Source organism: Kitasatospora sp. NBC_00458, from assembly GCF_036013975.1.
GTDB lineage: Bacteria > Actinomycetota > Actinomycetes > Streptomycetales > Streptomycetaceae > Kitasatospora.
The window spans coordinates 5729782-5845124 of the sequence record NZ_CP107904.1; the positions used below are offsets into that span (position 1 = coordinate 5729782).

The 115343-nt window shown below is 72.7% G+C and carries 93 protein-coding genes, 1 pseudogene and 1 riboswitch (1 of these 95 running past the window's edge); of the genes and pseudogenes, 53 read left to right on the plus strand and 41 right to left on the minus strand.

Annotated features, from left to right (window positions below):
- A protein-coding gene (locus OG550_RS23930; protein ID WP_327680762.1) for a hypothetical protein crosses the window boundary here: on the minus strand, nt 1–584 show its beginning. 4174 nt of this gene lie to the left of the window's left edge; only the first 584 of its 4758 coding nucleotides appear in the window; the start codon lies at nt 582–584; its stop codon lies beyond the left edge, outside the window.
- A gap of 625 nt (nt 585–1209) precedes the next feature.
- Nucleotides 1210–1653 (minus strand): methylmalonyl-CoA epimerase, encoded by a 444-nt coding sequence (mce, locus tag OG550_RS23935; RefSeq protein ID WP_327680764.1) that lies wholly within the window; start codon nt 1651–1653, stop codon nt 1210–1212.
- Nucleotides 1654–1910: 257 nt separating this feature from the next.
- On the opposite strand from mce, the gene OG550_RS23940 reads away from it, so the two are divergent.
- On the plus strand, nt 1911–3104 hold the full coding sequence (locus tag OG550_RS23940) for an acetyl-CoA C-acetyltransferase (RefSeq protein ID WP_327680767.1): 1194 nt from the start codon (nt 1911–1913) through the stop codon (nt 3102–3104).
- Nucleotides 3105–3183: 79 nt separating this feature from the next.
- A complete protein-coding gene (gene meaB / locus OG550_RS23945; protein WP_327680769.1) occupies nt 3184–4140 on the plus strand; it encodes a methylmalonyl Co-A mutase-associated GTPase MeaB in 957 nt (318 codons plus the stop codon).
- Nucleotides 4141–4252: 112 nt separating this feature from the next.
- On the opposite strand, the gene OG550_RS23950 is transcribed toward meaB, so the two are convergent.
- From OG550_RS23950 to OG550_RS23965, 4 genes are all read right to left on the minus strand, one after another.
- Nucleotides 4253–4777 (minus strand): MarR family winged helix-turn-helix transcriptional regulator, encoded by a 525-nt coding sequence (locus OG550_RS23950; RefSeq protein WP_327680770.1) that lies wholly within the window; start codon nt 4775–4777, stop codon nt 4253–4255.
- A gap of 93 nt (nt 4778–4870) precedes the next feature.
- Nucleotides 4871–5683, minus strand: coding sequence for an AIM24 family protein (locus OG550_RS23955; protein WP_327684096.1), 813 nt, complete (start codon nt 5681–5683; stop codon nt 4871–4873).
- Between the two features lie 263 nt (nt 5684–5946).
- A complete protein-coding gene (locus OG550_RS23960) occupies nt 5947–6597 on the minus strand; it encodes an AIM24 family protein (protein ID WP_327680771.1) in 651 nt (216 codons plus the stop codon).
- On the minus strand, nt 6597–7235 hold the full coding sequence (locus OG550_RS23965; protein WP_327680773.1) for an AIM24 family protein: 639 nt from the start codon (nt 7233–7235) through the stop codon (nt 6597–6599). The genes OG550_RS23960 and OG550_RS23965 overlap by 1 nt, the downstream gene beginning before the upstream one ends.
- 143 nt (nt 7236–7378) lie before the next feature.
- Here OG550_RS23965 and OG550_RS23970 point away from each other — a divergent pair, with 143 nt between their 5' ends.
- The gene (locus OG550_RS23970; protein WP_327680775.1) at nt 7379–7765 is read left to right on the plus strand and encodes a DUF3817 domain-containing protein; all 387 of its coding nucleotides are present in this window, start codon (nt 7379–7381) and stop codon (nt 7763–7765) included.
- Nucleotides 7766–7913: 148 nt separating this feature from the next.
- Here OG550_RS23970 and OG550_RS23975 read toward each other — a convergent pair whose 3' ends face one another.
- Nucleotides 7914–9527, minus strand: coding sequence for a M4 family metallopeptidase (locus tag OG550_RS23975; protein WP_327680777.1), 1614 nt, complete (start codon nt 9525–9527; stop codon nt 7914–7916).
- 482 nt (nt 9528–10009) lie between these two features.
- Nucleotides 10010–11647 carry a M4 family metallopeptidase gene (locus OG550_RS23980; protein WP_327680779.1) on the minus strand — a complete coding sequence of 546 codons (1638 nt, stop codon included), beginning with the start codon at nt 11645–11647 and terminating at the stop codon, nt 10010–10012.
- 490 nt (nt 11648–12137) lie between these two features.
- On the opposite strand from OG550_RS23980, the gene OG550_RS23985 reads away from it, so the two are divergent.
- From OG550_RS23985 to OG550_RS23995, 3 genes are all read left to right on the plus strand, one after another.
- Nucleotides 12138–12677, plus strand: coding sequence for a MarR family winged helix-turn-helix transcriptional regulator (locus OG550_RS23985; RefSeq protein WP_327680781.1), 540 nt, complete (start codon nt 12138–12140; stop codon nt 12675–12677).
- Between the two features lie 73 nt (nt 12678–12750).
- Complete coding sequence (locus OG550_RS23990) at nt 12751–13095, plus strand: DUF3817 domain-containing protein (RefSeq protein WP_327680783.1); 345 nt, start codon at nt 12751–12753, stop codon at nt 13093–13095.
- Between the two features lie 221 nt (nt 13096–13316).
- Entirely contained in the window at nt 13317–15002 is a 1686-nt protein-coding gene (locus tag OG550_RS23995; protein ID WP_327680785.1) for an acyl-CoA mutase large subunit family protein, read from the plus strand.
- Between the two features lie 104 nt (nt 15003–15106).
- Here OG550_RS23995 and OG550_RS24000 read toward each other — a convergent pair whose 3' ends face one another.
- Nucleotides 15107–15817 carry a TetR/AcrR family transcriptional regulator gene (locus tag OG550_RS24000; protein WP_327680786.1) on the minus strand — a complete coding sequence of 237 codons (711 nt, stop codon included), beginning with the start codon at nt 15815–15817 and terminating at the stop codon, nt 15107–15109.
- Between the two features lie 368 nt (nt 15818–16185).
- On the opposite strand from OG550_RS24000, the gene OG550_RS24005 reads away from it, so the two are divergent.
- From OG550_RS24005 to OG550_RS24020, 4 genes are all read left to right on the plus strand, one after another.
- A complete protein-coding gene (locus OG550_RS24005; protein WP_327680788.1) occupies nt 16186–17184 on the plus strand; it encodes a tetratricopeptide repeat protein in 999 nt (332 codons plus the stop codon).
- Nucleotides 17185–17817: 633 nt separating this feature from the next.
- Entirely contained in the window at nt 17818–18483 is a 666-nt protein-coding gene (locus tag OG550_RS24010; protein ID WP_327680790.1) for a DUF6230 family protein, read from the plus strand.
- Between the two features lie 131 nt (nt 18484–18614).
- Complete coding sequence (locus tag OG550_RS24015) at nt 18615–19241, plus strand: DUF6114 domain-containing protein (protein WP_327680793.1); 627 nt, start codon at nt 18615–18617, stop codon at nt 19239–19241.
- The gene (locus OG550_RS24020) at nt 19238–20749 is read left to right on the plus strand and encodes a hypothetical protein (RefSeq protein WP_327680795.1); all 1512 of its coding nucleotides are present in this window, start codon (nt 19238–19240) and stop codon (nt 20747–20749) included. Before OG550_RS24015 ends, OG550_RS24020 begins: the two co-directional genes overlap by 4 nt.
- A gap of 73 nt (nt 20750–20822) precedes the next feature.
- Here OG550_RS24020 and pyk read toward each other — a convergent pair whose 3' ends face one another.
- The 8 genes from pyk to OG550_RS24060 all read right to left on the minus strand — a co-directional run bounded on the left by pyk (nt 20823) and on the right by OG550_RS24060 (nt 34667).
- Nucleotides 20823–22253, minus strand: a complete 1431-nt coding sequence (gene pyk, locus OG550_RS24025) for a pyruvate kinase (protein WP_327680797.1) — start codon at nt 22251–22253, stop codon at nt 20823–20825.
- 94 nt (nt 22254–22347) lie between these two features.
- On the minus strand, nt 22348–23562 hold the full coding sequence (locus OG550_RS24030; RefSeq protein ID WP_327680798.1) for an acetate kinase: 1215 nt from the start codon (nt 23560–23562) through the stop codon (nt 22348–22350).
- Nucleotides 23559–25691: a phosphate acetyltransferase gene (pta, locus tag OG550_RS24035; protein ID WP_327680800.1), complete on the minus strand. Its 2133-nt coding sequence runs from the start codon at nt 25689–25691 to the stop codon at nt 23559–23561. Before pta ends, OG550_RS24030 begins: the two co-directional genes overlap by 4 nt.
- 109 nt (nt 25692–25800) lie before the next feature.
- Nucleotides 25801–26481, minus strand: a complete 681-nt coding sequence (locus OG550_RS24040) for a hypothetical protein (RefSeq protein ID WP_327680802.1) — start codon at nt 26479–26481, stop codon at nt 25801–25803.
- 146 nt (nt 26482–26627) lie between these two features.
- Entirely contained in the window at nt 26628–29114 is a 2487-nt protein-coding gene (gene glgB / locus OG550_RS24045; protein ID WP_327680804.1) for a 1,4-alpha-glucan branching enzyme, read from the minus strand.
- A 146-nt stretch (nt 29115–29260) separates the two neighbouring features.
- Nucleotides 29261–30751, minus strand: coding sequence for a maltokinase N-terminal cap-like domain-containing protein (locus OG550_RS24050; RefSeq protein ID WP_327680806.1), 1491 nt, complete (start codon nt 30749–30751; stop codon nt 29261–29263).
- Between the two features lie 239 nt (nt 30752–30990).
- Nucleotides 30991–32715, minus strand: a complete 1725-nt coding sequence (gene treS, locus OG550_RS24055; RefSeq protein WP_327680809.1) for a maltose alpha-D-glucosyltransferase — start codon at nt 32713–32715, stop codon at nt 30991–30993.
- The gene (locus tag OG550_RS24060) at nt 32712–34667 is read right to left on the minus strand and encodes an alpha-1,4-glucan--maltose-1-phosphate maltosyltransferase (protein WP_327684098.1); all 1956 of its coding nucleotides are present in this window, start codon (nt 34665–34667) and stop codon (nt 32712–32714) included. The genes treS and OG550_RS24060 overlap by 4 nt, the downstream gene beginning before the upstream one ends.
- Nucleotides 34668–35789: 1122 nt before the next feature.
- Here OG550_RS24060 and glgP point away from each other — a divergent pair.
- Nucleotides 35790–38501 (plus strand): alpha-glucan family phosphorylase, encoded by a 2712-nt coding sequence (gene glgP / locus OG550_RS24065; protein ID WP_327680811.1) that lies wholly within the window; start codon nt 35790–35792, stop codon nt 38499–38501.
- Between the two features lie 342 nt (nt 38502–38843).
- Here glgP and OG550_RS24070 read toward each other — a convergent pair whose 3' ends face one another.
- The 4 genes from OG550_RS24070 to glgX all read right to left on the minus strand — a co-directional run bounded on the left by OG550_RS24070 (nt 38844) and on the right by glgX (nt 46368).
- Entirely contained in the window at nt 38844–39596 is a 753-nt protein-coding gene (locus tag OG550_RS24070) for a class I SAM-dependent methyltransferase (protein ID WP_327680813.1), read from the minus strand.
- A 324-nt stretch (nt 39597–39920) separates the two neighbouring features.
- On the minus strand, nt 39921–41918 hold the full coding sequence (locus OG550_RS24075) for an ABC transporter ATP-binding protein (RefSeq protein ID WP_327680815.1): 1998 nt from the start codon (nt 41916–41918) through the stop codon (nt 39921–39923).
- A complete protein-coding gene (locus OG550_RS24080) occupies nt 41915–43768 on the minus strand; it encodes an ABC transporter ATP-binding protein (protein ID WP_327680817.1) in 1854 nt (617 codons plus the stop codon). Before OG550_RS24080 ends, OG550_RS24075 begins: the two co-directional genes overlap by 4 nt.
- Before the next feature lie 311 nt (nt 43769–44079).
- On the minus strand, nt 44080–46368 hold the full coding sequence (glgX, locus tag OG550_RS24085) for a glycogen debranching protein GlgX (RefSeq protein WP_327680819.1): 2289 nt from the start codon (nt 46366–46368) through the stop codon (nt 44080–44082).
- A gap of 1173 nt (nt 46369–47541) precedes the next feature.
- Between glgX and OG550_RS24090 the strand changes: the two genes are divergently transcribed.
- The 4 genes from OG550_RS24090 to OG550_RS24105 all read left to right on the plus strand — a co-directional run bounded on the left by OG550_RS24090 (nt 47542) and on the right by OG550_RS24105 (nt 52727).
- The gene (locus tag OG550_RS24090; RefSeq protein ID WP_327680821.1) at nt 47542–49077 is read left to right on the plus strand and encodes a L,D-transpeptidase; all 1536 of its coding nucleotides are present in this window, start codon (nt 47542–47544) and stop codon (nt 49075–49077) included.
- A 192-nt stretch (nt 49078–49269) separates the two neighbouring features.
- On the plus strand, nt 49270–50559 hold the full coding sequence (locus tag OG550_RS24095) for a L,D-transpeptidase (protein ID WP_327680823.1): 1290 nt from the start codon (nt 49270–49272) through the stop codon (nt 50557–50559).
- A gap of 209 nt (nt 50560–50768) precedes the next feature.
- Complete coding sequence (locus tag OG550_RS24100; protein ID WP_327680825.1) at nt 50769–52052, plus strand: L,D-transpeptidase; 1284 nt, start codon at nt 50769–50771, stop codon at nt 52050–52052.
- 177 nt (nt 52053–52229) lie between these two features.
- A complete protein-coding gene (locus OG550_RS24105; protein ID WP_327680827.1) occupies nt 52230–52727 on the plus strand; it encodes an ATP-binding protein in 498 nt (165 codons plus the stop codon).
- A 446-nt stretch (nt 52728–53173) separates the two neighbouring features.
- Here the strand turns inward: OG550_RS24105 and OG550_RS24110 are convergent, their stop codons facing one another.
- From OG550_RS24110 to OG550_RS24135, 6 genes are all read right to left on the minus strand, one after another.
- On the minus strand, nt 53174–53656 hold the full coding sequence (locus OG550_RS24110; protein ID WP_327680828.1) for a hypothetical protein: 483 nt from the start codon (nt 53654–53656) through the stop codon (nt 53174–53176).
- The gene (locus OG550_RS24115) at nt 53656–54072 is read right to left on the minus strand and encodes a helix-turn-helix domain-containing protein (protein ID WP_327680830.1); all 417 of its coding nucleotides are present in this window, start codon (nt 54070–54072) and stop codon (nt 53656–53658) included. Before OG550_RS24115 ends, OG550_RS24110 begins: the two co-directional genes overlap by 1 nt.
- Nucleotides 54073–54134: 62 nt before the next feature.
- Nucleotides 54135–54497 carry a type II toxin-antitoxin system RelE/ParE family toxin gene (locus OG550_RS24120; RefSeq protein WP_327680831.1) on the minus strand — a complete coding sequence of 121 codons (363 nt, stop codon included), beginning with the start codon at nt 54495–54497 and terminating at the stop codon, nt 54135–54137.
- 32 nt (nt 54498–54529) lie between these two features.
- The gene (locus OG550_RS24125) at nt 54530–55408 is read right to left on the minus strand and encodes a MarR family transcriptional regulator (protein ID WP_327680833.1); all 879 of its coding nucleotides are present in this window, start codon (nt 55406–55408) and stop codon (nt 54530–54532) included.
- 346 nt (nt 55409–55754) lie between these two features.
- Nucleotides 55755–55958 (minus strand): DUF397 domain-containing protein, encoded by a 204-nt coding sequence (locus OG550_RS24130; protein WP_327680835.1) that lies wholly within the window; start codon nt 55956–55958, stop codon nt 55755–55757.
- Entirely contained in the window at nt 55955–56767 is an 813-nt protein-coding gene (locus tag OG550_RS24135; protein WP_327680837.1) for a helix-turn-helix domain-containing protein, read from the minus strand. Before OG550_RS24135 ends, OG550_RS24130 begins: the two co-directional genes overlap by 4 nt.
- A gap of 162 nt (nt 56768–56929) precedes the next feature.
- Between OG550_RS24135 and OG550_RS24140 the strand changes: the two genes are divergently transcribed.
- From OG550_RS24140 to OG550_RS24150, 3 genes are all read left to right on the plus strand, one after another.
- Nucleotides 56930–57322 (plus strand): ATP-binding protein, encoded by a 393-nt coding sequence (locus OG550_RS24140; RefSeq protein WP_327680839.1) that lies wholly within the window; start codon nt 56930–56932, stop codon nt 57320–57322.
- 247 nt (nt 57323–57569) lie between these two features.
- Nucleotides 57570–57986: a VOC family protein gene (locus tag OG550_RS24145; RefSeq protein WP_442906172.1), complete on the plus strand. Its 417-nt coding sequence runs from the start codon at nt 57570–57572 to the stop codon at nt 57984–57986.
- Nucleotides 57987–58101: 115 nt separating this feature from the next.
- A complete protein-coding gene (locus OG550_RS24150) occupies nt 58102–58701 on the plus strand; it encodes a GNAT family N-acetyltransferase (RefSeq protein WP_327680842.1) in 600 nt (199 codons plus the stop codon).
- 135 nt (nt 58702–58836) lie between these two features.
- Here the strand turns inward: OG550_RS24150 and OG550_RS24155 are convergent, their stop codons facing one another.
- A complete protein-coding gene (locus OG550_RS24155) occupies nt 58837–60225 on the minus strand; it encodes a pyridoxal-phosphate dependent enzyme (RefSeq protein ID WP_327680844.1) in 1389 nt (462 codons plus the stop codon).
- 165 nt (nt 60226–60390) lie between these two features.
- Complete coding sequence (locus OG550_RS24160; RefSeq protein WP_327680846.1) at nt 60391–61359, minus strand: helix-turn-helix transcriptional regulator; 969 nt, start codon at nt 61357–61359, stop codon at nt 60391–60393.
- Between the two features lie 63 nt (nt 61360–61422).
- Here OG550_RS24160 and OG550_RS24165 point away from each other — a divergent pair, with 63 nt between their 5' ends.
- Entirely contained in the window at nt 61423–62568 is a 1146-nt protein-coding gene (locus OG550_RS24165; protein WP_327680848.1) for an epoxide hydrolase family protein, read from the plus strand.
- 170 nt (nt 62569–62738) lie between these two features.
- Here OG550_RS24165 and OG550_RS24170 read toward each other — a convergent pair whose 3' ends face one another.
- Nucleotides 62739–64160: a helix-turn-helix domain-containing protein gene (locus OG550_RS24170; RefSeq protein ID WP_327680850.1), complete on the minus strand. Its 1422-nt coding sequence runs from the start codon at nt 64158–64160 to the stop codon at nt 62739–62741.
- 701 nt (nt 64161–64861) lie between these two features.
- Between OG550_RS24170 and OG550_RS24175 the strand changes: the two genes are divergently transcribed.
- Nucleotides 64862–65200, plus strand: coding sequence for a hypothetical protein (locus OG550_RS24175; RefSeq protein ID WP_327680852.1), 339 nt, complete (start codon nt 64862–64864; stop codon nt 65198–65200).
- A gap of 150 nt (nt 65201–65350) precedes the next feature.
- Entirely contained in the window at nt 65351–66181 is an 831-nt protein-coding gene (locus OG550_RS24180) for a S1 family peptidase (protein ID WP_327680854.1), read from the plus strand.
- 37 nt (nt 66182–66218) lie between these two features.
- On the opposite strand, the gene OG550_RS24185 is transcribed toward OG550_RS24180, so the two are convergent.
- Nucleotides 66219–66497 (minus strand): ArsR/SmtB family transcription factor, encoded by a 279-nt coding sequence (locus OG550_RS24185; protein WP_327684100.1) that lies wholly within the window; start codon nt 66495–66497, stop codon nt 66219–66221.
- 99 nt (nt 66498–66596) lie between these two features.
- On the opposite strand from OG550_RS24185, the gene OG550_RS24190 reads away from it, so the two are divergent.
- Nucleotides 66597–66968, plus strand: coding sequence for a VOC family protein (locus OG550_RS24190; RefSeq protein ID WP_327680856.1), 372 nt, complete (start codon nt 66597–66599; stop codon nt 66966–66968).
- Nucleotides 66969–67002: 34 nt separating this feature from the next.
- On the opposite strand, the gene OG550_RS24195 is transcribed toward OG550_RS24190, so the two are convergent.
- Entirely contained in the window at nt 67003–67734 is a 732-nt protein-coding gene (locus OG550_RS24195) for a TetR/AcrR family transcriptional regulator (RefSeq protein WP_327680858.1), read from the minus strand.
- A gap of 138 nt (nt 67735–67872) precedes the next feature.
- Between OG550_RS24195 and OG550_RS24200 the strand changes: the two genes are divergently transcribed.
- Nucleotides 67873–68520: an NADPH-dependent FMN reductase gene (locus OG550_RS24200; RefSeq protein WP_327680860.1), complete on the plus strand. Its 648-nt coding sequence runs from the start codon at nt 67873–67875 to the stop codon at nt 68518–68520.
- Between the two features lie 29 nt (nt 68521–68549).
- On the plus strand, nt 68550–70094 hold the full coding sequence (locus tag OG550_RS24205; RefSeq protein ID WP_327680862.1) for an MDR family MFS transporter: 1545 nt from the start codon (nt 68550–68552) through the stop codon (nt 70092–70094).
- A 103-nt stretch (nt 70095–70197) separates the two neighbouring features.
- On the opposite strand, the gene OG550_RS24210 is transcribed toward OG550_RS24205, so the two are convergent.
- From OG550_RS24210 to gcvT, 4 genes are all read right to left on the minus strand, one after another.
- Nucleotides 70198–71565 carry an L-serine ammonia-lyase gene (locus OG550_RS24210; RefSeq protein WP_327680864.1) on the minus strand — a complete coding sequence of 456 codons (1368 nt, stop codon included), beginning with the start codon at nt 71563–71565 and terminating at the stop codon, nt 70198–70200.
- A 141-nt stretch (nt 71566–71706) separates the two neighbouring features.
- Nucleotides 71707–72975, minus strand: a complete 1269-nt coding sequence (glyA, locus tag OG550_RS24215; protein WP_327680865.1) for a serine hydroxymethyltransferase — start codon at nt 72973–72975, stop codon at nt 71707–71709.
- 131 nt (nt 72976–73106) lie between these two features.
- Nucleotides 73107–73487: a glycine cleavage system protein GcvH gene (gene gcvH / locus OG550_RS24220; RefSeq protein ID WP_327680867.1), complete on the minus strand. Its 381-nt coding sequence runs from the start codon at nt 73485–73487 to the stop codon at nt 73107–73109.
- 75 nt (nt 73488–73562) lie between these two features.
- A complete protein-coding gene (gene gcvT / locus OG550_RS24225; protein WP_327680868.1) occupies nt 73563–74684 on the minus strand; it encodes a glycine cleavage system aminomethyltransferase GcvT in 1122 nt (373 codons plus the stop codon).
- 214 nt (nt 74685–74898) lie between these two features.
- Nucleotides 74899–75005: riboswitch (glycine riboswitch) on the minus strand.
- 187 nt (nt 75006–75192) lie between these two features.
- On the opposite strand from gcvT, the gene OG550_RS24230 reads away from it, so the two are divergent.
- From OG550_RS24230 to OG550_RS24265, 8 genes are all read left to right on the plus strand, one after another.
- Nucleotides 75193–75990: an enhanced serine sensitivity protein SseB gene (locus OG550_RS24230; protein ID WP_327680870.1), complete on the plus strand. Its 798-nt coding sequence runs from the start codon at nt 75193–75195 to the stop codon at nt 75988–75990.
- A gap of 151 nt (nt 75991–76141) precedes the next feature.
- On the plus strand, nt 76142–77074 hold the full coding sequence (locus OG550_RS24235; protein WP_327680872.1) for an enhanced serine sensitivity protein SseB C-terminal domain-containing protein: 933 nt from the start codon (nt 76142–76144) through the stop codon (nt 77072–77074).
- 493 nt (nt 77075–77567) lie between these two features.
- A complete protein-coding gene (locus tag OG550_RS24240) occupies nt 77568–78557 on the plus strand; it encodes an ABC transporter permease (protein WP_327680874.1) in 990 nt (329 codons plus the stop codon).
- A gap of 56 nt (nt 78558–78613) precedes the next feature.
- The gene (locus OG550_RS24245; RefSeq protein ID WP_327680876.1) at nt 78614–80383 is read left to right on the plus strand and encodes an ABC transporter substrate-binding protein; all 1770 of its coding nucleotides are present in this window, start codon (nt 78614–78616) and stop codon (nt 80381–80383) included.
- 98 nt (nt 80384–80481) lie between these two features.
- Nucleotides 80482–81492, plus strand: a complete 1011-nt coding sequence (locus OG550_RS24250; protein WP_327680878.1) for an ABC transporter permease — start codon at nt 80482–80484, stop codon at nt 81490–81492.
- Nucleotides 81489–82571, plus strand: a complete 1083-nt coding sequence (locus OG550_RS24255; RefSeq protein ID WP_327680880.1) for an ABC transporter ATP-binding protein — start codon at nt 81489–81491, stop codon at nt 82569–82571. Before OG550_RS24250 ends, OG550_RS24255 begins: the two co-directional genes overlap by 4 nt.
- A 70-nt stretch (nt 82572–82641) precedes the next feature.
- Nucleotides 82642–83718, plus strand: a complete 1077-nt coding sequence (locus OG550_RS24260; RefSeq protein WP_327680882.1) for an ABC transporter ATP-binding protein — start codon at nt 82642–82644, stop codon at nt 83716–83718.
- 259 nt (nt 83719–83977) lie between these two features.
- Nucleotides 83978–84637, plus strand: a complete 660-nt coding sequence (locus OG550_RS24265) for a trimeric intracellular cation channel family protein (protein WP_327680884.1) — start codon at nt 83978–83980, stop codon at nt 84635–84637.
- Here OG550_RS24265 and OG550_RS24270 read toward each other — a convergent pair.
- Nucleotides 84573–85346, minus strand: coding sequence for an IclR family transcriptional regulator (locus OG550_RS24270; RefSeq protein ID WP_327680886.1), 774 nt, complete (start codon nt 85344–85346; stop codon nt 84573–84575). The genes OG550_RS24265 and OG550_RS24270 overlap by 65 nt on opposite strands.
- Before the next feature lie 283 nt (nt 85347–85629).
- Here OG550_RS24270 and OG550_RS24275 point away from each other — a divergent pair, with 283 nt between their 5' ends.
- A complete protein-coding gene (locus tag OG550_RS24275; RefSeq protein WP_327680888.1) occupies nt 85630–86811 on the plus strand; it encodes a cysteine desulfurase family protein in 1182 nt (393 codons plus the stop codon).
- Between the two features lie 49 nt (nt 86812–86860).
- Nucleotides 86861–87997: a tRNA 2-thiouridine(34) synthase MnmA gene (gene mnmA / locus OG550_RS24280; RefSeq protein ID WP_327680890.1), complete on the plus strand. Its 1137-nt coding sequence runs from the start codon at nt 86861–86863 to the stop codon at nt 87995–87997.
- Here the strand turns inward: mnmA and OG550_RS24285 are convergent.
- The 4 genes from OG550_RS24285 to OG550_RS24300 all read right to left on the minus strand — a co-directional run bounded on the left by OG550_RS24285 (nt 87987) and on the right by OG550_RS24300 (nt 90182).
- A complete protein-coding gene (locus tag OG550_RS24285; RefSeq protein ID WP_327680891.1) occupies nt 87987–88442 on the minus strand; it encodes a hypothetical protein in 456 nt (151 codons plus the stop codon). The two genes, mnmA and OG550_RS24285, sit on opposite strands and share 11 nt — an antisense overlap.
- A gap of 18 nt (nt 88443–88460) precedes the next feature.
- On the minus strand, nt 88461–89132 hold the full coding sequence (locus OG550_RS24290; RefSeq protein ID WP_327680893.1) for a methyltransferase domain-containing protein: 672 nt from the start codon (nt 89130–89132) through the stop codon (nt 88461–88463).
- On the minus strand, nt 89129–89263 hold the full coding sequence (locus OG550_RS24295) for a hypothetical protein (RefSeq protein ID WP_327680895.1): 135 nt from the start codon (nt 89261–89263) through the stop codon (nt 89129–89131). The genes OG550_RS24290 and OG550_RS24295 overlap by 4 nt, the downstream gene beginning before the upstream one ends.
- Nucleotides 89264–89684: 421 nt before the next feature.
- A complete protein-coding gene (locus OG550_RS24300; protein WP_327680897.1) occupies nt 89685–90182 on the minus strand; it encodes an ATP-binding protein in 498 nt (165 codons plus the stop codon).
- Nucleotides 90183–90474: 292 nt separating this feature from the next.
- On the opposite strand from OG550_RS24300, the gene OG550_RS24305 reads away from it, so the two are divergent.
- From OG550_RS24305 to ilvC, 19 genes and pseudogenes are all read left to right on the plus strand, one after another.
- Nucleotides 90475–91596: a helix-turn-helix domain-containing protein gene (locus tag OG550_RS24305; protein ID WP_327680899.1), complete on the plus strand. Its 1122-nt coding sequence runs from the start codon at nt 90475–90477 to the stop codon at nt 91594–91596.
- A 13-nt stretch (nt 91597–91609) separates the two neighbouring features.
- Nucleotides 91610–92212, plus strand: coding sequence for an HD domain-containing protein (locus tag OG550_RS24310; RefSeq protein ID WP_327680901.1), 603 nt, complete (start codon nt 91610–91612; stop codon nt 92210–92212).
- Nucleotides 92213–92263: 51 nt separating this feature from the next.
- Complete coding sequence (locus tag OG550_RS24315; RefSeq protein WP_327680903.1) at nt 92264–92755, plus strand: NUDIX domain-containing protein; 492 nt, start codon at nt 92264–92266, stop codon at nt 92753–92755.
- Entirely contained in the window at nt 92752–93309 is a 558-nt protein-coding gene (locus OG550_RS24320) for a Uma2 family endonuclease (protein ID WP_327680905.1), read from the plus strand. The genes OG550_RS24315 and OG550_RS24320 overlap by 4 nt, the downstream gene beginning before the upstream one ends.
- Before the next feature lie 57 nt (nt 93310–93366).
- Nucleotides 93367–93891, plus strand: a complete 525-nt coding sequence (locus OG550_RS24325; RefSeq protein WP_327680906.1) for a TIGR00730 family Rossman fold protein — start codon at nt 93367–93369, stop codon at nt 93889–93891.
- Between the two features lie 13 nt (nt 93892–93904).
- Nucleotides 93905–94594, plus strand: coding sequence for an SDR family oxidoreductase (locus OG550_RS24330; RefSeq protein WP_327680908.1), 690 nt, complete (start codon nt 93905–93907; stop codon nt 94592–94594).
- Nucleotides 94595–94714: 120 nt separating this feature from the next.
- Nucleotides 94715–95725 (plus strand): methionine synthase, encoded by a 1011-nt coding sequence (locus tag OG550_RS24335; protein ID WP_327680910.1) that lies wholly within the window; start codon nt 94715–94717, stop codon nt 95723–95725.
- 24 nt (nt 95726–95749) lie between these two features.
- Nucleotides 95750–98182, plus strand: coding sequence for an NAD-dependent DNA ligase LigA (ligA, locus tag OG550_RS24340; RefSeq protein WP_442906173.1), 2433 nt, complete (start codon nt 95750–95752; stop codon nt 98180–98182).
- A 380-nt stretch (nt 98183–98562) separates the two neighbouring features.
- Nucleotides 98563–100254: pseudogene (locus tag OG550_RS24345) on the plus strand (putative bifunctional diguanylate cyclase/phosphodiesterase); the annotation flags it as partial.
- Between the two features lie 394 nt (nt 100255–100648).
- Nucleotides 100649–100945, plus strand: a complete 297-nt coding sequence (gene gatC / locus OG550_RS24350) for an Asp-tRNA(Asn)/Glu-tRNA(Gln) amidotransferase subunit GatC (protein ID WP_035845952.1) — start codon at nt 100649–100651, stop codon at nt 100943–100945.
- A gap of 5 nt (nt 100946–100950) precedes the next feature.
- Nucleotides 100951–102444 (plus strand): Asp-tRNA(Asn)/Glu-tRNA(Gln) amidotransferase subunit GatA, encoded by a 1494-nt coding sequence (gene gatA, locus OG550_RS24355; RefSeq protein WP_327680915.1) that lies wholly within the window; start codon nt 100951–100953, stop codon nt 102442–102444.
- Entirely contained in the window at nt 102441–102680 is a 240-nt protein-coding gene (locus OG550_RS24360) for a hypothetical protein (RefSeq protein ID WP_327680917.1), read from the plus strand. Before gatA ends, OG550_RS24360 begins: the two co-directional genes overlap by 4 nt.
- A 78-nt stretch (nt 102681–102758) precedes the next feature.
- Complete coding sequence (gene gatB / locus OG550_RS24365) at nt 102759–104267, plus strand: Asp-tRNA(Asn)/Glu-tRNA(Gln) amidotransferase subunit GatB (protein WP_327680919.1); 1509 nt, start codon at nt 102759–102761, stop codon at nt 104265–104267.
- A 224-nt stretch (nt 104268–104491) separates the two neighbouring features.
- Nucleotides 104492–104650, plus strand: coding sequence for a hypothetical protein (locus OG550_RS24370; protein ID WP_327680921.1), 159 nt, complete (start codon nt 104492–104494; stop codon nt 104648–104650).
- A gap of 134 nt (nt 104651–104784) precedes the next feature.
- Entirely contained in the window at nt 104785–107820 is a 3036-nt protein-coding gene (locus tag OG550_RS24375; RefSeq protein WP_327680923.1) for a helix-turn-helix transcriptional regulator, read from the plus strand.
- A 642-nt stretch (nt 107821–108462) separates the two neighbouring features.
- On the plus strand, nt 108463–111390 hold the full coding sequence (locus tag OG550_RS24380) for a putative bifunctional diguanylate cyclase/phosphodiesterase (RefSeq protein WP_327684102.1): 2928 nt from the start codon (nt 108463–108465) through the stop codon (nt 111388–111390).
- Nucleotides 111391–111699: 309 nt separating this feature from the next.
- A complete protein-coding gene (locus OG550_RS24385; RefSeq protein ID WP_327680925.1) occupies nt 111700–113553 on the plus strand; it encodes an acetolactate synthase large subunit in 1854 nt (617 codons plus the stop codon).
- Nucleotides 113554–113591: 38 nt separating this feature from the next.
- Nucleotides 113592–114116, plus strand: coding sequence for an acetolactate synthase small subunit (ilvN, locus tag OG550_RS24390; RefSeq protein ID WP_327680927.1), 525 nt, complete (start codon nt 113592–113594; stop codon nt 114114–114116).
- A 160-nt stretch (nt 114117–114276) separates the two neighbouring features.
- Nucleotides 114277–115275, plus strand: coding sequence for a ketol-acid reductoisomerase (gene ilvC / locus OG550_RS24395; RefSeq protein WP_327680929.1), 999 nt, complete (start codon nt 114277–114279; stop codon nt 115273–115275).
- The last annotated feature ends 68 nt before the right edge of the window (nt 115276–115343 follow it).

Consider the following 115343-nt stretch of genomic DNA (forward strand, 5'->3'; position numbering starts at 1 on the left):
GCGTCGCTGTGGGCGCGCTGGAGGGCCGCCTCGGCGGCGGCCTGGGCCTCGCCGCGGGCGGCGTCGACGTCGGCGGCGGTCTGCGCCCGGGCCTGGTCGGACAGGGCGGCGGCCTCGGCGCGGGCGCCGGCCATCAGCCGGTCGGCCTCGGCGCGGGCCTCCTGGAGGAGGCGCTGGGCCTCCTGCTCGGTGCCGGCCCGGGTCTGCTCGGCCCAGTTGACGTTCTCGTTGACGTGCTGCTCGGCACTGCGCCGCAGCTCGGCGAGCTCGTCCTCCAGCTGGCGGCGGCGGGCGGCCAGCTCGGCCTCCAGCCGGGCGGTGCGCTCGGCGGCCTCGGCCATGATCCGCTGGGTGGCGGCCTGGGAGTCGCGGAGCTGCCGCTCGGCGTCGGCGCGCAGCTGCTGCGCCTGCATCTCGGCGGTGCGGAGCATCTGCTCGGCCTGGCCGGACACGGCGTCGAAGGCGCGCGGCTGGGCGAGCATGCGGCGGGACTCGTGCAGCTTGGCCCGGAGCACCTCCACCTGGTAGGCGAGGTCCTCGGCATGCTCGACTGCCTTGTCCCGTTCCTTCCGAGTCCGATCCATGTCGGCCTCGAACTGGGAGAGGTGATCGTCAACCTCGTAGCGGTCGTAGCCCCGCACTCCGCGGTCCCATCCATCTCCTGGTCGCGTCCTCGACCCGGCCGGTCCGGTGCTCCCGTTGTCCGGGCGCTGGTCCGACTGGTCCTTGCATCCGCAGTCGTGCGGACGTCCCCGGTCGTGCCGGGGGTGCCCGCTGCGGTGGTGGGAGTCCTGGTCGCGGGAGCGCGGTCGGTCCGCGTTCCCCCGTCCGGGTGGACTCCTGGGCGAACTCTTGCCTTGTGGAGAATGGTGACAGATCCGTCTTGCGACTGTTCAGCCGTGCCCGCGTAGTGGACTCCCCTGCGACGGGCCTCCCGCCGGGGCGGACGGGCCTGTCTTCGGCCGTGCCCGTCGTCCCCGTCCCCCGGAGTCTTCGCGCACCTGGGCATTGTAGTGGGAGCGCCTTGCGGGGGAATGGCCGCGTGGGGGTTTTCCGGGTCGCCGGGTGAGGTTACTGACGGGTCATGAGCCCGGAGGGGCCGCCGGGAGGCGTCGGACGGGCGTCGGACGAGCACGGGAAAGGGCCCCGGCCGGGCGCCGGAACCGGCCCGGGGGCCGGGTGCCGCCCGGTGGCGGCACCCGGAACGGCTCAGTGCTCCCCGTGCCCGCCCGGCTTCGCGGCGGTGACCAGCTCGGTCAGCACGCCGCCGCAGTCCTTCGGGTGCAGGAAGGTGATCCGGGAGCCCATCGAGCCGGTCCGCGGCTCCTCGTAGAGGACCCGGACGCCCTTGGCGCGGATGTCCTCGGAGTCGGCGTCGACGTCGGCGGTGCCGAACGCGATGTGGTGGACGCCCTCGCCGTTCTTCGCCAGCCACTTGCCGACCGGGGAGTCCTCCCGGATCGGCTCCAGCAGCTGGAGGTACGAGGCGCCGCCGTCGCCGGTCTCGTTGATCCTGAGCATGGCCTCGCGGACGCCCTGCTCCTCGTTGACCTCGCTGTGGAACACCTCGAAGCCGTAGGTGGCGCGGTAGAACTCGACCGTCTTGTCGAGGTCGTGGCAGGCGATGCCGATGTGGTCGATGCGGGTCAGCACGGTGGCCTCCGGAGGCGGGGCGGGTGACAGGACGGCAACAGTGCAGCGTATGCAGGTCGGCAGCGCCAGTGGTCCCGGTGCGAGCCTGCTCACACGCAAGGCCCGGCGGCGGGGTTCACCCGGACCGGGTTGACACGGTGTTGACTGGAGGGTGCCAGTGCGCTCGATCACACGGTCGGTCCGGTGACGGGCGGGTAACAGGTCAGTACATTGAGCGGCATCCTCACCTGGCCACGACGTGCGAAGGGGCCCGTCCCATGACCAACACCACCTCTGTGATCGTTGCCGGTGCACGGACCCCGATGGGTCGCCTGCTCGGTTCGCTCAAGGGCTTCTCCGGCGCCGAGCTCGGCGGCTTCGCGATCAAGGCGGCGCTGGAGCGGGCCGGTGTCACGGGCGACCAGGTCCAGTACGTGATCATGGGCCAGGTGCTGCAGGCCGGGGCCGGCCAGATCCCGGCCCGCCAGGCCGCCGTCGCCGCCGGGATCCCGCTGAGCGTCCCCGCGCTCACCATCAACAAGGTGTGCCTCTCCGGCCTGGACGCCATCGCGCTGGCCGACCAGCTGATCCGGGCCGGCGAGTTCGACATCGTGGTGGCCGGCGGCCAGGAGTCCATGACCAACGCCCCGCACCTGCTGCCGAAGTCCCGCGAGGGCTACAAGTACGGCGCGATCGAGCTGCTCGACTCGATGGCCCACGACGGCCTGACCGACGCCTACGAGAACATCCCGATGGGCGAGTCCACCGAGAAGCACAACGCCCGGCTGGGCATCCCGCGCGAGGTCCAGGACGAGATCGCGGCGGCCTCGCACCAGCGGGCCGCCAAGGCGCAGGCGGACGGCGTCTTCGACGCCGAGATCGTCCCGGTGCCCGTCCCGCAGCGCAAGGGCGAGCCGGTCCTGTTCAGCCAGGACGAGGGCATCCGCGCCGACACCACCGTCGAGGGCCTGGCCCGGCTGCGCCCGGCCTTCACCAAGGACGGCACCATCACCGCCGGCACCTCCTCGCAGATCTCCGACGGCGCCGCCGCCGTGGTCGTGATGAGCAGGGCCAAGGCGGAGGAGCTGGGCCTGGCCTGGATCGCCGAGATCGGCGCGCACGGCAACGTCGCGGGCCCGGACAACTCGCTGCAGTCGCAGCCGTCCAACGCGATCCGGCACGCCGTCGCCAAGGAGGGCATCGCCGTCGAGGACCTCGACCTGATCGAGATCAACGAGGCCTTCGCCGCCGTCGCCCACCAGTCGACCAAGGACCTGGGCGTCTCCCCGGAGATCGTCAACGTCAACGGCGGCGCGATCGCGCTCGGCCACCCGATCGGCATGTCCGGCGCCCGGGTGGTGCTGCACCTCGCGCTGGAGCTCCAGCGGCGCGGCGGCGGCCTCGGTGCGGCCGCGCTCTGCGGTGGCGGCGGCCAGGGCGACGCGCTGATCGTCCGGGTGCCCAAGGCCTGATCCGTCGCAGGAAACCCTCTCCGGGGCTGCGGACCGCCACAAGCGGGCCGCAGCCCTTCGGCGCAAGGAGCAGCTACCCATGATCGATGTGCCGACCCTGGTCGAGCAGGCCCGGCAGGGCCGTCCGCGGGCGGTGGCCCGACTGATCTCGCTGGTCGAGAACGCCGCACCCGAGCTGCGCGAGGTGATGGCCGCACTGGCGCCGCACACCGGGCGCGCCTACACCGTGGGCCTGACCGGCTCGCCCGGCGTGGGCAAGTCCACCTCCACCTCCGCGCTGGTCTCCGCCTACCGGCGGCTGGGCAAGCGGGTGGGGGTGCTGGCGGTCGACCCGTCCTCGCCGTTCTCCGGCGGTGCGCTGCTCGGGGACCGGGTCCGGATGCAGGACCACGCGACCGACCCCGAGGTGTTCATCCGCTCCATGGCCACCCGCGGCCACCTGGGCGGCCTGTCCTGGTCCGCCCCGCAGGCGCTGCGGGTGCTGGACGGGGCCGGCTGCGACGTCATCCTGGTCGAGACGGTCGGCGTCGGGCAGTCCGAGGTGGAGATCGCCGCCCAGGCCGACACCACCGTGGTGCTGCTCGCCCCCGGGATGGGCGACGGCATCCAGGCCGCCAAGGCCGGGATCCTGGAGATCGGTGACCTCTTCGTCGTCAACAAGGCCGACCGGGACGGCGCGGACGCCACCGCCCGGGAGCTGAACCACATGCTCGGCCTCGGCGAGGCGCGCGAGCCCGGGGCCTGGCGGCCGCCGATCGTGAAGACCGTCGCGGCCCGGGGCGAGGGCGTGGACGAGGTGGTCGAGGCGCTGGAGAAGCACCGCGCCTGGCTGGACGAGCACGGCGAGCTGGCCGTCCGGCGCCGCCGCCGGGCAGCCGAGGAGATCCAGGCGATCGCCCTGGCCGCCCTCCGTGCCCGGATCGGCGACCTGCACGGGGACCGGCACCTGGCGAGCCTGGCCGAGCGGGTGGTGGCCGGCGAACTGGACCCGTACGGCGCGGCCGACCGCCTGGTCGCGGGCCTCACCGCGGCCTGACCGGCGAGGAGCGGGCGGGCGAGGAACGGGCCGTCGAGGAGCGGGCCGGCGGGCGGGCGGGTCCCGGCGCCGCCCGCCCCGGCCGCTCACCGGACCGGGCGGGCGGACGGGGTCAGGACCGGCCGCGCAGGCCGCGCAGGTGCTCGGCGACCGGGGCCAGTGCCTCGTACATCGCGTCCAGCTGCTCGGGCGTGAAGCGGTCGATGAAGTGCGCCCGGACGCTGCGGACGTGGTCCGGGGCGACCTGCTGCATGGTCTCCCAGCCCTGTTCGGTGAGGTGGGCGTAGAGGCCGCGGCGGTCGCCCGGACACTCCTGGCGCAGCACCAGGCCGGCGTTCTCCATGCGGGTGATCTGGTGCGAGAGCCGGCTCTTGGACTGGAGGGTCGCGGTGGCGAGGTCGGTCATCCGCATCCGCCGGTCGGGGGCCTCGGAGAGCACGACGAGGATCTCGTAGTCGTTGATCGCCATGTTGTGCGGCTGGAGCTCGCGTCCGAGCTGGTAGTCGAGCAGCTTGGCGACCTCCAGATGGGCGCGCCACAACCGCTGCTCCCGGGCGGTCAGCCAGGGGGTCTCCTCCTCGGGGCCCGCGGGCTGCGAGGAGGAGACGTCGGCCGGGGCGATCGTGTGCGTGTCCATGGGGCCAGCATACCGCAATTAGTTCAATGTTGTACGAATTTACCGGCGTTCACGGAGCCGGCCGCACGGATCCGGCCACGGGGGCCGCGGGGCTCAGAGCCCGAAGCGCCGCCCTAGATCGCCCAGGTTACCGAGGCCCGGCACGTTCACGTTCGGCAGCTGGCCGCCGTGGCCGGAGGCGTGCTGCGACGGCACCCCGCCCATCGGCACGCCCGCCTCGGCGTGCACCTGGCCGACCGCGCGCTCGGCCATCAGCACCTCGGTCGACTGCAGCAGCACCTGGCCGGCGCCGATGAACTCGAACTGGTGCTCCTCGCCGGACGCCCCGCCCATCCCGGTGAGCCGGCGGATGCCGCCGATCACGCCGTGCATGTAGTCATGGTCGTAGTGGTGGCACGGCGCCGGGCAGTCCGCCCAGCCGACCAGCGCCTGCGGGTCCACCCGGATCGGCGGCTCGACGAAGTGCACCGGCCCGTTGGAGGCGGCGACGAACTTGCCGCTGCCGATCAGGGTGAGGAACCCGGGGATGATCGACTGCTTGAGCCGCAGGGTGGGCTCGTACGCCAGGAGGTTGCCCGAGCGGACCGTCAGGTTCCCCTCCTCCAGGTCGTAGGAGTTGAGGTCGAAGGCGCGGTCGGCCAGCAGCAGCTTGCCCCGGCCCTCGGCGACCACCCAGTCCGCCGCGTGCATCGGCGAGTTGAAGTGCTGCCCGAGCATCCGGTCGATCGCCCCGGCGCCGACGCCCTTGAAGGAGATGTCGCCGTAGTAGGCGATCATCTTGCCCTTCTGCAGGAAGTACGAGCCGTTGAGGTCGACCGAGAAGGCGTACGGGTTGACGTTGTCGTTGACCGGCAGGCTGTGCGCGTCGTGCACCACCGGGCCGGAGCCGTCCTGGGCCTTCGGCAGCGGGGCCTGCGCGCCGCCGTACTGCTCCTGGGCGTACTGCTGCGGCGGCTGGGCCGGGTAGCCCTGCGGCGGGGGCGGCGGGTAGCCCTGCTGGGGGTAGCCCTGCTGCGGATACCCCTGCTGCGGGTAGCCCTGCGGGGGCTGCTGCGGGTACGGCTGGCCGGGCTGCGGGTAGCCGGGCGGGGGCTGCTGCTGGGGGTAGCCGGGCTGGGTGGGCTGGCCGTACGGGTCCTGCCCGTACGGGGGCTGCGGCGGGTAGGACATCAGAGCTTCTCCTCGCTCGCCTGCACGTACACCGTTCCGTGCCCGGACAGCTCCAGCTGGAACGCCTCGCCGGAGCCGCGCCCGATCATGTCGCGCCACCCGAGCGCGGTGGACAGCTTGTTCTGGACCTGGCCGCGGTGCGCGACGTAGGCCTGCGGGTCGACGTGCACCGGCTGGTTCGGCGTGATCGGCAGCTCGAAGACGCCGCCGTGCGCCATCACCGCCACCGCGCCGTGGCCGTCCAGCTTGGTGGTGAACAGGCCCTGCCCGGTCACCTGGCCGCGGACCATGCCCATCACGCCGCCCTGCGAGCCCATGAACATGGTGGACTGCTGGAGCGAGCCCTCGAAGGCCAGCAGCCGGTCCGCCTCGACGTACAGGGTGTCGCCGGTGAGGTCGATCACGTGGACGTGGTGGCCGCCGTGGCCGAACATCACGCTGCCCTGGCCCTCGACGGTCATCAGCGGGGTGTCCTCGTTGGCCACCCGGCGGCCGATCATCGACATGACCCCGCCCTGCCCGCCGGTGATGTTCGGCGTGAACCGGACCTCGCCGGTGTACGCGAGCATCGCGCCGCGCTGGCTGAACAGCCGCTGACCGGGGACGACCATCGCCTCGATCATCTTGTTGTTGATCTTCGTGAAGGCCATCAGACGTCGCCCCCGACGGTCAGCTTCTCGGACGGCTGCACGTAGACCAGGCCCTCTCCGGAGAACTCCACCTGGACGGCCTCGCCGCCGCCCTCGCCGATGAAGGTGCTCCAGCCGGCGCCCGACTTGATGGAGCGGCTGAGGTTGCCGGTGTGCGCCACGTACGCGCCGGGGTCGACCCGCAGCGGCATCCCCTGGGAGACCCGGAGGATGATCGCCGGTCCCTTGGAGGTGACCGCGGCCCAGCCGTGGCCCTCGACCTTGGTGGTGAACAGGCCGTTGCCGGAGGAGACGCCGTTCAGACCGGTGAAGCTGGTGCCGGTCTTCAGCGTCCCCTCGGTGCAGAGGAGGTTGTCGGATTCGACGTACAGCGTCTCGCCGTTGAGCCGCACGAGATTGATCTCGGTGGCCCGGTCGGCGAAGTAGCAGGTGCCCTGTCCCTTCACCTCCATGACCACCATCTGCTCGCCGGTCAGCCGGCGGGTCACCATGCCCCGCAGGCCGTCGCCGCCGCCGCTGAGCTTCTTGAAGCCCATCTGGCCGGTGTACGCGACCATAGAGCCGTTTCTGGCCTTCACGGCGTCGCCCGTCATGTCGACGGCGAGCACCTTGGACCCCTGGAGTCGAAACTGTGCCACGGCCGCAATGTAGCGGTCGGCGGCCCGGCCCGGGGAGGGGGCGCGGCTGTTCTGGTACGCGTCTGGGACAAACCGGGGGCTCCGGCTCCGGTCCGGGCACCCCGGGCGCGGGTCCGGACGTGTGCTCGGTGATAATGGGGCGGATGCTTGTGAGCCGGTTCACAAGCGATCTCCGACCCCGCATCGAGGTACCCATCGTGAACAGCAGCGCCGTCCACCGCCTGCGCCTGGTCTCCGGCCCCGAAGGGGTCTCCTTCCTCCTGCTGCTGCTGTGCTCGGTGCTGAAGCGCACCACCAGCTTCAACGGGGTGCCGGTGATGGGCATGATCCACGGGATCCTCTTCATCCTGTACGTGGTCTTCTGGATCATGGCCTGGCAGTCGCAGAAGTGGGACGTCAAGCGCGGCGCCGTGCTGTTCGTCCTCTCGGTGCTGCCCGGCGGCGGCTTCGTCGCCGAGCGGATGCTCGCCAAGGAGGAGCGCGACGGCGCGCCGGCCGCGAAGGCGGTCGCCGCGGACGCCGCCGCCTGACGGCGACCGCCGTCCGACGACCTCCGACGACCTCCGACGGCGCCCGGCTCCGCGGCCAGCGCCGTGGGCACGCCGACAGGCTGCCGGGGCCCCCTCTCCCAGTGGGCCCCGGCAGCCTGTCGCTTTTCCGGGAGTGGTCCGGCGGTGACTAGTTGACGTTCACCGCGCTCCAGGCGGCGGCCACGGTGTTGTACTCCACGCTGCCGGCGCCGTAGAGGTCCTTGGCGGCGTTCAGGGTGCCGGTGCGGGCGCCCTTGTAGTTGGTGCTGGAGGTGAAGTAGGTGGTCAGGGCCTTGTACCAGATCGCCCCGGCCTTGGCCCGGCCGATGCCGGTGATGGTGGAGCCGTTGGAGGTCGGGCTGTTGTAGCTGACGCCGTTGATCACCTTGGCGCCGCTGCCCTCCGAGAGCAGGTAGAAGAAGTGGTTGGCGACGCCCGAGGAGTAGTGGACGTCGATGCTGCCGATGCCGGAGTACCAGGAGTCCTTGGACGAGCCGTCCTTGGAGGGCTTGTCCAGGTAGCGCAGCGGCTGGCCGTTGCCGAAGATGTTGATCTTCTCGCCGATGAGGTAGTCCGGCACGTCGACCGGCAGGTTGGCGTACCACTCGACCAGGGTGCCGAAGATGTCCGAGGTGGCCTCGTTGAGGCCGCCGGACTCGCCGGAGTAGGTCAGGTTGGCCGTGGCGGAGGTGACGCCGTGGCTCATCTCGTGGCCCGCCACGTCGATGGCGGTCAGCGGGTTGCTGTTGCCGGTGCCGTCGCCGTAGGTCATGCAGAAGCAGGCGTCCTGCCAGAAGGCGTTGACGTAGGCGTTGCCGTAGTGGACCCGGTTGCTGGCGCCGACGCCGTTGTTCTTGATGCCGCTGCGGCCGAAGGTGTTCTTGTAGTAGTCCCAGGTCGCGCCGGTGCCGAACTGCGCGTCGACCGCGGCCGACTGCGGGTCGGACGCCAGGCCGTTGCCCCAGATGTTGTCCGCGTCGGTGAAGATGGCGTTGCCGTTCTTGGCGTTGCCGGTCCACTGGTTGCCGCGGGTGGGGTCCTTGAGCTGGTAGGTGGAGCCGCTCTGGGTGGTGTTCAGGCTGACCGAACCGACGTGGACGCCCTTGCCGGAGCCGAGGACGGTCTGCACCTCCTCGTGCGTGGAGAGCACCTTGCCGGTGGCGGCGTCGGTGACCAGCCGCTGGCTGCTCGGCGTGCCGTCGGCCCGCTCGCCGTGGACCACGGTCTGGTAGGCGAGGCGCGGGCTGCCGTCGCCCGCCCAGACGACCAGGGTGGGCGTGCCGGCGCCGTCGACCCGGCTGACCGGGACCTCGTCCGCGTCGGCGGCGATGCCGACGGTGGCCCGGACCGAGTCGACCGCCTGGGTGGAGGCCGTGCCGGAGGAGAGCGCGGGGGTGAGGCTCGGCACCGAGAGCCGGCCCTCGAAGGCCCGGTCGACGGAGGTGATCGTGCCGTTGGCCTTCTGGTGGACGACCAGGTCGCCGCCGAGGACCGGCAGGCCGGCGAAGGTCCGGTCGTAGCGCAGGTGGCGGGTGCCGTTGGCGTCGACGATGACGTCCTTGGCGACCAGCGCCTCCTGGCCGCCGAGCGCGAGCGCCTTGGCGACCGGCGCGGCCTGCTGGCCGGCCAGGGCGATCAGGGCCTCGCGCTGCTGGACCGGCGCGGACGGCGCGGCCTGGGCGGGGGCGGCGGCGACCTGGATGGCGCCGGCCAGCAGGACGGCGGCGGAGAGTGCGGCGCCGGCTGTCAGCTTTCGCTTCACGTACGGGGTTCCTTCCACGAAACCGCGGGTGCGCGGTCACGCCGCGTACCGGGGCGCCGGGGTTGGCGCCGTGGGGCGGTAGGGCGCTGACGTGCTGTCCCGTGCGGTCTGGCGGTCCGTCGATGGGTGGGGGCGACGGCCGCCCGACGGGGCGTGGTCAGAAGCATGACAATGCAGGTGGTGAAAGGACAGGGTGCCGAGGGCTATTGGCCAGGTCTCGCCAAGGTCGGTAGGGCTGATGACGGAGTGTCGGATGTCCTGGTTCGCGGCATTCGCGCCCTTGGCGTGTTCCCGCCATCGGCGGGCCCTTGCCGACCCCGCACGCCGTTGCTACGCGCGCCCGGGGGAACGGGCGCGCGTCCGCCGCCGGGCCGCCGGGGCGCCGGACGGCCGCACCGGCGGCCCGGCGCACCGGCGCGGGAACGCCGGACGCCCGGGGCCTCCCCTCCCAGTGAGGACCCCGGGCGTCCGGCGTGCGGGCGTCAGTTGACGTTGACGCCGCTCCACGCCGCCGCCACCGCGTTGTACTCGGCGCTGCCGGCGCCGTAGAGGTCCTTGGCGGCGCTCAGGGTGCCGGTGCGGGCGCCCTTGTAGTCGGTGGTGGAGGTGAAGTAGACCGTCAGCGCGCGGTACCAGACCGCCGCGGCCTTGGTGCGGCCGATGCCGGTCAGCGTCGAGCCGTTGGAGGTCGGGCTGCTGTAGCCGACGCCGTTGATCACCTTGGCGCCGCTGCCCTCGGCCAGCAGGTAGAAGAAGTGGTTGGCGACGCCGGACGAGTAGTGCACGTCCAGGTTGCCGACGCCCGAGTACCAGGAGTCGGCCGAGCCGCCGTCCTTGGAGGGCTTGTCCATGTAGCGCAGCGGCGTGCCGTCGCCGTTGATGTCGATCTCCTCGCCGATCAGGTAGTCCGGCTTGTCGGAGGGGAGGTTGGCGGACCACTCGACCATGGTGCCGAAGATGTCCGAGGTGGCCTCGTTGAGGCCGCCGGACTCGCCCGAGTAGTTGAGGCCGGCGGTGGCCGAGGTGACGCCGTGGGTCATCTCGTGGCCGGCGACGTCGAGCTCGGTCAGCGGGTGGGTGTTGCCGTCGCCGTCGCCGTAGGTCATGCAGAAGCAGGAGTCGTTCCAGAAGGCGTTGACGTAGTTCCTGCCGTAGTGGACCCGGCTGGTGGCGCCGACGCCGTTGTTCTTGATGCCGTTGCGGCCGAAGCTGTTCTTGTAGTAGTCCCAGGTGGCCGCCGCGCCGAACTGCGCGTCCACCGCGGCCGACTGGCGGTTGGCGGCGGTGCCGTCGCCCCACTTGTTGTCGGCGTCGGTGAACAGCGTGCCCGAGCCGGAGGTCTTGCCCTTGAGGTCGCTGGTGGACTGGCCGCCGCGGGAGGCGTCCTTCAGCGAGTAGCCGCCGGTCGCGGTCGAGGTGGTCAGCGGGACGCCGCCGACGAAGACGCCGGTGCCGGTGCCGGTGGCGGTCTGCACCTGCTCGTGGCTGGAGAGCACCTCGCCGGAGGCGGCGTCGGTGACCAGCAGCAGGCTGCTCGGGGTGCCGTCGGCGCGGACGCCCTCGACGGTGGTCCGGTAGGCCAGGCGCGGGTTGCCGTCGGCGGCCCAGACGACCAGCTGGGCGGCGCCGGCCTGGTGGACCTCGGCCAGCGGGGACTCGTCCTTGTCGGCGGCGATGCCGACGGTGGACTGCACCGCGCCGGAGGCCTGCGAGGCCGCCTTGTCGGCGGGGATCGCCGGGGTCAGGCTGGGCACCGAGATCCGCGCGGCGACGGCCTTGTCGACCGCCTTCACCGCGCCGTCGGACGCCTGGTGCACCACCAGGTCGCCGCCGAGCACGGGCAGGCCGGCGAAGGTGCGCTCGAAGCGGAGGTGGCGGGTGCCGTCGGCGTCCACCACGGCGTCCTTGGCGACCAGCGTCTCCTGGCCGCCCAGTGCGAGCGCCTTGGCCAGCGGGCCGGACTGACCGCCCGCCAGCGCGATCAGGCCGGCGCGCTGCTGCGCGGCCTGCGCCTGGGCCGACGGGGTCGGGGTGGCCTGGGCGGCGGTGCCCACCTGGATGACGCCGGTGAGGAGGGCGGTGGCGGAGAGTACGGCGCCGGCTGCGAGCTTTCGCTTCACGTACAGGTCCTTCCGGAGAAACCGCGTGTGCGCGGGCGCGCCTCGTCCCGGGGCGCCGGGGCGGTGCCTTAGGGGCGGAACGGGCGCTGACGTGCTGCTCCGTGCGGTCCACGGCGGTCACCGGTGAGTGGGGCGGTGATCACCGAACGGGGCTGGCCGAAAGCATGACAATCCAACTAGTGAAATGACAGGTCTGCTTCATTGATTGGCCAGGTCTCGCCAGGGCGGCGGATCATGAACGGGGTGACAAAAGGGGTGAATCGCCCGGCCTTGCAGCGGGTTACCGTCCGAACCGAGGCCTGGTACCGGGCCGGGCGCCGGTTCGCGCGCCAACCTTCGCCCCCCGTGGCCCTGTTGGCGGTGGTTCACATCCGCGCAATGTCCTGGTCCGTACCTGGTTGCCCGGTTGGCGTGATCCCGCCACGTGTCGCACTTGTCCACCATCAGGACGCCTGGTAGCACCAGCCCCACCCGCCGGTACGGTAAGGACGTGGCAAAGCCCCTCGCACTCGACTTCGACCCGATCGCCCGCGCCGACGAGCTGTGGGCCCGCCGCTGGGGCGCCGTGCCCTCGATGGCGGCGATCACCTCGATCATGCGCGCCCACCAGATCCTGCTGTCCCGGGTGGACGCGGTCCTCAAGCCGTACGGTCTGACCTTCGCCCGCTACGAGGCGCTGGTGCTGCTCACCTTCAGCCGGACCGGCGAGCTCTCGCTCTCCAAGATCGGCGAGCGGCTGATGGTCCACCCGACCAGCGTCACCAACACCGTCGACCGCCTGGAGCGGGCCGGCCTGGTCGCCCGCCGCCCCAATCCGCTGGACGGCCGCGGCGTGCTCGCCGCGATCACCGGCCGGGGCCGCGAGGTCGTCGAGGGGGCCACCCGGGGGCTGATGTCGGTGGAGTTCGGCCTGGAGGAGTACGACGCCGACCAGTGCCGCGAGGTGTTCGACCTGCTCCGGCCGCTGCGGGTGGCGGCCGGCGATTTCACCGAGCCGGAGGCCGAGGGGCCTGCGCGGGACGGGGCGTGAGGACGGTTACCCTCGTGGGAGCGGTGCGCGGAACCGGGCGTACCCCCCGATCCTGCCGAGCGAGGCGAATGTAGTGACGAAGGCGACCCCCCTGCTGGGCTGGTACCGGGCCCTGGCGATTGCGACCGGCGCGGCCCTGCTGGTGTTCTGCGGCTTCATGGTGGCGAAGTACGGCTTCCACGCGGCCGAGGACGTCACCACGTACGTGGCCATGCTGCACGGCTACCTCTACATCGGGTACTTCGTGGTGACCTTCCTGCTCGGCCAGAAGCTCAAGTGGCCGCTGGGCCGGATGGTCCTCACGCTGGCCGCCGGCTGCATCCCGTTCGCCTCCTTCGTCGCCGAGCGCCGGGTGGTCGCCGAGGCCGCGGAGAAGCTGCCGTCCGGTGACGCGGCCCGCCAGCCCGCCGGCGTCTGATCCCGGATGTTCCGCAGGGCATCCTCCCCCGCAGGGGAGGGTGCCCTTTCGCCTGCCGGGCCGCTTCCGGCCCGGGCCCCGCCCGCGGACCGGCCGGATCCTCCGAATGTCGCCCCGGGCGTCCGTCGACAAGTACTAGGACGTCCGAGTAAATTGGTAGGACGTCCTAACAGCTGTGCCGCCCGCTGGTGTGGCGGCCGTACGGAGCGGAGTTCGGGGTCATGGACGCCGAGGAGATCGAGCGCGGACGTCAGCGCTGGCAGCAGCGGTACGACCGCGCCCGCAAGCGGGACGCGGACTTCACCACCCTCTCCGGGGACGAGGTCGAGCCCGTCTACGGGCCGGCCCCCGGGCAGGCCTACGAGGGGTTCGAGCGGATCGGCTGGCCGGGCGAGTACCCGTACACCCGCGGCCTGCACCCGACCGGCTACCGCGGCCGGACCTGGACCATCCGCCAGTTCGCCGGCTTCGGCAACGCCCAGCAGACCAACGAGCGGTACCGGATGATCCTGGACTCCGGCGGCGGCGGCCTCTCGGTCGCCTTCGACATGCCGACCCTGATGGGCTACGACTCCGACGACGCCAAGTCGCTCGGCGAGGTCGGCCACTGCGGCGTGGCCATCGACTCGGCCGCCGACATGGAGGTGCTGTTCGGCGGCATCCCGCTGGGCGAGGTCACCACCTCGATGACCATCAGCGGCCCGGCCGTCCCGGTCTTCTGCATGTACCTCGTCGCCGCCGAGCGCCAGGGCGTCGACCCGGCCGTGCTCAACGGCACCCTGCAGACCGACATCTTCAAGGAGTACATCGCCCAGAAGGAGTGGCTCTTCGCCCCCGAGCCGCACCTGCGCCTGATCGGCGACCTGATGGAGTACTGCGCCAAGGGCATCCCGGCGTACAAGCCGCTCTCGGTCTCCGGCTACCACATCCGCGAGGCCGGGGCGACGGCCGCGCAGGAGCTGGCGTACACGCTGGCCGACGGCTTCGGCTACGTCGAGCTGGGCCTCTCCCGCGGCCTGGACGTGGACGTCTTCGCGCCCGGCCTCTCCTTCTTCTTCGACGCGCACCTGGACTTCTTCGAGGAGATCGCCAAGTTCCGGGCCGCCCGGCGGATCTGGGCCCGCTGGATGCGCGACCGGTTCGGCGCGAAGACCGACAAGGCGCAGTGGCTGCGGTTCCACACCCAGACCGCCGGCGTCTCGCTCACCGCCCAGCAGCCGTACAACAACGTCGTCCGCACCGCGGTCGAGGCGCTCTCGGCGGTGCTCGGCGGCACCAACTCGCTGCACACCAACGCGCTGGACGAGACCCTCGCACTGCCCTCCGAGCAGGCCGCCGAGATCGCCCTGCGCACCCAGCAGGTGCTGATGGAGGAGACCGGCGTCACCAACGTGGCCGACCCGCTGGGCGGTTCCTGGTACGTCGAGGCGCTCACCGACCGGATCGAGCAGCAGGCCGAGGAGATCTTCCGGAAGATCCTCGACAAGGGCCGGGACGACCACGAGATCGGCCCGATCACCTCCGGCATCCTGCGCGGCATCGAGGACGGCTGGTTCACCGGCGAGATCGCCGAGGCGGCCTTCCAGTACCAGCAGGGGGTGGAGAAGGGGGAGAAGCGCGTCGTCGGCGTCAACTGCCACCCGCGCAGCGTCACCCCCGAGCTGGAGATCCTGCGGGTCAGCCACGAGGTGGAGCGCGAGCAGGTGCGGGTGCTGCGCGAGCGCAAGGCGGCCCGGGACGAGGCCGCGGTCCGGGCCGGGCTGGACGCGATGCTGGCCGCCGCGCGGTCCGGCGAGTCGATGATCCCGCCGATGCTGGACGCGGTGCGGGCCGAGGCGACCCTGGGCGAGATCTGCAACGCCCTGCGCGACGAGTGGGGGATCTACCGGGAGACCGCCCGGTTCTGACCCCGGTCCGCCGTGCCGAGCCGCCCCGCACCTCCGTGTGCGGGGCGGCTCTCCGGCGTCCGGGCGTCCGGGCGTCCGCCAGGCCGGTCGGCCGGGGCGGCCGGTCAGGGCGCCAGCAGGCTCGGGAACGGTCCGAGCAGCAGGTTGGTGAACCGCCTGGTCCACTCGACGGTGATCGGCTCGCCGCTGACCAGCACCCGGTGCTCGACGGTTCCGGCGATGGTGTCGAAGATGATGTCGATCTCCTCGCCGGCGGTCGTCTCGTCGCAGTCCGGGGCCAGCTCGCCGCGGGCCTGGGCGGCGGCCCGGCCCTGCCGGACCAGCCGCTTCTGGGGGTCGACGATCGCCTCCCGGATCCGCCGGCGCAGCTGCCGGTCCCGGGTGCCCTCGGCGAACAGGGCGAGCAGTGCCGCCTGCGTCTCCGGCCGGGCCAAGAGGTCGGCGAACTGGGCGACCACGGCCTCGATGTCGGCCCGCAGGCTGCCCAGGTCGGGCATCACGAGTTCGTCGAAGAGGCTGGCGACGGCGTCCACCACCAGCTCGTTCTTGGACGGCCAGCGCCGGTACAGGGTGGTCTTGGCGACGCCGGCGCGGGTGGCGACGTGGCCCATGGTGAGCCCGCCCCAGCCGAGGTCGGCGAGGGTCTCGCGGGTGGCGTCCAGGATGGCGCGGTCGGCGGCCGCGCTGCGCGGTCGGCCCTTGGCGCGGGCGACGGCGCCGTCGGGGCTCTCCGGGGCTTGCGGGGCCGGGGCTCGCGGGGGCTCGGCCGGGCGGACCAGGTGCGCCGGGGTCACGGGGGGCTGGGGGGCCGGCACCGGGCCTCCTTGCGATTTACCGGTTGGTAACTTGGGTGGGGCTGGTAACGGTAGCGACTTCATCGTGTCCAGGTCAGCCTGGCCGTGCCGGAAAGTGGGGCAGCTCACGTTGCGGGAGTGCCGGTGGGGGTTGCGGCGGGTGCCCTCGGTCCAGTTACGCTACGACTCGTAGCGAAAGCTGGTGACAACCAGGCGCCGCGAACCCCGTGGGACGGGGGCGGCGCGGGTGCGGATGGGGATCCGCGCCAACGGTTCAGGCTATCGGGGATGGGTTCTCCGCTCGGGGAATCGAGGCTGCGCAGCCCGCGCGGGTCGGTTTTCCGGGAGGTTGGTGCCCGCGGGCGGTGCGGACGGGGGAGGATGGTGCCATGCAGCCACGGAATTCGCGTCCCAACAGCTCCGCCCTGCGCGGTGCGGTCGACCTCGCCGCAGTGAAGGCAGCCGGCGAGGCTGCCCAGAAGGCCGAGCAGGCCAGGGCCGAGCGGGCCCGCCAGGCGGCCGCCGCCGAGGAGTCGGGCATCGCGCCGGCCTCGCCCGGCTACCAGCTCGTCATCGACGTCACCGAGGACACCTTCGAGACCGAGGTCGTCCAGCGCTCCACCGAGGTGCCGGTCGTCATCGACTTCTGGGCCGAGTGGTGCGGTCCCTGCAAGCAGCTCAGCCCGATCCTGGAGCGACTGGCCGAGGAGTACGCCGGCCGGATCGTGCTCGCCAAGATCGACGTCGACGGCAACCAGCTGATCGCCCAGCAGTTCGGCATCCAGGGCATCCCGGCCGTGATGGCCGTGGTGGCCGGCCAGCTCGTGCCGCTCTTCCAGGGCGCCGAGAACGAGGCCAACGTCCGCAAGGTGCTGGACCAGCTGATCCTCGTCGCCGAGCAGCGCTTCGGCATCGTCGGCGGCAGCGGTCTGCCGGGCACCGGCGGCGAGCCGGACGAGGCGCCGCGCCGCCCCGAGGACCCGGCGCTGGCCGCGGCCCACGACGCGCTGGACCGGGGCGACCTGGCCGGTGCCATCCAGGCGTACGAGAACGTGCTGGCCGACCAGCCGGGCAACGCCGAGGCCAAGCTCGGCCTGGCCCAGGCGGAGCTGCTCCGCCGGGTCGAGGGCCTGGACCTCCAGGAGGTCCGGGCGGCCGCGGCCGCGGACCCGAAGGACGTCGAGGCGCAGCTGCGGGCGGCCGACCTGGACCTGGTCGGCGGGCACGTCGAGGACGCCTTCGGGCGGCTGGTGGGCACCGTGGGCAGGACCTTCGGCGAGGAGCGGAACGTCGTGCGGGTCCGGCTGCTGGAGCTGTTCGAGGTCATCGGCACCGAGGACCCGCGGGTCACGGCGGCCCGCCAGGCGCTGGCCCGGGTGCTCTTCTGAGGCCCTGTCCTCCGGGCCTCGCCGGACGGGCCTCCGGGCCCCGGTCCGGCACGGCGGACGGCCTGCGGTGCCGCTGGTGATTTGGCGACAATCCGGTCATCGCGTCTGAGGTTTACCAAATCTTGACAACACCCGTGGACGGTCACGACATGTGACCGTCCACGGGTGTTTCACTGATGTTTCCGGGGGATTTCGCCGTCACGATTCCTTCAATTCGTCACGCTGCGTGTTCGTGTGACGGATTTCATGATCCACGCCGTTGGATGTTGGATTACCCGTCAGTAATGAACCTCTTGTGCTTCGCCCGGTATTCGAGCAGCATCGGCACGCCCGGTCCCCACGCTCCAACTCCCGGCAGCCGGTCGGCGAGAGCGGAACAGGGGATCCCCACCGGGCAGCCGACGGCCCCGGCCGCCGGCATGAAGGCAGGGGGGTATCCGCGGTCCCACGGCGGTTCCTGTCCTTCGTCAGGCCGCGCTGCCCGCGCGGTCACTGGTTGTCGCTCGGGGGGATCGACCGTGTCGCCACGGCGCTCTCCGCTACCGAGGACGTAGCTCTCTCCCATCCCAGGCCCCCACCGTGCGTGACGCACCGCAGGGGAGCCGGAGATGTACGTCCAGAAGGAGGACACGCATGTCCCAGACCCACGGCAAGACCCGCTGGAAGCGCTTCGCCCTGGTGATGGTGCCGAGCATCGCCGCCACCGCGATGGTCGGCGTCTCGATTGCCAACAGCGCGCTCGCGGCGTCGTTCAGCGTCTCCGGCCAGCAGTTCAAGGTGAAGACGACGTACCTGAAGGGCAGCAACTTCGCCCAGTTCGGTGCGGTCGACATCGAGGCGAACGGCACGCCGCACCCGGTCGCGGTGTCGGCCTTCGACGATGCCGAGATCCACAACCTCTGCCAGTCGGTGGTGACCGACCTGTCGAAGCTCGGCCTCGGCAAGATCACCCTCCAGCTGAACGCCGGCAACAACGAGAAGAAGCCGGTCACCGCGCACAACCTGCTGATCGACCTGGAGCAGCTGGACGCCGACGCGACCTTCACCGACATCAACATCGGCCAGGACGCCTCCACCCTCACCGGTTCGGCGACCCAGGGCTGGAAGGGCCACCCGGCGCTGAAGGAGGCCGGCGCGAAGCTCCCGACCGGCGCCCTCGGCTTCTCCCAGGCGGCGAAGGAGGCCGTGCTGACGGACGTCAAGCAGACCGCGCGCGCCACCTCGGCCGGCACCTTCGTGCTCAACGGCCTGAGCCTCAAGCTCAAGGGCGGCGACGGCCCGAACAACGAGTGCTTCTGAGCCTCGCCTGACGGCGTGCCGGTCGGCACGCCGGAGTGACGGGTCTTCCCGGGGCCGGGAACGGCGGGCAGCCGCCGTTCCCGGCCCGACACCACTTGTTCTCCCTCGTAGAGACATCGAGGAGCTGCACCATGTCCAGCGCAACGGCCGAACCCCGGCCCGAACACCGGAACCCGGCCGGGTGGCTCTGGCGGAGCTTCCGGGAATTCCGCCGCACCAGGCCCTTCTGGGGCGGCCTGCTGGCCATGGTCGCCGGCGGCCCGATCCTGTACTTCCCCTACGCGCACCTGTCGTTGGGCGGCGTGACCATCGCGATGTCCACCACGGCGGGCGCCGGTTCGCTGATCATCGGCGTGCTGCTGATCCTGCTCGGGTTCACCGCCTGGTTCCAGCCCGCCGTGCGGATCTTCGCCGGCGTCGCCACCACGCTGCTCACCCTCGTCTCGATCCCGGTCTCGAACCTGGCCGGCTTCGGCATGGCCCTGCTGCCCGGGCTCATCGGCGGCGGGCTGATGATGGCCTGGGCGCCGGTGCCGCAGGCGGTCGAGACGGCCGAGACGGTGGAGACGGCCGAGGAGTACCGGGCGGCGGAGACGGCCGGAGCCGCCGAAGCCGTGGACCCGGCCGCCGCCGAGGCCGCCACCGCGCGGATCCCGGCCGTGCCCGCCCAGGGCGAGCCCCCGGCCGAGGACACCGCCCCGTCCGCCGCCGGGGGAACCGTCCCGCAGCAGGCCGGTGAGCCCAAGGAGGTGCGGTGACCGCGCCCGACGAGCAGCGGACCGACCCGTCCGCCGCCCCGGCACCGCGCTCCGGGCGGCACGCCGCGCCCCGGACGCCGGTCCGGATCCGCCTGCGCGGCCGCGCGCTGGCGATGGCCGCGGTGCCGACCGCCCTGTTGATGGCCGCCGCCTACACGCCGGGCTCGGCGATCGCCGAGACCTCGGCGAGCAAGCCGTGCGCCACCGCCCCGGACGCCGTGCCGCTGCCGCCGAAGGTGGCCGAGACGCCCGTCCCGAAGAGCGAGCTGCCGCCGCCGATCCCCGGCCCGTCCGTGCCGCTCCCCGAGGAGCCGGCCCCGACGGCCGACCCGACCGGCACCGCGCCCCCGACGGCCGCGCCGACGACCGCACCGACCGGCGCCGGACCCTCGGCCGTGCCGACGGCCGTGCCGACGAGCGGGGCGCCGGCCGCCAAGCCGTCGACGACGCCGCCGGCCGCACCGACGACCGCGCCGGCCGCGCAGGCCGGAGCGGCCGGCACCGCCGCCGGGGTCTCCCGGGCCGGGCTGATCGACGACGTCGTCGACGGCATCACCGGCCTGTTCCGCCCGGGCGGCTCGCCGAGCCCGACCGCGGCCCCGTCCGCCGGCGTCCACGCGGTGGCCCCGGCCGCCCCGGCGCCCTCGTCGGCGGCGCCCGCCCCGGGCACCCAGGACCCCGCCACCGCGGCCCCGGCCACCCAGGCCCCGGCACCGACGACCGCACCGACGACCGCATCGGCCGCCCAGGCCCCGGCGACCGGCACGCCGTCCGCCGGGCCCGCGGCCGAGCCGCCCGGCACGCCGTCCGCCAAGCCCTCGTCCAAGCCGTCCGCCAAGCCCTCCGCGAGTCCCAAGGCGGGCTCCTCGCCGTCGGCCGCCACGAAGGACCCGGCGGCTGGGTCCCCGACCCCCTCCGGCTCGGCCCCGGCCACGCCGACCAAGGACCCCAACTGCCTGGTCGACACCAAGGCCCTCAACCCGGCCGGGAAGCCGGCGGACAACGCGATCCTCGTCCCGGACCAGAACTGGACCCTCCAGACCACCCGGCTGGCGCTGAACCACGCGGTGCTGCTGGGCGTGGTCAACGTCCAGACCCCGACCGGCACCAAGCGGGTGCTGAAGTTCGAGGTCGGCAGCGTCGACATCGAGAACCTCCACATGTCGACGCTGGAGGGCAACGACCGCACCTTCCACGTCAAGGGCGCGCCGGGCTCGGTCTCGACCATGCGCAGCGGCCCGGTCACCATGTACGTGGAGCGGCTCTCCGGCCACCTGTCCAAGGTGCTCGGCCTGCCGATCCCGATCGACCTGGGCGAGCTGACCCTCACGCCGGACGGGCCGCTGCCGCAGTGGCTGTACGACCTGATCGGTCAGCTCCAGCTGCCGCTGTGGCTGGAACTGACCGGCGTCACCGCGGTGCAGGCCGGCCAGTTCGGCGGCACCCTGACGATCCCCGGCATGAAGCTCTACAACGACCAGGAGCCCTACCCCGGCAACGCGAAGTAGGCCCGGCCGAGAACGCCCGTGGGGCGGCCCCTCCGATGCGGAGGGACCGCCCCACGGGCGTCGTGCGTGCGGGCTACTTGTCGCCGCGGGTACCGAGGTGGTGCACCTGGACCATGTTGGTGTTGCCGGGGATCCCGGGCGGGGAGCCGGCCGTGACGATGACGGTGTCGCCCTCGGTCAGCTCGCCGATGCGGAGCAGCTCGCCGTCGACCTGGGCCACCATGGCGTCGGTCGAGCCGACCTGCTCGGTGACGTGGGCCTCGACGCCCCAGCTCAGCGAGAGCTGGTTGCGGGTGGCGTTGTCCGGGGTGAACGCGATCACCGGGATCGGCGAGCGGTACCGGGAGAGCCGGCGCGCGGTGTCACCGGACTTGGTGAACGCGACCAGCGCCTTGCCGTTCAGGAAGTCGCCCAGCTCGCACGCGGCGCGGGCGATCGAGCCGCCCTGGGTGCGCGGCTTGCGGCCCGGGTTGAGCGGCTGGAGGCCCTGGGAGAGCAGCTCCTCCTCGGCCTTCTCGCAGATCCGGCTCATGGTGCGGACGGTCTCGATCGGGTACTTGCCGACGCTGGACTCGGCGGAGAGCATGACCGCGTCGGTGCCGTCCAGGATGGCGTTGGCGACGTCGGACACCTCGGCGCGGGTCGGGCGCGAGGCGTGGATCATCGACTCCATCATCTGGGTGGCGACGATGACGGGCTTGGCGTTCCGGCGGGCCAGCGTGATGAGCTGCTTCTGGACCAGCGGCACCCGCTCCAGCGGGTACTCGACGGCCAGGTCGCCGCGGGCGACCATGATGGCGTCGAAGGCGAGGACGATCTCCTCCATGGCCTCGACGGCCTGCGGCTTCTCGATCTTGGCGATGACCGGCACCCGGATGCCGACCGCGTCCATGACCTCGTGGACGTCCTTGACGTCGGCCGCGTTGCGGACGAAGGAGAGGGCGACCATGTCGACGCCCAGTTCGAGGGCGAAGCGCAGGTCCTCCTTGTCCTTCTCGGACAGGGCGGGCACGTTGACGGCCGCGCCGGGGAGGTTGATGCCCTTGTTGTTCGAGAGCACGCCGCCCTCGACGACCACGGTCCTCACCCGCGGGCCGTCGACGCTGACGACCTCCAGGGCGATGACGCCGTCGTTGATCAGGATCGGGTCGCCCGGCTTGACGTCGCCGGGCAGGCCCTTGTAGGTGGTCCCGCAGATGTGCTGGTCGCCCGGGACGTCCTCGGTGGTGATGGTGAACTCGTCGCCGTTGTCGACGGTCACCGGGCCGTTGGCGAAGGTCGCCAGACGGATCTTGGGACCCTGGAGGTCGGCCAGGACGCCGATGGCCTTGCCGGTGTCCTCCGAGACCTGGCGGACCTTGCGGTACCGCTCCTCGTGGTCCGCGTGGGTGCCGTGGCTCATGTTCAGTCGGGCGACGTTCATGCCCGCCTCGACGATGGCCTTCAGCTGTTCGTAGGAGTCCGTGGCCGGACCCAGGGTGCAGACAATTTTCGCTCGGCGCATATCGATCAGTCTATCCGTTCGTGTTATGGGTGCATTCGGCCCGAATCGAGAGGAATCGCCGACGAAGGATTCCGGGGAGCGAGACGACGGGGGGTCAGTTTTCGGACGACCGGTGCACCAGGGCGAAGGACTGCCGGGCGATCTCCAGCTCCTCGTCGGTGGGCACGACCGCGACCGCGACCCGCGCGTACTCGGGGGAGATCAGCCTGGGCTCGCGCGAGCGTACCGAGTTGAGCTCCGGGTCGACCGCGATGCCCAGTCCGTCCAGGCCGGCGGTGGCGGCGGCCCGCACCGGCGCCGCGTTCTCCCCGACACCCGCCGTGAAGGCGATCGCGTCGACCCGGCCGAGCACCGCGTAGTAGCCGCCGATGTACTTGCGCAGCCGGTGGACGTACGCGTCGAACGCCAGCCGGGCGTCCTCGTCGCCCTCCCCGGCGCGGCGCATGATCTCGCGCATGTCGTTGTCGCCGCACAGGCCCAGCAGGCCGCTGCGGCGGTTGAGCAGGTCGTCGATCTCGTCGATCGAGAGCCCGCCGACCCGGTGCAGGTGGAAGACCACGCCCGCGTCGATATCACCCGAACGAGTGCCCATCACCAGGCCCTCCAGCGGGGTCAGGCCCATCGAGGTGTCCACGCACCGCCCGCCCGCGACCGCCGACGCCGAGGCGCCGTTGCCCAGGTGCAGCACGATCACGTTCACCTCGGCGGGGTCCTTGCCGAGCAGCCGGGCGGTGGCCCGCGAGACGTACTGGTGCGAGGTGCCGTGGAAGCCGTAGCGGCGCACCCGGTGCCGGTCGGCGACCTCCTTGTCCACCGCGTACCGGGCGGCGTGCTCCGGCATCGAGGCGTGGAAGGCGGTGTCGAAGACGGCCACCTGCGGCAGGTCGGGCCGCAGCGCCCGGGCCACCTCGATGCCGGTGATGTTGGCCGGATTGTGCAGCGGGGCCACCGGGATCAGCCGGCGGATCTCCGTCAGCACCTCGTCGGTGATCACGGTCGGCTCGGTGAAGCGCAGGCCGCCGTGCACCACCCGGTGGCCGATCGCGGCCAGCTCGGGGGAGTCCAGCCCGATCCCGTCGGCGGCGAGCTCCTCGGCGACCGCCTTCAGCCCGGCGCCGTGGTCGGGGAAGGCCTGGACGCTCTCCCGCTCCGCCCCGCCGCGCGGGGCGTGCACCAGCCGCCCGCCGGCCTCGCCGATCCGCTCGACCAGCCCGGAGGCCAGCCGGGTGCCGTCCAGCATGTCGATCAGCTGGTACTTGACCGACGACGAGCCGGCGTTCAGCACCAGTACCCGCGTGCCCTCACTCATGCGCCGGCTCCTTCGCTGCGCTCCTGCGACTGGATGGCGGTGATCGCCACCGTGTTGACGATGTCCTGCACCAGCGCGCCCCGCGACAGGTCGTTGACCGGCTTGCGGAGCCCCTGGAGCACCGGGCCGACCGCGATCGCGCCGGCCGAGCGCTGGACGGCCTTGTAGGTGTTGTTGCCGGTGTTGAGGTCCGGGAAGATCAGCACGGTGGCCCGGCCGGCCACCGGCGAGCCGGGCAGCTTGGTCGCCGCGACGTGCGGGTCGACCGCCGCGTCGTACTGGATCGGGCCCTCGACGAGGATGTCCGGGCGCAGCTCGCGGACCAGCTCGGTGGCCCTGCGGACCTTGTCGACGTCCGCGCCGGAGCCGGAGGTGCCGGTCGAGTAGGACAGCATCGCGACCCGCGGCTCGACGCCGAACTGGGCGGCGGTGGCGGCCGACTGGATGGCGATGTCGGCCAGCTGCTGGGCGTCCGGGTCCGGGTTGACCGCGCAGTCGCCGTACACCAGCACCTTGTCGGCCAGGCACATGAAGAAGACGCTCGACACGATGGCCGCGCCCGGCGAGGTCTTGATCACCTCGAAGGCGGGCCGGATGGTGGCGGCGGTGGAGTGCACCGCGCCGGAGACCATGCCGTCGGCGATGCCCTCCTGCACCATCAGGGTGCCGAAGTAGGAGACGTCGGTGACCACGTCCAGGGCCAGTTCGACGGTCATCCCCTTGTGCGCCCGCAGCTTCGCGTACAGCTCGGCGAACTGGCGGCGCAGCGGGCTGGTGCTCGGGTCGACGATCCGGACCTGGGCGCGGTCGGCGGACGGGTCCTCGGCGGGGAGGTCGATGCTCAGGCTCGCGGCCTTGCGGCGGACGGCGTCGACCTCGCCGAGCAGCGTGAGGTCGCAGATGTTGCGGCGGAGCAGGATCTCGGCGGCGCGCAGCACCCGCTCCTCGGTGCCCTCCGGCAGCACGACGCGCCGACGGGCGCCCCGGGCGCGCTCCAGCAGCGCGTGCTCGAACATCATCGGGGTCACCCGCTCGGACCGGCCGACCTCGATCAGGTTGGTCAACTCGGCGGTGTCCACGTGCAGTTCGAACAGGCCGAGGGCGATCTCGGCCTTCCGCGGGCTGGCCGCGGAGAGCTTGCCCTCCAGGTGGGTGAGGGCGGCGGCGGTGAGCCAGCTGCCCTCCGGGACGACCGCGACCGGGGTGCCGGGGGCGAGCCGGGCGGCCAGCGCCATCACGTTCGGGCCGGGGTGCTGGCCGAGGGTGAGCAGCACGCCGGCGATCGGCGGGGCGCCGGCGGCGTGCGCGGCCAGCGAGCCGATCACCAGGTCGGCGCGGTCCCCGGGGGTGACCACCAGCGCGCCCTCGGTCAGCGCGTCCAGGAAGGTCGGCAGCATGGCGCCGCCGAAGACGAAGCCGCGGACGTCCCGGGCCAGGCCGGCCGCGTCCCCGATCAGCACCTCGGCGCCGGTCGCCTCGACCAGCTGGGCGACGGTCGGCGCGGCCAGCGCCGGCTCCTCGGGGATGACGTACGCGGGGATCGGCAGCTTCTCGGTGAGCTTGCGCTGGACCGGCTGCTTGACGCCCGGCGCGACCCGGTTGGCGACCATCGCCAGGGTCTCGCAGCCCAGGTCGGTGTAGGCGCGGTGGGCGTTGCGGACCTCGGCGACCACCGTCGCGGCGTCCTCGCCGTGGCCGCCGACCACCGGCATTACGGCGGCGCCGAACTCGTTGGCGAGCCGGGCGTTGAAGGCCAGCTCGTCGGGGATGTTGGTGTCCGCGAAGTCGGTGCCCAGCACCAGCACCGCCTGGCAGCGCCGCTCCAGCGCCCGGAACCGGTCCACCAGGACCGAGACCAGTTCGTCCTGGCCCTGCGCCGCCTGCAGTGCGGCGGCCTCCTCGTACGTCAGCCCGTACAGCTCGTCGGCCGGAAGGTCCAGCCGGTACCGGGTGCGGAGCAGCTCGACCACGTGGTCCGACCCGGCCGTGCCCGGCGCGGGCGCGTGCACCAGCGGACGGAACACCCCGACCCGGTCCACCTGGCGGGTGAGCAGCTCCATGACCCCGAGCTCCACCGCCTGCCGTCCGTCCCCCCGGTCGATCCCGGTCACGTACACGCTGCGCGCCACGTGGCTCTCTCCGTCCCGTCGTCTCAGAAGGTGGTCATATCGACCATACCTTCGCACCTCGAACGCACGTCCGCGAGCAGAGTCCGGGCGCCCGGGCAAGGGTCCGAGGTCACGGCTGGGAGTAGCGGTCCGGGCCGATGAGCTCGACCACGGCCCCCCGCTCCCGCTCGTCGAGGCGGACCACGGTCACCCGCTTGTCCAGCAGCCAGCCGTGCCGGCGGCGGAGGGTGCCGTCCGGGCCCGGCCGCCAGCCGTCGGCGGCGAGCCGTTCGCGCACCCGGCGGCCCACCTCGGCGCCGGACAGGCCCTCGGGGCTGCCGATCGTGAGCTCGCGGACGCAGTAGCGCAGCGCGCAGTTGGGGTCGGCGCCGGAGTCCCGCTCGACGGCGAGTCCGGCGGGCAGCGAGAACTCGGCCCGGTCGGGGGAGTAGGGCTCGTGGACGGCCAGCTGGTAGAGGAGGGCGATGACGAGGCCGAAGAGCGCGTGGACGGCGGTCACGACGGCCGCCGCGGTCACCGGGAGGCCGCGCCCGCCGGGGGTGCGGGGGCCGCGCGCCCGGCGTTCGGCCAGCGTGCCGACCAGCACCACCAGTCCGGTGGCCAGCGGGTAGCCCGCCTCGGACTCGGCCGCCGCCCCGCTGTGGAACCACCCCCGCTCCAGCCCGACCGGGACGACCGCCAGGCCGGCGAGGACGACGGCGACCGCCGTCCCGACCCCCCGGGTCCGGACCAGTACCGCCCAGCAGGCCGGCGGCAGCAGCACGTAGGTCCACCCCAGGAAAACTGCCACGCGCGAGGCCCCCCAGCCGCCGGTGATCGGTACCGCCCGGGGGAGCCTAGGGGGCCCGGGCGGCGGGCACAACGGCCCCTCGCCGCCGGGCCCGGCGGCCCCCCGCGGCGGGTGCCGGGCCCGCGCCCGGCACCCGCCGACCGGACTCAGGCGGGGCGGAGCCAGAGGGTGGCGAGCGGCGGGAGGACCAGTTCGGCGCTGCGGGGCTGGCCGTTCCACTCGACGGGCTCGGACTTCACGGGGTGGGAGTTGGCGATGCCGCTGCCGCCGTAGGTCTCGGCGTCGGTGTTGAGGACCTCCTCCCAGAGCTGGTCCCGGCCGTCGAGCCTGGGCAGGCCGACGCGGTGGCCGTGGCGGACGACGGGGGAGAAGTTGCAGACGGCGACCAGCGGGCTCCCGTCGGCGGCGTGCCGGACGAAGGAGAGCAGGTTGTCCTCGGCGGCGCCGCCGTCGAGCCAGCGGAAGCCGGCCGGGGTGGCGTCCTGCTCCCAGAGGGCGGGGGCGTCGAGGTAGCGGCGGTTGAGGTCGCGGACCAGGCGGCGCACGCCGAGGTGGTCCTGGTGGGCGGGCCACTGCTCGTCGAGCACCCACCACTGCGGGCCCTGCTCGTGGTCCCACTCGGCGCCCTGGGCGAACTCCTGCCCCATGAAGAGCAGCTGCTTGCCGGGGTGGGCCCACATGAAGCCGAGGTAGGCGCGGTGGTTGGCGCGCTGCTGCCACCAGTCGCCGGGCATCTTGGAGACCAGGGCCTGCTTGCCGTGCACCACCTCGTCGTGGGAGATCGGCAGGACGTAGTTCTCGGAGTAGGCGTACACCATCGAGAAGGTGATCTCGTTGTGGTGGAACCTGCGGTGCACCGGCTCCTTGGACATGTAGACCAGCGAGTCGTGCATCCAGCCCATGTTCCACTTCAGCCCGAAGCCCAGGCCCCCGCTGTCGGTGGGCCGGGTGACGCCGTCCCAGGCGGTGGACTCCTCGGCGATGGTGATGACGCCGGGGCAGCGGCGGTACACGGTGGCGTTCATCTCCTGGAGGAACGAGGCCGCGTCGAGGTTCTCCCGCCCGCCGTACTGGTTGGGGGTCCAGGCGCCGCCCTCGCGGGAGTAGTCGAGGTAGAGCATGGAGGCGACGGCGTCGACCCGCAGGCCGTCGATGTGGAACTCCTCGCACCAGTAGACCGCGTTGGCGACGAGGAAGTTGCGGACCTCGACGCGGCCGTAGTCGAACTCCAGGGTGCCCCAGTCGGGGTGCTCGGCGCGCAGCGGGTCGGCGGGCTCGTACAGCGGCTCGCCGTCGAACCGGGCGAGCGCGAAGTCGTCCTTGGGGAAGTGCGCCGGCACCCAGTCGACGATGACGCCGATGCCGTGCCGGTGCAGGGTGTCGACCAGGTGGCGGAAGTCGTCGGGGCCGCCCAGCCGGGAGGTGGGGGCGTAGTAGCCGGACACCTGGTAGCCCCAGGAGCCGCCGAAGGGGTGCTCCATGACCGGCATGAACTCCACGTGGGTGAAGTTCAGCTCCTTCAGGTAGCCGGGGAGTTCCTCGGCGATGGCGCGGTACGAGGTGAGGTCGGGGCGCCAGGACGCGAGGTGCAGCTCGTACACCGACATGGGGGCCCGGTGGTGCGCGGAGCGGGCCCGGCGGGCCATCCACTCGCCGTCCTGCCAGCGGTAGGCGGAGGTGGTGACCACCGAGGCGGTGCCGGGCGGGATCTGCGCGGCGCGCGCCAGCGGGTCGGCCTTGTCGAGGACCCAGCCCTGCCGGGTGCGGATCTCGTACTTGTACTGGGTGCCCTCGCCGAGGCCCGGCACGAACAGCTCCCAGACGCCGGAGGAGCCGAGCGAGCGCATCGGGTGGCCGGAGCCGTCCCAGTGGTTGAAGTCGCCGATCAGGCGGACGCCGGCGGCGTTCGGCGCCCAGACGGCGAAGGCGGTGCCGCTCACCCCGTCGACCGTGCGCACGTGCGAACCGAGGGCCTGCCAGAGCTGCTCGTGCCGCCCCTCGGAGATCAGGTGGAGGTCGAGTTCGCCGAGGGTGGGCGGGCAGCGGTAGCCGTCGTGCTGGCGGACCGGCTCGCTGCCGGGGTAGCCGACCAGCAGCCGGTAGTCGGCCGGTCCCGGTGCGGCGGTCCCGGCGCCGGGGAGCAGGCCGGTGAAGAGGCCGCTCTGCTGGTGGGTGAGTTCGGCGGGGCCGTGCGCCGTCTCGACGACGACGCGCTCGGCGAACGGGCGGAGCACCCGGATGGCGGTGCCGCCGTGGACGGGGTGGGCGCCGAGCAGGGAGTGCGGGTCGTGGTGCTGCCCGCCGACCAGCCGGTCGACCTCGGCGGGCGGCAGCGGCGCCTCGGGCAGCCGCAGCGCCCCGGAGGGGACGGCGGCCTCGGCGGCGGCGCCCGCGCGGTCGACGGGAGCGGCCGGGGCCGCGGCCGCGGGAGCGTCACGGGCGCCGCGGGCGTCGGGGACACCGACGGCCGCGACCGGGGCGGTGGCCGGGGCCGGGACGGTGTCCGGGGCGGCCGGCGGCTGCTGCTCGGACCGCCGGGCGGTCGCGGGCTCGCGCTGCGGGGAGTCCGGGCCGGCCAGGAAGGTGGCCGGCACGGTGCGGGTGGTGCGGCCTGGCGGGTCGAGCGGCGTCACTGCGAGGACCTCCTGGATCGGGGCCGGCGGGTTCGGAGGGGCGTCGGCGAACTCACCGGCGGCTGGTTCCGGCGGGTGCGGGTGGACTCGGGCGGTGCGGGCGGCGGGCGTGGACGGACGGACGAGGGCGGGTGGGGACGGCGGGGTCAGACGGTGAGCGCCAGCCGGTTGATCGCGGCGAGCGGGATCGGCAGCCAGCTCGGCCGGTGCCGGGCCTCGTAGACCACCTCGTACACCGCCTTGTCGATCTCCAGGGCGCGCATGAGTTCGGGGGAGGCGGCCGGGTCGGTGCCGCCGCCGGCGGTGTAGCCCGCGCTGTAGGCGGTGCGGTTGCGTTGCGCCCAGGCGGCGGCGAGGTGGGCCAGTTCCGGGTCGGGCGGCCCGCCGGCGAGCAGGTGGGCGGCGGCGTAGTCGAAGGAGCGGAGCATCGCGGCGACGTCCCGCAGCGCGGTCTGCGGTTCGCGCCGTTCGGCCACCGACTTGGCGGGTTCGCCCTCGAAGTCGAGCAGCACCCAGCCGTGCGGGGTGCGCATCGCCTGGCCGAGGTGCAGGTCGCCGTGGATCCGCTGGACCGGCAGGCCGTCGGGGTGGGCGTCGGCCATCTGCTGGAAGGCGGAGCGCAGGGCCGCCCGGTAGCGCATCAGCCCGGGGACGGCGGCGACCGCGCTGTCGAGGCGGTCGGCCATCGCGGCGGCCAGCTGGCGGGTCTGCGAGCGGTCGAGGCGGGCCACCGGCATGGAGCGGGCCAGCACCCGGTGGACCTCGGCGGTGGCCCGGCCGAGCCGGTGGGCCTCGATGGCGAAGTTGCCGGGCGACGGGTCGCCCTTGAGGCGGCCGACCTGGTCGAGGGCGAGCTCCCAGCCGTCCTCGGCCTCGGGCAGGTAGCGCTGGAGCAGCCCGAGGGTGGCCGGCTCGGCGCGTTCCAGCCGGCTCTCGAACCAGGCGGCGACCCGGGGGATGCGGGTCGAGCCGGCCCGGGAGAGCGCCAGCGAGAGTTCGAGGTCGGGGTTGGTGCCGGGGTGGATGCGGCGGAACAGCTTGAGGATGTACGAGGTCCCGTAGATGACCGAGCTGTTGGACTGCTCGGCGGTGGAGGCGCGGCCCGGGAGGTTGGTGGGGAGCCCGGAGCCGGGGGTGCGGCGGAAGGACAGCGAGCCGAACCGGTCGCCGGTGGCGAGGTGTTCGAGCAGCCGTCCGGTGAGCTCGGGGTCGTGCACGGCGTCGTAGAGCGCCGCGCCGTCGTACGGGCCCTGGGTGAGCCGGCCGAGGACGGCGGTCGGCTCGATGCCGGCCGGGCCCTGCGAGCGGATGCCGAGCAGCAGCTGGTACAGGTCTCCGTGCGGCGCGCCGGCGGTGGTGGCGTGCTCGACCCGGAGCAGCAGGTGCAGCAGGGCCGGATCGCCGACCTGGAGGGGGGTGCCGACGAGGGGGGTGAGGCCGGTGATCGGCCGTCCCTTGCCGGCGTACCAGCGCTGGGTGGGGAGCCACTCGGCGATCAGGGGCAGGGCCGCCTGGACGAGTTCGCTGACCCCCAGGGCGGTTCTCCGGGCCCCGGTGCCCCGCGTGCCGACCGGCACGGCGGAGCCGGCGGGGGTGTCGCGGTGCAGTGGGGCTTGAGAACGGGAGGTTTCGGACATGACTCCCTTTCCCCGGAAGAGGCGGGCGGACTGCCCGACGGGTCTGGCCGGGTCCGTCAGTCTTCCGGATTGCGGCGGCGCGGCGGCGACGGCACGCGAGCGGTGCGCCCGGGTGTCACGCCTTCGTGTGGGTGGCCGTTGGGCTGTTCTCCGTACGCGGTGGTGCAGAGAACTCCGGGGGCGCGGGGTCGAACTCGCGCCCCCGGAGGGTTCGGTGGGTCCCGGCGGCTGCCGGATCGTTACTTCGGTCGCCTGGATCCGCTCAGCCGGGGGGGCCGGCGGAGCTGGAACCAGTAGAAGCCGTGGCCGGCGAGGGTGAGCAGGTACGGCCACTCGCCGATCGAGGGGAAGCGCACCCCGCCGATCAGCTCGACCGGGTACCGCCCTCCGAAATGCCGCAGGTCCAGTTCGGTCGGCTGTGCGAACCGGGAGAAGTTGTTCACGCACATGACCAGGTCCCCTTCGTACTCACGGACGAAGGCCAGCACCGCGGGGTTGCTGGAGGGCAGTTCGGTGTACGTGCCGAGGCCGAAGGCCGGGTTGAGCTTGCGGATCTCGATCATGCGACGCGTCCAGTGCAGCAGTGAACTCGAACTGCTCTGCTGTGCCTCGACGTTGGTCACCTGATAGCCGTACACCGGATCCATGATGGGCGGCAGACTGAGCCTGCCCGGGTCGGCGGAGGAGAAACCCGCGTTGCGGTCCGGGGTCCACTGCATCGGGGTCCGGACGCCGTCCCGGTCGCCGAGCCAGATGTTGTCCCCCATGCCGATCTCGTCCCCGTAGTAGAGCACCGGCGAGCCGGGCAGGGAGAGCAGCAGCGCGGTGAACAGCTCGATCTGGTTGCGGTCGTTCTCCAGCAGCGGGGCGAGCCGGCGGCGGATGCCCACGTTGGCGCGCATCCGCGGGTCCTTGGCGTACTCCGCGTACATGTAGTCGCGCTCCTCGTCGGTGACCATCTCCAGGGTCAGCTCGTCGTGGTTGCGCAGGAAGATGCCCCACTGGCAGCCGTGCGGGATGCTCGGCGTCTTGGCGAGGATCTCCGACACCGGGTAGCGGGACTCCCGGCGGACCGCCATGAAGATCCGCGGCATCACCGGGAAGTGGAACGCCATGTGGCACTCGTCGCCGCCGGAGGAGAAGTCCCCGAAGTAGTCGACGACGTCCTCCGGCCACTGGTTGGCCTCGGCGAGCAGCACGGTGTCCGGGTAGTCGGCGTCGATCTCCTTGCGGACCCGCTGGAGGAACTCGTGGGTCTCCGGCAGGTTCTCGCAGTTGGTCCCCTCGCGGGCGAACAGGTAGGGCACCGCGTCCAGCCGGAAGCCGTCGATGCCCAGGTCGAGCCAGAAGCGGAGCCCGGCGATCATCTCGTCCTGGACGCGCGGGTTGTCGTAGTTGAGGTCCGGCTGGTGCGAGAAGAACCGGTGCCAGTAGTACTGCTTGCGCACCGGGTCGTAGGTCCAGTTGGAGGTCTCGGTGTCGACGAAGATGATCCGGGCGTCGGGGTACTGCTTGTCGTCGTCGGCCCACATGTAGAAGTCGCCGTACGGGCCGTCCGGGTCCTCCCGGGAGGCCTGGAACCACGGGTGCTGGTCGCTGGTGTGGTTCATCACGAAGTCGATGATCACGCGCATGCCGCGCAGGTGCGCGGCGTCGACGAACTCCATGAAGTCGGCGAGGTCGCCGAACTCGGGCAGGACGGCCTTGTAGTCGGCCACGTCGTACCCGCCGTCGCGCAGCGGCGAGGCGAAGAACGGCGGGAGCCAGAGGCAGTCGACCCCCAGCCACTGCAGGTAGTCGAGTTTGGACGTGAGCCCCCTGAGGTCCCCGACCCCGTCGCCGTTGCTGTCCTGGAAGGACCGCACCAGCACCTCGTAGAAGACCGCACGCTTGAACCACTCGGGGTCCAGGTTCTTCTTCGAGGTCTCGGGGAAGGTGTCGGGAACGGGCTCGTTCACTGTCACGCTGGGTTCCTCCGAACCGTGAGGAGGTGAGCCGGCTCGGCTGAGGGATCGAGCCGGACGTAGTTGTGCCGGCCCCAGGTGTAGGCGGCACCGGTGAGCTCGTCCTGGACCGCGTACGGTCCCTCCCCGTCGAGGGTGACGGTGGCCTCCTGGACGTTGCGGGGGTCCAGGTTGACCACGGTGATGACGTGGTCGGTGAGGCCGTCGGGCGTGAGGGCGGTCTTGGAGTAGGCGAGCACCTGGTCGTTGTCGGTGGGGTGGAAGCGCAGCGAACGCAGCTGCTGGAGGGCCGGGTGACGGCGGCGCAGCCGGTTCAGGACGGTGAGCAGCGGGGCGAGGGTGTCGGTGCGGCTCCAGTCGCGGGGGCGCAGTTCGTACTTCTCCGAGTGCAGGTACTCCTCGGATCCCGGGTGGGCCGGCTCGTGCTCGTACAGCTCGTAGCCGGCGTACACGCCGTAGCTGGGGGAGAGGGTGGCGGCCAGCACGGCGCGGAGCGCGAACGCGGCCGGGCCGCCGTGCTGGAGGAAGTCGTGCAGGATGTCCGGGGTGTTGGGGAAGAAGTTGGGCCGCATGTAGGCGGCGGCGTCACCGGAGAGCTCGGTGAGGTACTCGGTGAGTTCCTGCTTGGTGGTGCGCCAGGTGAAGTACGTGTACGACTGGTGGAATCCGATCTTCCCCAGAGTGTGCATCATCGCGGGGCGGGTGAAGGCCTCGGCCAGGAACACCACGTCCGGGTCGGTGCGGGCGATGTCGGCGAGCACCTTCTCCCAGAAGACCACCGGCTTGGTGTGCGGGTTGTCGACCCGGAAGATCCGGACCCCGTGGGCCATCCAGAACCGGAGCACCCGGATCGTCTCCTTGACGATTCCGTCCATGTCCTGGTCGAAGTTGATCGGATAAATATCCTGATACTTTTTCGGCGGGTTCTCGGCGTGGGCGATGGTGCCGTCCGCGCGGTGGCTGAACCATTCCGGGTGCTTGTTCACCCAGGGGTGGTCCGGCGAGCACTGCAGCGCGAAGTCCAGCGCCACCTCCAGGTGCAGCGCGGTGGCCTCGGCGACGAAGTGGTCGAAGTCCTCGATGGTGCCGAGGTCCGGGTGGACGGCGTCGTGACCGCCCTCCGGGGAACCGATCGCCCACGGCGAGCCGACGTCGTGCGGACCGGCCGTCAGGGTGTTGTCCGGACCCTTGCGGAAGGCTCGCCCGATCGGGTGGACCGGCGGCAGGTAGACCACGTCGAAGCCCATCGCGGCGACCGCCGGCAGCCGCTCGGCGGCGGTCCGGAGCGTCCCGGACCGCGGCGGCTCGACGCCCGACGGGTCGACCACCGCCCCCTCCGAACGGGGGAAGAACTCGTACCAGGAGCCGAACAGCGCCCGCTCCCGGTCCACCTGGAGCGGCAGCGGGCGGGAGGCGCTCAGCAGCTCGCGCAGCGGGAACCTGGTCAGCAGCTCCTGCACGTCCGGGGCGAGCGCGGCGGCCAGCCGGGAGAGCGGCGGCAGCCCCGGGTCGCGCAGCGCGTCCACCGCGGCCAGCACCTGGGCCCGGCCGTCCTTCTTCGGGACCCCGGCGGCGGCGCGCTCCAGCAGCTGGGCGCCCTCCTCCAGGACCAGCGCGGTGTCGATCCCGGCCGGGAGCTTGATCGACGCCGCCCGGCGCCAGGTGGCCACCGGGTCGGACCACGCCTCCACCAGGTACGACCAGCGGCCCGGCGCGGTCGGGGTGACGTGCGCGCCCCAGCGGTCGGTGCCGTCGGCCAGCTCGCGCATCGGCGTCCACGGGCCGCCGCGGCCGCGCGGGTCGCGCAGGACGACGTTGGCGTTGACCGCCTCATGGCCCTCCCGGAAGACGGTCGCGGTGACCAGGAAGGTCTCGCCGGCCACGGCCTTGGCCGGGCGGCGGCCGGCGTCTACGAGGGGGCTGACGTCCAGGACGGGGATGCGGCCGATCACGGTGTCGCTCTCTGTCGTCTTGCGGGCGGCGGTCTTGCGGGCGGCTGGTCGGCGGGCGGCGGGTTCGCCGGCGGCGGGCTTGCCGGTGGCGGGTTTCGCGGTGGCGGTCCTGCGGGTGGCGGGTCCGGCGGCGGCTCCTGCACCGGCTCCTGCACCGGCGTCGGACCCGGACCCGGCTCCGGCGCCGGCGGTGGCCGGTCCGGTCGCGGGCCCGGCCTTCGGGGCGGCGGGTCCGGCGGCGGTCGCGCTGCGCCGGGTGGTGGTGCGCTTGCGCGGTGCCGCGGGTCGGCTCTCCCCGGCCCCGGGTTGTCGGGCCGGTTCGTCCGCTCGCTCCGTACGGATAGCCCCGACGCCCCGGGGGGCCGGCATCGGCGCGTCTGTCCGAATGTCAGAATCCATCCGTCCGGCGGATTCCGCGACCGCTGCGTCGAGGGTGTCGGCCACCGGTGTGGACTGGTCCCGCGTGTCGCCGTGCATGCCAAACTCCTGCCCGAGATCGGCGGCAGCTCCCGCGGGCCGGCGGGGCCAGGGGAGTACCGGGAGGACTGCTGGGTGGGGAGGACGTGCGACCGGAAGCCTGCCCGCGCCGCCGTACCCGGCAACCTGCCCAGCTCCCGCCGAGCCCGTGGCGGGGCGTCCGAGAGCCCGCGCGCGTCCCGGCGCACGCCTCTCGGGGCACACCCCTGGGTGACCCGACCCACCCGTGAACGAGCAGGCCGAGTCCGAGGACACGCATCGGTGCGCGGTGAGCGCCGAATGGACCAAGGAGGAAGCGGAACGGTCAACGCGGAAAGGATTCGGACGTGCTGCTTCTCGGGGGAGCGCCACCCGTCTCCGCACGCCCCGCAGCATCAGCGACCTCGGCTCATCGTCGCACCGGAGACGCGACTTTCGCAGCGGTATGACAGTAGTTTCGGACGTGATCAGGGTCGGAAGCGACGGCGGAAATGGACCTGTTCCACAGCGTTCACGTATTGGTGGCGCGGCACCCGGAAAAGTGCGCCTCGTGCGCCCCCCGTGCAGCCCAATGCGCCGAATGCGATCTCATCAATAGCCCGAACGGATGCCGAATAGCTCGACTGACGCACCATCATGTCACTCGCCACGGCTACGCTTCACGCCGTGAAGGCAATCCGCAGATTCACCGTCCGCACCGTCCTGCCCGAACAACTCCAGCCGTTGCACGAGCTGGCCCTCAACCTGCGCTGGTCCTGGCACCCCGAGACCAGGGACCTCTTCCGGTCCGTGGACCCGGAGGTCTGGGCCGCGACCGGCGAGGACCCGGTGCGGCTGCTCGGGGAGGTCCCGGCCGCCCGGCTCGCCGCGCTCGCCGCCGACCGGCGGTTCCTCCGCAGGCTCGGCGACCTCGCCGACGACCTGCGGGAGTACCTGGCCGGCCCGCGCTGGTATCAGTCGGCCGGGCAGGGGGCCGACGTCCCGCTGCCCGCCGCCGTCGCCTACTTCTCGCCCGAGTACGGGATCGCCGCCGCGCTGCCCCAGTACTCCGGCGGCCTCGGCATCCTCGCCGGCGACCACCTCAAGGCCGCCAGCGACCTCGGGGTCCCGATCATCGGCGTCGGGCTCTTCTACCGGCACGGCTACTTCCGCCAGTCCCTCGACCGGGACGGCTGGCAGCAGGAGCGCTACCCGCTGCTCGACCCGGACGAGCTCGCCGTCACCCTGCTCCGCGAGACCGACGGCACCCCCTGCCGGATCGACCTGGCGCTGCCCGGCGGCCGCACCCTCGCCGCGCACGTCTGGAAGGCCCAGGTCGGGCGCGTACCCCTGCTGCTGCTCGACTCCGACATCGAGGCCAACTCGCCCGCCGAGCGCGAGGTCACCGACCGCCTCTACGGCGGTGGCAGCGAGCACCGGCTCCTCCAGGAGATGCTGCTCGGCATCGGCGGCGTCCGGGCCGTCCGCGCCTACGCCCGGCTCACCGGCCACCCCGCGCCCGAGGTCTTCCACACCAACGAGGGCCACGCCGGCTTCCTCGGCGTCGAGCGGATCCGCGAACTCGTCGCCGACACCGGGCTCGACTTCGCGGCCGCCCTGGAGTCGGTCCGGGCCGGCACCCTCTTCACCACCCACACGCCCGTCCCGGCCGGCATCGACCGCTTCGACCGCGAGCTGGTCGCCCGGCACTTCGGCGGCGAGACCGCGCTGCCCGGCGTCCCGGTCGAGCAGGTCCTCGCGCTCGGCGCCGAGACCTGGCGCGGCGGCGACCCGAAGCTGTTCAACATGGCCGCCATGGGCCTGCGGCTCGCCCAGCGCGCCAACGGCGTCTCCACCCTGCACGGCGAGGTCAGCCGGTCGATGTTCAGCGGCCTCTGGCCCGGCTTCGACACCGCCGACGTCCCGATCACCTCCGTCACCAACGGCGTCCACGCCGCGACCTGGATCGACCCGGCGGTGGTCCGGCTCGGCGCCGCCGAGATCGGCGCCGACCGCGCCGAGGCCGCCATGACCACCGGCGACACCCAGCGCTGGACCGGTCTGGAGCGGATCGGCAACACCGAGATCTGGGAGCTGCGCCGCACCCTGCGCGCCCAGCTGGTCGACGAGGCCCGGCGCCGGCTGCGCGCCTCCTGGCGCCAGCGCGGCGCCGGCGAGGCGGAACTCGGCTGGGTCGCGTCGGTGCTCGACCCGGACGTCCTCACCATCGGCTTCGCCCGCCGGGTGCCCTCCTACAAGCGGCTCACCCTGATGCTCCGCGACCCGGAGCGGCTGCGCGCCCTGCTGCTGCACCCGACCCGGCCGGTCCAGATCGTGGTCGCCGGCAAGGCCCACCCGGCCGACGACGGGGGCAAGCGGCTGATCCAGCAGATGGTGGCCTTCGCCGACGACCCGGCCGTCCGGCACCGGATCGTCTTCCTGCCCGACTACGACATGGCGATGGCCCAGCACCTCTACCCGGGCTGCGACGTCTGGCTGAACAACCCGCTCCGCCCGCTGGAGGCCTGCGGCACGTCCGGGATGAAGGCCGCGCTCAACGGCTGCCTCAACCTGTCCGTGCTGGACGGCTGGTGGGACGAGTGGTTCGACGGCCAGAACGGCTGGGCGATCCCGACCGCCGACACCGGCGACGGGGTGCTCGACCCGGAGAGCCGGGAGGCCGAGCGGCGCGACGACATCGAGGCCGCCGCGCTGTACGACCTGATCGAGGACCAGGTGGCCGCCCGCTTCTACGACCGGGGCGGTGACGGCCTGCCGCACCGGTGGATCGCGATGGTCCGCCACACCCTGGTCACCCTGGGCCCCAAGGTGCTGGCGGGGCGGATGGTCCGTGAGTACGTGGAGCGGCTCTACGCGCCCGCGGCGGTGGCCCAGCGGGAGCTGGCGGCGGCCGAGCCGACCGGGTCCGCGGGCGTGGCGGCGGGCGCGGCGGCGGAGGCCGTCCCGTACGCCGGGGCGCGCGAACTGGCCGCCTGGAAGGCCAGGGTCCGGGAGGGCTGGCCGGCCGTCCGGGTGGAGCACGTCGAGGCGGACTGCCCGGACGAGGCGCAGGAGCTGGGGAGTTCGCTGGCGCTGCGGGTGCAGGTCGCACTCGGTCCGCTGGAGCCCGGCGACGTCGAGGTGCAGGCCGTCTCCGGCCGGGTCGACGAGTCGGACCGGATCTCGGACGGCTGCCTGCTCGCCCTCAAGCCGGTCGGCGGTCCGGACCTCGACGGGCGGACCAGGTACGAGGGCTCCCTGGAGCTCTGCCGCACCGGCCCGTTCGGGTACACCGTCCGGGTGCTGCCGGCCCACCCGAGGCTGGCCTCGCCGGCCGAGCTGGGCCTGGTGGCGCTGCCTCCGGAGGCCGCCGGGATGGACGCCGGGCTGCTGCGCTGAGTCCGCGGGCGGGTTCGGGGCGGGCGGGGTGGGGGCCGGTGGTCCGGCTTCCCTCCGCCCTGCCCGCCCCGCCCTGCCCGCCCTGCCCGCCCGTGTACGGGCGCCCGGCCCGTGCCGGTCGTTCGTGCCGTTCGTTCGTGCCGTCGTCGCCGCGGCTCCCCGTCTCTCCGCCCCGCCTCCCCCGCTCTGTCGCCCGCGGGGGAGGCGGGGCGGGGTGTTGTGTGACGCGCCCGGCTCGTGCTGCCGCCCGGTTCGTGCGGCGTTCGGCGGGTGCGGCGTACCCGCGCGTTGCGTTCGGTGGGTGGTGGGTGGTGGGTGGTGGGTGGCGGGTGGTGCGGGAGGTCAGCAGACCGCTGCGACCAGGGCGTCACTGACGGAGCGCCACGCCAGCCCGGCCTCGCTGAAGCCCGCCTCGACCAGCCGGGCGGTGTGCCAGCCGGCCGGGTGGGACTCGCCGTCGGCGTGCGATCCGTACATGGCGTTCCGGGCGGCGACCTGCTCGGCGAGCAGCGGGTCGGCCGCGGCGGCGATCCACCAGCCCTCCCAGTCGAGGACGCCCTCGGCCGTCTCGCGCTCCTGGTGCCGCCTCCGGAAGGCCCGGTCGGCCGCACTGAGCAGCGGGATCGACTCCTCGGGGGTGTGGTCGGCGTTGAGGAAGACCCCGCCGGGCCGGATCAGTCCGGCCAGGTCGCCGTAGAGCCGGACCAGGTCGGCGGTGGGCAGCCAGTGCAGGGCGGTGGCGGTCACCACCGCGTCGAACGGGCCGGGCGGCAGGGCCCCGGCCCACTCCGGGTCCTTGAGGTCGGCGGTCACCAGGGTGAACCGCTCGTCCTCGCCGAGGACGCCGCGGGCGATCGTCATCAGCGCGGGGTCCTGGTCGACGCCGACGCTGACGGCGCCGGGCAGCCGGGCGAGCAGTCGCTCGGTGATGCTGCCCGTCCCGCAGGCGAGGTCGAGGACGCGCGGCGCGGGGCCGGTCACCGCCTCGACGACGTCGAGCATCACCCGGAACCGCTCCTCACGGTCGGGCAGGTACCACTCCTGCTGACGGTCCCAGCTGCGCTGCCACTGCTCCCAGTGGTGTCGGTCGACCATGGTCGCTCCCTCGGTCCTGGACTGGCTCGGTAAGGCCTGGAAATGACTGTAGACCCTTTCGGTAATGGATGAAAGGGCCTGCTGTCTATTACGAATCGCCCGGGTAGGCCGGCCGGTGAGGCCCGGTACGAGCAGGCCGGATCGGTGCACCGGTGCATCGGTGCATCGGAGTGAGGCCACCACGTGGTGGGTCCTGACCGCCGCCGGACCCACCACGGCCTCCGGCGGAGTCGTCGGGCGCGGAGCCGGCGGGTCGGCGGGGCGTCCGGCGGATGCCGGGCCGACCGCCTCTTCCGGTGCGCGGGTCCGCGCACCGGAAGAGGGTCAGACCAGGCTGTCCCGCCAGGCCTGGTGGAGCTCGGCGAAGCGGCCGGCGCCGTCGATCAGCTCGTGCGGCGTGCCGTCCTCGACGATCCGGCCCTGGTCCATCACCAGGACCCGGTCGGCGATCTCCACGGTGGAGAGCCGGTGGGCGATGATCACGGCCGTCCGTCCGGCCAGCACGGTGCGCATCGCGCGCTGCACCGCCTGCTCGCCGGGCACGTCCAGCGAACTGGTCGCCTCGTCCAGGATCAGCACCGCCGGGTCGGCGAGCAGGGCGCGGGCGAAGGCCACCAGCTGGCGCTGGCCGGCCGAGATCCGCCCGCCGCGCTTGCGCACGTCGGTGTCGTAGCCCTCCGGCAGCTCGGCGATGAACGCGTGCGCGCCGATCGCCCGGGCCGCCTCCTCGACCTCCTCCCGGGTGGCGCCGGGTCGGCCGATCGCGATGTTCTCGGCGACGGTGCCGGAGAAGAGGAACGACTCCTGCGTCACCATCACCACCCCGCGCCGCAGCTCGGGACCGGTCAGGTCGCGCAGGTCCACCCCGTCCAGGGTGATCCGGCCCTCGGTCGGGTCGTAGAACCGCGCGAGCAGCTTGGCCACCGTCGACTTGCCGGCCCCGGTCGCGCCGACCACGGCGACGGTCTGCCCGGCGGGCAGCACCAGGTCGAAGGGCGGCAGCACCTCCTTGCCGGTGCGGTACGCGAACCGGGTCTTCGCGAAGTGCACCTCGCGGCCCTTGGCGGTCGTCGCGGGCAGCTCCTTCGGCTCGGCCGGTTCGGCGACGGTCGGCTCGTGGGCGAGCAGTCCGGCGATCTTCTCCAGCGCGGCGGCGGCCGACTGGTAGCTGTTGAGGAACATCGCCAGCTGGTCGATCGGGTCGTAGAGCCGGCGCAGGTAGATCACGAACGCGGTGAGCACGCCCAGCGCCATGCTGTCGTCGGTGACCAGGTAGGCGCCGAGCAGCACCACACCGGCGGTCCAGACGTTGGCGGTGCCGCGGGACAGGCCCACGTACCGGGCGATCTCCAGCAGGCCGTCCGCGGTGGCGGCCGCCGACTGCCGGTTCACCACGCCGAAGGCGGCGTCGTTGGCCCACTCGCGGCGGAACGCCTTGACCGGGCGGATCCCGTTCATGGTCTCGGTGAAGCGGACGATCAACGAGGCCGCCGAGGTGCGCGAGCGGCGGTACACCCGGCGCGAACGGCGCCGGAACGACCGGGCGATCAGCCAGAGCGGCAGGAACGAGGCCAGCGAGACCAGGCCGAGCCGCCAGTCCAGCACCAGCAGGATGACCGAGATCGAGCAGACCGAGAGGAAGACGGTCAGCAGCTCCTGGAGGCCCTCGGAGAGCAGTTCGCGCAGCGCGTCCACGTCGCTGGTGGCGCGGGAGATGATCCGGCCCGAGGTGTAGCGCTCGTGGAAGTCGAGGCTGAGCCGCTGGGCGTGCCGGAAGATCCGGCCGCGCAGCTCCAGCAGGATGTCCTGGTTGACCCGGGCGCTGATCTTGATGAACGACCACTGGAGCACGGTGCCCAGCAGCGCACAGCCGAGGTACGCGGTGATCACCGCGATCAGCGGACCGGAGTCGTTGTCGCGCAGCGCGGGGATGCCGCGGTCCATCGCGAACGCGACCAGCAGCGGCCCCGCCTGGAGCGCGGCCTGCTGGAGCAGGATCACCGCCATCGCGATGACGATCCGGACCCGGTGCGGGCCGAGCAGCGAGCGCAGCAGCGCCCGGGGGGCGCCGGGCGGGACGGGGATGTCCTCCTCGTCGGCGGGCGGGGCGGGCAGTTCCTCCTCGGCCGGGTCGCCGGTGGCGGTGGCGGTGCCGGAGTCGGCGGTGGTCGCGGTCGCGGTCGCGGTCTTGGTGGCCGTGGCGGGGGCCTTGGCGTTCGGGTCTGCGGCGTTCGGGTCTGCGGCATTCGGCTCGGCGGGTTCCGCGCCGGACGGTCCGCTGCCGCCCGCCTTCCGGCCGGCGGGTTCGACGGTGGTGGTCATCGGGCGGTGCTCCCCTCGGGGACGAGGGCGGCCTCGCCCGACATCAGTTCGCGGTAGCGCGCGGAGCGGTGGAGCAGCTCCTGGTGGGTGCCGACCGCTTCGATCCGGCCGTCGGCGAGCACCGCGACCCGGTCGGCGAGCATGACGGTGCTCGGCCGGTGGGCGACCACCAGGGCCGTGGTGGAGCCGAGGACCTGGCGCAGGGCACGCTCGACCAGCGCCTCGGTGTGCACGTCCAGCGCGGAGAGCGGGTCGTCGAGGACGAGGAAGGCCGGATCCCCGACCACCGCGCGGGCCAGGGCGAGCCGCTGGCGCTGGCCGCCGGACAGGCTCAGGCCCTGCTCGCCGACCTCGGTGCCGACGCCCTCCGGCAGCTTCTCGACGAAGCCGGCCTGGGCGGTGGCGAGCGCGGTGTGCAGCCGGTCGTCCCCGGCGCCGGGGGCGCCCATCAGCACGTTCTCCCGCACGGTGGCGGAGAACAGGGTGGGCTCCTCGAAGGCCACCGCGACCAGCTCGCGCAGCCTGGTCCGGTCCAGTTCGCGGATGTCCCGGCCGTCCAGGGTGATGGTGCCGCCGGTGGCGTCGTACAGGCGGGGGAGCAGGGCGGTGAGCGTGGTCTTGCCGCTGCCGGTGGCGCCGACCAGGGCCATCGTCTCGCCGCTGCGGATGTGCAGGTCGACGCCGCGGAGCAGGTCGGGGGTGTCGGCGGGGGCGTCGGGGTAGCGGAAGCGGACGCCGGTGAGCCGGATGCCGTCGGGCCCCGAGGCCTTGGCGAGGTCGGCCGTGGGGGTGGTCCTGGCGAGGTCGGCCGTGGTGGGGGCGGCTGCGGTGGCGGCCGGGGCGGCGTCGGCCTCGGGCTCGTCCAGGACCTCGAAGAAGCGGTCGGTGGCGGTGGCGGCCTCGTTGGCGTACGCGAGCAGCCAGCCCAGGGACTCGACCGGCCAGCGCAGCGCGAGCGCGGTGGAGAGGAACGCGACCAGGGTGCCGGCGCTCAGCTCGTCGTGGGCGACCAGGTAGGAGCCGGCCGCGAGCGCGCAGCCGAGGGCCAGCTCCGGCAGGCCGACGATGAGCGCCCAGAGGTTGGCGAGCAGCCCGGCCTTCTTCAGCTCGGTGCGGCGCAGGTCCCGGGAGTGCTCGCGGAATCGTTCCGCCATCGAGCGGTGGCGGCCGAAGGCCTTGAGGATGCGGATGCCGAGGACGGACTCCTCGACCACGGTCGCGAGGTCGCCGTTCTGGTCCTGGGCGAGGCGGGCGGCGCCGGAGTAGCCGGACTCGAAGCGCCGGGTGAGCAGGAACAGCGGCACCACGGGCACGAGCGCGATCAGGGCGAGCCGCCACTCCTGGGTGAACATCAGGGCGGTGCCGGCCAGGAAGGTCACCGTGTTGACGATCAGGAAGACCAGGGGGAAGGCCAGGAACAGCCGCATGGTGTACATGTCGGAGGTGGCCCGGGAGAGCAGCTGGCCGGAGCCCCAGCGGTCGTGGAAGGAGACCGGCAGCCGCTGGAGCTTGGCGAAGAGGTCACCGCGCATCGCCGTCTCCACCCCGGCCAGCGGTCGGGCCAGCACCACCCGGCGTGTGTAGAAGAGGGCGGCCTCGGTGAGGCCGAGCAGGAGCAGCAGGCCGACCAGCGGCCAGAGTCCGTCGAGGTCGTGCTCGGCGATCGGCCCGTCGACGATCCGGCCGAGCACGATCGGGACGAGCAGCACGCTGAGCGCGGCGAGCAGCGCCGCACTGATCGAGATGACCAGTCGGGTGCGGATCGGGCGGACGTAGGGCCACAGGCGCAGCAGTGAGCGCACCGTCGACCGGTGGGCGGGCGCGGAGTCGGGGGTCTGGTTCTCGGCCATCGCCGTGAGGGTAGGCCGAGCCGCCGTCATTTCTCATCCGGTTTTTCGGACCTGTCGTCGAATACCGGCCACGGCCCGGCCACGCCCCGGTGCCGGCGCGGCGCCGGGGCGGTGCCGCGTCGGGGCGGGGGCAGGGTGGGCGCGAGGTAGGCGCGAGGTGGGCGTGGGCCGGGTGCGGTGGGGGTTCCGGTTCGGCCGCGGGCACCCGGACGGGGCCGGTGGGTCGGTGGGCCGGCGGGCGGGTGGGCCACGCCGGGCGGCGTCCCGTGCCAGCCCCCCCGCGGCGGGTGATGGGCGTCAGGTGGCGGGCGTCACACGCCGTCGTGCGGTCCGGCCGTGCGGCGGCGGGCCCCGTCCGGTGTCCGAAGCAGCCGCAGCGAGCGCCCGCCGAGCACGACCACGTCCTGCGGGAGGTGGGTGCCGGTCGCGTCCACCGCCGTCTCCACCACCGTCTCGTACCGTGCGCCGGCCGCCGCCCAGGGTTCGCCGGGCAGGGTGAAGGCGACCGGTTCCGGGCCGGCGTTGAGCAGCAGCAGGAAGCTGTCGTCGTGCAGCGGGTGCCCGTACCGGTCCCGTTCGGACATGGCCGTGCCGGAGAGCAGCATGCCCAGCCCGGCGGTCGGCGCGAACCAGTCGGCCTCGGTCATCTCCTTGCCGAGCGGGGTGAACCAGGCCAGGTCCGGCTGGCCGCCGGGAGCCGGGGCGCGGCCGGAGAAGAACGCCCGCTGCCGCAGCACCGGGTGGGCCCGGCGGAGCCGGACGAGGCGCGCGGTGAACTCGTACAGCCCGCGCCAGGCCGGGTCGGCGATCAGCGACCAGTCGAGCCAGCTGACCTCGTTGTCCTGGCAGTAGGCGTTGTTGTTGCCGCCCTGGGTGCGGCCGAACTCGTCGCCGGCGGTGATCATCGGGACGCCGGCGGAGAGCAGCAGGGTGGCCGTCAGGTTGCGCAGCTGGCGCTGCCGCAGGGCGTTGACGACCGGGTCGGTCGTCTCGCCCTCGGCGCCGTGGTTCCAGGAACGGTTGTCGTCGGTGCCGTCCCGGTTGGCCTCGCCGTTGGCCTCGTTGTGCTTGCGGTCGTAGGAGACCAGGTCGCGCAGGGTGAAACCGTCGTGCGCCGTCACGTAGTTGACCGAGGCGTACGGCCGCCGCCCACCGCGCTGGTAGAGGTCCGAGGAGCCGGAGAGCCGGTAGCCGAGCTCCCGGACGTCCGGGCGGGCGCCGCGCCAGAAGTCCCGCACGGTGTCCCGGTAGCGGTCGTTCCACTCGGCCCAGAGCGGCGGGAAGCCGCCCACCTGGTAGCCGCCGGGGCCGACGTCCCACGGCTCGGCGATCAGCTTCACTCGGCTCAGGACGGGGTCCTGCGCGACGGCGGCGAGGAACGGGTGCTCCATGTCGACGGCGTCGCCGCCCCGCGCGAGCGCGGCGGCCAGGTCGAAGCGGAAGCCGTCCACGCCCATCTCGGTCACCCAGTACCGCAGCGAGTCGGTGATCAGGCGGATCACCTGGGGGCGGCGGGTGTCCAGGGTGTTGCCGCAGCCGGTGTAGTCGGCGTAGCCGCGCGGGCGGTTGGGCGGCAGGCGGTAGTAGCCGGCGTTGTCGATGCCGCGCAGCGAGAGCGAGGGGCCCAGCTCGGCGCCCTCGGCGGTGTGGTTGTAGACGACGTCGAGGATGACCTCGATCCCGGCCGCGTGGAGCGCGTGGACCATCCGCTTGAACTCGCCCACCTGGCCGCCGCGCGCGCCGGAGGCGGAGTAGCCGGCGTGCGGGGCGAAGTATCCGGCGGTGTTGTAACCCCAGTAGTTGACGAGCCCGCGCGCCTGGAGGTGGTCCTCGCTGACGTGCTGGTGGACCGGCAGCAGCTCCACCGCGGTGACGCCCAGGCCCGTGAGGTGGGCGATCGCGGCCGGGTGCGCCAGCCCGGCGTAGGTGCCGCGCAGTTCGGGCGGGATCCCGGGGTGGCGGAGGGTGAAGCCGCGCACGTGCACTTCGTAGAGGACGGTCTCGGCCCACGGGGTCTTCGGGCGGTGGTCGTCGTACCAGTCGTCGTCGTCCTGGACGACGACGGATCTGGGCACGAACCGGGCCGAGTCGCGGTTGTCCCGGACGGTGTCGGCGACGTCCGCCTCGGGCCAGTTGCGGACGGCGGCGCAGGCCGCGTCGTGGGAGGTGTAACAGCCGTCGACGGCCCGTGCGTACGGGTCGAGCAGCAGCTTGGCCGGATTCCAGCGGGCGCCGGTCCACGGGTCCCATCGGCCGTGGACGCGGAAGCCGTACCGGGTGCCGGGGAGCACGCCGGGGACGAAGCCGTGCCAGACCTGGAAGTCCTGCTCGGTGAGGCGGTGCCTGGTCTCCAGGCCGTCCTCGTCGAAGAGGCAGAGCTCGACGGCCTCGGCGCCGGCTGCCCAGAGGGCGAAGTTGGTGCCGTGGCGGCCGTCCGGCTCGGTGCGGAAGCGGGCGCCTAGCGGTTGCCAGCTGCCCGGCCACGGCGGTCCGTCGGCGTGTGCCGCACTGCGGGCGGTGTCGTGTGCCTCGTCCTGTGCCGAGCCCCGTGTCGTGCCGTGCGTGCGCACGACGGCTTCCAGCTCCTGCCCTGACGCCATGGCGGTGCCCTCCCTGGCCGGGGTGTCCCGTACCCCGTGAGGGGTCTCTTTCCCTGATCGCGCCGGGTGGATGCGGCTGAACGGTGTCTTACCGGCGGATGGCGGGCGTGCGCACAGAAAGTCGGCGGGGCCGACTTTCCACGCAGCAGCATCCGCCGGGCGGGGCTGGCCGGGGCGGGCCGGGGCGCACTCGGGGTGAATCTGTAGACCGGTCGACATATTCGATTGCGGGCGGCTCGTGCTGCCCACGTCGGCCTACCTCGCCCCAGTCGCCTCCTCCGCCCCGACCGACACGTTCCTGCGGGAGTGGGAGTGGGAGTGGGAGTGGGAGTGGGGGCGGCGGCGGGAGTGGGAGCGGGGGTGGGAGCGGGGGCGGCCGCGCACCGCGCACCGCGCACCGCGCGAAAAGTCGGCCGGTCCGACTTCTCGCGCACGGCGGAGCCCATCGGGGCTGGGTATGCAGCAGGAATATGCCGACCGGTCTACAGATTCCCCGCGTGGCAGGCGCGCCTGGTCCGGCCTGGTGTGGGAAGCCCCGGCTCGCCTCAAGCCCGGCGCGGCGTGACGGCGGGCCGCTGGTCGTGTGCGGAGCAGGAAGTCGGCGGGTCCGACTTCTCGCGCGGCGCGGATTCGCAGTTCGCGTCAGCCGAACGCGTGAAGGGGCGGCTCAGAATATGTCGACCGGTCTACATAGGACTGCTGCCCGTCCGGGGCTTTCTCGGGTTTCGGGTGGGGAAGTGGGGCGTCGGCGGCATTGGCGGCATTGGCGGCGCCGGCTCTCCGTGTGGTGGGAGTCGCTAGGGAAGTCGGCCGGTCCGACTTCTCGCGCGGCGGCCTGTGGGGGCGGCCGGGCAGGGTGCGTGAGGCCAAATATGTCGACCGGTCTACAGATTCATGATGGGAGTGGCGGCGGGGCGCAGGCGGGCCGGCCGGTGGCGCACCGCGCGAAAAGTCGGCGGGTCCGACTTCCTGCGCGGTGATGGTTCGCGGTTCGTGTCGGCCGGGTGGGGGAGCTTGCGGAATATGTCGACCGGTCTACATATCCGCGCCGTGCGGTCGTGCCCGCTCCTCGGTCTCGGCCACCGGGGTGGGATTTTCCGGCGTGTCCGCGTGTCCTGCCGGGATTGCCCTCGTTGTGCGGGGTATCGGACGGAAACGGCGGGAGGCCCCGGTATGCGGCCCCGAGGACTGATGTGGGCGCGGCGGGTGGCGGCGCTGGGGTGCTGTCTGGCGGTGCTGGCCGGTTGCTCGGGAGGTGGCGGCTCACCGAGGACCCCGAGCGACGACGCGGCCCCGCCGGGCGCCGGGAGCCCCCCGCCCGCCTCCCGGGCGGCGATCACCGCCCTGCCCGCCGACAACGCCCAGAACGTCCCGCCCGACGGCCCCGTCCGGGTGACCGTCGCCCAGGGCCGGCTGGTCTCCGTCCGGCTGGCCGACACGCAGGGGAACGAGGTGGCCGGGACGGTCTCCGGGGACGGCACGAGCTGGACGCCGGCCGGCCCGTTGCCGCTGGGCACGGCCTTCACCCTGGATGCGGTGGCCGAGGACGACCAGGGCCAGAAGGCGGCCCAGCACACCGACTTCTCGACGATGGCCCGCGCGCACACCTTCGTGGCCTTCTTCACCCCCGAGGACGGTTCCACGGTCGGTGTCGGCATGCCGGTGTCGTTGCGGTTCAGCCGGCCGATCACCGACCGGGCGGCGGTGGAGCGGGCGGTGTCGGTGACCGCGGACCCGCCCGTGGAGGTGGCCGCGCACTGGTTCGGCGGCCAGCGCCTGGACTTCCGCCCCAAGGCGTACTGGGCGGCCGGCACCAGGGTCTCGGTGGCCCTGCGGCTGAAGGACGTGCAGGGCGCGCCGGGCGAGTTCGGCACCCAGGTGAAGGACGTCCGGTTCACGATCGGCCGGGCCCAGGTCTCCACGGTGGACCTGGACGCCCACACCCTCACGGTCCGGGCCGGCCAGGGCGGCCGGGTGGTGCGCGCGCTCAAGGTGTCCGGCGGGGACGCCAAGCACACGACCTACCGGGGCGTGCTGGTGGTGTCGGAGAAGTACCGGGTGACGCGGATGAACTCGCAGACGGTCGGGATGGGCGACGAGTACGACATCAAGGACGTGCCGCACGCGATGCGGCTGACCAATTCCGGCACGTTCGTCCACGGCAACTACTGGGCGAACCCGGCGGTGTTCGGGACGGCGAACACCAGCCACGGCTGCATCGGTCTGGCGGACGTGAAGGGAGGGGCCAGCAAGGAGAGTCCGGCGGGATGGCTGTTCGAGCACACCATCCCCGGGGACGTCATGGAGGTGAAGGCCTCGGCGGGGGACGTGGTTCCGCCGAACAACGGTCTGAACGGCTGGAACCTGCCGTGGGCGCAGTGGGTGGCGGGGAGCGCCCTCCAGTCGTCCGCGAGCCCGTCCGCGAGCCCGTCCGGTGCCCCGCCCGCCCCACAGACCCCGGCCGCCCCGGCCGCCCAGGGCACCTCGCCCGCCGGGCCGCCCCCCGCCCCCGCGGCGAGCCCGTTCGCCTCCCCGGTGGCGGGTCGACCCGCGAGCCCGTCGGCCGGCCGGTCCGCGGGCGCCACCGCGAGCACTCCCTCGAACACTCCCCCGAGCGCCACAGCGGGCGCTCCCACGGGTGCCACCGCAGGCACCGCGGCCGCCCCGGCCGGGGCGGCCCCGCCCGGGAGTGGGGCCGTGACCTCCTAGATCACCGAGTCGTGAAGGTCCCGCACGGATGATCTTCACCCGTATTCACTGGGATCCTCCCCAAGATTCACTCATTCGGCCCAGCTATCCTGGCTTGCCGCGCCGAAGCCCGGTGCGGAAGATCGCCGGTCCGGTGCAACCCACCTGGGCGGTAGCGCGTCCATCAGGGTGGACACCGGGAGGGGAGAGACCGTGAAGCCGGTTAGGGCGGCCGACGCCGCGATACGCACCACCACCACGAACCGTCGCCTGCGTCAGAGTGCGGTTGCACTGGCGATGGGCGGGGTGCTGCTGCTCACTGCGGCCTGCAACGACGACAAGGGCGGCGAGACCAAGGCCGGCGGCGACGCCGCCGCGACCGCGGGCGCGAGCGGCACGGGCGGAGCGGGTGACGGGGGGACGCCGGCACCCGCCCAGAGTTCGACGCCGCCCAAGACCTCGGCTGCGGTGCTGACCGTCGAGCCCAAGGACGGTGCCCAGGACGTCGCGCCGACCAACGCGCTCCAGGTGTCGGTGGCCAACGGCAAGCTCACCACGGTCGAGGTGACCGACAAGGAGGGCAAGCCGGTCACGGGGGCCATCACCCCGGACGGCCTCGGCTGGAAGCCGAGCGCCGCGCTGGCCGTCGGCATGGCGTACAAGGTGAACGCGCAGGCCGCGGACGCCGAGGGCCTGGTGGCGGCGTCGACGACCTCGTTCACCACGCTGACGCCGGACAAGAAGGTTTCCACCAACGACAACATCGCCGACAACGCCACCTACGGCGTCGGCATGATCGTCTCGGTGGTCTTCAACAAGGACATCAAGAACAAGGCCGAGGTCCTCAAGGGCATCTCCTTCGAGACCAACAACGGCACCGAGGTGAAGGGCCACTGGTTCGGCAGCCGCCGGCTGGACTTCCGCCCGGAGAAGTACTGGACGCCGGGCACCAAGGTGACCATCAAGTACCGGCTGAAGAACGTCGAGGTGGCCCCGGGCATCTACGGCGACGTGGAGAAGGACGAGCCGTTCGTCATCGGCCGCTCGCAGGTCTCCGTCGCGGACTCGGCCTCGCACCAGATGACGGTGACCCGGGACGGCGTGAGCCACACCGTGCCGGTGACCCTCGGGGACGAGAAGAACCCGTCCTGGAACGGCACCATGGTGATCTCCAGCAAGGAGAAGGTCACCCGGATGAACTCGCAGACCGTGAACCTCGGCGAGGAGTACGACATCCCGGACGTGCCGCACGCGATGCGGCTGACCACCTCCGGCACCTTCGTGCACGGCAACTACTGGGCCAACCCCTTCGGGAAGTCCAACGCCAGCCACGGCTGCATCTCGATGCAGGACGAGAAGGGCGGCAGCGACACCTCGGTGGCGGGCAAGTTCTTCAACGACTCGATCATCGGCGACGTGGTCACCGTGAAGAACTCGAAGGAGAAGACCGTCGCGCCCGACAACGGGCTGAGCGGCTGGAACATCCTCTGGCCCAACTGGTAGTCCCTACCCGCTGGTAGACCCGGTCAGTCCCGGTTCGCGAGCGCCCGGCCCGATCCTCACTCGTTGGGGTCGGGCCGGTCCCGTTTCCCGGGCCGATCGCCCCCCGAACGGCGCAACCTTTCCGGAGGCTGCCGCGTGTATCTGTCGGGTCTCCCGACACCCCGGCACCAGGGCGGGGACGAGCGCGGGACCGAGAAGGGGGGTCGACGGTGAAGTCGATACGCAGGATGGTGGCCGCCGGTCTGGTCGGTGGTGCGCTGGTGCTGACCAGCGCCTGTGGCGGGAGTGGCGGGAACGGGAGCGCGGCCAAGGCCGAGCTGGGCGCCGGCGGGGCCGCGGGGGCCTCGCCGTCGGCCGCTCCGGCCAGCTCGGCAGGAACCGCGGCAGGAGCCGCGGCGGGGGAGGGCGCCGGGGCCGGGGCGCCGTCGGCGGCCGCGCCGAAGGTCTCGCAGGCGGTGGTGGACATCCAGCCGAAGAGCGGTTCGGTGGACGTCGCCCCCGACGGCACGCTCAAGGTCGCGGTGGCCGGGGGGAAGCTCACCACCGTGAAGGTGAGCGACAAGACGGGCAAGGAGGTGGCCGGTGCCATCGCCGCCGACGGGTCGAACTGGGTCCCGTCCGGCCCGCTGGCGGTCGGCACCGCCTACCAGGTGAGCGCGTTGGCGACGGACGCCGGCGGCGTGGTCGCGGCGGCGGACAGCAGCTTCACCACGCTGACGCCGGAGCGCGAGGCGAAGGCCGCCGACAACGTCGAGGACAACGCCGCCTACGGGGTCGGCATGATCGTCTCGGTGACCTTCGACAAGGACGTGAAGAACAAGGAGGCGGTCGCGAAGGGCATCTCCTTCAAGACCGACAACGGGACCGTGGTGAAGGGTCACTGGTTCGGCAACCGTCGGCTGGACTTCCGTCCGGAGAAGTACTGGACGCCCGGTACCAACGTCACCGTCCAGTACCGGCTGAAGAACGTGGAGATCGCTCCGGGCGTCTACGGCGGTGTCGAGCGGGACGAGCCCTTCACTATCGGGCGATCCCAGATCTCGACGGTTGACGCCAAGGCGCATGAGATGACCGTCGTACGGGATGGTCAGAGCTCGGTCATCGACATCACCTCCGGCTCGCCCGAGCACCCGACCTGGAACGGCACCATGGTCGTCATGTCCAAGGAGGGCGTGGTGCGGATGCAGTCCAGCAGCATGCCCGGGATGACCGGCGACCCCTACGACCTCCAGGTTCCGCACTCCATGCGGCTCACCGACTCCGGCACGTACGTGCACGGGAACTACTGGAGCAACGCCTTCGGGGCGGACAACGTCAGCCACGGCTGCGTGGGTCTGAAGGACGTCAAGGGCGGCGGCGCGGGCACCTCGGCGGGCACGTTCTACGACGGCTCGCTGATCGGGGACGTCGTGTCGGTGAAGAATTCCTCGCGCGGCCAGGTCGCCCCGGACAACGGGCTCAGCGGCTGGAACCTGGACTGGAGTGCCTGGTAGGAGGCGGTGCGCGGCAACCCGGGCTTGACGGTTCGCAGACCCGGGTTGCTCGCGGCATATGCCGAGCGAGTAGTGATCGTTTGCTCATTGTCCGTACGCGGCCGCTTGCGTTCCGCAATGATGGACCGCATGGCGGGTTGGGGCGAAACAGATCAGTCATCACTTCTCGCGTCCAGCTTGGTTGCTGACGCGTCGTGGGCGTGCTTCCAGGACGCGCTGGCGGCCCTGGAGCGGCTCAGCTCGGAGGAGCTGGAGCGGATGTACGTCGGCAGGTTGTGCGACCAGTCGGCGTCCGGCGAGGTGCGGTTGCCTTCCCGGCCGGAGTCGGGCCCGGTGGCGCGCCGGCTGGTGCTCTCGGTCCTGGAGACCTGGGACCTGCACCAGCAGCTGGAGGTCGGAGAGTTACTGACCAGCGAGCTGGTGGCCAACGCGGTGCGGCATGCCGCCGGGCGGACCATCGGACTTCAGGTGTCACGGAAGCCCGGCTGGCTGCGGGTCGAGGTGCGGGACTCCTCACGGGCGCTGCCGTGCATGATCCTGGCCGAGCCGCTGCCGATCAACGAGCGCGGGCGCGGGCTGAGGGTGGTCGACGACCTGGCGGACCGCTGGGGCGCCGACCTGCTGCCGCGTGGCAAGGGCGTGTGGTTCGAGCTGAAGGTGCGCGACCGGCACTGACCCGGGCGCTCGCGCGCGGGAGTGTGTCGTCGCCGGAGGCCGCCGGGCCCGGGGAGCACCCGCGGCCCGGGCCCCGGACGGCGCACGCGCGGACGGTGCACGCGTGTACGGGTGCGCGGGCCGCGGGTGCAGGGGCGTACGGGTCCGGAAAACACGCAGGGCCCCCGACTTCACCATGGTCCGGTGGATGGGGGCCCCTGCAGGTCATCGCGCCGGCCAAGGGGGTGCGTGCCGCACGATGGGCGACGGCCGTGCCAGGTCGGGCCAGCCGTAGTCTCCGTGTGCCCACGGCGATTCGTTCTCGCCCGCCGTCGGACACTTCGACTATCGCACGAATCTCAGCATGTGGGCAAACCGGATGGCTTCGATTGCAAGGTTTGTAACTTAGTTCACCTTGGGAATTTGCATAGGTTCACGCTGTCGCCTGAGATTATTCATGATCGGCATTATTCGCCGCTTGTCTGCGCCGTGTGCGAGCTGTGTCCGGCATGTGCGGACGGCCACGGGCTGCGCACCGAGAGCAGCGGGACGTCGAGGCCCAGTTTGGCGGCCGTGCTGTGCACCGACTCCCGCAGGTACGGGTAGAGCACCGTCACGCCGACCTGGTCGACGAACCACTGCTGCTCCTCGGGCCCCAGCTCGAACGGGTCGCCCAGCGAGAACGCCGCCACGGCGTCGACGACGAAGTCCGCCTGGGCGGCGGCCAGCTCCAGCCGGCAGCGCACCTCCAGGGCCGCACCGTCGTCGCCCTGCCGGAGCCAGACCGACAGCGCGGTGCGCAGCTCGTCCTCCGGGCGGGGCTCCGGCCGGTCGAACAGCCGGCGCCCGCCGACCTCCAGGAACACGACGTCGTCCAGCTGGGCGGCCTCGGCGAGCTCCTGGAAGCTCCCGAACCGCCGCACCGGGCGGCGGGTGGCGGGTGACGCCATCAGACGGTCACCGACCGGGCGTCGCCGTCCGTCCAGACCGTCGTGCGGGGCCGCTGCGCGCGCTCGCGGGCCGTCACCCGGACCTGCACCTGGAGGGCGACGGGCGCCGGGGTCCAGACCGGGGTCAGTTCGGCGGCGGTGTGGTCGACCAGGGTGTGCAGCCGTGCGCCGACCGCCCGCGCGTAGCGCTGGAGCGTCGAGTAGCGGGCGTCGCCGCCGACGCGCTCGAACTCGGAGACGGTCGACTGCGAGGTGCCCATCAGTTCGGCCACCTCGCGCTGGGTGAGCCCGCACTTCCGCCGGGCCACCACCAGGGTCTCGACGAGTTCCGCGTAGGCCTTCGCGTCGTCGAGTGCCGCCGCGGTGCGGGGGTCGTCGAGATCGATGCCGAGAAGATCGTGCAGTGCGGACGCCATGGTCTCCTCCCCTCCGAGTCTTCTCACAGTATCGCCCAAAGCCGATACCGAGAACCGGGAACTCAGCCGTCCGGTGTTCTGTTCCGCCACTCCCTGAGCCGCTTAGAGGCGGCGCCGAGCTCGTTCGACGGGGTCTTCTGGGACTTCTTCTGGAAGAACGAGAGGGCGAGCAGGACCAGTCCGCCCGCCTGCTCCGCGTAGAGCAGGCGGAAGGTGCGGTGGTCGCCGGTGAGCCGGACCTCCAGGATGCCGCTGCCCAGGTCCTTGACGTCGCCGGGGAGGGTCTGGCGGTCCTTGACGCGGTTCATCAGGACGAACAGCTTGGCCCGTTCGTGCGGGGCGAGATCGGCCTTCTGCAGTTCCTTCTGCACGGGCGCGGACCCGTCCGCGCCCTGGTAGAGCGACCACTCCCGCTGCCCCGGCACCGCCCCACCCCCTCGTCCGCCCTCTCGGCAGTCTAGGCGGGCGATCGATCAACGTCTCGGGGCCGGTACCCGGTTCCTGGACGGGTGTTCGGTCCGGTGCCGGGTCCGGTGTGGGGTCCGGTGTGGGGCCCGGTGTTCGGCCCGGTTCTGAGGCCGGCCCGGGCGCGGGCGGCGTGCCGGTGGACGGCGGAGGGTGTGAGCCATGCGGGATTCGGGGACGCGACGGGCCGGGCCCCGCCGCCCGTCCGGCAGGGGCGGCAGAGGCCGCCCAGGAGGGCCTGCGGGCGGGCCGGGACGCGGCAGTCGGTGCACTCGGCGACGCGGGTCGGCGGGGGCGCTGCTGCTGTGGCGGCGACCGGCTGTTCCGGCGGCAGCTTCTCGATCAGCCGCCGACGGGTGAACGGCGCCGGGCTGTGGACCTCCGGAGGCAGCCCGGCGGTGAGTGCGGTGGTGAGCACGTCCGGTGTGGCGCCGCGGGCCAGCCAGGCGGCGGCGAGCGGTTCGAGGGCGGCGCAGTCGGCGGCCGAGAGGGAGAGGCGCCGGTCGGCGCGCCCGAGGTCCGCGAGCGTGCGGTAGGCCGGGGAGGGCGAGGCGGTGCTGCCCGGGTCCTCCGCCGGGGGAGGCGGGCGGTCGTCGGCCGCTTCGCCCTCCGGCGGGTTGCCCTCGCCGCCGGGCTCCCCGGTGGCGATGAAGTGGTTCCACCAGGCGTCGCCGCGCGGCGTCCGGGAGAAGTAGGTGCGGAAGACCCACTGGGTGCGGTCGGCGCCGACCCGCTCGCGGACCCGGCGGAGGTGGCCGGCCGCGGAGAGGTTGTTGAGCGCGGTCCGGACGGCCTGCTGCTTGTAGAGCGGGTTGAAGGCGGCGAGCGACTTCACGTCCATCGCGGCGCCCTCGGGGAACCGGTCGATCATATTCGCGAGATACGCCTCGCGGACGGGCAGATGTGCGAAGTCGCGTGCGTCGCGCGGGTGTTGGTCCGGCGCGGAACGCTTTCCGTAGCCCGGAGCGGCGAGTTCGGGCCCGCCGGGGAGTGTGGGGACGCTAAAGTCATGTGTAGCCACCGGAGCGACTCCTGTGTGTCGTACCTGGTCAGACCCCCGTTCGGTGTTCCAGCACCGGCGGGGGTTGATTCGTCTATGCGCACGCTACATGGCCGTGGCGCACCGTGGCGACTGGTGACGAATAGTCATATGGGCTGGTTGCAGGCCCACTTGGGGAGGGTGGGTGGGTGTGTTCACCCACCCATTCCGATGAAAGTCACTCGGCTCCCGGCACCTGAGCTTCGGCCGCCGAGAAGGCGACGAAGTCGGCCCAGGCGGAGGGCGAGAAGGAGAGCTGCGGACCGTCCGCATCCTTGGAGTCCCGGACGCGGACGGTGGCGGGGGAGGCGGCGACTTCGATGCAGTTGCCGCCCTGGTCGTTGCTGTAGGTGGACTTGATCCACCTGAGCCCGGTGCTCATAGTTCCTCCGCAAGTCTTCTGATGAACTCTTCGGACTCCTCGGTGCTGAGGGCCTGCATGCGGATCATGCCATGGCGCTGTGCGAGCGTGCTCACCTTGTCAGGGTCGGCATAGAGGGCGCCGGTGTCCTGGGCTTCGACGTAGGCGACCTGGTGGTGATCCGGGCTCTCCAGCAGCACCATGGGGCCGCTCAGCCCTGCGTATGCGGCGCGATCGATGGGGAGCACCTGGACTGACACGTTCCTCAACTGCATGGCCTCAAGAATGTGGCCGAGCTGGCGCTTCATGAGCCCGACGCTGCCCACGACTGCACGGAAAGCAGCCTCGTAGATCACGAAGTTGAACAGCACGGTTGGAGAGAGCCGCAACTTCTCCTGACGCTGGAGTCGGCCTGAAACCCGTGCGTCGACAGTCTCGTCATCCAGGGGCGGGTAGCTGTGGCTGATCAACTCGCGCGCGTACTCCTCCGTTTGCAGAAGCCCAGGAATCAGAAGGGCTTCGTAGGAGTTGAGTGCGATTGCTTCGGCCTCGTGTTGGGCGAAGCTGAGCGAGTAGGACGGAAACTTCTCCGGAGCCAGGTAGTCCTGCGCCCCCAGCAGCATCCCCCGTGCGTTGCACAGCTCGTCCGCTGTCTCCAGCAGCTTCAGCGACGGCTTCCGGCGCCCCGACTCCATCGACCGCACGCTCTCGATGTCGTAGTTGGCCGCCCGGCTCAACTCCTCGCGCGTCACGCCCGCTTGAGTGCGCCACCGCTTGATCTGGTCGCCGCAGTACTTCCAAGCCATCGGCGGCTGTGCGGGCGCGCTCATCGCCGGACCCCCATCTCTTGCGGTCGACCAGCGGGTCAATCACCCGCTGTACCACTGGCGTGACTCCCGAGGCTATGCCCGCCGGTCGTTTCCTGGAACGAGAAATGGCCGAACTCCGCTCCTGTGGGTGACGCCGATCCCCTCCCCACACCAAGGACAACGATGGTCGTCGAGTGGACCTTTCCCCGCCACCCCCGCAGCGTCGGCCGTGCCCGCGCCCGGCTGCTCCGGCAGGCCTTCGAGTGGAGCGTTCCCGACGAGGCGACCGAGGTCGCCCTGCTCCTCCTGAGCGAACTCGCCACCAACGCCTGCCGTCACGCCGACGCCCCGCGTGACCGTCTGATCCTGGTCGGCTGCTCCGTCCTCGACGGCTCCACCCTCCGTATCGAGGTGTCCGACGCCGACCCCCGGCTTCCCGTCCCGCGCCGGGCCGGTCCCGAGGACGAGACCGGCCGGGGCCTCGAACTCGTCGCCGCCCTCGCGACCGCCTGGGGCGCCCACCCCCGGGGTCCGGGCCACATCGGCAAGACCGTCTGGTTCGAGGTGAAGCAGTAGTGCTCGACCGGACGGGGCAGGCCGGGGCGTACGGCCGGGGAAGAGCGGAGTCCGGGGCCCGGGGCTCGGGGCGGGCAGGCGAACCGGTCGGGGGCTTCCTTGACTTCAAGTCGGCTTCAACTCCTACGGTCTCCCCATGGCCGCCGGACCGACCGGCGGCGCCCCTGCCAGGAGGACCGCCGTGACCACGCCCACCGCCGACGCCGTGACACCCGCCCGCTATCGCCACGCCGTCGTCCCGCACATCATGGTGGACGACGCCGCCGCCGCGATCGACTTCTACCGGCGGGCGTTCGGCGCCCGCGAGGAGTTCCGGATCGACGCCCCGGACGGCGGCGTCCTGCACGCGGAGATCACCATCGGGCCGTCGGTCCTGATGCTGGGCGATTCGAGTCCGGACGCCGCCGAGGCCGCCGCGTTCGCCGCACCGGCCGCGCTCGGCGGCACCAGCGTCACCCTGCACGTCTTCGTCCCCGACGTCGACGCACTGGCGGAGCGCGCGGAGTCCGCCGGCGCCGTGATCGTCCAGCCGCCGACGGACATGTTCCACGGCGACCGCACCGTCATCCTCAGGGACCCGTCGGGCCACCTGTGGGTGTTCCTGACCCACCTGGAGGACGTGTCGGACGACGAGCTCCGGCGCCGCATGGCCGCCTCCGCCTGAACTCCGCCCAGGGCCGCGCGCCGGTGCCTGATGTGTGGTCAGCCCTGCTCCGCGGCCGACGGTTCCGCCGGGGCCCCGCCCCTTCGGGAAAGATCAACATCTGCAGAATGTCCGTATGCGGATAACGAACACGCCGAGGCCGGCCACGATCGACGACGCTGCACAGATCGGCCGCTCCCTGGCCCTGGCCTTCGACGACGACCCGATGATGCGCTGGTTCTTCCCCGACGACGCCACCCGCGGGGCCTCCCTGGCCGACTACTTCAGCACGATCTTCACCCGGCAGTACCTCCACAACGCGGTGTGCGAGCGCACCGCGGCCGCGGCGGCCTTCTGGGTGCCGGCGGCGGCGCAGGACAAGGCCGTTCCCGACGCGGAGACCATCCGGCACCTCCAGGACCTCCTCGGCGACCGCGCCGGGCTGTTCGGGGAGGCCGTCGAGGTGGCCGCCGCACACGCACCCCGCGAGCCGCACTGGTCCCTCGCGCTGATCGGCGCCGACCCCGCCGCGCAGGGCCAGGGCCAGGGGTCCGCCCTGCTCCGCTCGGGACTGGCCAAGGCGGACGCGGCCGGCCTGCCCGCCTACCTGGAGTCCTCCAAGGCGGCCAACCTCCCCGTCTACGAGCACTTCGGCTTCACCGTGCGGGAGGAGCTGGAACTCCCCGGCGGCGGACCGACGCTGTGGAGCATGTGGCGCGAGCCGCGCCGGTCCTAGGAACGGCGCCCGCCCGCCGGGCCGAACCGCCCGGCGGGACGAACGCCCGGTGGGCGGCGACCGCGCCGCGGCTTCCGCGGCTGCCACGGTCACCGCGTCGCACGGCCGGACAGCCGGGACACCCGGTCCCCGCGGTCACCCGTCGCCGAGGGACGACCTCGGCAGCACCCCCGCGGCCCGGCCGTCCACCAGCACCAGTACGCCCGGATGCCCCGCGCCCAGCGCCCCGCGGGCCTCCTCCGCCGACTGCCCGACACCCACCGTCGGCAGCGCCGGTCCGAGCAGCGCGCCCAGCGGGTCGTCCGGCTCGGCGGTGCCGTCGGCGAGTGCCGCCGCCAGCACCTCCCGCGACACCGAGCCGACCACCTCCATCGCGCTCACCCCGTACGGACGGGCCGTCCGCGGCTGGACGGCCGGCGCGATCCCGCCCGGGGCGCCGCGCAGGGCCCGCGCCGCCTCGCCCACCGTCGTGTAGGCGTCGACCGCGACCAGCGGCCCGGCGCCGTCCAGCAGCGGGCGCAGGCCGCCCGCCCCCTCCGACTCCTCCAGGAAGCCCCACTGCCGCATCCACGCGTCGCTGTGCACCTTGGACAGGTACGAGCGGCCCGAGTCCGGCAGCAGCACCACGACCAGGTCGTCCGGGCCCAGCCGGCGCGCCACCCGCAGGGCCGCCGCCACCGCCGTGCCGGAGGACGGCCCGGCCAGGATGCCCTCCTCGCGGGCGAGCCGGCGTGCCGTCAGCAGCGACTCGCGGTCCGGGACGCGTTCGAAGGCGTCCGGGGCGTCCGTCCGGTAGGCCTCCGGCTGGCGGTCCTCGACCGTGGCGGGGTGCAGGAAGTGGCCGATGCTCTCGACGAAGTACGGACTGCCGTCGCCGCCGCCGTAGGTCGAGGACTCGGGGTCGGCGCCGATGACGGTCACCGTGCCGCCGGAGACCTCCTTCAGGTACTCCGCCGTGCCGGTGATGGTGCCGCCGGTGCCGACCCCCGCGACGAAGTGGGTCACCCGGCCGGCGGTCTGCTCCCAGATCTCGGGCCCGGTGGTCCGGAGATGGGCGTCGGGATTGGCCGGGTTGTCGTACTGGTTGGCGAACCAGGCACCGGGGATCTCCTCGGCGAGCCGCCGGATGACGTTGAACAGGTGCGCCGGATCCTCCAGCGGCAGGACGGTCGGCGCGAGCACCACCTCCGCGCCGTACGCCCGCAGGATGTCCGACTTCTCCGGTGACGCCTTGTCGCCCACCCCCACGATCACCCGGTACCCGCGCTGAGCCCCGATGATGGCCAGGCCGATGCCGGTGTTGCCGGAGGTCGCCTCGACGATCGTCCCGCCGGGCTTCAGCAGCCCGTCCCGCTCGGCGGCCAGCACCATGGACAGCGCCGCGCGGTCCTTGACGCTGCCGCCGATGCCGAGGAACTCGGCCTTGGCGTAGACCGGCGCGGCGAGGCCGGCGCCGAGCCTGGAGAGGCGGAACAGCGGCGTCCCGCCGATCGCGTCGAGTACGGATTCGTGCACTGCGGTCATCGCGGGCTCCTCGGCTCGATGTCCTGAGATCGTCGTCGGTCCGACGTCCGACGTCCGACGTCCGACCGAGCCTGCCCAGCCCCGTGCGCCGCTAGGCCGTTTTCCGGAGACCGTTCGATCGCCAGGGGGGCGGGGGGAACGGGCCCGCAGGTGCGGGCCCGGGCCTCAGTCGGCGGGCGGGGTGGACCGGGCGTAGCGGTCGGCGAGCCGGCGCAGGTGGACGACCAGCTCCGCGGGCTCGGTGACGTCGAAGTCGAGGTCGAGCATGCCCAGGTAGACCGCCAGGGTCTGCACCGTGTCGGCGCCGGTGACCAGGACGCAGGTGCCGGCGTCGACGGCCTCCACCGTGCCGACCGCGGGGTTGATCCGCTCGATCACCGCCGCCGCCGGGGCGTGGACGGTCACCCGCGCGTGGTACCGCCAGGCCGCGCTCGACACCCGTCGGGAGACGTACGCCGCGATGTCGCCGCCGGGCGGTTCGCGCGGGGTGAAGCGCGGTCCGGTCGGGGTGAGGGGCTGGATCCGGTCGACCCTGAAGGTCCGCCAGTCCTCGCGCTCGACGTCCCACGCGACCAGGTACCAGCGCTGTCCCCAGTTCACCGCCCGGTACGGCTCCACGGTGCGGCGGGTGGGCGCGCCGGAGTGGTCCAGGTAGTCGAAGCGCAGGCGCTCCTGGTCGCGGCAGGCGGACACCAGGGCGGTCAGCACGTCCGCGGCCACGGTCGGTGCCGGTCGGTCGGCCGGCACGGCCACGGTGTACGCCTGGATGGCCCGCACCCGCCGGCGCAGCCGCGAGGGCAGCACCTGCTCCAGCTTGGCCAGCGCCTGCAGCGAGGTCTCCTCGGCGCCGGGGACGGCGCCCTGCGCGGCGGTGCGCAGCGCGACCGTCACCGCGACGGCCTCCTCGTCGTCGAGCAGGAGCGGGGGCATGGCCGCCCCGGCGCCCAGCCGGTAGCCGCCGGTGGTGCCGCGCGTGGCGTCCACGGGGTAGCCGAGCTCGCGCAGCCGCTCGATGTCGTTGCGGACGGTGCGGCCGCTCACGCCGAGGCGTTCGGCCAGTTCGGATCCGGGCCAGGCGCGCCGGGTCTGCAGCAGTGAGAGGAGGCGCAGCAGCCGTGCGGAGGTATCGAGCATGGGGACCAGCCTGATCTGCGATTAGGAACGAATCGTGCCTATATCGAGAATACTGTTGTCCCCATGGAGAACAGCAGCCACACCGACGCCCGGATCCAGCCCTTCCGCATCGACGTCCCGCAGAGCGAGCTCGACGACCTGCGCGAGCGGCTGGCCCGCACCCGCTGGGGCACCGAGATCCCCGGCGCCGGCTGGAGCCGGGGTGTGCCCACCGCCTACCTCAAGGACCTGGCCGCGTACTGGGCCGACGGGTTCGACTGGCGCAAGGCGGAGGCGGAGCTCAACGGGTTCCCGCAGTTCACCACCGGGATCGACGGCCAGAACATCCACTTCCTGCACGTCCGCTCGCAGAACCCGGCGGCCGTGCCGCTGCTCCTGATGCACGACTGGCCCTGCTCGTTCGTGCAGTTCGTCGAGGTCGTCCGGCCGCTGGCGGAGGACTTCCACGTCGTCGTGACCTCCACGCCCGGCACCGGCTTCTCCGGTCCGCTCGGCGAGGCGGGCTGGAACACCGGCCGCATCGCGGGCGCGTTCGTCGAGCTGATGGGCCGGCTCGGATACGACTCCTACGGGGTCCAGGGGACGGGCGGCGGGGCCTGGATCGCCGCCGAGATGGGGCGTCAGGTGCCCGACCGGGTCGTCGGCGTCCACGTCAACGGCCTGGTCACCTTCCCCTCCGGGGACCCCGCCGAATTCGAGGGGCTGACTGAGGCCGAGCAGGAGCGGCTGGCCCGGCTGGAGAACTTCCAGCAGGACAAGATGGGCTTCGTCGCCATCCAGTCGACCCGCCCGCAGACCCTCGCCTTCGGCCTGCACGACTCGCCGGTCGGCCAGCTCGCCTGGATCGCCGAGAAGTTCAAGGAGTGGACGGACCCGGCCGCCGAGCTCCCCGAGGACGCCGTGGGCCGTGACCGGCTGCTGACCAACGTCAGCGTCTACTGGTTCACCGGCACCGCGGGCTCCTCCGCGAACCTCTACTACGAGTCGGGCCACGACCCGAGCGCCTGGGCCCCGAAGCCCCGCGGGACCGTCCCGACCGGCGTGGCCGTCGCCCTGAGCACCGACATCGCCATCCGCCGCTTCGCCGAGCGGGACCACAACGTCACCCACTGGACCGAGCTGGAGCGCGGCGGCAACTTCCTCTCGCTGGAGCAGCCGGAGGCCTTCGTCGCCGACGTCCGCGCCTTCTTCGGCACGCTCGGCGGCTGACGGCCGGGAGGGGTGTCCGCGGCAGGCTGCGGGGGCGGGCACCCCGGGAGCGCCGCGCCGGGTTCCCCCCCCGGATTCCTCCGGAGCCCCTCCGGATCCGCGCCGGATCCGCACCGCCGCCGTCCGGATCCGCTCCGGACGGCGGCGGCTCCGTGCGGGGAGGGCCGGGTTCAGTCCTCGACGGGCGTGCGGGTCCAGCCGCGGGTGTCGTCGGCCCAGAAGTAGCCCGGGGCGCCGCGCAGGCCGGCCGTCCGGAAGGGCTTGCCGTGGTCGTTGACGGTGAGGGTGCCCTGGCGGTCGCCGCTGCTCCACACCACCTCCAGGTACCAGCTGACGTCCTGGCCCGCCGTCGAGGCGTCGACGTTCAGCACCTGCGGATCGGTGGACGAGACCCGGTAGGGGAAGTCGGAGGTCCTGCCCTTGGCGTTCCCCTCCATCGCCGGGACGGGCACGGGGCGGGGAGCGGCCGCGTCCAGGTCGACCGCGAAGGCCGCCGGGGTGAGGGCGCCGCCGCAGCCCGAGCCCATCGTGTAGGCGTTCCACTTGGGCGCCGGGCGGGTGCTGACCACCTGCACGTAGAGGGCGTGCAGGACGACGGGCTTGTCCTCGGAGCCCTGCGCGGTCAGTTGCAGCCGCAGGTGCCCACCGGGGACGGCGCGCCGGTCGGCCGCCCAGGCGTCCATCCGGCGGCCTCCCGGGGGTGCGGGCGTCGTGCCGGGCGGCTGGGCGGACAGGAACCACTGGCCGCAGGGGCTGCCCCAGTTGTCGGTCAGGACGTTCACGTGGAACGGCGCTTCGTCGTCGGCGGCCGTGGGGGTCGGCGTCGGCGTGGGGGTGGGAGCGTCGGCCGTGGTGGGGGCGGGGACGGGGGCCGTCGCCGGGTCGGCCGGCGGGACGGGGCGGCCCGCCGTGTCGGGAGCCGTGGCGGCGGGGAGGGGCGCGGTGGCGGCGGCCGACGGTCCGGGGCCGGCCGCCGGGGTTCCGTGGCGTCCGGTCAGCACGACGACCGGGATCAGCGCGGCGGCCACGGCCACGGCGGCGGCGCTGAGCAGGATCCGGGTGGTGCGCCGCCTGCGCCGGGGCCCCTGCGCCGGGAGCCCCTCCGGCTCCGCCCCGTTCGCGGCGGGCGGCAGTCCGTCCGCCGGGGGCCGCGGTGCGGCGGCGGTCACGGCCGGGGGCGCGGTGTCGGCGCCGGGCGCGGCTCCGGCCCCGGGTGCGCTGGTGGCGCCGGGCGCGGCCTCGGCGACGGAAGCGGCTTCGGTGACGGCCGCCGTGACAGCCGGGACAGCCGTGACAGCTGCGGCGGCCGAGCGGGTGGCCGGTGCGGCCGGGGCGGCCGACTCCCGGCGGCGGGCCGCGTCCGCGAGGATCCAGCGGCGGTGCAGCTCGACCAGCTCGTCGGCGCTCGCCCCGCAGACCCGGGCCAGCCGCTCCACCGGCGCGTACTCGTTGGGGACGGCCGCGCCGTTGCAGTAGCGGTGCAGGGTCGAGGTGCTGACGTGCAGCCGGGCGGCGAGCGCCCCGTAGCTGCGCCCCGAACGGTCCTTCAGCTCGCGCAGCAGCTCGGCGAACTTCTCCGTCTCGACGCTCATCCAGGTGCCCCCCTCGTCCCGCAGCGGCGTTCCAGGCTCCGCCGAATCCGCAGCTCACGGTACCTGTAGGCGTTCCAGCGTCCCGAATCGGCGGGGAGGCCTGGCGGCCGGGACGGGACCCGGGCGAGTCTGCGGTCCGGCGGCAGAACGCACCCCGGCCGGGGAGCCGCCCGACCGGCCGGGGCCCGTCCAGTGGAAAAGAGGACCCACCCGTGACGATCCAGCGGACTCTGATTCCCGGCGCGCTCCTCGTGCTCGGTGCCGTCGCCCTCACCGGGTGCTCCGGCAGCCCGGCGGCCGGCGGACCGACCGCGGCGGCGCCCCCGCCCGCAGCCGCGGTCGCGCCCGCCGTGGTGGCCACGACCTCGGGCGGAGCCGTCGGCGGGCCGGCCGCAGCCCCGTCCACGGCTGCCCCGGGGCCCGCCGCCGCTCCCGCCCCGGCCGTCCCCGCCACCCCGGCGCGCGGCGTCCCGTCCGCGCCGGCGGCCGACCCCGCGCTCCCCGCTGGACCGGCCGCGGTCGGTACCGGAGGGGCGGGTGCGGCAGGTGGTGCGCCCCGCCCGGGCCCCTCTGCGCCGGGCGGGTCCGCGGCCGCCGACCCGCGCCCCGCATCCCCGTCGGCCCGGCCTCCGGGCCCGGCAACCGTGCCCGATCGGGCGCCGTCCTGCACGCCCGGGCAGCTCGCCGTCACGGCGAAGCCCGTGTCCCGCCCGGCCGGGCGCCTGCTGCTGACGGCTCGCAACACCGGGACCGCCCCGTGCGATCTGGGGCTGGTCGGAGTCGTCACCTTCGCGGGCGGGGTCGAGGCGACCGTCCCCGGGGGGATCGGCGGCGGCCCGAATGTCCTGATGCCGGGACAGGCCAACCACGAGGCGGTCACGCTGGTTCGCGGTGGCGCCCCGGGCAGCGGCGCCACCGCGTCGGCGCTCACCGTCGCGCTCGACGGCGGCGCCACGGTGACCGTCCGCACCACGTCCTTCGTCCACGCCCCCTCGTCCGGCCTGTGGCGGTCGACCGAGGCCGACGCCCTCCGGCAGTGACCGGCCGGGCGGAGCCGGCAGACCCGGTGGAGCCCGCAGAGCCCGCAGAACCCGCAGAACCCACAGAGCCCGCAGAGCCCGGTGGACCCCGCAGAACAAGAAGAACCCCGCAGAACCCCGCAGAACCCCGAGGAAAGAGGAGCACCCAGCATGCGCATCCCGAACCGACGTCCGAACCGCACCGCCGCCCCGCACCCCACCGTCTCCACCGCCCCCACCGCCCGCACCGCCCGCACCGCGCGGGGCCCGCTCGCCGTCCTGCTGGCCGCCGCCGGGCTGGTGGCCGTGGCCGCCGCCCCCGCCGCCGCCGTCCACGGCGGGTCGGACACGACGACCAGGGCCAACCCCTTCGTCATCGCCCTGGAGACGGCGGACGGCCAGCAGTGGTGCACCGGCGCCCTGATCGCCCCCACCAAGGTCCTCACGGCCGGCCACTGCGTCACCGAGGCCGACGACCCGACCACCCTGCGGGTGATCGCGGGCCGGACCGACCTCACCGGCACCGGCGGCCAGGAACGGCGGGTGAAGAGCTTCAAGGTCGACCCCCGCTTCACCTCCGCCCTGGCCCACGACTCGGCGGTGCTCACCCTCGACCGGCCGCTCCCGCAGCGGACGGTCCGGGTGGCGGGGAAGGGCGACGAGAAGCTCTACCGGTACGGCCGCACGGCCACCGTGTACGGCTACGGGCGGACCGGGGACGGCAACCCGGGCACCCACCTGAAGAAGGCGGTGCTCACGCTCGCGGCACCGGCCGACTGCTTCCCGTACGCCGAATCCGACACCTCGCCGCTGCTGAAGGTCTGCGGCATGCCCGGGCCCGGGACGACCGACAGCATCTGCAAGGGCGACTCCGGCGGGCCGCTGGTCGTGGACGGCGTGGTGATCGGTGTCGTCTCGACCGGCAACAAGTACTGCGACACCCAGATCCCGGTCTCGGTGTTCACCCGGGCCACCGACGTGCCCCGGTCGATCCTGAAGTAGGCGTACGGCCTCCGGCACGCGGCCGGGCGGAGCGGGCTCAGGCCCCCGCCCGGCCTTCGCCGTCCCCGAGGACGGCGGCCAGCAGGCCGGGGAACTCGGCCTCGACCGGACCGCGCCGGAGCGACATGATCCGGGCCTTGCCGTCCGCGCGGGTGTCGGTGAGACCGGCCTCGCGCAGGATGCGCCAGTGGTTGGAGAGCGTGGAGCGCGGTACGTCGAGGCCCTCCGGACTGCACGCGCACTCGCCGTCGGCCGCCATCCGCCGGACCAGTTCCAGCCGGACGGGGTCGCCGAGGGCGTGCAGGACCACGGGCATCTCCACCGGGCCCTCCCTTCCGTCCGTTCTCCTACTCCTCGTAGTATGCGGCTCGGTTCAACGTTTCGGGAAAATCGAAATGATCTCGGAGGATCCCGCATGCCCGTCGTCCGCACCTACACCCGCGTCTACGTCGACGACCTCGACACCGCCCTGCCCACCTTCGTCGAACTCACCGGTGAGCAGCCGTCGTTGCGCTTCCCCTACCGCGACCTCGAACTCGCCGCGATCGGTGGCCACCTGCTCGTCGCCGGCACCCCCGAGGCCCTCGCCCCCTACCGGGCCACCCACGCCACCCTGATCGTCACCTCCCTCGACGAGGTCCTCGCGCTCGTCGACGCCCTCGGCGGCGAGGTCCTCGACGGCCCCAACACCGTCCCCACCGGCCGCAACCTCACCGCCCGCCACCCCGGCGGCGCCGTCCTCGAATACGTCGAGTTCCACGCCGAGGCCCGCGCGACGATGCAGTGAGCCGAGGTCGCTCGAAGGGGCGCCGAGCGGGCGGTCAGATGGCCAGGCGGGCGGCGATGCCGTCGAGGACGCAGTCGAGGCCGGTCTCGAACTGCCAGTCGGGGTCGTCCTTGCGGGTGGCCTCGGTGAGGTAGCGGCCGTACGCGGGGTAGCGGCCGGTGGACATCAGCCAGGTCATCCGGGGGGCGAGGGCGGCGCGGGTCGCGTCGCCGTCGGGCCAGCCCTGTTCGCGCTGCCAGGTCTGCAGGCCGACCTCGGTGGCGACCGAGCCGCGCACGTAGTCGGTCACGGTACGGAAGACCGCCATCGTGGTGTCGGCGTCCAGGCCGTGCCCCGCGAGGGCGGCGAAGGCGTGCTCGGGGACGGCGAGCTGGTTCGGGGTGAGGGCGAGGGTGCCGGCCCGGACGGTCCACGGGTGGGCGAGGTTCATCGCGCGCAGGGCGAGGGCGAGGGCGCGCATGGTGGCGCGCCAGTCGGTTCCGGTGCGGTCGAGCGGGAGCTCGGCGTGGACGGAGTCGACCATCAGTTCCAGGAGTTCGTCCTTGCCGGAGACGTACCGGTAGGCGGCCATCGGGGCGACGCCGAGCGCGGTGGCGAGGCGGCGCATGGTGACGGCCTCAAGGCCCTCGGCGTCGGCGAGCGCGACCGCGGCCTCGGCGATCCGCTGCGGGGTGAGCGCGGTGCGCGGGGCGGGTGCCGGGCGGTCGAGGCGCTCCCAGAGGGAGGCGGGGGGCTGCTCCGCGGCGGTGCCCTCGTGCGGGGTCATGGGCGGCTCCTTCCGGTGGTGGCCGACGCCTGGGGACCGGCACTCGATGTGTACAACGTATCAGGAGTGGACGGCGTACGCGGCTGTGTGTACGTTGTATCCGCAAGAGATACGTTGTACACATCGAGGGGGATCTCCATGTCCGCGAACACGTCCGCCGCCACCACCGCCACCGCGCCCGCCACCGCCGCGTCCACCGCCACCGAGCCGCTGCGCGTCGCCGTCATCGTCGGCTCCACCCGGGGCGGCCGCTTCGCGCCGGTCGTCACCCGCTGGCTGCGCGAGCACCTCGACGCCCGGGGGGACCTGGAGGTCGACGTGGTCGACCTGGTCGAGACCCCGCTGCCCACCGAGCTGCCGTCCTTCGGCGACCCGGCCGCACCCGGCACGGAGGAACTGCTCGCCGCCGTCTCGCCCCGCCTGGCGGCCGCCGACGCCTTCGTGATCGTCACGCCCGAGTACAACCACAGCTACCCGGCGCCGCTGAAGAACGCCCTCGACTGGCACAACCACGAGTTCCACGCCAAGCCGGTCGCCTTCGTCTCGTACGGCGGGATCTCCGGCGGCCTGCGCGCGGTCGAGGCGCTGCGGATCGTCCTGGCCGAGCTGAACGCCGTGACCATCCGCAACACGGTCAGCTTCCACGGCGCCTGGGAGCGGTTCGACTCCGACGGCAAGGCGGTCGACCCGGCCGCCGACGCCGCCGCCAAGACCCTGCTGGACCAGCTGACCTGGTGGGCCCAGGCGCTGCGCGACGCCAAGCGCGTCCGCCCGTTTACCGGCTGAGCGCGGGGGAGGGGGAAGGAAGCGGAACGATGAAGCGGTTCCCCTGGCTCGGGGTGATCGGGCTGATGCTCGGGATCTTCCTCGGAGCTCTCGACGGTCAGATCGTCTCGACGGCGCTGCCCACCATCGTGGGCGAACTCGGCGGGTTGGACCACCTCTCCTGGGCGGTGACCGCCTACCTGCTCACCTCGGCCGCCGCCACCCCGCTCTGGGGCAAGCTCGGCGACCTGTACGGGCGGAAGGGCGCGTACCAGTGGTCGGTGGTGCTGTTCCTGGCGGGATCGGTGCTCGCCGGGCTCTCCCGGTCGATGGAGCAGCTGATCGCCTTCCGGGCCCTTCAGGGGGTGGGCGCCGCCGGGCTGATGGTCGGCGCGCTCGCCGTCGTCGGGGTGCTGGTGCCGGCCGGGGACCGGGGCCGGGTGCAGTCGGTGATCGGTGTACTGATGCCCGTCGCGATCGTCGGCGGGCCGCTGCTGGGCGGGGTCCTCACCGACCACCTCAGCTGGCGCTGGGCCTTCTACGTCAACCTGCCGGTGGGGCTGTTCGCCCTGACGGCGGTCGCGGTCGGTGTCCGGCTGCCGGCCGTCCGGCGGACCGAGGTGCGGATCGACTGGGCCGGCGCCGGACTGCTCACCACGGGGGTCCTGGCCCTCACCCTGATCGGCAGCTGGGGCGGCACGGCGTACGGCTGGGCCTCGCCGCAGGTGCTCGGCGCGGCAGGGGCGGCGGCGCTGGCGACCGCCCTGTTCGTCCGGGTCGAGCGGCGGGCCGTCGAACCGCTGATCCCGCCCGCGCTGTTCCGCCACCGCGCGGTCACCGAGGCGCTGGTGCTCGGCTTCCTGCTCGGCGCGCTGATGCTCGCCCTGATCGGCTACCTGCCCCAGTACCTGCAGTTCGTCCAGGGCGCCTCGCCCACCGCGGGCGGGCTGCTCCTGCTGCCGCTGATGCTCGGCATGCTCGGCAGCCAGCTCGCCACCGCCCGGCTGACGGCCCGGGGCGGCGGGCGCCGCTACCCGCTGCTCGGCAGTGCCGTGGCACTGCTCGGCACGCTGCTGCTGCTCACCCTCGGCGCGGACACCGCGCGGCCGCTCGCCTCGGCGCTGACCGTCGTCGCCGGGGCCGGGATCGGGCTGGTCCTGCAGAGCACCCTGCTGGCCACCATGGCGGCCGTGCCGCCGCGCGACATGGGGGCCGCGATGGGGTCGGTGATGCTGTTCCGGACGATCGGCGGCTCGCTGGGCATGGCCGCCCTCGGCGCGGTCTACACGGCCGGGCTGTCGTCCTCCCTCACCGGAGCGCTCGGCCCGGACGCGGCCGGGGGACTGACGGACGGCGGGCTGACCCCGGCCGCCGTGGAGCACCTCCCCGGGAGGACCGCGGACGCCGTCCGCGCCGCCGTCACCACGGGCCTGCACGGCACCCTCCTCGGTGCCGCCGCGGTGGCCGCCGCCGCGGTCGCCGTCGCCGCCCTGGCCCGCCGCTCCCCGGACCCTGACCGGGACCCGGCCCCGGACCCGGCGTCGGCCGAGCTCCCGTCCACCGACCCGGCCCCGGAGTCCGCGGGCACCGGCTGACCGCCCGGCCGATGCCGCCCGCGCGCACGGCGAGGCCCGGTGTCCCGGACGAGGGTTCGTCCGGGACACCGGGCCTCGGGACTTCACCGGCCGGTGCCGGCCGTCAGCACTCGATGACGTTGACGGCGAGGCCGCCGCGCGAGGTCTCCTTGTACTTGATCTTCATGTCGGCGCCGGTCTCCTTCATGGTCTTGATCGCCTTGTCGAGGGAGACGTGGTGGCGCCCGTCGCCGCGCAGCGCCATCCGGGCGGCGGTGACGGCCTTGACCGACGCCATGCCGTTGCGCTCGATGCAGGGGATCTGGACCAGGCCGCCGACCGGGTCGCAGGTGAGCCCGAGGTTGTGCTCGATGCCGATCTCGGCGGCGTTCTCGACCTGCTCGGGGGAGCCGCCGAGGACCTCGGCGAGGCCGCCCGCGGCCATCGAGCAGGCGGAGCCGACCTCGCCCTGGCAGCCGACCTCGGCGCCGGAGATGGAGGCGTTCTCCTTGAAGAGCATGCCGATGGCTCCGGCGGCGAGCAGGAAGCGGACGATGCCGTCGTCGTCGGCGCCCGGGATGAAGTTCAGGTAGTAGTGCAGCACGGCGGGGATGATGCCGGCCGCACCGTTGGTGGGGGCGGTGACGACGCGGCGGCCGGAGGCGTTCTCCTCGTTGACCGCCATCGCGTAGAGCGTCACCCACTCCATCGCGTTGGCCGGGCCGATGCCCTCGGCGCGCAGCGCGCGGGCGCCGGACGCCGCGCGCCGGCGGACCTTGAGGCCGCCGGGGAGTATCCCCTCGCGGGACATGCCGGCCCGGACGCACTCCTGCATGACGCGCCAGATGTCCAGCAGCCCGGCCCGGATCTCCTCCTCGCTCCGCCAGGCCTTCTCGTTCTCCAGCATCAGGCCGGAGATGGACAGGCCGGTCTCCCGGCTGAGCCGGAGCAGTTCGTCGCCGGTGCGGAAGGGGTACTTCAGCGCGGTGTCGTCGGGCTTGACCCGCTCCGCGCCGATCGCGTCCTCGTCGACGACGAAGCCGCCGCCGACCGAGTAGTAGGTCTTCTCCAGCACGGTGGAGCCGTCGGCGCGGAAGGCCCAGACGGTCATGCCGTTGGCGTGGTACGGCAGCGAGCGGCGGCGGTGCAGCACCAGCTGGCTGTCGGGGTCGAAGTCGATGGGGTGGGTGCCGAGCAGGTTGAGCCGCTTCTCGGCGGTGATCCGCTCGACGTCGAGGTCCGCCTGGTCGACGTCGACCGTGCGGGGCGAGTTGTTCTCCAGGCCGAGCAGGACGGCCTTCGGGGTGCCGTGGCCGTGGCCGGTGGCACCCAGGGACCCGTACAGCTCGGCGCGGACGGCCGTCACCTCGGTCAGCAGGCCCTCCGACTTCAGACGGCGGGCGAACATCCGGGCGGCGCGCATCGGACCGACGGTGTGGGAGCTGGACGGGCCGATGCCGATGGAGAAGAGGTCGAAGACGCTGATGGCCACGGAGGGACGTCCTTGTCTGTCTCGTGGGAGGAGCGGGCGGGTGCTGACACGGGACGGGGCACCGCGCGCACTCTCCAGTGTGCGCGGTGCCCCGGAATCCCAGGTGGCCCGGCGGGGTGAGGCCGGTCACCTCTGCCCGAACTACAGGTTCGGGTAGAGCGGGTACTTGTCGGCCAGGGCGGTGACCCGGGCCTTGAGGGAGGCGGCGACGGTCTCGTCGAAGGCCGGCTTCAGGGCCTCGGCGATGATGTCGGCGACCTCGCGGAAGTCCTCGGCCTGGAAGCCGCGGGTGGCGAGTGCCGGGGTGCCGATCCGCAGGCCGGAGGTGACCATCGGCGGGCGCGGGTCGTTCGGGATGGCGTTGCGGTTGACCGTGATGCCGACCTCGTGCAGGCGGTCCTCGGCCTGCTGGCCGTCGAGCTGGCTGTTGCGCAGGTCGACCAGGACGAGGTGGACGTCGGTGCCGCCGGAGAGCACGGAGGCACCGGCCTCGGCGACGTCGGCCTGGAGCAGGCGCTCGGCGAGGATCCGGGCGCCGTCGAGGGTGCGCTGCTGGCGCTCCTTGAACTCCTCCGAGGCGGCGACCTTGAAGGCGACGGCCTTGCCGGCGATGACGTGCTCCAGCGGGCCGCCCTGCTGGCCGGGGAAGACCGCGGAGTTGATCTTCTTGGCCCACTCGGCCTTGGAGAGGATGACGCCGCCGCGCGGGCCGCCCAGGGTCTTGTGGGTGGTGGTGGTGACCACGTCGGCGTACGGCACCGGGTTGGGGTGCAGGCCGGCGGCGACCAGGCCGGCGAAGTGCGCCATGTCGACCATCAGCAGCGCGCCGACCTCGTCGGCGATCCGGCGGAACGCGGCGAAGTCGAGCTGGCGCGGGTAGGCGGACCAGCCGGCGATGATCAGCTTCGGCTGGTGCTCCTTGGCGAGGCGCTCGACCTCGTCCATGTCGACCTGGCCGGTCTTGTCGTCGACGTGGTACGCGGCCACGTTGTAGAGCTTGCCGGAGAAGTTGATCTTCATGCCGTGGGTCAGGTGACCGCCGTGGGCCAGCGACAGGCCCAGGATGGTGTCGCCCGGCTGGATCAGCGCGAACATCGCGGCGGCGTTGGCCTGCGCGCCGGAGTGCGGCTGGACGTTGGCGTGCTCGGCGCCGAACAGCTCCTTGATCCGGTCGATCGCGATCTGCTCGACCACGTCGACGTGCTCGCAGCCGCCGTAGTAGCGGCGGCCGGGGTAGCCCTCGGCGTACTTGTTGGTCAGGACCGAGCCCTGGGCCTCCATGACCGCCACCGGGGCGAAGTTCTCGGAGGCGATCATCTCCAGGGTGGTCTGCTGGCGGTGCAGCTCGGCGTCGACCGCGGCGGCGATCTCCGGGTCGAGGGCGTGCAGGGACTGGTTCAGAACCGTCATGGTGGGGTCTTCCCGGGAGGAGAGAAGGAGGAGTCGCGCACGGTGCGCCCCCGCGGGGGCGGCAGCGGGCGACGGGAGGGCGGAGCCGGTGGGCGAGGGGCGGCCGCCGCGCTGCGGCCGCCCCGGACGGCTCAGGCCGAGGGGTTGGTGAGCGCGGTGTACTCGTCCGCGCTCAGCAGCTCGTCGGTGGACTCGACGCGGACCTTGAACAGCCAGCCGCCGTCGAAGGGCTCGCCGTTGACCAGCGCGTTGTCGTCCAGGACGGCCTGGTTGACCTCGGTGATCTCGCCGGTCACGGGCGAGTAGAGGTCGCTCACCGACTTGGTGGACTCCAGCTCGCCGCAGGTCTCACCGGCGGTCACGGCGTCGCCGACCTCGGGCAGCTGCACGTAGACGATGTCACCGAGGGCGTCGGCGGCGTGCTTGGTGATGCCGACCGTGGAGACACCGTCCTCGGCGACGGTCAGCCACTCGTGCTCCTTGGTGTACTGCAGGTGCTGGGGGTTGCTCATGACGTCATTCTCCAGGATGGGAAGCGGGTACGGCGAAGCGGCCCGGTGGGCGGGCACGCCTCGGGAGGGGGAGGGTCAGCGGGCGCGCTTGTAGAACGGCAGCGCCACGACCTGGACCGGCTCGTGCTTGCCGCGCACGTCCACCGCGACGGTGGTGCCGGGGGTCGCGTGCGCCGCGTCCACGTAGGCGATCGCGATCGGCTTGCCCAGGGTGGGGGAGGGGGCGCCGGAGGTGATCCGGCCGATCGGCCCGCCGTCGGCGGAGACCACGCTGTACTCGGCGCGCGGGACGCGCTTGCCCTCGGAGACGAGGCCGACCAGCACCCGCGGCGGGTTGGCCTCGGCCTCGGCGGCGGCCCTCTCCAGCGCCTTGCGGCCGACGAACGCACCCTCGTTGGTGGTCTTGTCGAAGCGGACGACCCGGCCCAGGCCGGCGTCGAACGGGGTCAGCTCGGTGGACAGCTCGTGGCCGTACAGCGGCATGCCCGCCTCCAGGCGCAGCGTGTCGCGGCAGGACAGGCCGCACGGGACCAGGCCGCGGCCGGAGCCGGCCGCGGTCAGCGCCTGCCAGATCTGCTCGGCGTCGCCCGGGTTGCAGAAGATCTCGAAGCCGTCCTCGCCGGTGTAGCCGGTGCGGGCGAGCAGCACGTCGCGGCCGGCCACCTGGGCCGGGAGGATCGCGTAGTACTTCAGGCCGGGCAGGTCGGCGTCGGTGGTGTCGGCCAGGATCGCGGTGGCCTCGGGGCCCTGCACGGCGATCAGCGCGTAGGTGTCGCGGTCGTCGGTGACGACGGCGTCGAAGCCCTTGGCGCGGGCGATCAGCTCGTCCAGGACCAGCTGGGCGTTGGAGGCGTTGGCGACGACCAGGAAGGCGTCCTCGCGCAGGCGGTAGACGATCAGGTCGTCCAGGATGCCGCCGTCCTCGGCACAGATCATGGTGTAGCGGGCGCGCAGCACGCCGAGCGCGGAGACGAAGCCGACCAGCGCGTGGTCCAGCATCTCGCCGGCCTGCGGGCCGGTGACGGTGATCTCGCCCATGTGCGAGAGGTCGAAGAGACCGGCCTTCGTGCGGACGGCGAGGTGCTCCTCGCGCTCGCTGCCGTAACGCAGCGGCATGTCCCAGCCGGCGAAGTCGGTCATGGTCGCGCCGAGGGCGCGGTGCAGCGTGTCGAGCGCGGTCAGGCGGAGGGACGACATGGCCAGGAACTCCTCGGTCGGGGCACTCAGGGGTGCACGCGCCGGAACCGGCCCTGCTCGGGACCGACCCTGCGCGCGGGCATGCGGCGGCTGGGCCTCCCCATCTGTCGTCGAACCTGAGAGCTTCACCGCGCACTGTCCTGCAAGGGACAGCATGGCGGCTTGCACCGTGGGTGGGCGGACGGCAGGGCCGTGCGCCGCTTTCCAGATGTGCCTAACCCGTGCGGTAGGGGTGCCTGAGAGATTCCGGGGAGGACTTGCTCCTTCGGCGCCGGCTGTGCCGCCTGAACGGGGCACTCCGGACTCTCCCGCGCGGGTTCGAGCGGCCGGTATGGAGTTAGGGGCCCCGGCGGCGAAGACACCGGAGTCGCGGACATCATGGCACGTCCGTCCGGATGAGGGGAGGGGGGGAGGGTGCGGACCGGGGCGGCGGGGCGCCTCGGAGCAGGGCCGGGGCGGTGCCCGCTAGGCTGCGGGCGTCGGCGAGCAGAGGGCGGTACAGCGGCGCATGGGGAACCCGGTGGAGCAGCAGCAGGGGTGGGACGGCCGGGAACAGGTGCCGTCGGGCGGGGGCGGGTGGCCGGCCAACGAACTGGAGCAGGTGCTCACCGCCGCGCTCGGCGACCCGGGGGCGACCCCCCGGGTGATCGAGGTGCTGGCGCGCAGCCAGGTGTGGATCCCGCTGCCGGCCGGCGGCGACCCGCAGGGCGAGTCGCTGGACCTGCCGACGACCGAGCTGGCCGGCGAGCCGTACGTGCCGGTGTTCTCCTCGCAGGAGGTCTTCCTCCAGCAGGCGCAGGGGATGGCCTTCGCGGTCGCGCCGGTCTGGGAGTTCGCCCGCGGGCTGCCGCTGGGGATCGGGATCGCGGTCAACCCCGGGGCCGCGGTCGGGATCCCGGTGCCGCCGGAGGGCGTGGCCGAGCTGCGCCGCGGGCCGCGCGAGGACCGCTGGGAGGTCCAGGACGGGCCGTCCGGCGGCCGGGTGGCCCTGCGCGAGCCGGTGCCGGGCGAGGACCCGGAGCTGTTCCTGGCCGTCTGCCGGAACGAACTGTCCGCCCTGCCCGGGGTGTTGACCGCACGGCGGGCACTGGCCAGTGTGGAGGGCGAACCCACCGTGATGTTCGTGGGCGTGCAGCTCGATCCGCTGGCCCCGGCCGATCCGGGGGCGGTGAACGAGGCGCTGGGGCGCGCACTGGGAACCGCGCCGCTGCCCGGCGGCGTCCACCTCGTACTGCTCGACCTCGCGGACGACCCGGTGGTCGACTGGTTGCTGAACCGGGTCGCCCCCTTCTACACGAGGGGTTGATCCGGCCCCGGGCCGCCGTCCGGCGGGCGAGCGGGACGGACCCTGGCACGTCGGCGTGGCGGTGGTCGGTGGCGCCCCATAGGGTGCGTGCTGACGGCCGCCGGGCCGCCGGAGGCAGACGAGGAACGAAGAGGCGCAGCGAGGTGGGCGCATGAGTGCGGGAGCGGTAGCTGGCGGTGCACCGGGGCCCTGGGGCCAGGCACCCACCGGGCGCCCGGATCCGGGCGCGCTGGAGCGTGCCCTGCGCGAGGTGGCGCCGGAGCGCTACGAGGCGTACGAGACACTGCTGCACGCGCTGGCCGAGGGGCAGGTCTGGATGCTGCTCTGGCACGGGACGCCGGGCAGCGCGGACGCCCAGTACGGGAACATGGAGATCAGCGGCCACGGCTACGCGCCGGCCGTCACCTCGCCCGAGCAGCTGGCGGCGTCCGGCTGGGCGCGGGCGCACGAGGTGATCTCCGGCCGGGAGATCGCGGCCTCGCTGTACCGGACCCGCTGGGGGCTCTGGCTGAACCCGCACGCGCCGGGCGGCGGCGTCGGGGTGCCGTGGGCGGACCTGCGGCGGGTCGCGGCGGGGCTGGACCGGCTGCCGGCCGGTCCGTTGAAGCTGAGCGAGCCGCAGGTGCCGGCGCAGCAGTTCTTCGCGCTGCTGGAGCGGCAGGCGGTCGAGGTGCGGGCGGTGCGGGCGCTGCGGCGGGCGTGGGTGCGTCCGACGGTCGGCGAGCCGTACCTGGCGATCGGCCTGGACCTCTACGAGAGCTCGCCGCCCACGGTGGAGGCGGTGCGCGCGCTGATGCAGCGGGCGATCGCGGTGGCGCCGGAGGGCCTGGCCGTCTCGACGGTGGCGATGGCGGACGAGTTCGACCCGGTGGCGCTCTGGATGCGGGCCAACGCGCGCCCGTTCTACGACCGGGAGGCGGCCGGGCAGGCGCGTCCGCAGGCGCCGTACCCGCCGGTGCCTCCGCCGCCGTACGCCTCGCAGCAGGGGCCCGGGTACGGGTACGGCACGCACCCGCCCGCGCAGGGCTGGCCGGGGCAGCAGCCGCCGCCCCAGGGGCCGTGGCCCGGTTACCCCGGACGCTGATCGACCAAACAACACATTAACTACCCTTTACCGAGACCGGTTTGACGAAAAGTCAGACCGGTCTCGACGTTTTCCGGACGAACTTCCCGAAGTGGGTGGAAGTCATCTTGACATGGCTGCTACAGCTGTGTGAAGAGGGATATGCCGGAGATTCGGGAGGTGCATGGGTGCAGATCACAGTTGGGCATCTGTCGGTTGTGAGGACTGGCGTAAGCCAGTTCGGATGGCAGAGAGTTCTGCAACAGCCGCCGCGCGTGGTTGGCGCCTCACAAAGGCGAACGCGCTGACGGACCGCATGATCCACGTGATGCCCATGCCGCGTGGCAGCAGTACTGAGCACGCCGCCGTACCGCTGGGAACACCGCAACCCGTACCTCCGCATGTCCGCACCTCCGCATGTCCGCACCTCCGCACGTCCGCACCAGCCGTACCGCCGATCCCGGCGTCCGGCACCCGTGGGCCGGCCACCGTCGGCGAGGGGACCGAACTGACCATGACCGCACCCATCAAGACCGCCGGGAACGCTCCGGAGGCAGACGCCGCCGCGAGCCCGGCCAAGAAGATCGAGGGCCGCTCGCTCGGCCGGATCGCCTGGACCCGCTTCAAGCGGGACAAGGCCGCCGTCGCCGGCGGCGTCGTGGTGATCCTGCTGATCCTGCTCGCCGTGCTGGCCAAGCCGATCGAATCGGTGTTCGGCCTCGACCCCGACGCACTCAACCAGGACCTGCTGGACGCCAACCTCGGCGGCCTGCCGCTGGGCGACTGGGGCGGGATGAGCTGGGACCACCCCCTCGGTGTCGACCCCCTGCAGGGCCGTGACCTGCTCTCCCGCGTCATCGAGGGCTCCTGGGTCTCCCTGCTGGTCGCCTTCGGCGCGACCCTCCTGTCCAACACCATCGGCGTCGTGCTCGGTGTGATGGCCGGCTACTACGGCGGCTGGGTGGACACCCTGATCAGCCGGGTGATGGACGTCTTCCTCGCCTTCCCGCTGCTGCTCTTCGCCATCGCGATCTCCGCCTCGCTCCAGGGCGGCGCGTTCGGCCTGCACGGCCTCCCGCTGCACATCGCGGTGCTGATCTTCGTGATCGGCTTCTTCAACTGGCCCTACATGGGCCGGATCGTGCGCGGCCAGACCCTCTCGCTGCGTGAGCGCGAGTTCGTCTACGCGGCCCGCAGCCTCGGCGCGCGGGGGCCGTTCATCCTGTTCAAGGAACTGCTGCCGAACCTGGTCGGTCCGATCCTGGTCTACTCGACCCTGCTGATCCCGACCAACATCCTCTTCGAGGCCGGCCTCAGCTTCCTCGGCGTCGGCATCCAGGCACCCCAGGCCTCCTGGGGCGGGATGCTCAACGACGCCATCCAGTACTACCAGGTGGACCCCCAGTACATGGTGGTCCCCGGTATGGCGATCTTCCTGACGGTGCTCGCCTTCAACCTGCTCGGCGACGGGCTCCGTGACGCCCTCGATCCCAAGAGCAACTGACCCAGCGTCAGGACCCTCCGTTCGGCCACCACTTCCTCAAGGGGTTGATCCCACCCATGCGTAGGTCCCGTACCGTCGCACTGACCGCCGCAGCCGCCGCCGCGGTCCTGGTCGTCACCGGCTGTTCGTCGAGCTCCAAGAGCGACGACGCCAAGTCCACCGCCACCGGCAGCTCCGCGGCCGGCGGTGCCACCGGTGCCGACGCGGGCACCAAGGGCATCGTCAACGCCTCGGACAAGAAGGGCGGCACCGTCACGTACGAGATGCGCGGTACGCCGGACTCCCTGGACCCGGGCAACACGTACTACGCGTACATCTACAACTTCTCCCGCCTGTACGGGCGTCCGCTCACCACCTTCCAGCCGGACGGCCAGAAGCTCGTCCCGGACCTGGCGGAGTCGCTCGGCACGCCGAGCGCGGACGGCCTGTCCTGGACGTACAAGCTGCGCGCGGGCCTGAAGTACGAGGACGGCACGCCGATCACGTCCAAGGACGTCAAGTACGCGGTCCTGCGCTCGAACTACGCGCCGGAGGTCAACTCCAACGGGCCGACGTACTTCAAGGAGATGCTGGTCGACAACGAGACGCCGTACCAGGGTCCGTACAAGGACAAGGAGGGCGACCTCAAGTCCATCGAGACCCCGGACGACCAGACCATCGTCTTCCACCTGAAGCACGCCTTCGCGGACTTCGACTACCTGGTCTCCGCCCCGCAGACGGTGCCGGTCCCGAAGGACAAGGACACCGGCTCCAACTACGTGAAGCACGTCATCTCCTCGGGCACCTACAAGTTCGAGAGCTACGAGGACGGCAAGCAGGCGGTCCTGGTCCCGAACACCAACTGGGACAAGAGCACCGACCCGATCCGCAAGCAGCTGCCGGACAAGATCGTGCTCAAGATGAACATCGAGCAGTCCACGATCGACAAGGACCTGCTGGCCGGGAACGCCCAGGTCGACCTGGTCGGCGCCGGCGTCGACCAGCAGACCCAGGCGAAGATCCTCCAGGACCCGAAGCTCAAGGCCAACACGGACAACGCCTACGGCGGCCGCCTGGTCTACACCGCGATCAACTCCAAGGTCGCGCCGTTCGACAACGTCGAGTGCCGCAAGGCCGTCCAGTACGCCATCGACAAGGTCTCGGTGCAGACCGCGATCGGCGGCCCGATCCGCGGCGCCGTCGCCAACACCGTGCTGCCGCCGGACATCCCGGGCCACGAGGACTTCAACACCTACCAGACCAAGGACAACAAGGGCGACGAGGCCAAGGCCAAGGAGGCCCTGAAGGCCTGCGGCAAGCCCGAGGGCTTCAGCACCGTCCTCACCGCCCGCACCGAGCGCGGCCCGGAGATCGCCGCCGCCACCTCGATCCAGGCCGCGCTGAAGAAGGTCGGCATCAACGCCGAGATCCAGCAGTACCCGCAGGGCAAGTACCTCTCCGACCACGTCGGTGTCCCGGCGTTCAACAAGGAGAAGAACGTCGGCCTGATGATGATGCAGTGGGGCGCCGACTGGCCGACCGGCTACGGCTTCCTGCAGCAGATCGTCGACGGCCGCTCGATCAAGGCCTCCGGCAACAGCAACCTCGCCGAGCTGAACGACCCCGAGGTCAACAAGCTGATCGACGACGCCGCGGTCAACACCGACAAGGCGGCCCGCGAGAAGATCTACGCCCAGATCGACAAGAAGGTCATGGACGCGGCCGTCTACGTGCCGCTGACCTACTTCAAGGTCTTCCTGTACCGCCCGGACAGCGCCACCAACCTCGTCTCCACGCCGGCCTTCTCGGGTGAGTACGACTACCTGAACATCGGCACCACCAAGTAAGAGCCTGGCTCCGCATCCCTGAAGGCAGGTGAAGGCAGCGGCGCCCGCCGTCGTCCGGAGGATCCCGGACGGCGGCGGGCCGCCGGAGCCGCCCAACTGTGTTTGCCTACATCATCCGCAGGACGCTGGCCGCCGCGGTGCTGCTGCTGGTGGTCAGCGCGGTCACCTTCGCGATCTTCTTCCTGCTCCCGCGACTGGCCGGCGAGACCACCGACCAGCTGGCCGCCCAGTACATCGGGAAGAACCCCTCCCCCGAGGCGATCGCGGCGGTCAAGAAGAACCTCGGCTTCGACCAGCCGCTGTACACCCAGTACTGGAACTTCCTGAAGGCGCTGGTCTCCGGTGCCGAGTACCAGTTCGGCCCCGACCCGGCCACCTGCCACGTGCCCTGCTTCGGCTACTCGTTCAAGAACCACCTGGAGGTCTGGCCGGAGCTCACCAAGCGCATCCCGGTCACCATCTCCCTGGCCATCGGCGCCGCCGTCGTCTGGCTGGTCTCCGGCGTCACCACCGGCGTGATCTCCGCGCTCAAGCCGAAGTCGATCTTCGACCGGCTCTCCATGGGCATCGCCCTGGCCGGCGTCTCGCTGCCGGTCTTCTTCACCGGCGCCCTGCTGCTCACGCTGTTCAGCTACGAGTGGCCGATCCTGGACAACCTGCAGTACACCAACTTCACCGACGACCCGCTGATGTGGGCCCGCAACCTGATCCTGCCGTGGATCTCGCTGGCCTTCCTGTACTCCGCGCTCTACGCCCGGCTCACCCGCGCGGGCATGCTGGAGACGATGAGCGAGGACTACATCCGCACCGCCCGGGCCAAGGGCCTGGTCGAGCGGAAGGTCGTCGTGCGGCACGGCCTGCGCGCCGCCCTCACCCCGGTCGTCACCATCTTCGGCATGGACCTCGGGCTGCTGCTCGGCGGCGCGCTCATCACCGAGCAGGTCTTCTCGCTCCAGGGCGTCGGCTTCTTCGCGGTCTCCGCGATCAAGGACAACGACCTGCCGAAGATCCTCGGCGTCACCCTGCTCGCCGCGTTCTTCATCGTCCTGTGCAACCTCGTGGTTGACCTCCTGTACGCCCTTGTCGACCCCCGGGTGAGGCTGTCGTGACCGAGCTCCAGAAGACCACGGCACCCGTGGCCGCCCCGACCGGGGACGCTCCGAGCGGCGAGGCCTTCCTCTCCGTCCGGGACCTGCGGATCCACTTCGACACCGACGACGGCCTGGTCCGCTCGGTCGACGGGGTCAGCTTCGACCTGAACAAGGGGCGGACCCTCGGCATCGTCGGCGAGTCCGGCTCCGGCAAGTCCGTCACCTCGCTCGGCATCATGGGCCTGCACCGCTCCAAGCGGGCCCGGATCAGCGGCGAGATCCGGCTCGACGGCGAGGAGCTGATCGCGGCCGGCCCGGACCGGGTCCGGCAGCTGCGCGGCCGCGAGATGGCGATGATCTTCCAGGACCCGCTCACTGCGATGCACCCGTACTACACGGTCGGCCAGCAGATCGTCGAGGCCTACCGGGTGCACCACCCGCAGGCCGGCAAGAAGGAGGCCCGGGCCCGCGCGATCGAGATGCTCGACCGGGTCGGCATCCCGCAGCCCGACCGGCGGGTCGACGACTACCCGCACCAGTTCTCCGGCGGCATGCGCCAGCGCGCCATGATCGCCATGGCACTGGTCAACGACCCCTCGCTGCTGATCGCCGACGAGCCCACCACCGCCCTGGACGTCACCGTCCAGGCGCAGATCCTGGACCTCATCCGCGACCTCCAGGAGGAGTTCGGCTCCGCGGTCATCATCATCACCCACGACCTCGGGGTGGTCGCCGAGCTCGCCGACGACATCCTCGTCATGTACGGCGGCAAGTGCGTCGAGCGCGGCCCCGCCGAGACCCTCTTCGACGCGCCCGAACACCCCTACACCTGGGGACTGCTGGGCTCCATGCCGCGCCTCGACCGGGAGCTCCAGGACCGGCTCGTCCCGGTCAAGGGCACCCCGCCCAGCCTGATCAACGTGCCCTCCGGCTGTGCGTTCCACCCGCGCTGCCCGTACGCCGACCTGACCGGCGGGCGCTCGGCCGACGAGGTCCCGGCACTCATCGAGGCCGCTGCCGGACACCACGCGGCCTGCCACCTCGCGGCCGCCGACCGGCACCGCATCTTCGCCGAAGAGATCGCGCCCCGGCTGTGAGGCCCGCCCCGGCCGCGCGCCCCGACCCGAGGGTGAGCCCCGCCCCGTACCACCATTCTGGAGAGAACCGATGACGGACACTCAGGCGGCGGCCATCCCTTCTCCCGCACCCGCCTCCGACCGGGAGCCGCTGCTCCGGGTGGCCGGCCTGACCCGGCACTTCCCGATCCACGGCGGCCTGATGCGGCGCCAGACCGGTGCCGTCCGGGCGGTCGACGGCATCGACTTCACCGTCAACGCCGGCGAGACCCTGGGCGTGGTCGGCGAGTCCGGCTGTGGCAAGTCCACGATGGGCCGACTGGTCACCCGGCTCGACGAACCCACCGCCGGGAAGATCGAGTTCGAGGGCACCGACATCACCCACCTGGGCGTCGGAGCGATGCGGCCGCTGCGCCGCGACATCCAGATGATCTTCCAGGACCCGTACTCCTCGCTGAACCCCCGGCACACCGTCGGCACCATCGTCGGCGCGCCGTTCCGGCTGCAGAAGGCCGATCCGCCCGGCGGGGTCAAGAAGGCCGTCCAGGACCTGCTGGAGCTCTGCGGGCTCAGCCCCGAGCACTACAACCGCTACCCGCACGAGTTCTCCGGCGGCCAGCGCCAGCGCATCGGCATCGCCCGGGCGCTCGCCCTGCGGCCCAAGATGATCGTCGCGGACGAGCCGGTCTCGGCCCTCGACGTCTCCATCCAGGCCCAGGTGGTCAACCTGCTCGACGACCTCCAGCAGGAGCTCGGCCTGACCTACCTGATCATCGCGCACGACCTCTCGGTGGTCCGGCACGTCTCCGACCGGGTCGCCGTGATGTACCTCGGCAAGATCGTCGAGATCGCCGACCGGGACTCGCTCTACCGCAGCCCGATGCACCCGTACACCAACGCCCTGATGTCCGCGGTGCCGGTGCCCGACCCGCGCCGCAAGCAGCGCGGCGGACGCGAGCGGATCCTGCTCAAGGGCGACGTGCCGTCCCCGATCAACCCGCCCAGCGGCTGCCGGTTCCGCACCCGCTGCTGGAAGGTGCAGGACGTCTGCGCCAGTCAGGAACCGCCGCTCGTCGCGCTCGCCTCCGGGCACCAGGTGGCCTGCCACTTCCCGGAGAACGCCCCCGGGGCCACCCCCGGCGACGACCGGGCGGCCGCCTCGGTGTGACCCGCGTCGGCGGCGTCGGTCGCGTCGATCGCGCCTGTTGCGTCGCCCGTGCCGGCCGCGTCGGCCGCATGACGCCGGAAGGCCGCCCGCCCCCAGCCCCACGGCTCCGGGCGGGCGGCCTTCCGGCGTCCGGGGCGTCCCCGCTCCGGGTGGACGGCTCGGACGGCCTGCTCGGGCGGCCTGTTCGCGCGGAGGTTCGGACGGCCTGTTCGAGTGGACGGTTTGGGGCGGTCCCGACAATCGGGTCCATAGTGGTCCGGTGACCTCGCAGATCTTCCCCTCCGACGTGCAGCAGTCGCTGGACCTCGTCGGCATCTTCGTCTTCGCCCTCTCCGGAGGGCTGCTCGCCGTCCGCAAGAACATGGACATCTTCGGCATCTGTGTGCTCGCCGAGGTCACCGCACTGGGCGGCGGGGTGATGCGCGACCTCGTCATCGGCGCCACCCCGGTCGCCGCCTTCAGCAACCTCGGCTACTTCACCACCCCGCTCGCCGCCGGACTCGTGGTCTTCTTCCTGCACCCCGAGGTCGAACGGATCAACCGCGCCGTGCAGACCCTCGACGCACTCGGCCTCGGCCTGTTCTGCGTGACCGGCACCGTCAAGGCGCACGACTACGGGCTCGGCGCCGTCCCGTCCGTCGCCCTCGGCATGGTGACCGCGGCCGGCGGCGGCGTGATGCGCGACGTGCTCGCCGGCGAGATCCCCTCGCTGCTCCGCTGGGACCGCGAGATCTACGCCGTGCCCGCCCTGGTCGGCTCCACCATGGTCGTCGTGCTGATCGCGCTCGACCGGCTGACCGCCGCCACCGGCACCGCCGCCGCGCTGACCGCCTTCGTGCTCCGGATGCTCGCCCTCAAGTACGGCTGGCGCGCACCGCGGGCCTGGCACCGCAACGGTTCTCGCACCAGCGAGGAGTAGGCGAGCCGCCGTACGCCAGCGAGACCGCCTCGGCCGTGCACAGCAGCTCCGGCACCAGCCGCACCAGCTCCGCGGGCGACACCCGGTCGGTCGGCGCCGAGATCGCGCAGGCCGCCACGGCCCGCCGGTCGCTGCCGGCCACCGGCGCGGCCACGCAGGTGACCGCCTCCCGGTGCTCGGCGGACTCGGCGGCCCAGCCCCGGCGGCGGACCGCCGCCAGGTCGGCGGAGAGCTCCGCCTCCGGCCTGCCGTCCCCCGGCAGCCCCGCCAGCAGCACCCGGCCGATCGCCGTCCCGGCCGCCGGCGCCCGCCGCCCGATCCGGCTCGGCCGCCCGGTGCCGCCGGTGCCGCCGGTGCCGTCGTCCCACCGGCCCGCCAGCTCGTCCAGGTACAGCACCTCACCGTCCTGCAGCACCGCCAGCTGCACGGTGCAGCCGCTGCGCTCGCCGAGGGCGGCCAGGTACGGCGCGGCGACCTGGCGGACGTCGATCTCCTCCAGCGCCCGGTTCGCCAGCGACAGCACCTTGCCGCCGAGCCGGTAGCGGCGGTCCGACTGCCGGTGGACGAAGCCGTGCTCCTCCAGCGTGCGCAGCAGCCGCAGCGCGGTCGACTTGTGCACGCCGATCGAGGTGGCGGCCTGTTCGAGGGAGACCGGGCCGTCGCCGAGTGACCCGAGGAGGGTCAGCGCGCGATCGACGGACTGCGACATGCCGCCCCCTGTCCTGGTTTCGGTCCGGGTCCTGGTTCCGGTCCGGGTCCTGGTTCCGGTCCGGCCGCACACCGGTGGCCGTCAGGCTAACCGCTCGCGACGCGCGCCCCGCACCGGGCCCCGGCCGCTCCGCACCAGGCGGCCCGGCTCTGCCCCTCCGGCTGCCCGCCCGGGCACGACGGTCCTCCACCGGCCCGGCCGGGGGCGGCCGGTGGCCGGATCGGTACGGTGGGCGGATCGGCCGCCGGACCGCAAGCCGGAGGCCCTCTACAATCGGATGGTTATGCCATACCTGGACCATGCGGCGACCACGCCGATGCTGCCCGAGGCGATCGCCGCGATGTCGGCACACCTGGGGGTCGTCGGCAACGCCTCCTCCCTGCACGCGGCCGGCCGCCGGGCCCGCCGCGTGGTCGAGGAGGCCCGCGAGTCGCTGGCCGACTCGCTCGGCGCCCGGCCCAGCGAGATCGTCCTCACCGGCGGCGGCACCGAGTCCGACAACCTGGCCGTCAAGGGCCTGTACTGGGCCCGCCGCGGCGCCGACCCGGCCCGCACCCGGGTGCTCTGCAGCCCGGTCGAGCACCACGCGGTGCTCGACGCGGTGCACTGGCTCGCCGAACACGAGGGCGCCACCGTCGAGTACCTGCCGGTGGACGGCCTCGGCCGGGTCCACCCGGCGGCGCTGCGCGAGGCGGTCGAACGCGACCCGGCCTCCGTCGCGCTGGTCACCGTCATGTGGGCCAACAACGAGGTCGGCACCGTCCAGCCGGTCGCCGAACTCGCCGCCGTCGCAGCCGAGTACGGCATCCCGATGCACGCCGACGCGGTCCAGGCGCTCGGTCAGGTCCCGGTCTCCTTCGCCGACTCGGGACTCACCGCGCTCACCGTCACCGGCCACAAGATCGGCGGCCCGTTCGGCATCGGCGCACTGCTGCTGTCACGCGGCTCGACACCCGTCCCGCTGCTGCACGGCGGCGGCCAGGAACGCGACGTCCGCTCGGGCACCCTCGACGCACCCGCCGCCGCCGGCTTCGCCGCCGCCGCGGAGATCGCCGTCGAACGGCGCGCCGACCACGCCGCCACCCTCGGCGCACTGCGCGACGAACTCGTCGCCGCGGTGCTGGCCGGCGTCCCGGACGCGGTGCTCAACGGCGACCCGGCGGCGGACGGACGGCTGCCCGCCAACGCCCACTTCTCCTTCCCCGGCTGCGAGGGCGACGCGCTGCTGATGCTGCTCGACGCCCAGGGCATCGAGTGCTCCACCGGCTCGGCCTGCTCCGCCGGCGTGCCGCAACCCAGCCATGTCCTGCTGGCGATGGGCGTCGACCCGCTGCTCGCCCGCGCCTCGCTCCGCTTCTCGCTCGGCCACACCTCCACCCGGGACGACGTCACCGCCCTCACCGAGGCCATCGGACCGGCCGTCCACCGCGCCCGCAACGCCGGTCTCGCGTCCGTCCGGCGCTGAGGAAACCCCGGCGGAATGCCCGACCGCACCACGTACGCTTGGATGCATCATGACTGACTTCCCGGGTGCCCCGACCGCTCCGTCCACCGGCCGCCTCCGCGTGCTCGCGGCGATGTCCGGCGGGGTCGACTCCGCCGTCGCCGCCGCCCGCGCCGCCGAAGCCGGGCACGAGGTGACCGGCGTGCACCTGGCGCTGTCCAGTAACCCGCAGTCCTTCCGCACCGGCGCCCGCGGCTGCTGCACCATCGAGGACTCCCGGGACGCCCGCCGGGCCGCCGACGTGATCGGCATCCCGTTCTACGTCTGGGACCTCGCCGAGCGGTTCCGCGAGGACGTCATCGACGACTTCGTCGCCGAGTACGCGGCCGGCCGCACCCCCAACCCGTGCCTGCGCTGCAACGAGAAGATCAAGTTCGCCGCGCTGCTCGACAAGGCGGTCGCGCTCGGCTTCGACGCCGTCTGCACCGGCCACTACGCGCGGATCGTCGACCTGCCGGGCGGCGAGCGCCAGCTCCACCGCGCCGTCGACGGCGCCAAGGACCAGTCCTACGTGCTCGGCGTGCTCGACGCCGACCAGCTCGCCCACTCGCTCTTCCCGCTCGGCGACACCACCAAGGACGTCATCCGCGAGGAGGCCGAACGGCGCGGCCTGGCCGTCGCGAAGAAGCCCGACAGCCACGACATCTGCTTCATCGCCGACGGCGACACCCAGGGGTTCCTGGCCCGCCACCTCGGCGCCGCGACCGGCGACATCGTCGACACCGACGGCGCCAAGCTCGGCGAGCACGACGGCGCCTACGGCTTCACCATCGGGCAGCGCAAGGGCCTGCGGATCGGCCGCCCGGCGGCGGACGGCAAGCCGCGCTACGTCCTCGACATCTCGCCGGTGAACAACACCGTGACGGTCGGCCCGGTCGAGGGCCTGGACGTCACCGCGCTGACCGCGATCCGGCCGCGCTGGTGCGGGGACTCCCCGGCGTCGGACGGCCGCTACACCGCCCAGCTGCGCGCCCACGGCGAGGAGGTGCCGGTCACGGCGGCGGTCGTCGACGGGGAGCTGCACGTCCGCCTGGACTCCGCCGTGCGCGGCATCGCCCCGGGGCAGGCGGTCGTGTTGTACGACGGCACCCGCGTTGTCGGCTCGGCCACCATCGCCACCACGGAACGCCCGGCCGTCAACGCCTGAGGACGGGGCGGGAGGGCCGGTCCAGCCAGGCCCACTGCTCCGCCTCGGTGACCGTCAGCCCGAACCGGTCGGGGCCGGGGCGGGCCCGCTCCTCCCACCAGCGGTAGGCCTCCTCGACCTCGTCCCAGAGGCGGCGGGGGCCGTACTGCCACACGGTGCCGTCCTCGACGGCGGCCCAGGAACGGGCGTCGGTGGTGGCCACCCAGAGCCGGGCGCCGTCCTCGTCCCGGGCGGTCCACACGTCGCCCAGACGCAGCCCGAGAGCGAAGCGGGCCTCCCATGCGTCGCCGGTGATCCGCTGCGGGGACAGCATCGTCCGGCTCTCGTCGGGAGCGTGCTCGTCGCGGACGACGTCGCGGAAGATCCGCAGGTCCTGCCGCTGGGTGCGCATCAGCATGAACGCGGAGTGCGGGCCGAACCGGCCCTCTGCTCGGTCGTCGTGCACGACGAGTCTGAGCAGTCCCTAGCAGAGCATGGGGTTGTCCCAGGGGGTGAGGACGATGCCGCCGGGTCTGGTCTGCTCGATCCAGGCCCATGGGATCCGCCGGACCGAGCAGGTCGAGATGATGCGGTCGTACGGCAACCGGCGGTGCCAGCCGAGGGAGCCGTCCCCGCAGACCACGTCGACGGTCAGGCCCGCGGCGTTCAGGGCGGCCTGCGCCTGGCGGGCGACCCGGGCGTCGATCTCGACCGAGGCGACGTGTCCGGGGCCGAGGCGGTGGGCGAGGAGCGCGGCGTTCCAGCCGGTGCCGGTGCCGATCTCCAGGACACGCATGCCGGGGCGGACGTCGAGGTCGCGGAGCATCCGGACCACGATCGAGGGGGCGGAGGCCGAGGAGGAGGGCCAGGCCCCGGCGGGGTCGGGCGGTTCCTCGCCGTCGTTGACCTGGGTGACGACCGGCAGGTCCGCGTAGGCGGAGTCGAACCAGCGGTCGTGGTCGGTCGGGAGGTCGCACGGCTCGTAGCCGCCGTGGCCGTCGTCCAGCCAGATGCGCTCCGGGAGGAAGCGGTGCCGGGGGACGGCCGTGATCGCCTCCCGCCACTCGCGGGGGACGGGGCCGCCGAGCGCTTCGCCGACGGCCCCGAGCAGGCCGCGGACGGCGGCCTGCTCGGGGTGGTGAGGGTAGTCGGTCACTTCTTGTCGTCGTCCTTCCGGTGCTTCGGCTCGGGCGCCGGCCGCGCGCCGTCGGGGGACGGCTTGTCCGTGCCGGGGTCCTTCTTGCCGCCGTGCTTCCCGCCGCTGTCCTTATCGGTTCCCCAGGCCATGGGCCCTCCTCGTGGTTGTGGTGGTCGTGTTGCGGCTACCGCTGCGGAGGCCGGGGCGTGGGCGGATTCGCCGGCTTCGGCCGCGGCGGCTTCGGTTCAGGCGTGGGCATGGGGGGACTCCAATCGGCGTGAGGGAAAGGGAGGTTGGTCGTGCCGCCTGAGTTCAGTGAGAACGATTGATCAGCACCAGGGCACCGGCAGCGAGGTGGAGCACGGCCGCGACCGACACCCCGTAGGCGGCCCACACCCGGACGGAGTCGGTATAGGGCGCGGAAGACGAGCCCTTCCCGGAATCGGGGGTCCGTGACGCGCTTGGCGGCCGGGAGGATCCGGCCGTGCCGAACCCTGACCTTCCGGGGGCTGTGGCGGAGTTCTCGATCACGGATCGTCTTGTCCTTGGTGAGCATGTCGGCGGATCGGGTCACACGGCGTACGGGAGGGGGTCCAGGGGCACCGCGAGAAGGGTTCGGCCTTCGGGGGCCGCGTGTGGGCCGATCACGGCCCACACGCGTTTGCCGGCGGGAAGGGGCTCGTAGCCGACCGATTCCGCGTAGACGCTGATCAGTGCGAGCCCGCGCCCGGACTCGTCGCCGGATCCGGCCGTGCGCTTCACCGGCGCCTCGGTGGTGCCGTCCGTGACCGCGACGATGACGTGGCCGTCGGCCAGCCACATTTCGGTGTCGATCAACCCGAGGGCCGGCCGGCCGTGTTGGCTTGCGTTGGTCACCAGCTCGGTGAGGACCAGGAGTGCGGCGAACACCTGATCGCCGTCCGGGTCGATTCCCCACGTCTGGAGGACTTTGCTGGCGTTCGCACGGAGGACAGAGACGGCATCTGGCGCTTGGTCGACCGCCCATGCGGCGCGCTTCGCGCCGATTGGGGCCAGAGGGCGGGGCTGCGGCCTTGTATCGGTCGTCACTGCCCCGCTGCCTCCGCTCGGCCCGTTCGCGTCAGTCCGGACGCGGCCGCCGATCGGGTGGCATTGACCGGTTCTTCGAAATCCTGCGTACTTGCCCTGGGCAGGGGAGTTGGGGGCATCACGGTACCTTCGATCAGAACGAACGACGGCTCTTCCGTCACCCGTTCAGGGAAGAAGGAGGCTCGTCAGGGTGCCTCCGGCTAGCCTTGACCGGGGCGACTACGACAGTAGAAGTTCGAGATCAGAACGTGCAGGGACTGCGAGTACGAGTTGATGGTGTGAACTCCCGAAGATGGGGGCTCTTGTGCGATCCAGGCCGAGCAAAGTCCTGACCGAGAGTCAGGGAAGCTTGTATCGAACGCGTTCAGGCGTGGTCTCGGGATATGTCCTACGAGTGATACGAGAGCAGCAGGGCCGGACCCAGGAGGGACTTTCCGAGGCGCTCGGTGTCTCGGTGGACACCATCGCGGGATGGGAGAACGGCCGACGGCCCCTCACTGCTGTTCCTGTCGGGCAGATGCTCACGACCCGCCACCTGCTCATGCGACTGGGCGCCACATCCGCTCTTCTCCATGTCTTCGAACGCGCTCTTGAGGCCGACATGCTGCTCGCTGGCGCGCTCGAAGACGATGTGTCGGTGGCGGCAGGTCCGCTCGGATCGATGGTGATGCAGCGCGACCTCATCGAGGTCTTGGCGTGGCCGCTCAATGGCCGAGCTCCTCGGGGTATTCGTGAACTTCCGGCGCCGGTGCGCTCTCGGAGAGGGCCTGCACCGGTCGGGCCGGAACTCTCCGGATCCGAGCGTGCCCGCTTCTTCGCCAACATGCGGCGAACTGCGGAGGAGGCTCGTGGAAGGGACCAACTCCTGCTCCGTCGCCAAGCGCTCTACCTCGCCGGTCTCGACGACCATGACGACACCGGTTCGTGGCTCGCTCATCAGCAGCGAACGGAACGCCCGAGTGATTGGCTGAGCAACTGGCTCAACTTTCGTTCTGTCGCGATGGTCTCCGCCCGGCACGGCGATCAAGATCAACTGGCCCACTTCATCGACGCCGCCCTGGCCGATGATGCCGGCGAAGCCGCGAACCTCAACTACTGGGCGTACTGGGTCGGAGAGCTTCCACTTGAGCTCTCCGACGACTTCATCGCGAATTCGACGTCTGCTTCCTGGCCCGGCTACAAGCTGCTCACGCACCTGGCCGATGGTCTCGACACCAGCCATGGTTACCTGGACCTGAATATCCACACAGCGTGGTCCCTGCTGCAGGCGCGGCCGAACCTTCTGCGCTCGGGAGTGGCGGTAGCGGTCCTGCGCGACAGGTTGCCCGTGATGTTGGATAGCGCCGGGGTCTCGACGCGTGGGCGGCGTGAGCTCGAAGGCATTCGCTACGCAATCCGCCTCGCTGAGGCGTGAGAGGAGTCCGAGGGTGTCCGATGACCTGTCTTCGGTGGCGCGGTTCCTGTTCGAGGCCGGGACGCTCAAGCAGACCAAGCGCAGCGGGTGGTGGATGGCGGGCGTCCGTGATCCCGAGTCGGTCGCCGAGCATTCCTGGCGGACCTCGCTCCTCGCGTCGGTCATCGCCAAGCTCGAAGGCGCGGACCCCGCGCGGGCGGCGTTCCTCGCCACCTGGCACGACGTCGCGGAGACGCGGACCGGCGACGTCAACTATGTCGGCAAGAAGTACTCGACCGGCGCCGACCCCGAGGCGGTCACGGCCGACCAGGTCGCCGGCATGCCCGAGGCCCTGGCCTCGACCGTGCGGGAACTCGTCGCCGAGTACGAGGGCAAGGAATCACCCGAAGCCGTCTGCGCACGGGACGCCGACAAGTTGGAGTGCCTGCTCCAAGGGGTCGAGTACCTGGCTCAGGGGTACGTGAACGCCCAGCGGTGGATCGACAACAGCCGTGGGCGGTTGACCACGAAGACCGCCAACGACCTCGCTGACGCCATCCTGGCGACCGACTCGCTCGACTGGCTCCGCCATGCGCTCGGGGAGAAGCCTTCGCCATCCTTGACTTCTCAGGGGTGATGGTCCGTTCAGCCTGGCGGGGAGCTCTCGCCCCTCCTCGGAACCGGTGGCATGACGAGCGGCGGTGAGACCGGCCCGCTGCCCCTCCACTCGGTGTCCGTCGCCGGGGTGGTGGTGCGGGACGACGGGCGCGTGCTGGCGATCCGACGGGCGGACAACGGGACGTGGGAGCCGCCGGGCGGGGTGTTGGAGCTGACCGAGGCCCTTGAGGACGGGGTGCGGCGGGAGGTCTTCGAGGAGACGGGGATCAGGGTCGGCGTGGAGCGGCTGACCGGGGTGTACAAGAACGTGAGCCGGGGGATCGTCGCCCTGGTGTTCCGTTGTCGCCCCGAGGGCGGGGCCGAGCGGCTTTCGGACGAGTCGACCGCCGTCGGCTGGCTCACACCCTCGGAGGCCTCCGGCCGTATGGCGGAGGTGTACGCCGTGCGCGTGCTGGATGCCCTGCGGGACGATGACGTCCCGGCCGTCCGTGCGCACGACGGCCGGCATCTGCTGGCCGGTAGTCGTCGAACGCGTGCAAGGGACCAGGAGACGCCGGTATGAGCTTCTACGAGCAGCACCGCGACTTCGTCGAGGAGTTGGAGCGGATCGCCCCGGAGGGCGTCCGGATCGAGTGGTTCGGGGACACGCTGATCGTGCAGGCGCCACCCTCGAACATCCACCAGCTCAACATCGCGCGGGTGCGCCGGCAGTTCGAGCGGCACGCGCCCGACGGCTACCTCCCCGGCGAGCGCAGCGAGATCGTCAGCCCGGACGTCTCCAAGGGGCGCGAGCCGGATCTGACCTACCTCTCCCTGGAAGTCCTCTCCGAGCCGGGCAACAAGGCACCTGCTGCGGAAGCACTGATCGCCGTGGAGATCGTCTCCCCCTCCAACCCCGGCAACGACTGGATGGACAAGCTCCACGACTACGCCGTGATGCGCATCCCGCTGTACCTGATCGTGGACCCCCGCCAGCAGACCGTGACCCTGTTCTCGGAGCCGGACCGTGACCGGTACCACACCCGCAGCGACCGGAAGTTCGGCGACGAGATCCGCATCCCGGAACCGTTCGGCTTCACGCTCGGCCTGGCGGCGCTCGTCCCGTACAAGGACTGACCCGGGCGGGAAAAGGCGGTGGGGGGCCGGGCCGGGGCGTGATAGACCGGACGCACTATGAACATCACTGTCTTCTGCTCCGCGTACTCGCTCGACGACCGCTACTCGGCCCCGGCCGCCGAGTTCGCCCGGCTGCTCGGGGAGGGCGGGCACACGCTGGTCTGGGGCGGCTCGAACGCCGGGCTGATGGGCCTGCTCGCGGACGGCGTGAAGGCCGCGGGGGGCCGGCTGGTCGGGGTCTCCGTCGAGTTCCTGAAGCACAAGGCGTACGACGGCGCGGACGAGCTGGTCACCACCGCGGACCTCGCCGAGCGCAAGGCGCAGCTGCTGGAGCGCGCCGACGCCGTGGTCGTCCTGGTCGGCGGCCTCGGCACGCTGGACGAGGTCACCGAGGTGCTGGAGCTCAAGAAGCACGCGCTGCACGACAAGCCGGTGGTCGTCCTGGACACCGAGGGCTTCTACGCGGGCCTGCGCACCCAGCTGGAGCGGATGGACGCCGAGGGCTTCCTGCCCCGCCCGCTGGGCGAGCTGATCACCTTCGCCGACACCCCGGCCCGGGTCTTCGAGCAGCTGAAGGCCTGAGAGGATCACGGGCATGGCTGCTCATCTGATCACCGGCGCCGGCTCCGGCATCGGCGCCGTCCTCGCCGAACGCCTCGCCGAGCGCGGCGACGACCTCTGGCTGCTGGCCCGCGACGCCCGCCGCGCCGCCGAGCTGCGCGAACGCTTCCCCGGCGCGCAGACCCTGGTCGGCGACCTCGCCACCCCGGCCAAGCTGTCCTGGGCCCTCGGCCACCAGGCGCCCCCGGTCGAGCTGGACTCGCTGCTGCACGTCGCGGGCGTCGTCGAGCTGGGCCCGGTCGGCGATCTGCCGGTCAAGGCCTGGCAGGACACCCTGAACGTCAACCTGGTCGCCCCCGCCGAGCTGACCCGCCTGCTGCTGCCCTCGCTGCGGCTGGCGAAGGGCCACGTCGTCTTCGTGAACTCCGGCGCGGGCCTGCGGGCGAGCGCCGACTGGTCGGCGTACGCGGCGAGCAAGCACGGCCTGCGGGCGCTGGCCGACTCCCTGCGGCACGAGGAGCACGGGCACGGCGTCCGGGTCACCTCGGTCTACCCGGGCCGCACCGCGACCGCGATGCAGGTCAAGGTGCACCAGCAGGAGGGCAAGGAGTACGACGCCGGCCAGTGGATCGAGCCGGAGTCGGTGGTGAAGGCGATCCTGGCGGCGCTGGACGCCTCCCGGGACGCGGAGATCACCGACATCACCGTCCGCCCGGGCCGCTGAGGCACGGGCCGCCGGCCGTCCGACCGCGGACCTCCCGCCAAGCCCGGCGAGAGGGTCCGCGGTCGGACGGCCGGTCCGGCCGGTCCGGGCTCCCGCCCGTCGCGCACTAGGCTCGGGCGGGTGAGCAACGGACACCCCTTCCCCGACCTGGTCGGCGCCGCCACCGGCGTCGGATCGCTGCCCGGCACCGACGCCCGGGAGGCCGCCCGGACCTCCACCGGCGCGCTGGAGCACCTGCCGTTCCTCCCGGAGCTGCCCGCCCGCGGGCCGGGCGCCGACATGATCGGCCGGTCCGTCGGGCTGCTGGTCGAGCTGTTCGCGCAGACCGAGCCGAGCGGCTGGCGGTTCGCCGACCGCCCCGGCCGGGACACCCGGCGCTCCCACTCCTGGCTCGGCGAGGACCTGGACGCGCTGGAGGAGTACACCCAGGGCTACGAGGGACCGCTCAAGGTCCAGGCGGTCGGGCCGTGGACGCTGGCCGCGTCGGTCGAGCTCAGGCACGGCGAGAAGGCGCTCGCCGACCACGGCGCCTGCCGGGACATCGCCGCCTCGCTCACCGAGGGGCTCCGCCGCCACCTCGCGGACGTCCGCAAGCGGATCCCCGGCGCCGAGGTGGTGCTCCAGCTCGACGAGCCCTCGCTGCCGGCCGTGCTGGCCGGGTCGGTGAAGACCGCCAGCGGCTTCCAGCGGCTGCGCTCGGTCGACCGGCAGGTGGCCGAGGAGGTGCTGCGCGAGGTGGTCCTGGGGGTGGACGCGCCCGTGGTGGTGCACTGCTGCGCGCCGCAGGTGCCGCTCCCGCTGCTGCGCCGGGCCGGGGTGGCCGGGGTGTCGCTGGACTTCTCCCTGCTGACCGAGCGTGAGGACGACGCGCTGGGCGAGGCGGTCGAGGCGGGCACGATGATCCTCGCCGGTGTCGTCCCCTCCACTGACCAGGGAGTGTCGGACCCGGCCGGTAGTGTCCAGGGTGTCAGGACGTTGTGGCGCAGGCTCGGGTTCGCCCCGGAGCTGCTGGGCCGCCGTGTGCTGGTGACGCCCACCTGCGGGCTGGCCGGGGCCTCTCCGGCGTACGCGCGCACTGCTCTGTCACACAGCGTGAAGGCGGGCCAGAGCCTGGTGGACAACCCGGAATGAGAAGTTAACGGAGGGCTTGCGGTGGTGGCTGTCGAGGGCTGGGAGGACGTCCCGGCGGAGGTGCGCAGGCGGCACGCCGAGCTGTCGGCCGAGATCGAGGACCACCGGGCCCGGTACTACGAGCAGGACGCCCCCGTCGTCAGCGACGCCGAGTTCGACGCGCTGATGCGCGAGCTGGAGGGGCTGGAGGCCGGGCACCCGGCGCTGGTCACGCCGGAGTCGCCGACCCAGCGGGTCGGCGGCGCGCCCACCGCGCTGTTCGCCCCGGTCGAGCACCGGGAGCGGCTGCTCAGCCTGGACAACGCGATGGACGACGACGAGCTGGCCGCCTGGGCCGAGCGGGTCGCCGCCGAGCTGGCCGGCATCGACTACCACTACCTCTGCGAGCTCAAGGTCGACGGCCTGGCCGTCAACCTCACCTACGAGAACGGCCAGTTGGTGCAGGCGGCGACCCGCGGCGACGGCCGGGTCGGCGAGGACATCACCGCCAACGTCCGCACCATCAAGGAGATCCCGCACCGGCTGAAGGGGGAGGACGTCCCCGAGCTGGTCGAGATCCGCGGTGAGGTCTACTTCCCGACCGACGCCTTCGAGGCGCTCAACGCCTCGTTCGCGGAGGAGAACGAGCGCCGCCGGCTGGAGAACGAGGAGCGCGCCAAGGAGGGCAAGCGCCCCCGCGCGATGATCCGGCTCTTCATGAACCCGCGGAACGCCGCCGCCGGTTCGCTCCGCCAGAAGGACCCGCTGGTCACCGCCTCCCGCCCGCTGCAGATGGTGGTGCACGGCATCGGCGCCCGGGTCGGCTTCGACATCGACGACCAGTCGCACGCCTACCGGCTGCTGCACGACTGGGGCCTGCCCACCGCGCGGCACAACAGGGTGGTCGGCACCCTCGACGAGGTCCGCGCCTTCATCCGGCACTTCGGCGAGCAGCGGCACTCGGTCGAGCACGAGATCGACGGCGTGGTCGTCAAGGTGGACGAGGTCGCCCTGCAGGGCCGGCTCGGCTCCACCTCGAAGTCCCCGCGCTGGGCGATCGCCTGGAAGTACCCGCCGGAGGAGGTCACCGGCAAGCTGGCCGAGATCAAGATCGGCATCGGGCGCACCGGCCGGGCCACCCCGTACGCGGTGCTGGCCGAGCCGGTCAAGGTGGCCGGTTCGATGGTCCAGTACGCGACGCTGCACAACCAGGACGTGGTGAAGGCCAAGGACGTCCTGCTGGGCGACACCGTGGTGCTGCGCAAGGCCGGTGACGTGATCCCGGAGATCCTCGGCCCGGTCTACACCCTGCGGGACGGCGGCGAGGTGCCGTTCGTGATGCCCTCGCACTGCCCCGAGTGCGGTGCGGAGCTCCGGCCGATGGCCGAGGGGGACATCGACCTGCGCTGTCCGAACGCGCAGTTCTGCCCGGCCCAGATCCGCGAGCGGATCGCCTTCCTCGGCGGGCGTTCGGCGCTGGACATCGAGGGCCTGGGCTACGTCGCGGCCACCGCGCTGACCCAGCCGCTGGCGCCGGCCGAGGCGCCGGTGGGCAACGAGGGCGACATCTTCGGCCTGACGGTGGAGCAGCTGCTGCCGATCAGGGTGCTGGTGCGCGACCAGAAGACCGGCATGCCGAAGCTCGACGACGAGACCGGCGAGGAGAAGGAGGTGTTCTTCTTCGCGACCACCGCCGGGGCGCCGAAGAAGAACACCGGGCTGATGCTCGACAACATCGAGAAGGCCAAGGACCGCCCGCTGTGGCGCTTCCTCAACGGCCTCTCGATCCGGCACGTCGGTCCGGTCGCGGCGCAGGACCTGGCCCGGGAGTTCCGCGACCTGGACGCGGTCTTCGCGGCGAGCGAGGAGCGGCTGGCCGCCACCGAGGGCGTCGGCACGGGCACCGCGCGGTCGATCATCGAGTGGTACCAGGTGGACTGGCACCGGGAGATCGTGGAGAAGTGGCGCGCGGCCGGCGTCCGCTTCACCGAGGAGGCCCCCGAGGAGGAGGCCGAGCGTCCGCTGGAGGGCCTGACCGTCGTCGTCACGGGCACGCTGGCCGGGCACACCCGGGACGGCGCCAAGGAGGCGCTGACCTCGCGCGGTGCGAAGGTGACCGGATCGGTGTCGAAGAAGACCCACTTCGTGGTCGCCGGCGACAATCCCGGGTCCAAGTACGACAAGGCGGTCCAGCTCGGGCTGCCGGTCCTCGACGACGCCGGTTTCGCCGTCCTGCTGGCGGAGGGTTCCGCCGCGGCCCGGGTCCACCTGGGCCTGCCGCCGGAGCCGGTGGTCGAGGAGCCGGTGAAGAAGGCGCCCGCGAAGAAGCGCGCCGCGAAGGCCGCGGCGGAGCCCGCCGGGGAGGAGCCCGCCGCCGGGGAGGCCGCCGCAGAGCAGTCGGACGCAGAGCAGTCGGACGCAGGGCAGCCGGACACGGGGGAGGCGGACGCCGCGGTGAGCGCGGAGGAGCCCGCCTAGGGCTGACCCGCGCGCGGAAGCCCGGCATCCGTCTTGTTATCGTCCTGATGCATCGTCATCGGGTGTCGCACAGTGGGAGCGGGCATCGTGTCACTGTGCGACACCGGAGCGCGGTGGCGCATTTCCGGTTGTCCGAAAGTCTGCCCGTCGGGTGGACCCGCGCATACCCTGGAGCGCAACAGAGTGTCAGCAGGGGTGGGGGTACCGGCTGAGCCGGACTCCGCGGGGCCGCTCCATGCCCGGCAGGCTGCCGGCACCGGTACGGTGCCCCACCGCTAGGCGGCCTGACGGGGCGGGCCCGACGGAGGACAGGGCTTATGGATCGTACGACCGGCGGTGCGCCCACACGCCCGCCGCAGGGGGTGGCAGGTGCGGTCCTGCTGCTCGGCGTCCTGCTGGCCGGCGCCGCACCGCTCATTCCGCTGGCCGTGCTGGTCTACCGCTACGAACCCGAGCTGCTGCCGCTGTTCGCGGTTCCACTGGCCGTGCTGGTCGCCGCCTGGCGGATCGCCCGGGACCGCGCCCGGGACCAGCTCACCGACCCGCTGACCGACCTGCCCAACCGCCAGGCGTTACTGCTCGCCGCCCAGGAGGCGATCGCCGAGCACGCCGAGGGGTTCAGCGTCGGTCTGATCCTGCTCGACCTCGACCGCTTCCGGTCGCTCAACGACACCCTCGGCCATACCGCCGGCGACCGGCTGCTGGTCCACATCGCCCGCCGCCTGCACCGGGCCCTGCGCTCCGGCGGAGCGGCCGGCAGCGCCACCCGGGAGTCGATCGACGACGTCTTCGCCGGTCTGCCCCGGCACTACCGCGGCCGTCCGATGGTGGCCCGGATGGGCGGTGACGAGTTCGCCGTCCTGCTGCCCGGCATCGGCTGCCCGGACTCGCTGGAGAAGGTGGCCAAGGCGCTGATCGCCGAACTGGCCGCGCCCATCCGCCTGGACGGCCTGCTGCTCGTCCTGGAGGCCAGCGCCGGCGTCTGCGTCTACCCGCAGCACGCCCAGGACGCCGAGTCGCTGCTGCGCCGGGCCGACGTCGCGATGGGCCACGCCCAGCGCGGCCGCACCTCGGTCGAGCAGTACGACGAGGCGCAGGACGCCGACACGCCGTACCGGATCGGGCTCCTCGGCGACCTGCGGCGGGCACTGGAGACCGGCGAGGTGCAGCTGCACTACCAGCCCAAGGTGGCCTTCGACGGCCGGGTGGTCGGCCTGGAGGCGCTGCTCCGCTGGGAGCGGCCGGGCCAGGGCAAGGTCTCGCCGGACGAGTTCGTCGGCCTGGCCGAGTCCAGCGGCCTGATGCCCCGGCTGACCGACTACGTGCTGGAGGCCGCCGTCGGCCAGCTCGCCACCTGGCGCGAGCAGGGCCTCCAGGTGCAGGTCGCGGTGAACGTCTCGCCGCGCGACGTGCTCAACCCCGGCTTCGCCCAGCGGGTCGCCGGCCACCTGGTCCGCCACCAGGTGCCGGCCCACGCGCTCCAGCTGGAGATCACCGAACGGCTGCTGCTGGACGACTCCCGGCGGGCCGCCGACACCCTCGCGGAGCTGCGCGGCTACGGCGTCGGGATGTCCCTGGACGACTTCGGCACCGGCCACTCCTCGCTGGTGCGGCTGCGCAGCCTGCCGGTCGGCGAGCTGAAGATCGACCGCTCCTTCGTGTCCCGGATGGTCGCCGACGACCACGACGCGGCGGTGGTCCGCTGCTCGGTGGAGCTGGCGCACTCGCTCGGGCTGACCGTGGTCGCCGAGGGCGTCGAGGACGACGAGACCTGGGAGCGGCTGAACCGGATGGGCGTGGACGCCGTGCAGGGCTGGCTGGTGTCGGCGGCGCTGCCGGCCGAGCAGGCCACCGCCTGGCTGAGGGTGCACCGCACCGGCGCCCCGCCGGTGGAGCGGCTCGGCCCGGCCCCGGCGGTCCAGCTGCCGTCGGTGATCCATCCCGTGCTGCCGCCGGTGATCCCGCCGGTGCTGCCGCAGGTCCTGCCGCCGGTGATCGAGGCGCTGCAGGCCGCGAAGCTGGAGATCCAGGCGCCCGGGCAGCAGAGTTGGGCGCCCACCCGCCCCCAGTGAGGCCCCCGGCCGGCCCTCCGGCAGCCCCCGCCGACCCCCGCCGACCCCCCGGACAGTCCCCGGCAGCCTCCCGCCGGCCCCCAGTGAGGCCCCCGGCCGGCCCTCCGGCAGCCCCCGCCGACCCCCGCCGACCCCCCGGACAGTCCCCGGCAGCCTCCCGCCGGCCCTCGGTGAGGCCCCCGTCCGCCCCCGCCCGTCCCCGGTGGGGCGCGCCGCGCACCCGGGGTGACCAGGGCCCGCCCTCACTCGTTGGCCGGTGGCCGGGCCGCGCCCCATAGGATGGGGACCACAGACCAAGAGGACGGGAGCGCCGGACAGGCGGCTCCTGCCCGGGCCCGGGGCCGCCGGAAGGCGGTGCCGGGCCTCACCAGAACTCACCCTTGAGGATCGCTGCATGCCTGGCATCACGCGCGAGGAGGTCGCCCACCTCGCTCGGCTGTCGCGTCTTGAGTTGCAGGCCGAAGAGCTGGACCACTTCGCCGAGCAGCTCGACGTGATCATCGGCGCGGTCGCCCGCGTTTCCGAGGTCGCCGGACAGGACGTCCCGCCGACCTCCCACCCGCTGCCGCTGACCAACGTCATGCGCGCGGACGAGGTGCGGCCGTCGCTCACCCCGGAGCAGGCGCTGGCCGGCGCCCCCGCCGCCGAGGAGCAGCGTTTCCGTGTGCCGCAGATCCTCGGGGAGGACTGAAAGACATGACCGACCTGATCCGTTACACCGCGGCCGAGACGGCCGCCGCGATCGCCACCGGCGAGGTCTCCGCCGTCGAGGTCGCCCAGGCGCACCTGGACCGCATCGACGCCGTCGACAAGAAGGTCAACGCCTTCCTGCACGTCGACACCGAGGGTGCGCTGAGCGCGGCCCGGGCCGTCGACGAGAAGCGCGCCAAGGGCGAGGAGCTGGGCCCGCTGGCCGGCGTCCCGCTGGCGCTCAAGGACGTCTTCACCACCAAGGGCGTGCCGACCACCTGCGGCTCCAAGATCCTTGAGGGCTGGATCCCGCCGTACGACGCGACCCTGACCACGCGTCTCAAGGACGCCGGCGTGGTGATCCTCGGCAAGACCAACATGGACGAGTTCGCGATGGGCTCCTCCACCGAGAACTCCGCCTACGGCGCGACCGGCAACCCGTGGGACCTCTCCCGGATCCCCGGCGGCTCCGGCGGCGGTTCGGCCGCGGCGCTGGCCGCCTTCCAGGCCCCGCTGGCGATCGGCACCGACACCGGCGGCTCGATCCGCCAGCCCGGCGCCGTCACCGGCACGGTCGGCGTGAAGCCCACCTACGGCTCGGTCTCCCGCTACGGCCTGGTCGCGTTCTCGTCCTCGCTGGACCAGGGCGGCCCGTGCGCCCGCACCGTGCTGGACGCGGCGCTGCTGCACGAGGCCATCGCCGGCCACGACCCGCTGGACTCCACCTCGATCGACGCGCCGGTCCCGGCCGTGGTCGAGGCGGCCAGGCTGCGCGACGTCCGCGGCATGCGGATCGGCGTCGTGAAGGAGTTCGCCGGCGAGGGCTACCAGGCCGGCGTGATGCAGCGCTTCAACGAGTCGGTGGAGCTGCTGCGCGAGCTGGGCGCCGAGGTCGTCGAGGTCTCCTGTCCGTCCTTCACCCTGGCGCTGCCCGCGTACTACCTGATCGCGCCCAGCGAGGCCTCGTCCAACCTGGCCCGCTTCGACGCGATGCGCTACGGCCTGCGGGTCGGCGACGACGGCACCCGCTCCGCCGAGGACGTCACCGCGCTCACCCGCGAGGCCGGCTTCGGCGCCGAGGTCAAGCGCCGCATCATCCTCGGCACCTACGCGCTCTCCTCGGGCTACTACGACGCCTACTACGGCTCGGCCCAGAAGGTGCGCACGCTGATCTCCCGCGACTTCGACGCCGCGTTCGCCGGCGTGGACGTCCTGGTCTCGCCGACCACCCCGACCACCGCCTTCCCGATCGGCGAGCGCGCCGACGACCCGATGGCGATGTATCTGGCCGACCTGTGCACGATTCCGTCCAACCTGGCGGGCAATGCGGCCATGTCGCTGCCGTGCGGGCTGGCCCCGGAGGACAATCTCCCGGTCGGCCTGCAGATCATCGCGCCCGCGATGGCGGACGACCGCCTGTACCGCGTGGGCGGCGCCGTGGAGGCCGCACTCAACGACAAGTGGGGGCACACCCTGCTGGAGGAGGCACCGGCACTGTGAGCAAGATCGAGAAGGCCAAGGGCTTCAAGCACTCGAAGCCAGGCCTGTGGCTGTCCATCGGCACGAGCGCGTTCAGCGTGATCACCGTCGTGAAGGACGTCCGCAAGGCCCGGGGCGAGAACGACACCCTGAAGCTGGTCAACGCCCTGGTCGGTGCCGCCGCGCTGGTCACCGGCACCGCCCTGCTGGTGCGCGAACTGCGCCGGCTGGGCGACGACGACGTCCTGCTGGGCTGACCGAGCCCGCGAGGTCCGGTCCGCACCCGTGGTGCGGACCGGGCCGGCACCTCCAAGACTTTTAGTGAAGGGGACGCTGTGAGCGTCAAGAACCTGGTCTCCTACGAGGACGCTCTCGCGTCGTACGACCCGGTGATGGGCCTTGAGGTCCACGTCGAGCTGGGCACCAAGACCAAGATGTTCTGCGGTTGCTCGACCGAGCTGGGTGCCGAGCCGAACAGCCAGGTCTGTCCGACCTGTCTGGGCCTGCCCGGCTCGCTGCCGGTGGTCAACGCGGTCGGCGTGGAGTCGGCCGTCAAGATCGGCCTGGCGCTGAACTGCGAGATCGCCGAGTGGTGCCGGTTCGCGCGGAAGAACTACTTCTACCCGGACATGCCGAAGAACTTCCAGACCTCGCAGTACGACGAGCCGATCGCCTTCAACGGCTACCTCGACGTGCAGCTGGAGGACGGCTCGACCTTCCGCGTGGAGATCGAGCGCGCCCACATGGAGGAGGACACCGGCAAGTCCAGCCACGTCGGCGGCGCGACCGGCCGCATCCACGGCGCCACGCACTCGCTGCTCGACTACAACCGGGCCGGCATCCCGCTGATCGAGATCGTCACCAAGCCCATCGAGGGCGCGGGCGAGCGCGCCCCCGAGGTCGCCAAGGCGTACGTCGCGGAGCTGCGCGAGCTGATCAAGGCGCTGGGCGTCTCCGAGGCCCGGATGGACAAGGGCCAGATGCGCTGCGACGTCAACCTGTCGCTGCGCCCGAACGGCACCGAGACCTTCGGCACCCGCTCCGAGACCAAGAACGTCAACTCGCTGCGCAGCGTCGAGCGGGCCGCCCGGTTCGAGATCCAGCGGCACGCCACCGTGCTCGGCGACGGCGGCACGATCGTCCAGGAGACCCGGCACTTCCACGAGGAGGACGGCAGCACCACGGCCGGCCGGATCAAGGACAACGCCGAGGACTACCGCTACTTCCCGGAGCCGGACCTGGTCCCGATCGCGCCCGCCCGCGCGTGGGTCGAGGAGCTGCGCGCCGGTCTGCCCGAGCTGCCGCGGGTGCGCCGCGCCCGCCTCCAGGCCGAGTGGGGCCTGACCGACAAGGACATGCAGTCGGTGCTGAACGCGGGCGCCGTCGAGCCGATCCAGGAGACCATCGCCGCCGGCGCCCCGGCCGACCAGGCCCGCAAGTGGTGGATGGGCGAGCTGGCCCGCCGGGCCAACGAGACCGGCACCGAGCTGAGCGAGCAGCCGATCACCCCGGCGCAGGTCGCCCGGGTCACCGCACTGGTCGCCGAGGGCAAGCTGAACGACAAGCTGGCCCGCCAGGTCATCGAGGCCGTGCTGGCCGGCGAGGGCGAGCCGGACGAGGTCGTCGAGAAGCGCGGTCTGGCCGTCGTCTCGGACGACTCGGCGCTCGGTGCGGCCGTGGACCAGGCCATCGCCGAGAACGAGGCGATCGCCGCCAAGATCCGCGACGGCAAGGTCGCGGCGGTCGGCGCCCTGGTCGGTGCGGTCATGAAGGCCACCCGCGGCCAGGCCGACGCGGCCCGCGTGAAGGATCTGATCCTTGAGAAGCTGGGCGCTTCTGCCTGAGTTTCTAAGGCTCCTAAGGCCTTCTAAGGCCTACTTAGGCGCCTGAGGCCCGGTCTTACCCTCCATAAGGGGTGAGGCCGGGCCTTTGCCGTGTCCGGGGCGGGGCGTCTAAGGCCCGGGCGGCCCGGAAGATCCGGCAGGCTGCCGATGCGACCCACCCCCCTGGGAGAGGAGTGTTTACCCCGGAACGAGAGAGACACACCGAAACCCACAAGGGGAACACAGTGATCGAGTACGAGCTCATCAAGCAGCACGAGCAGGAACTCCAGGCCGTGGCCGACCACCAGCGCCTGGTACGCGAGGCGAAGACCGCCAAGCGGACCGGCTGGCGGCCGAACGTCGGCTTCCGCACCCGGCGCGCCGCGCGTCCCAGCGAATGCTGACGGACCGGCACCACACCGGTGCAGCAGGGAATCCGGAAGGGGAGGCGCCGCGGGGGAGCGCCTCCCCTTCCGGGCGTCCGGAGGGCGGGATAACCGCTCGGCCGGCGCGGGACCTCTATGGCATGCTCGCATCCATGCAGCAGATATCGGTGAGTCCCGTCTTCGTCGGCCGCGATCCGGAACTCACCGCCCTGACGGACGCGCTGCGGCGGGCCGGCTCCGGACAGCCGCAGGCCGTGCTGATCGGCGGCGAGGCGGGCGTCGGCAAGACCCGGCTGCTGGAGGAGTTCCTGCGCCGGGCCTGTCACGAGGGCGTGCTGACCACCGTCGGCGGCTGCCTGGAGGTCGGTGCCGAGGGCCTGCCGTACGCGCCGCTGGCCACCGCGCTGCGCCGGCTGCACCGCAGCCTGGGCGCCGAGCTGGAGGCCGCCGCCGCCGGCATGGAGGGACACCTCGCCCGGCTGCTGCCCGACTTCGGCGAGGCCGACGGCGAACCCAACGACGAGTACGGCCGGGCCCGGCTGTTCGAGCACACCGCGAGGCTGTTCGAGCGGCTCGGCACGGACCGTACCCTCGTGCTCGCCATCGAGGACCTGCACTGGTCCGACCGGTCCACCCGGGAGCTGTTCGCCTACCTGGTCCGTACCCTGCACCGGGCCCGCGTGCTGCTGGTCGCCACCTACCGCAGCGACGACCTGCACCGCCGCCACCCGCTGCGGCCCTTCCTGGCCGAGCTGGAGCGGCTGCGCACCGTGCAGCGGATGGAGCTGGAGCGGTTCGGGCCGGGCGAGGTGGCCGCGCAGCTGGCCGGCATCCTCGGCACCGCCGCGCCCGACCGGCAGCTGGTCGACCGGATCCACCGCCGCTCCGAGGGCAACCCGTTCTTCGTCGAGGAGCTGGCCACCGCACTCCGGGAGGGCTGCGCGGCCGGGCTCACCGACTCCCTGCGGGACATCCTGCTGGTCCGGGTGGAGGCGCTGGACGAGCAGACCCAGCGGGTGCTGCGGATCGCCGCCGAGGGCGGCTCCTACGTCGAGCACGCCCTGCTCGCCGCCGTCCTGGACGACGAGGAGGAGCTGATCGCCTCGCTCCGCGAGGCGGTGGGCGCCAACATCCTCCGCCCGGACACCGACGGCGACGGCTACCGGTTCCGCCACGCGCTGGTCCGCGAGGCCGTCTCGGACGACCTGCTGCCCGGCGAACGACACCGGATCAACCGCCGGTTCGCCACCGCCCTGGAGGCCGCGCCGCACCTGGTCGGCAGCGACGCCCGACCGGCCCGGCTCGCCAACTACTGGTACCACGCGCACGATCCGGCCCGGGCCCTGCCCACCGCCCTGGACGCCGCCCGGGCCGCCCGGCGGCGCAACGCCTTCGCCGAGCAGCTGCGCATGCTGGAGCGGGCCCTGGAGCTCTGGGACGAGGTCTCCGAGGAGGTGCTCGCCGGCACCCTGCGCCCGTACGACTGGGCCGAGACCTACCCGCCCTGCTCCTGCGACGCCGACGCCCACGACGAGAGCTGCGACCGGCTGAACATGATCGACGTGCTCGCCGAGGCGGTGGTCGCGGCCCGCCGCAGCGGCGACCGCGAGCGCGGCCTGAGCCTGGCCAAGCGGGCCCTGAAGCTGGTCGACGAGGCCGAGCACCCGGCCCGCGCCGCCTGGTTCCGGATCAACCGGGCCCGGATGCTCGGCCACCTGCGCCGCTCCGGCGACGAGGAGGAGATCGCGTACGCGCACCGGCTGGTCGAGCACCTGCCGGCGTCCGCCGTCCAGGCCGAGGTGTTCGCGCTCGGCGCCGGCAGCGGGATGCTCTCCAACCCCCGGCCCGAGCTGGCCGAACTCGCCGAGCGGGCGGTCCGGATCGCCCGCGAGGTGGGGGCGCACGCCGTCGAGCAGCACGCCCTGATGACGCTCAGCGGGCTGCGCAACGACCTCGACTCCGATCCGGACGCCGCGGTCGCCGAGCTGACCGCCGCGGTGGAGGCGACCCGGCGGATCGGCGCGCCGGACGTCCTGCTGCGCGGCATCAACAACCTGTCCTCCATGCAGCGCGGCCTCGGCCGGGCCGAGGAGGCGGTGGCGCTCGCCCGCGAGGGGCTGGAGTCGGCGCGCGGCAACGGGCTGCAGCGCAACATCGGCACCATCCTGACCGGCAACCTCGTCGAGGCGCTGATGGACCTCGGGCGGGTCGACGAGGCCGAGCGGGTGCTCGCCGAGTGCGACCTGATCGGCTCGACCGGCACCCACGCCGAGTTCCTGGACCGGATGCGCGGCGAACTCGCGCTGCTCCGCGGCGACCTGCCCGGCGCCGCGGCCATGCTGGCGCAGGCCCGGGCGGCCAACCGGATCGGCCAGCTCCAGCACTCCGTCCCGATCGCGCGGCTGGCGCTGCGGATCGCCGTCGAGGCCGGACGCCCGCTGGACGCCCGCGCCGAGCTGCTCGCCGCCCTGGACGAGGACCTCCGGTGCGGCTACCTGGCCGACCTCTACCCGCTGCTGACCGACGGCGCCGCGGCCGAGGCGGACAGCCGGGGCCTGCCGGAGGCCGACCCGGGCCGGGCCGCGGTGCTGGCCCGGATCAAGGCCGTCGCCGCCGGGCTGGTCCCGACCGTGCCGCTGCACCGCGGCTGGGCCCGGCTGCTGGAGGGCGAACTGGCCCGGGCCGAGGGGGCGGACGGCGCCGCGCACTGGGCCGCGGCGGTCGAGGCGCTGCGTCCGACCGGCCTGCCGTACCCGCTGGCGCTCGCGCTGCTGCGGGCCGGCGAGGCCGAGGTGCTGGCCGGACGCCGCGAGGCCGCCGTCGAACTGCTGCGCGAGGCACGGGAACTGGCGGCCGCCCGGGCCGACGCCGGGCTCGGTGCGGGGATCGGCGCACTGGCCGAGCGGGCCGGTCTGGCGCTCACCGTGCGCCCTCCCGGCCCGGCCCGGACGGTCCCGGCCGGGGACTCCTTCGGCCTCACCCCCCGTGAGCGGGACGTGCTCCGGTTGCTCGCCCGGGGGTGCACCAACCGGCAGATCGCCGAGGAGTTGTACATCTCGCCGAAGACCGCGAGCGTGCACGTCTCCAACATCCTCGGCAAGCTCGCGGTGACCGGCCGCGGCGAAGCGGCCGCGCTGGCCCACCGGTTGAGGCTCTTCCCGGAGGAGCTGGTCCCGGCCGGGCGCTGACCGCCCGCGCCGCCCGGCGCCGTACCGGTCGCCGTCGCCAACCGGCGGCGACCGGTCGGGCGCTGCCGTGTGCTCCCGTGCGCGCCGCGTGAGCCCCTGTCCGCGCGCCCCCGCCAACCGGCCGGTTTCACCGGAATCGGACCCATTTCCCCATGCCTGCGCCATTACTCTAAGTTGAGTGTGCGTGTCATTGAGTGACCGAAGTGGTGTAGGGTCCCGAGCGGGAACATCGGTGCGGTGGGACGGCCGGCAGGCCGCCCGCCCCCTGGGCCACCGCCCTGAGAGGGCGCCAGGTCACCGCGTACGGCCACCAGGCGCGCGGCCGGTGGTCCGTGGCCGGGGCGCCAGGCCCCGGGCCGGAGGGGGAGAGGCCGAGTGAGCTCCACCGACGCGGTGCTGCCCGGAGCCGGACGGCCGGAGGCGCCGGACACCGCCCTGCCCGCGACCGGCCCACCCGCGGCCGGCCGGTCCACCGCCGTGCCACCCGCGGCCGGTCGGTCCACCGCCGTGCCACCCGCGGCCGGTCGGTCCGCCGCCGGCCCGTCCGCCGGCGACTGGTCCGCCGCCACCCGGTTCGCGGCCCCCGGCGGGCCCCGGGGAGGCCCCCCGGGCGGGACCGACCGGTTCGGCCCGGCCCGCCGCGTGCTCTACAGCCGCAACCTGCCCGGGATCGCCCTCGGCCTGCTCTGCCTCGCCTACACCCTGGGCGCGGCCCTCGGCTGGGGATCACGCCAGGTCGCCCTCTTCATGGGCGACTTCGGCCTGGCCGCGGCGGCCCTCGCCGCCGCGCTCTCCTGCCTCGCGTACGGGTGCACGGTCGGCGGCCACGCCCGCCCGGCCTGGCTGCTGTTCGGCCTCTCCTCGCTCATGGTCGCCTTCGGCAACGGCACCTGGGGCTGGTACGAGCTGGTCGAACGGACCCCGCTGCCGCAGAACTCCCTCGCCGAGTACGCCTTCCTGCTGTTCGCCCCGCTCGCCATCACCGGCGTCCTGGTGCTCGCCCAGCGCCCCCGCACCGCCGCCGGCTGGCTCTGCCTGCTGCTGGACGGCTGGCTGGTGGCCGGCTCGCTGTTCACCCTCAGCTGGAGCCTCGCGCTCGGCCGCACCGCCGCCGGCGAGGTCGGCTCACCGATCCGGCTGGCCCTCAACCTGGCCTACCCCGTCCTGGACATCCTGCTGGTCTCCCTGGTGGTCGGGCTGCGCTTCGGCGGCCGGGACGGCAACCGGGCGGCCGTCCACACCGCCATGGTCGGCCTCGCCGTCACGGTGCTCTGCGACGCCCTGTTCACCTCGCCCGAGCTGCGCAGCAGCTACCACTCCGGCGAACTGCTGGACGCCGGCTGGTTCGCCGGGAGCCTGCTGCTCGCCTGGGCGCCGTGGTCCCCGCGCTGGCGCCGCCCGCTGCGCGAGCACCCGGCCCTCGGCGGCCTGCCCCGGCGCCGGGTCGCCACCACCTTCAGCGCGCTCACGCCGTACGCGGCGGCGGCCGTCTGCACCGCCGGCATCCTCTACAACGCCCTCGGCGGGCGGTCGCTGGACCGGGTGGTGGCCTCGGCCGCCTGCACCGTCGGCCTGGCGCTGATCCTGCGGCAGGGCATCATGCTGCTCGACAACCTCTCGCTGGCCCAGGAGCTCGCCCACAAGGAGGCGCACTTCCGCTCCCTGGTGCAGGGCTCCAGCGACGTCATCATGATCGCCGGCGCCAACGGGGTGCTGTCCTACGTCTCCCCGGCCGCGCTCGGCGTGTACGGGCGCGACCCCGAGGAACTGGTCGGCGGCAACCTGCTCGACCTGATCCACCCCGAGGACGTCGACCGGGTGCTGCTGGAGGTCCGCCGCTTCCTGGCCCGCGGCCGGCTCGCCGCCCACCGCGCGGGCGGCGGCGCCGAACCGGCCGCCGCCCGGGTGGAGTGCCGGATCGGCTCCGGCGACGGCGAGTGGCTGCACGTCGAGTCGACCGTCGACCGGTACCGCGACGGCCTCATCCTGAACAGCCGGGACGTCACCGAACGCGTGATACTCCAGGCCCAGTTGCAGCACAACGCCTTCCACGACCCGCTCACCGACCTGCCCAACCGGGCGCTGTTCACCCAGCGGCTGCGCGCCGCCCTGGCCACCCGCAGCCAGCAGGACGAGGCGGGCGCCGGCGTGGCCGTGCTCTTCCTCGACCTGGACGGCTTCAAGGCCGTCAACGACACCGCCGGCCACCAGGTCGGCGACGAACTGCTCGTCCAGGCCGCCCGCCGGCTGCAGGGCGCCGTGCGCTGCGGCGACACCGTCGCCCGCTTCGGCGGCGACGAGTTCGCCGCGCTGGTCTGCGGCCCGCTCGGCCGCCTCCAGGTGCAGGAACTCGCCGAACGGCTGCGGACCGCGCTCTCCGAGCCCTACTGGATCGGCGGCGTCGAACTCAGCGTCGCCGCCAGCATCGGCATCGCCTTCGGCACCCCCGAACGGGGCCCGGCCGCCGACCCGCGCGCCGCCACCGACGAGCTGATGCGCAACGCCGACCTCGCGATGTACCGGGCGAAGTCCGAGGGCAAGGGCCGGGTGGTGCTCTACACCCCGGCCATGCGGGCCGACCTGGAACGCCGCACCGAACTGGACGAGCGGCTCCGGGCGGCCGTCCGGGAGGGCGGCTTCACCCTGCTCCACCAGCCGGTGGTGGACCTCGCCAGCGGCGTGGTCACCGCCGTCGAGGCCCAGGCCCGCTGGCGCTCCGCGCAGGGGCTGCTGCTGACCCCCGCCGAGTTCCTGCGCTCCACCGAGCCGGGCGACGCCGCCACCCGGTTCTCCCGCTGGCTGATCCACGAGGCGGTCGCCGCCGCCGCGCTGCGCCGCGGCCTGCCGCTCCGCGGCCGCCCGGCGCCGCCGCCCGTCCCGGTCTCGATCCGGCTCTCCGCCGAGCGGCTCTGCGCGCCCGGCCTGTACGAGGCGGTGGTCGGGGCGCTGCGGGACAGCGGGCTGCCCGGCGGCCAACTGGTCATCGAAGTGGCCCGGATGGGGCCGGACGCGCTGGCCGACGAGCTCGGCCGCAGACTCGGCGCCCTGCGGGTGCTGGGCGTCTCCACCGCGCTGGCCGGCTTCGGCGCCGGGCACGGCTCGCTCGGCGCGCTGGCCCGGCTGCCGTTCGACGGCCTCAAGCTGGACCGCACGCTCGTCCAGGGCCTGGGGGAGTCCCCGCTCAGCCGGACCCTCGCCGGGCACGCGCTGCGGCTCGGCCGCGACCTCGGTCTGGTCACGGCGGCCGAGGGCGTCGACCTGCCCCGCCAGGTGGCCGTGCTGCAGGAACTCGGCTGCCGCCAGGGCCAGGGCTCGGCCTTCGCCCCGCCGCTCGACGAGACCCGGCTGCGGCGCGCGCTGGCCCGCCGCGCCTACCCGCTGCCGAGACCGCTCGGACCCCTGTCGGCGCGGCGCGCGTACCTCGCCGCGGACGCCCGTACGAGTGGCCGCGGCGAGGCCGGGCCGGGACGTGTCGTACCTCACCACGGCGCCTCCGACCTGCCCGAACACCGGGCCGTCGCAGGTCCGGGAGCGGGTCCGCATGGCGAGACTGTCATCCCACCTGCTTGACAGTCGACCCTTGACGGGAGGAAGGTCGTTGCCATGCGCACCCGAATTCTCGTACTTGGCGGGCGCGTCGGCTGAGCGGGCGATGCCCTGCTCGTGACAGACCGACGCGCCACCCCTCGCATGCCCTTGGCACGAGGGGTTTTTTGTTGCACTGACGCTGTTCCACCACCGCAAGACCCCTGGCCCCGAGCCCCTCGAATAGGGACGATTGGGGCAGAGCCGGCGATCGGCCCGCAAGCGGGACCCCACCCCTCGACCCACCGGGGCCCGGAACCACCGGGCCGGCAAGAACCGAGAAGAGACAGGCAGATGACTGAGCACGCCGCATCCCCCCGCCGCGGGGACACCCCGGCCGCCCACGCTCCCGCTCCCCAGCACGTCGTCGAGACCATGACCGGCGCCCAGTCGCTCATCCGCTCGCTGGAGGCCGTGGGCGCGGACACCGTCTTCGGCATCCCGGGCGGGGCCATTCTTCCCGCGTACGACCCGCTGATGGACTCGGCCAAGGTGCGCCACATCCTGGTCCGCCACGAGCAGGGCGCCGGCCACGCCGCGACCGGCTACGCCCAGGCCACCGGCCGGGTCGGGGTCTGCATGGCGACCTCCGGCCCGGGCGCGACCAACCTGGTGACCCCGATCGCCGACGCCTACATGGACTCGGTGCCGATCGTCGCGATCACCGGCCAGGTCGCCTCCAAGGCGATCGGCACGGACGCCTTCCAGGAGGCGGACATCTGCGGCATCACCATGCCGATCACCAAGCACAACTACCTGGTCACCGACCCGGCCGAGATCCCCCGGGTGATCGCCGAGGCGTTCCACATCGCCGCCACCGGCCGCCCCGGCCCGGTCCTGGTCGACATCGCCAAGGACGCGCTGCAGGCCACCACCACCTTCCGCTGGCCGGTGGAGACCTCGCTGCCCGGCTACCGCCCGGTGACCAAGCCGCACGCCAAGCAGATCCGCGAGGCCGCGAGGCTGCTGGTCTCCGCCAAGCGCCCGGTCCTCTACGTCGGCGGCGGCGTCATCAAGGCCGGTGCCACGGCCGAACTGCGCATCCTGGCCGAGCTGACCGGCGCCCCCGTGGTCACCACCCTGATGGCGCTCGGCGCCTTCCCGGACAGCCACCCGCAGCACCTGGGCATGCCCGGCATGCACGGCACCGTCCCGGCCGTCACCGCGCTCCAGAAGTCCGACCTGCTCTTCACCCTCGGCGCCCGCTTCGACGACCGGGTCACCGGCAAGCTGGACAGCTTCGCGCCGTACGCCAAGGTCGTCCACGCGGACATCGACCCGGCCGAGATCGGCAAGAACCGCCCCGCCGACGTGCCGATCGTCGGTGACGCCCGCGAGGTGCTGGCCGACCTGATCGTCGCCGTGCAGGCCGAGTTCGACGCCGGCCACAAGGGCGACTACGCGGACTGGTGGGAGAAGCTCGACGAGTGGAAGAGGACCTACCCGCTGGGCCACGAGCCCGCCCCGGGCGGTCTGCTCTCCCCGCAGCAGGTCATCGAGCGGATCGGCCGGCTGGTCGGCCCGGACGCGATCTACGCGGCGGGCGTCGGCCAGCACCAGATGTGGAGCTCGCAGTTCATCCAGTTCGAGAAGCCGGGCACCTGGCTGAACTCCGGCGGCGCCGGGACCATGGGCTACGCGGTGCCGGCCGCGATGGGCGCCAAGGCGGGCCGTCCGGAGACCGCGGTCTGGGCGATCGACGGCGACGGCTGCTTCCAGATGACCAACCAGGAGCTGGTCACCTGCGCCCTGAACGACATCCCGATCAAGGTCGCGGTCATCAACAACGGCTCGCTGGGCATGGTCCGCCAGTGGCAGACCCTCTTCTACAACCAGCGCTACTCCAACACCGTGCTGCACGCCGGCCCGGACCACGACGGCATCGAGCCGCCGGCCCAGGGCACCCGGATCCCCGACTTCGTCCTGCTCTCCGAGGCGATGGGCTGCGTCGGTCTGCGCTGCGAGCGCCCGGAGGACCTCGACGCGGTGATCAAGCAGGCCATGGAGATCAACGACCGCCCGGTGGTCATCGACTTCATCGTCCACCAGGACGCGATGGTCTGGCCGATGGTCGCGGCCGGCACCAGCAACGACGAGATCCAGTTCGCCCGGGGCGTCCGCCCCGACTTCGGCGACGACCTCGACTGAAGCCCCCACCTCCAGAACGACCTAGGGAACAGAGACCCATGTCCAAGCACACCCTCTCCGTCCTGGTCGAGAACAAGCCCGGCGTGCTCGCCCGCATCGCCGCCCTGTTCTCCCGTCGGGGCTTCAACATCGACTCCCTCGCCGTCGGCCCCACCGAGCACCCGGACGTCTCCCGGATGACCATCGTGGTCAACGTCGAGGACCTCCCGCTGGAGCAGGTCACCAAGCAGCTCAACAAGCTCGTCAACGTGATAAAGATCGTCGAACTCGACCAGGCCGCTGCGATCCAGCGGGAACTGGTCCTGGTGAAGGTCCGCGCCGACAACGAGACCCGGTCGCAGATCGTCGAGATCGTCCAGCTGTTCCGCGCCAAGACGGTCGACGTGTCCCCGGACGCGGTGACCATCGAGGCCACCGGGAGTTCGGACAAGCTGGAGGCCATGCTCCGGATGCTGGAGCCCTACGGCGTCAAGGAGCTGGTCCAGTCCGGTCTGGTCGCCATCGGGCGCGGCGCCCGTTCGATCACGGACCGCTCGCTGCGCGCCCTCGACCGCAGCGCGTAACCGCCCGCGGGGCGCCCGCCACCACCCCTCCGGCGGCGCGCCGGCGCGCGGCACCGCCGCCCGTCTCACACCCTGAAGCACCGTCCCACCGCATCGCCGGGTCCACGTACGGTTGGAACCGCAGTACCCGGCAACACCACACGCAAGGAGATGTGCCCCCGTGGCCGAGCTGTTCTACGAAGACGACGCCGACCTGTCCATCATCCAGGGCCGCAAGGTCGCGGTCATCGGCTACGGCAGCCAGGGCCACGCCCACGCGCTGTCCCTGCGCGACTCGGGCGCGGACGTCCGGGTCGGCCTGAAGCCGGAGTCCAAGTCCCGCCAGAAGGCCGAGGAGGCCGGGCTGCGCGTGGTCACCCCCGCCGAGGCGGCGGCCGAGGCCGACGTCATCATGATCCTCGTCCCGGACCCGATCCAGGCCGACGTGTACGAGGCGGACATCGCTCCGCACCTGAAGGCCGGCGACGCCCTGTTCTTCGGCCACGGCCTGAACATCCGCTTCGGCTTCATCAAGCCGCCGGCCGACGTCGACGTCTGCATGGTCGCCCCGAAGGGCCCGGGCCACCTGGTCCGCCGCCAGTACGAGGAGGGCCGCGGCGTCCCGGCGATCGTCGCCGTCGAGCAGGACGCCACCGGCGGCGCGTTCGCCCTGGCGCTGTCCTACGCCAAGGGCCTGGGCGCCACCAAGGCCGGCGTCATCAAGACCACCTTCACCGAGGAGACCGAGACCGACCTGTTCGGTGAGCAGGCCGTCCTCTGCGGTGGCACCGCCGCCCTGGTGAAGGCCGGGTTCGAGACCCTGGTCGAGGCCGGCTACCAGCCGGAGATCGCGTACTTCGAGTGCCTGCACGAGCTGAAGCTCATCGTCGACCTGATGTACGAGGGCGGCCTGGAGAAGATGCGCTGGTCGGTCTCCGAGACCGCCGAGTGGGGCGACTACGTCACCGGCCCCCGCATCATCACCGACGCCACCAAGGCCGAGATGAAGAAGGTCCTCACCGAGATCCAGGACGGCACCTTCGCCAACACCTGGATCGCCGAGTACAAGGCCGGCCTGCCCAAGTACAACGAGTACAAGAAGGCCGACGAGGACCACCTGCTGGAGTCCACCGGCAAGAAGCTCCGCAAGCTGATGAGCTGGGTGAAGGAAGAGGCCTGAGCCTCCCCTGATTTTGTAACGCCCTTGTACAACTAGGCTGCTCCCGTCCGGGTGATTTCGCCGGACGG

What these genes read in the sequence shown, in the direction of transcription:
- OG550_RS23940 (WP_327680767.1), top strand. Translation starts at nt 1,911, where the DNA reads ATGACCAACACCACCTCTGTGATCGTTGCCGGTGCACGGACCCCGATG.
- meaB (WP_327680769.1), top strand. Translation starts at nt 3,184, where the DNA reads ATGATCGATGTGCCGACCCTGGTCGAGCAGGCCCGGCAGGGCCGTCCG.
- OG550_RS23950 (WP_327680770.1), bottom strand. Translation starts at nt 4,777, where the DNA reads ATGGACACGCACACGATCGCCCCGGCCGACGTCTCCTCCTCGCAGCCC.
- OG550_RS23960 (WP_327680771.1), bottom strand. Translation starts at nt 6,597, where the DNA reads ATGGCCTTCACGAAGATCAACAACAAGATGATCGAGGCGATGGTCGTC.
- OG550_RS23970 (WP_327680775.1), top strand. Translation starts at nt 7,379, where the DNA reads ATGCTTGTGAGCCGGTTCACAAGCGATCTCCGACCCCGCATCGAGGTA.
- OG550_RS23995 (WP_327680785.1), top strand. Translation starts at nt 13,317, where the DNA reads ATGGACGCCGAGGAGATCGAGCGCGGACGTCAGCGCTGGCAGCAGCGG.
- OG550_RS24005 (WP_327680788.1), top strand. Translation starts at nt 16,186, where the DNA reads ATGCAGCCACGGAATTCGCGTCCCAACAGCTCCGCCCTGCGCGGTGCG.
- OG550_RS24010 (WP_327680790.1), top strand. Translation starts at nt 17,818, where the DNA reads ATGTCCCAGACCCACGGCAAGACCCGCTGGAAGCGCTTCGCCCTGGTG.
- OG550_RS24015 (WP_327680793.1), top strand. Translation starts at nt 18,615, where the DNA reads ATGTCCAGCGCAACGGCCGAACCCCGGCCCGAACACCGGAACCCGGCC.
- pyk (WP_327680797.1), bottom strand. Translation starts at nt 22,253, where the DNA reads ATGCGCCGAGCGAAAATTGTCTGCACCCTGGGTCCGGCCACGGACTCC.
- OG550_RS24030 (WP_327680798.1), bottom strand. Translation starts at nt 23,562, where the DNA reads ATGAGTGAGGGCACGCGGGTACTGGTGCTGAACGCCGGCTCGTCGTCG.
- OG550_RS24050 (WP_327680806.1), bottom strand. Translation starts at nt 30,751, where the DNA reads ATGTCCGAAACCTCCCGTTCTCAAGCCCCACTGCACCGCGACACCCCC.
- OG550_RS24070 (WP_327680813.1), bottom strand. Translation starts at nt 39,596, where the DNA reads ATGGTCGACCGACACCACTGGGAGCAGTGGCAGCGCAGCTGGGACCGT.
- OG550_RS24075 (WP_327680815.1), bottom strand. Translation starts at nt 41,918, where the DNA reads ATGACCACCACCGTCGAACCCGCCGGCCGGAAGGCGGGCGGCAGCGGA.
- OG550_RS24080 (WP_327680817.1), bottom strand. Translation starts at nt 43,768, where the DNA reads ATGGCCGAGAACCAGACCCCCGACTCCGCGCCCGCCCACCGGTCGACG.
- glgX (WP_327680819.1), bottom strand. Translation starts at nt 46,368, where the DNA reads ATGGCGTCAGGGCAGGAGCTGGAAGCCGTCGTGCGCACGCACGGCACG.
- OG550_RS24090 (WP_327680821.1), top strand. Translation starts at nt 47,542, where the DNA reads ATGCGGCCCCGAGGACTGATGTGGGCGCGGCGGGTGGCGGCGCTGGGG.
- OG550_RS24110 (WP_327680828.1), bottom strand. Translation starts at nt 53,656, where the DNA reads ATGGCGTCACCCGCCACCCGCCGCCCGGTGCGGCGGTTCGGGAGCTTC.
- OG550_RS24115 (WP_327680830.1), bottom strand. Translation starts at nt 54,072, where the DNA reads ATGGCGTCCGCACTGCACGATCTTCTCGGCATCGATCTCGACGACCCC.
- OG550_RS24125 (WP_327680833.1), bottom strand. Translation starts at nt 55,408, where the DNA reads ATGATCGACCGGTTCCCCGAGGGCGCCGCGATGGACGTGAAGTCGCTC.
- OG550_RS24130 (WP_327680835.1), bottom strand. Translation starts at nt 55,958, where the DNA reads ATGAGCACCGGGCTCAGGTGGATCAAGTCCACCTACAGCAACGACCAG.
- OG550_RS24135 (WP_327680837.1), bottom strand. Translation starts at nt 56,767, where the DNA reads ATGAGCGCGCCCGCACAGCCGCCGATGGCTTGGAAGTACTGCGGCGAC.
- OG550_RS24140 (WP_327680839.1), top strand. Translation starts at nt 56,930, where the DNA reads ATGGTCGTCGAGTGGACCTTTCCCCGCCACCCCCGCAGCGTCGGCCGT.
- OG550_RS24145 (WP_442906172.1), top strand. Translation starts at nt 57,570, where the DNA reads ATGGTGGACGACGCCGCCGCCGCGATCGACTTCTACCGGCGGGCGTTC.
- OG550_RS24150 (WP_327680842.1), top strand. Translation starts at nt 58,102, where the DNA reads ATGCGGATAACGAACACGCCGAGGCCGGCCACGATCGACGACGCTGCA.
- OG550_RS24155 (WP_327680844.1), bottom strand. Translation starts at nt 60,225, where the DNA reads ATGACCGCAGTGCACGAATCCGTACTCGACGCGATCGGCGGGACGCCG.
- OG550_RS24160 (WP_327680846.1), bottom strand. Translation starts at nt 61,359, where the DNA reads ATGCTCGATACCTCCGCACGGCTGCTGCGCCTCCTCTCACTGCTGCAG.
- OG550_RS24165 (WP_327680848.1), top strand. Translation starts at nt 61,423, where the DNA reads ATGGAGAACAGCAGCCACACCGACGCCCGGATCCAGCCCTTCCGCATC.
- OG550_RS24170 (WP_327680850.1), bottom strand. Translation starts at nt 64,160, where the DNA reads ATGAGCGTCGAGACGGAGAAGTTCGCCGAGCTGCTGCGCGAGCTGAAG.
- OG550_RS24180 (WP_327680854.1), top strand. Translation starts at nt 65,351, where the DNA reads ATGCGCATCCCGAACCGACGTCCGAACCGCACCGCCGCCCCGCACCCC.
- OG550_RS24185 (WP_327684100.1), bottom strand. Translation starts at nt 66,497, where the DNA reads ATGCCCGTGGTCCTGCACGCCCTCGGCGACCCCGTCCGGCTGGAACTG.
- OG550_RS24190 (WP_327680856.1), top strand. Translation starts at nt 66,597, where the DNA reads ATGCCCGTCGTCCGCACCTACACCCGCGTCTACGTCGACGACCTCGAC.
- OG550_RS24195 (WP_327680858.1), bottom strand. Translation starts at nt 67,734, where the DNA reads ATGACCCCGCACGAGGGCACCGCCGCGGAGCAGCCCCCCGCCTCCCTC.
- OG550_RS24200 (WP_327680860.1), top strand. Translation starts at nt 67,873, where the DNA reads ATGTCCGCGAACACGTCCGCCGCCACCACCGCCACCGCGCCCGCCACC.
- OG550_RS24205 (WP_327680862.1), top strand. Translation starts at nt 68,550, where the DNA reads ATGAAGCGGTTCCCCTGGCTCGGGGTGATCGGGCTGATGCTCGGGATC.
- glyA (WP_327680865.1), bottom strand. Translation starts at nt 72,975, where the DNA reads ATGACGGTTCTGAACCAGTCCCTGCACGCCCTCGACCCGGAGATCGCC.
- gcvH (WP_327680867.1), bottom strand. Translation starts at nt 73,487, where the DNA reads ATGAGCAACCCCCAGCACCTGCAGTACACCAAGGAGCACGAGTGGCTG.
- gcvT (WP_327680868.1), bottom strand. Translation starts at nt 74,684, where the DNA reads ATGTCGTCCCTCCGCCTGACCGCGCTCGACACGCTGCACCGCGCCCTC.
- OG550_RS24230 (WP_327680870.1), top strand. Translation starts at nt 75,193, where the DNA reads ATGGGGAACCCGGTGGAGCAGCAGCAGGGGTGGGACGGCCGGGAACAG.
- OG550_RS24235 (WP_327680872.1), top strand. Translation starts at nt 76,142, where the DNA reads ATGAGTGCGGGAGCGGTAGCTGGCGGTGCACCGGGGCCCTGGGGCCAG.
- OG550_RS24240 (WP_327680874.1), top strand. Translation starts at nt 77,568, where the DNA reads ATGACCGCACCCATCAAGACCGCCGGGAACGCTCCGGAGGCAGACGCC.
- OG550_RS24245 (WP_327680876.1), top strand. Translation starts at nt 78,614, where the DNA reads ATGCGTAGGTCCCGTACCGTCGCACTGACCGCCGCAGCCGCCGCCGCG.
- OG550_RS24260 (WP_327680882.1), top strand. Translation starts at nt 82,642, where the DNA reads ATGACGGACACTCAGGCGGCGGCCATCCCTTCTCCCGCACCCGCCTCC.
- OG550_RS24270 (WP_327680886.1), bottom strand. Translation starts at nt 85,346, where the DNA reads ATGTCGCAGTCCGTCGATCGCGCGCTGACCCTCCTCGGGTCACTCGGC.
- OG550_RS24275 (WP_327680888.1), top strand. Translation starts at nt 85,630, where the DNA reads ATGCCATACCTGGACCATGCGGCGACCACGCCGATGCTGCCCGAGGCG.
- mnmA (WP_327680890.1), top strand. Translation starts at nt 86,861, where the DNA reads ATGACTGACTTCCCGGGTGCCCCGACCGCTCCGTCCACCGGCCGCCTC.
- OG550_RS24295 (WP_327680895.1), bottom strand. Translation starts at nt 89,263, where the DNA reads ATGGCCTGGGGAACCGATAAGGACAGCGGCGGGAAGCACGGCGGCAAG.
- OG550_RS24305 (WP_327680899.1), top strand. Translation starts at nt 90,475, where the DNA reads ATGGGGGCTCTTGTGCGATCCAGGCCGAGCAAAGTCCTGACCGAGAGT.
- OG550_RS24315 (WP_327680903.1), top strand. Translation starts at nt 92,264, where the DNA reads ATGACGAGCGGCGGTGAGACCGGCCCGCTGCCCCTCCACTCGGTGTCC.
- OG550_RS24320 (WP_327680905.1), top strand. Translation starts at nt 92,752, where the DNA reads ATGAGCTTCTACGAGCAGCACCGCGACTTCGTCGAGGAGTTGGAGCGG.
- OG550_RS24325 (WP_327680906.1), top strand. Translation starts at nt 93,367, where the DNA reads ATGAACATCACTGTCTTCTGCTCCGCGTACTCGCTCGACGACCGCTAC.
- OG550_RS24330 (WP_327680908.1), top strand. Translation starts at nt 93,905, where the DNA reads ATGGCTGCTCATCTGATCACCGGCGCCGGCTCCGGCATCGGCGCCGTC.
- gatC (WP_035845952.1), top strand. Translation starts at nt 100,649, where the DNA reads ATGCCTGGCATCACGCGCGAGGAGGTCGCCCACCTCGCTCGGCTGTCG.
- gatA (WP_327680915.1), top strand. Translation starts at nt 100,951, where the DNA reads ATGACCGACCTGATCCGTTACACCGCGGCCGAGACGGCCGCCGCGATC.
- OG550_RS24375 (WP_327680923.1), top strand. Translation starts at nt 104,785, where the DNA reads ATGCAGCAGATATCGGTGAGTCCCGTCTTCGTCGGCCGCGATCCGGAA.
- OG550_RS24385 (WP_327680925.1), top strand. Translation starts at nt 111,700, where the DNA reads ATGACTGAGCACGCCGCATCCCCCCGCCGCGGGGACACCCCGGCCGCC.
- ilvN (WP_327680927.1), top strand. Translation starts at nt 113,592, where the DNA reads ATGTCCAAGCACACCCTCTCCGTCCTGGTCGAGAACAAGCCCGGCGTG.